Genomic DNA, 115,343 nt, shown 5'->3' with positions numbered 1-115,343 from the left:
TCTTTTATTTTTTATAGAGAGAAATATTGGGTTAAAAGTGTAAATACAAGGAATAACATTAATGCACCTGATCAGTTATTATGCATTATAAATGTTAATTAGACTGCTAATTAATAAAAATTAGCTTTTTAATAGTTATATAGCCTGGTTATAAAAGCTTTTAAAGTCAGTTTCAAAAAAAAATATAATATTCACAACAAAACTGACATTTAGTTGTATTATATAACAACCAACAACATGTTTACCCTACATTTTTTATTATTTTTTTTCTTTTTCGTAAACAATAATCAATTTCACACATTATTAACTAACAAAACCACTTTTATCACTATTTTCGCATTATGCAAAAAAATCTCTTCACCTTTTTTATTTTACTGTTATTTACTTCATTTATAACAGCTCAAAGTGACCTAAACAATTCGTTAAAAGGTCAAATTGTTGACAATGAAACTAAGAAACCTTTAAGTGCTGCACATATTTTGAACTTAAATACAGTTATAGGTACTATTACTAACGAAAAAGGTCTTTTTAAATTAGCAGCACAAGCAAATGATACTGTTCTTGTTTCTTTTTTAGGATACTCTTCAATTAAATTAAAAGTTACTAATGACCTACTAAAAGGTAATGAAGTTGAAATTTCTTTGTCTGAAAAACCACAAGAAATTAAAGAAATCGTAATTAAGTCTACAAAATTAATTGGTGTTCTTGAAGTTGATGTTAAACAAGTACCTAAAGATAAATTTACAAGAATTCATATTAACGGTTTACCACAAACTTATGAAGTTGGCCGTCCGAAAAAGATAAGTTCTCCAATAGCTAAACTTTTAAATCCTGTTGATTTAGTATACAACCTTTTTGGCAAAAAGCCCAAACAATTGAAAAAGCTTCAAAAGCTTAAGAAAGAGGATGATTTACGTAAAATGTTAGCAGGTAAGTTTGACAGAGAAGTAATGATGGAATATTTAGAAATGGACAGAGCTGAACTCCATACATTACTAACTGATTGTGACTATTCTGAATACTTTATTAAAAAAGCAAGTGACTTACAGTTAATTGAAGCTGTATTAAATTGTTACGAAAATTATAAAGCCTTAAAAAAAGGTAAGATAGATAGAAATAGAATACCTGAAAAAACAAGTTTAAAGCAGTAAAATTTTACTGCTTTTTTTATGCTTTTAATTCAAGTAAAAGAACTAAATTTACACCTTTTAAAACACACACAAACACAACTATAATAATGATTCATTTCTTTGGAAACGTAAACAGTAATGTTTTTGCTGTTCAAACAACAGAAGAATTAACTACAGAAACAATTTCGAAACTTACTTGGTTATTTGGAAACCAACCTAAAATAAACGCGGCGTCTCTTGACGCCTTTTTTGTTGGACCAAGAGCTGCAATGATAACTCCTTGGAGTACAAATGCTGTTGAAATTACTCAAAATATGGGAATTTCAGGAATTGTAAGAATTGAAGAGTTTGAAGCTGTTTCTGAATCTTTTTCTGATTTTGACCCTATGATTTCTCAAAAGTTTAATGGTTTAAATCAAGAAACGTTTACTATTGATATTGAACCTGAAGCTATCTTAGAAATAGAAGATATTGCCTCTTATAATATCCAAGAAGGATTAGCTTTAAGTGACGAAGAAATTACATATTTAGAAGACGTTTCTAAAAAAATAGGTAGAAAATTAACTGACTCAGAGGTTTTTGGTTTTTCTCAAGTAAATTCTGAGCACTGCCGCCATAAAATATTCAATGGAACATTTATTATTGATGGTGAAGAACAACCTACCTCTCTTTTCAAGCTAATCAAAGAAACATCAAAACAAAATCCTAACGGTATTGTTTCTGCTTATAAAGACAATGTTGCTTTTATTCAAGGGCCAAAAGTTGAGCAATTTGCTCCTAAAAATGCAGATATTCCTGACTATTATGAAACAAAAGAGTTTGAATCTGTTATTTCTTTAAAAGCAGAAACTCATAACTTTCCTACAACTGTGGAGCCTTTTAATGGTGCTGCAACAGGTTCTGGTGGAGAAATTAGAGATAGACTTGCAGGTGGTAAAGGTTCTATTCCATTAGCAGGAACTGCAGTTTATATGACTTCTTATTCTCGTCTAGAAGAAAATCGTCCATGGGAACAAGCTATGGATGCACGTAAGTGGTTATATCAAACTCCTATGGATATTTTAATCAAAGCTTCTAACGGTGCTTCTGATTTTGGTAATAAGTTTGGACAACCTTTAATTTGTGGTTCTGTTTTAACTTTTGAACATGAAGAAGATGCTAGAAAACTTGGTTTTGATAAAGTAATTATGCAAGCTGGAGGTATTGGCTACGGTAAAAAAGATCAAGCCATAAAAGATACTCCTAAAGAAGGTGATAAAATTGTAATTCTTGGAGGTGAAAACTACCGAATTGGTATGGGAGGAGCTGCTGTTTCTTCTGCTGACACTGGTGAATTTTCTTCAGGAATTGAACTAAATGCCGTACAAAGATCTAATCCAGAAATGCAAAAACGTGCAGCTAATGCTGTTCGTGGTATGGTAGAAAGTGAAGAAAACTTTATTGTTTCTATTCACGATCATGGAGCTGGTGGACATTTAAATTGTTTATCTGAATTAGTTGAAGATACTGGTGGAAAGATCGATTTAGATAAACTTCCTGTTGGAGATCCTACCTTATCTGATAAAGAAATTATAGGTAATGAATCTCAAGAACGAATGGGCTTGGTGATTTCTGACAATCATATTAACACCTTAAATAAAATTGCTGAACGCGAGCGTTCTCCAATATACACTGTAGGAGATGTTACTGGTGATCATCGTTTTACTTTTGAATCTAAAACTAATGGTAATAAACCTATGGATTTAGCTTTAGAAGATATGTTTGGAAGTTCTCCGAAAACAATAATGAATGATAAAACAGTTGATAGAAATTATGCTGATTTAAACTATTCTAAAGAAAACTTTTCTAACTATTTAGAACAAGTATTACAATTAGAAGCTGTAGCTTGTAAAGATTGGCTTACCAACAAAGTAGATAGATGTGTTGGTGGAAAAGTTGCCAAGCAACAATGTGCTGGTAGTTTACAAATTCCTTTAAACAATGTTGGTGTTATGGCACTAGACTATAAAGGAAAAGAAGGGATTGCTACTACAATTGGACACTCACCTATTTCTGGGTTAATTGCTCCTGAAGCTGGAAGTAAAAACTCTATTGCTGAAGCATTAACAAACATTGTTTGGGCTCCTTTAAAAGATGGTTTGCAATCAGTTTCTTTATCTGCAAACTGGATGTGGCCATGTAAAAATGAAGGTGAAGATGCACGCTTATATAAAGCAGTAAAAGCTATTTCTGAATTTGCAATTGATTTAGGTATCAATGTTCCTACGGGAAAAGATTCTTTATCAATGAAACAAAAGTATCCTAATGAAGAAGTAATATCTCCAGGAACGGTAGTTATTTCTGCTGCTGCAAATTGTAATGATATAACTAAAGTTATAGAACCTGTTTTAAAACCTAATAAAGGAAATATTTATTATATCAACTTATCTCAAGATGAGTTTAAATTAGGAGGTAGTTCTTTTGCCCAAGTTGTAAATAAAATAGGGAACTCCACTCCTACTATTGCAAATAACGCTTTCTTTAAATCTACATTTAATGTAATTCAAAACTTAATTAAAGAAGATAAAATTATAGCTGGTCATGATGTAGCTTCTGGCGGCTTAATTACAACTTTACTAGAATTATGCTTTGCAGATGTGAATGTTGGTGCTAATATTGATTTATCACAAATTGGAGAGGATGATAGTATTAAGTTATTATTTGCGGAGAATTCAGGGATTGTTTTCCAATCTGTTGATAACACTGTTGAAACTGTATTCAAAGAAAAGAATATTGAATTCTTTAAAATAGGTGATGTTACTGAATCTGATAGATTAAATATTAAAAACAATTCTGATGTATTTGCTTTATCTATTTCAGAATTAAGAGATACTTGGTATAAAACATCTTATTTATTAGACAATAAGCAAACAGCTAACGGTTTAGCTAAAGATCGTTTTGAAAACTATAAAAATCAACCCTTAAAATACACCTTTCCTTCTCATTTTACTGGAAAGTTAAATGATGTTGTTGGAACTACTAATAACAGACCTAAAGCTGCCATAATTAGAGAAAAGGGGTCTAATTCTGAAAGAGAAATGGCTAATGCTATGTATTTAGCTGGTTTTGATGTGAAAGATGTTCATATGACAGACTTAATTTCTGGAAGAGAAACCTTAGAAGATATTCAATTCATTGGGGCTGTTGGTGGTTTTTCTAATTCAGATGTTTTAGGTTCTGCAAAAGGATGGGCTGGTGCCTTTTTATATAATGAAAAAGCCAATGCTGCTTTACAAAGTTTCTTTAAAAGAGAAGATACTTTATCTGTTGGTATTTGTAATGGATGTCAGTTATGGATGGAATTAGAATTGATTAATCCTGAACATAAAGTTCATGGAAAAATGGTTCATAACGATTCTAAAAAGCATGAAAGTTCTTTTACTTCAGTAAAAATACAAGAAAACAATTCTGTTATGTTATCTAGTTTAGCTGGCACTGAATTGGGTGTTTGGATTTCACATGGTGAAGGAAAGTTTAATTTACCTGAAAATGAAGAGAATTATAATATTGTTGCCAAATATGGATATGAGGGATACCCAAATAATCCAAATGGTTCTGATTATAATACAGCTATGATGTGTGACAATACTGGACGTCATTTAGTAACAATGCCGCATATAGAACGCTCTACTTTTCAATGGAACTGGGCTAACTACCCTGACGGTAGAAAGGATGAAGTTTCTCCATGGCTAGAAGCTTTTGTTAATGCCAGAAAATGGATAGATATTAAAAATAAATAATCTGTATGTAACAATTGTTACAAGACACTCTTTTAAATATTATTAAATTTAACGATTAAATCGTATGTATTAATCTTTTGAAGGGTGAGATTAATAGTAAAAATTGAGACGGTACAACTTATGTATCGTCTTTTTTGTTTTTCTTATCTTAAGATATCATAAACTACGAATAAACTCTGTAATAAAACAATGTAAACAGTAGTAGTATAAACATAAGAGTTATTTGTACATAAACTACTTGAGCTAATGAAATATGAAAAATAATTAAAAGAAGTACTTGTGCTATTCCAAAAAACATAGCTATTATAACAGGCTTATATTTTGAAATAGATAAAAAATAATATATGAAAAGGTTAGCCAAAGCAAAAAGAGAAGTTGCCATAGCGTATTTATATAAAAGATAACTTAATGCTATATATTCTTTACCGAAAAGTAAGGATATTATAGTTTCGGGAAATAGATAACACCCAAAAATTAATATTGAAGTAAAAGAAACAATGTATTTTAAATACTTATTAAATATAGCCTTAGGGTTTTCACCTTCTTTTTTAGCTTCAATAAGCTTGGGTAATAATATCATTATTAGCATCCATATAACAAAGTAAACTACTCTTCCTATTAAAGCTAATGATGCATATAACCCTGATTGATAATTATTAAAATAATGTTTAACTATTAAAATATCTGAATTATTAATTAGTATTTGTGTTCCTTCATAGAGTAAAGTGATTACCAAAAAATTAAAAATACTTTTGCTTTGTATTGATGTTAATTTTGATTTAGTTTTAATGTTTGCCCATTTAAACTGGTTAGGGAACATACCAAACACAAATGACATAAATATACCAATTCCAACAGCAAATGTTGCTTCTACAAGGTTAAAACCTATTAAAAAGAAAGTGATAGTTAATCTAGCAAACATCTCAAGTAAATAAGATTGTGACAAGCCTATAAATTGTTGTTTTCCTTGTAATATACCTCTGGATACACTCATTATAAAATACAAAGGAATTCCTAATCCAAAAATATAAAACACCTGTTCTGAAGGTACATTAAATAGTTGCTTTAAATTACTGGCATTTAACACACACACTACCCCTAATAAACCTCCAGCTAGAAAGGAATATTTATATGAAACTTTCTTAAAATTTTCAACTTTATCTTTAGGTAATTCTATCACATACTTAGCACATAATAATTGAGCAGTCATTGCTAAAAATGATAATACTAGTAATAAAGTAATTAATAAAGCAATATTTGAAAAAACATCAGGACCAACCCATCTTCCCAAAACTAAATTATAAGCATAATTACCAGCATTAACTATCATTACGCTAATCATAAACCACTGAGATGGTGTAATTCTAAAATCGCTCCAAACAAATAATGCTTTCATTACAATAGATTTTAGCTTACAATAATATCTTTAAGCTTAGACGTTTTAATAATTTTTGACACTTTATCATTTGCTTTTCCAAAAATTTTAAAAACTTTATTATTCTGTGATGCTTTTTTATAAAGTTCTACTAAAACATCTGCACCAGAACTGTCTATATTTTTTAATTTATTGATATTTAAAATTATTTTAGAATCATATTGTAATAATGTTTCAAAATAAGACAGTAAGCTTCTTGAGTTTTCTAAAGCTAAGTTTCCTTCTAATTCGTATCTTCCTTGGTTATAGTTTATTTGTAACATAAGGCAATAATTTTATTAATTAAACACACCTCAAAATTCTTCTTTTTATAGCCATTTTTAAATTAGTTTCGACAAAATGCACTTTACTATAGATTAATGTAAGCCAATTAACTCGTAACTTGCTATTAACCAAATTTTAATAGTTATGAATAAACTTAAGTTTCTCGCTTACATTTTTTTATATAGCTTTTTACTTTCTAAGACCATTGCTCAATCCACTATGAATAAAGGGTTTATATATTTAGAAAAAGGTGATTTTGCTAAAGCTGAACTATTTTTTGAAGATTTTTTAGAAAAGCATCCTAAAAACAAAACTGCTAAATTGTGTTATGGTAGAGCTTTAGGTTTAAATGGAAATCCTAGTAAAGCTAAATTAATTTTCGACGAATTGCTTTCTACAGAACCAAAAAACTTGGAGTTCAATATTAATGCTGCTGAATGCTTACTTTGGAATAAAGAGTTTGATCTTGCATTAGAAAAATATATTTTTCTCCAAAAAAATTATCCAGAAAATCCAATAATAGAGCTTGGACTTGCTAATACTTATAGTAATTTAAAAAAATATCATAAAGCAATTCAGCATTATCAAAAGAGTATAAAACTAAATAATAAAATACTTGGGATTTATATTGGATTAGCCTATACATATCAAGCCAACAATCAAGATAAATTTGCTTTATATACTATTGAAGAAGCTCTTAAATTAAATAGTAACAATAAACAATTAATAAGTTTAAAAAATACTATTCAAAAAAAATATAGACCAAGAATTGAACAAAAAGAAGTTCATACTTTTGATAACGGTCATAATATATCAAGAAATTCAATAACGAGGTATATACATCCTATTTCAACAAAAACATCAATAGGTTTTAGTTACAATTATAGATCCTCTAAAAACGATGTTTTAAATCAACAATCTAATCAATATACTATGGGAATTGGTTTTGAACACTATTTAACCAATAAAATAAAGCTAATAGGAGGTCTAAATTATTTAAAAACCAACGGATTCAACAACTCATACAATGACTTGACGTATAGCATTGGAAGCAAAATAAAACTAGGTTATAATCAAAACCTTAACTTTTCATTTCAAAAAGAATATCATAATTTTAACGCACAGTTAATAAATAGTGAAATTTATCAAAACCATTTATCTCTTAACTATCATATTCTTACAAAATATAAAATTGGCTGGTTTACCCAGTATTATTTCACTTCACAATCTGATGATAACATTAGGAACTTATGGTTTAATTCCATTTATTATTTGCTTAAAAAAGAAACTCCTTTTAAAATAGGAATAAATACTTTATTAATGGGCTTTAAAAAAGAAAGAGCTGAAGTATATTTCAGCCCTGAAAGGTATTTTGTTTTTGAAGGTTTTGTAGATTATAGTATTTTTAAACATTCAGATAAATGGAAACTTAATTTTATAGCTGCGTATGGCTTTCAAGAAATAAACGCAACTTCAAGTCAACAAAGTTTTAGAACCGAACTTAATTTTGGTTATCAGCTAAGTAAAAAACTATCATTTTTAAGCTTTTATAAACACAGTAATCAAGCAGTTGAAAATGCTGCTGGCTTTGAGTTTAACGAACTTGGCTTGCTGCTTAAATACAGGTTTTAATTTAATAAATTAAGCCTTTTCATTAGCTCTGGTCTATTAGATCTACTTACTGGAATAACTTCTTTTTTGATAAGCACACTATTATCTTCAATATCTATAATTTGCTTCAAGTTTATTATGTATGACCTGTGAATCTTTAGAAATAAATCGTCTGGTAATTTCTCTTCTATTTTTTTCATTGTTGTGTGAACAATGTGATTTTTAGTCTCTGTTTTAATATTAATATAATCCCCTTTAGCTTCAATTAAATAGATATCAGATATTAAAATTTTCACTAATCTTCTATCAATGTTTACATACAACTCATTCTTACTATCCTCTTGTTTAGTTTCAGTTAAATCCTCTTCAATTATTTGTGGTTTTCTATCTATTTTAGTAACAGCTTTAATAAATCTAGGCAACTTAACTGGTTTCACCAGATAATCAATTATGCATTTATATTCAAAAGCATCCAATGCAAAATTGGTATCAGAAGTAGTTAAAATTATATTTGGAGGATTATTTAGACTATCAATAAAGTCAAACCCACTTAGCTCCGGCATGTGTATATCTAAAAAAACTAAGTCTATCTTGTTTTTATTAATAAAGTCAATAGCATCTAACGCATTATCAAAAGTTTTTAAAACAGAAAGATAATCTAATTTAGTACAGTATTTTTCTATAATAACTCTCGCTAACTCGTCGTCATCTATAATAATGGAATTAATCATTTATATTTTTTTAATGAATTTCTCTATTTTTTCTAAGGTTTCTATAAAAGCATCATATAACTCATATGAATTATTTCTTAATTGCTCTTCAAATACAGCTGCTAGTCTATAATCACCTTCTAAATTTAAAAGATTTATCTTATGTTTTAATTTATGAACTGCTTCTGCACTACTTTCATAATTTTTTCCTTCAAATGCATCTAAAAATGTTTGCTTTTCAAGGGGGAATTCTTTCTTGAAAATACCAATCATTACATTTTTAAAATCATCATCGTTATCAGATATTTCATCAAACTTAGATAAATCTGGCAATTTTTTCATTATTAGTAAAATATTATCATAAATATAAATGAAAATATATAAATTTTCAAAATTTAATTACAAATAAATTTATTTTACTCTTAGTTTTTGCCCTAAGAATATAATGTTTTTACTTAAATTATTTAAAGTCATTAGTTTTTTAACAGTCAGTTTATAACGATATGCAATATTGAATAAAGTATCTCCTTTATTTACTGTATGAAATTTATGATCAGTTTTAGTAAATTGTTCATTCATTACATCCTTATCATCTCTATAACCAACAACAATCTCCTGCCCTACTTCTAAAGCGTCAAAATCTGTTAAACTATTCAATCTATACAATTTAGCTAAATTCAAGTTGTATTTTCTAGCTATTTTACTTAAAGTTTCTCCTTTATCAACCTTATGAATTATGGTTGGATCAAACTCTTTCTTTTTTAGTACATGCTTTTTTGCTGCATTTTTTGGCTTTACTTTAGCCACTTCACCTGTTACTAAATTCATATATGCTACTTCACCATCTAAAGTAATTTTATCCCAACCATCAGGCAATTCTTCTTGTTGCGCATAAATAAAACTATTTATTAACAATAAAAATAATACAGTAAATACCTTTCTCATTTTCAAGTTATATATTCATTCTCTCAAATATACTAATCTTTCTATTTTTTACATAAAAAAAAACCTGTATAGAAATCTATACAGGCTTTTCATCTAATTTAATTCTACATTAATCTACTTTGATAAATTTACCTAAGTCTTTTTGATTCTCGTTTGATAATGTATAAAAATACATTCCGCTTTTCAATTTACTAACATCAAAACTTTGTTTGTTCTTATCTGAATTTACTTCAGCAGTATAAACCACTACTCCATTAACATCAAAAATTTCAATTTTAGAAATCATATTAGCTTTTCTAGCACTTACAGAGTTTTTAAAGTCAAAAGTAATTACATCCTTAACTACTGGATTTGGATATACTGATACTTTAGAACTTACATCTCTATCTTTTTTATTTGCAGATGGTCTTCCTAAATTATTAAAATACGCTCTATGACTAGTTGAAAACCTAGAGCTATTTGCTAAATCCCAATTAATAGACCATGTCATAAGGCCTCTGAAATCAGGATATGTAGCTGCAGCTGTATATTGTCTACCAGCATAAGTTTGCCCTTTAATTAAATAATCTAATGCTTGTTGAACTGTTGCCTCTGGCGTATAACCACTACCAGCGGCTCTAGGTTCTGCTGGTAAACCAATTGCTACTTGATTAGCTCTTAGCCCAGGGAAATTTAAACCTGTTTGTGCTACTTTAAATCCAGTAATTAACATTTCTGCCATTGCTACATGAAAATCAGCTGTTGCAGGTTGATAAATTTTACCATCTCTTCCAAACATTGACCCCGTATTATAGTGTTGAACATGTATATAGTCCATCTGGTCTCTCAACGCATGAATTACAGGTAAATAAGCTCCAAATATCCCTGAATAATTTCCATATGCTCCTTGAACATAAGCTGTTTCAGGTGCCATACTTAATGTGAATCTATTTGCTCCAATATTATTAATTACAGATTTAGTTCCTTCTATTAAATTAACAATCTTAGGCGTTGTTGGATTTCTAAAATCAGTATCTCCAGAATTTAACGAAAGGGAACTACCTTCTAAATCAATATCTAACCCATCAAAACCATACGTATTAATAATATTAGTCATAGAAGTTACAAACTCATTTCTTTCCGTTTCGTTATTTAATTCAACATGTGCATTGGCACCTCCGATAGAAATTAATACTTTTTGCCCTCTACCTTGTAATATAGCAACATCACTCTTAAATTCCTCTACATTTCCTCCATATAAATTGAATGGTGAGAACTGCATATCAGACTTACTTCCTGTTTTAGGTTCAGCGAAGGCGACGCAAATTACATCCCAATCTCTTGACACATCTCTTAACTTAGGAGTTGTTGAACCGTTGTCAAAATTATGCCAATACCCTACTAAAATTTTACCTGAAATTGGTGGCGGTATAGAATTATCACTAATAGTCACAACTGCTGACTCTCCTGTTCTTCCCTCATTATCAGTAGCTATGGTTTTTAAGTTATATTTCCCTGCTTGAGCATTATTAATTGTAAAGTTATAAGGTGCTGAAGTATCTTCTCCTAATTTTGTATTTCCATTATAAAACTCAACTTTTGTAACTGTACCATCACTATCAGAAGCAGTAGCTGTAATATTTATTGAGCCACCAACTGTATAAGTTGTTCCATTGCTAGGAGATGTGATTGTAGTTTCTGGATCAAAAGGACCTCCATCACCTCCACAATCTCCAACTTTTGCCCAAGCATCTTGCCAATGAGCTCCAGTTCCTGGTGCATATGCCCAAGCTGCTGAAGAAGAACACCAACCGGCTATTTTACATTTAAATTTCTGATTTTGATCTCCTACTTTATTTTGCACTTCTTGATCTTTACTATAGGCAGTTCCTGCTGCATATTCAGGAATACCTACACATCCTTGTCCACCTCCTGTTGAATCTTTCTCTACAGTTACATTAATTACTGAAGAAGTAGTTGATAGGTTTTTATCATCAGTAGCTTTTGCTGTTAATGTATAATTACCTACAGCTGCATTAGATATTGTATAACTATATGGTTCTGAACTATCTTCTCCTAACTTTGTATTTCCATTAAAAAATTCAACTTTAGTTACCGTACCATCATCAGAAGCATTAGCAGTAATATTAATGTTTACACCTTCTTTTAAAGTAGTATTATTAGATGGGCTTGTTATACTTACAGTTGGTGGTATATTATCTCCACCTCCTGTGCTTCCACCACAATCTTTTACTTTTTCCCATGGCTGTCCATCACCATTATGTGTATCTGGAGTTTGATTCAACGTCCACCATTTCGCTTTATAATTAACTTTTTTATACTTAACATTTTCTCCACCTCTATAAGTTGTCGTTGCTGACCAAGCTGGAATATCTGCGCAATCATCAGTTCCTCCATTCACTGTAATTGAAACACTTGATGATGTCGTTGAAGCAATATCGTTATCTGTAGCTTTTGCTGTTATAGTATAACTTCCTTCAGAAACATTTTGCCAAGAATACTCATAAGGAGAAGTAGTATCCTCTCCTAGCTTTGTACTTCCATTAAAAAACTCAACTTTAGTAATAGTACCGTCGCTATCAGACGCATCAGCCGTTATTGTTACTGTTTGTCCAGCTGTAAAAGTTGCATTGTTAACTGGTGAAGTTATATTTACTGATGGTGGTGTATTGTTAGTATCTCCATTCACTGTAATTGAAATTCCAGATGATGTCGTTGAAGCATTATCATTATCTGTAGCTTTTGCTGTTATAGTATAACTCCCTTGTGTAACATTTTGCCAAGAATACTCATATGGAGAAGTAGTGTCCTCTCCTAACTTTGTATTTCCATTATAAAACTCAACTTTTGTAACTGTACCATCACTATCAGAAGCATTAGCAGTTATAGTTACAGTTTCTCCAGCCGTAAAAGTTGTATTATTAGCTGGTGAAGTTACACTTACAGTTGGTGCAATATTTCCTCCTGTGCCTCCATTTGCAAAAACTTCATTCATTTTGTTTACTAATGGAGATTTAACATTTGACCATCTTTTTAGTTTTGTTCCAAAAGATGTAGCTGTACCACTAATTTCTAAATCACCATAAACGGTCCAAATAATTGTTCCACCTAACTGATTATCATTAATGAATTGAGCTTTAATACCTATAGACTCTTCATCATCATAACTTAAAAAGAAATTATCTTTTACCAAATAAGGTACTTTAGCTTCATCATCCCACTTTCTAGTCCATCCACTATTAGGAGATAAGGCTTTTTGCTTTATAAAAAAGTAATTTGGGGTACCATCATATACTTCTAATTTCCAGTTAGTATAATCTGCACATGTTTGAATAGGGCCATCTGGTTGGATTGTTACGGCTCTTTTTACTGTTTTAGCATTTAAATCAGCAGCTCCTTCAGTAATCACACCTCTACCATAAAAAGGTGCTCCAAAGCATATTTTACTCTTCGGTACTCCTTTTTCGTTTAACTTATTTAAAGTAGATTGCCAGTTGAAAAATGATACTTCAGCATTACTATATGGATAAACTGGTGCATTGTGCCCAGCAATATTAGACCATCCACCATTCATATCATAAGTCATCATGTTAAAATAGTCCATTGAATTAGATAATCTGGTCCAATTAAAACCATCCAGCTTTCTTGGATCAGCTGACATTGCAGATGTTATTAACTTATCTGGTCCAATTGCTTCTCTAATTTCTTCTACTAAGTTTTCAAAATTATCAAAATCAGCATTAGTTCCTGTAAAGTTCATACCAGCATAAGGTCCTGGATATTCCCAATCCAAATCAATACCGTCAAAACCTGTAGCAATTAGTTTTTTACAATCTTCTATAAAACGAGCTCTTTTTACAGGATCCGCTGCCATCTCAGGAAAATGTTTACACATACTCCAACCACCAATGGAAGCCATTACTTTTACTCCTTTTTGATGTGCTAATTTAATTAATCCAGGTGCCCCATCTTCCTTATGAAGCGGAATGGGTAATGGCCCACTTAATCCCCAAGCAGGATGTGTCCAAGAACTAGCTCCTAATTCTACTTGAAAACCTTGTGCTTCTGCTCTTCTTTTAGCATCTTCATTAACATGTTGAATAGGATCAATTTCTCCAAATAAAATATGCATATCCCAACTACTATATATGTTCGTAAAGAATAGATCATTTGGTGCTTGTGTTACTCCACTTTGATAAATTTGCTTATTCCTATGATCTCCACTATGGAGAGACCCATCTCTAGCTACTCCAAAGAACGAGTAATTAAGAATGGTGTACTTAGAATAATCAATATTCAAATGTGTTAAGGCTCCTTGAGTTGGTACTCCAGCACTGGTTGTTTTCCAGGCATCCCAATTGGTTATATAACCAATAATTTGCTTTTGATGGTCTGCTGTAGTTGCTGAGCCACCAGTATTAACTTGTGAAAAAATAAATGAGGTTGTGAAAAGGAGCAAAAAAAGTAGCCTTTTCTGAATAAATAAGAAGGATTTCATAAATTAAAAATATTTAGTTGTCCCTCAATGTTTTAAATATTTACTTTTACACAAAAAAAAATCGACCAACAACAGAAAAGTAACAACCTACAACGTGTTATTTTCTGCGACTAAAAATCTATTATTAATTCATCAATTATAAATAGTAAAAATTATAAAAATCTTATTTTTCCCTTATGGAAAATATATCTTTCTTAACCTTTGGAAATTCATATTCATTCACTACTGCTAAAGTTCTAATAACAACAATTACAGCTGCAGAAATAATAAATTGAACGTCTTCATTTACATTAATCTTTCCTAGTAATAAATATACTATACCACCTGCTAAACAAGCAGATGCATAAATTTCTTTTTTGAAAATTAGTGGAACTTTTCTTGTTAAAACATCTCTTATGACGCCTCCAAAAACAGCAGACACCATTCCCATTACCAGAGCTACTACTGTTGGTAATTCATAATTCAAACCTTTTTGAAGTCCCAATAAAGTGAATACACTTATACCTACTGTATCAAATAAAAACATTGTTTTTCGCAATGGCTCTATTTTACTTTTAAATAAAAAAGTACAAATTACTGCCAATAAAATAGTCCATATATAATTAATGTCTCCAATCCAATTTATTGGATGCGCATTTATTAATATATCTCTTAACATTCCTCCTCCAACTGCAGTAACAAAAGCAATAATAATAACTCCAAATACATCAAAGTCTTTTTTTAAAGCAACCAAAGCACCACTAATAGCAAAAGCAAAGGTTCCTGCAATATCTATGGCATAAATGATATTCATTCTATATTACTATTTCTGAAATATTTATTTGTAATGACCTTTCTATTTCTAAAACTCTTGGTCTCTCATTATTTAATATTAGAGCTAAAGAAACACCTTGCCTTCCTGCTCTTGCTGTTCTACCACTTCTATGTGTATAGTATTCTAATTTTTCAGGTAATTGATGGTGAATTACAAAACCTAGATTTTGTACATCAATACCTCTTGCTGAAACATCTGTAGATATTAATATTTGAAGATTTTCTTTCTTAAAGGCTCTCATTACTTTGTCTCGTTCCTTCTGCTTCATATCTCCTTCTAATGCCTCAACAGAAAAACCTTCTTCATTCAATTCTTTTGCTAATTTTTGTGCACCAGCTTTTGTTCTTGTAAAAATAATTCCTCTCTCAGCATTCCTATTTTCTACAAATTTTATGATAACATTCGTTTTTTCAGATATCGTAGTTTCAACAAACTGATGAGAAATATTAGCATTTACTAACATATTTTTATCAATCTCAATTTGCTTTGCAGAAGCATTCATATATTTTTTTATAATGCCTCTTATTTCATTTGGCATAGTTGCAGAAAACAGCCAAGTTTTTCTTTCTCCTGATGTATATTTTAAAATCCTGTTTAATTCTTCTTTAAAGCCCATACTTAACATTTCATCGGCTTCATCTAATACTAGAGTATTAAGTTCTTTTAAATTCACCTCGCCTCTTTCTATTAAATCAATTAAACGTCCTGGAGTTGCTACAATAATATGTGTAGTTCTTTGAAGACTTTTTATTTGTTTATCTATCTTTTCTCCTCCATAAATAGCTTCTACAAATATTTTATCTTCTATATATTTAGTGAACTTAAATAATTGCTTTTTTATTTGCTGGACTAATTCTCTAGTTGGTGACAGAATTAATACTTGCACATTACCTTTCGAAGCATTTATATTATGTAAAATTGGTAAACCATAAGCAGCTGTTTTACCTGTTCCTGTTTGAGCTAAACCTATAAAATCTGTATGATTTTCAAGTAAATAAGGAATTACTTCTTTTTGCACATTCGTTGGAGCAACAATACCTAACTCTTTCAACCCCTTAACATATTCTTTTTTTATACCTAATTCTCTAAATGATGTCATTCTTCTCTTTTAATATTACAAATATACCGTTTGTTTATTTACTGTTTACTAACAATGTACGTATTGCATCAGTAATCCTTTTAGGTCTTAAACTTTTCGCATCTAACAAACAAAAAGTAGTTTGTGACTCTACTAATACATGATTCTCTTTAATTATTTCAACATGTCTGATAGATTTTACACCTTCTGTTTTTCCAACCCAAGTTTTTATTACCACTTCATCTCCTAATTTAGCTTGGCGTTTATAATCAATTTCGTGTTTTACTATAAACCACACATAATCTGGTTTTGGAATATCTTTTATTAACAATCTCCAATGTTCATTAGCTATATCATTAATCCATTGCACATAAGCCACATTATTCACATGATTATATTCGTCTATCTCATCAGCAATTACTACATGCTTTTTTTCAAAAAAATTCATGCAACAAACATACAGTATTACTATTAAAAACTGTCTATTTTGATTATCATTTCTTTAGTTATCATATATAATTTTAATTAAAATTGATTCAATTAAACAATCACTTTTAACTTATTATTTTAATATAATATTTAATTACAACTATTGCTTTTGCTTAAATTTTCTTTTTTACCTAGGTATGATAAAAAGGTAGTAATGTTGTTTTTTAGTAAAATTAAATCAGAACTAGTATCATAAGCTATACTTTTTTACAGATTCTATTCGTATTAGAAGTAAATTCAGGTATAAAGCTTAAAATATTAATACTTTAAATGGATCAAATTATTTATAGTATTGATTCTCCATTTAAATTTGTAGTTAATACATCACTCATATAATTAAAGAAAGGTCTTAATGCTAAATATGAATTATTTATTTCCTCCATAAAATTTTTAGACAATACTTCATTATCTGAAAAATTACGGACAGCTATAAAACCTTTTTTACGAATTAAATCTATAGCACTATGCTCTTTATCAAAACCTTTGGGTGCTGTTTTTAATTCAGCACCATCAAATTTACCTCCAAAATATTTTACAAATTTTTCTTCTGATAAGATCTCCCTTATTTCTGAATCATCAATTTCAAACTCTTTTCTAATTCTATATAAATCCTCTTTATTAGGTTCCCAAAAACCTCCAGCTAAAAAACTTTCTCCTGGTCTAATTCTCAAATAATAACCACCTCTTAACTCTGCTCCCAATCTTGAAAACGAACCCGCAAAATGAGGCTGATATGGTGTTTTATCTTTACTAAACCTTACGTCTCTATAAATTCTAAACAACTTGAACTTATCTATTTCATCATGTTCTTCTAATTTTTGCCTTATAGCAGCATATAAATCTTTAGCATTAGTTTGTGCTTCAGTGAATATAGCTTTATTTTCTCCAAACCATTCTCTATTATTATTTTCTTTTAAATCTTTTAAAAATTTAAGACTAGACTTTTGAAATTGCATGGTTATTTAAAATTTTATTTAAAGGTACAAATCTTTTTATTCTAAGAGCTTAAACACTCTTATTTTACTTTAAGGTTATTTAATAAATAAGCTTGGGTAATTAGAGTTTTTCACCCCACTTTTTTTGCTTTTTGAGTTGTTGGGTTATACCCAAAATCAGCATCAGGAAGCTCTATCCCTAATTGGTGTATAATAAACCCTACACTTGCAAAATGATGAATGGCATGACTATGAGCTTGAATTAAAGCTCCTGCTAAAGTATATTTCGCTGTAACCATTCCTAATCCTAAATCATCAGTTACGTAAACAATTTTATCAAAATCTTCTGATTTCAACTCATATAACTTTTCTAAAATAAAATGAAAGTATTTTATGCCTTCTTTAGTTTCTTCTTCTGCTAATTTATTTCTCTCTCTACATGAAAAATCTACAGTGCAACATTCTAAACCATTAAATATACAAGAAAACACATCTAACACATGCCTCATATGTGTACCAATACTAGAAAAATAAGGTGCTACAGATTTGTTACTATATTCTTCATTTGAAATATTCTCCAATAATTTAATACCACGCTGAAGGTTTTTATCTATAGCTTCTATCATTGATTCTAAGTTAATTTAAGAGTAAGTCGTATAAATATAATGCATTTTACTAGTATTCGATAATTATTTTTCAATTGTTTTGTAACACACTAAAAAAAAGCAGCTTAAACATTAAACCTGTTTTAATTTTAAGGTAGTTATATTTTTTGGCACGTCTTTTGAAAACTAATTAGCAAATGCGGAAGCCGAAAAGCAAAAAATTTAGAGTAGGCATTAACCCTAAAATTAGCAATTATGAGAACAGGGATTTTTTTACTTATAGCACTTATGTCATTGGGAAGTATAAATGCCAATAACATTAATAAATCAACTAGCAAAATTGGGGTTACATATCGTAATAATGAAGCAGTTACTTTTGTAGAAAGAGGTGTGCAATTTCATGTGTTTTTAAATGGTGATTTTGATTTTAACACGAATTACCGAGATACAAGATATGTAGATTATTATGGTAGACGTTCTAGAGTTAATAGAGGTGTACGAATTGAACGTGATCGTGATGGAAAAGTAAGGCGTATTGGAAACGTTTTTGTGAATTATGATTACTGGGGAAATGTTACTAGAATTGGTAGTGTTTTTATAAAGTATAGAAGAGGACAACTAGACCGAGTAGGAAATTTAAGAGTTCGTTATGACAGATGGGGAAATCCTATATATAGAGGTTATGTAAAAAATGTAAGATATTATAACGATTATGACGGTTGTAGTAATGATGTTAATATCGATATTAATATTGGAGATATTTATGACTACGATGATGTTTATTTTTATAGAAGAGACTTTAGAAGAAACTACAGAAAGTTTAGAGAGGATAATAATTTTTATTATTACAGAGCTGTTCCTAATGCAAAAACTGGTAAACGTGGTAAGGTATTAAAAAGAAGAAAGAGCAAAAGAAATAATGGTAATCAATATTATAAAAAAACAACTCCAGAACAAACAGGTAGATCAAAGAGAAATAGATAAAACTTAATTAAATAATATCAGATAGGTTATAAGTTTAAAGCATAGCATTGAAGAAATTCAATGCTATGCTTATATAATCTAATAAAAACTAGGTTATTTTACTTCAATAAAATCTCTTTTCCTACCTCCAGCTCCGATGGTGTTTTATCTTTTTGAAAAAGTCTAGCTGTTAACTCTCCTCTTATAACAATTTGTTCTCCTTTAACTTCTAACCAACTTCCTTCTCTTAACCCTAAAACAGCTGTTTCATTAAATATATGATATTCTTTAATTCTAGTTTCTCTAGTTTCTCCCATATGCGTAGAGCTTGGGTCTGGATCTAAATAATGTGCGTTTATATTAAATGGAATTACACCCAATGTTTCAAAACTTGGAGGGTATACAATAGGCATATCATTGGTATTCATCATAGTTACTCCACAAATATTACTTCCAGCACTGGTTCCTAAGTATGGTGTTCCCTCTTCTAATGTTTGTTTTAATACTTCTAAAATATCGTTTTTGTATAGTTGATTCACTAATTCAAATGTATTACCACCTCCAGTAAAAATACCTTCTGCTTCTTTTACTGCTTCTTTTGCATTAATATACTCATGTATTCCTTTTACTTTTTTTCCTATTTTCACAAATGCTTTTCTAGCAATCTCTGTATAAGCGTCGTAACTTATACCACTAGGTCTGGCGTAAGGTATAAACAATACTGTTTCTACCTCTTTAAAATGCTCAGATAAAGTTGGTAAAATATATGCTAAATAATCGCTTCCATGTACTGTAGATGTGCTTGCTACTAGTAATTTCTTCATGTTAAAAGTTTTATTCAAAACTAAATATTTTATACTTTAGACAAAACGAATTCCTACAAAATAAATGCTATGAAAAAACTATTTACATTTTTTATATTGACTTCTACACTACTACTTTCTTGTTCTTCAAATGAATCAGACATTACTTTTATTACCAATAATGACATTATTGGTAACTGGAGGTTGGTTGATTTTAAAATTGAAGGAATTACAAAAGGTATCTATAAAAATAGTAATGTAAATGGAAAAGTTATATCACATGGAAAAAATTATAATTTTTATTTTAATTTTAATGATGACCATCAGCTTTATCTAAATGGTGATTTTACAACTATTACTACCTCTACTTCAAATGGCGTTTCTAAAACTATTAAGAGTAAAACTAAAATTATTAATGGTTTTTACAATAAAGCAAACTGGTTAATTGATGATAAAAACTTAAAGCTTATTAGTACTGACGGTTATGTATTTAATATTGTTATTGAAGAATTCTATACTCATAAAATGATTTTAAAACTTGCTATTGAAAAAAAACAAACTATAAAAAACATTGATTTTACAACTAGTGGAACTCAATATATCATTCTTGAAAGATAAGATTGTATTGTTAATAGACTTTATACAATAGTAAAGTTTTTTTATTTAACAATAGTTTACCATCCTCTTAAAACATTTTTAAGAGCATTACCTCCTTACTTTGTTACTACAACAATTACTAACCTATTTTAGCTCTTTATGAAAAAACTACTACTTTTATTAACATCATCATTGTTCATTTCTTCATACCCTAAAAACGAAATAAATAATTCTAGTAATATCTGGACTGCCAAAGATATTATTGGAACTTGGAAGTTAGCTACTTTTAATGTTAATGGTACAACCTTTGGTTACTTGAATAATATTCAATTAAAAAGAAAAATTTCTTCTTTTGGCAAACAGTCTAACTTTATATTTCACTTTTCACCTAATTATAAGTTAAACTTTAAAGGTAATTTTACCATGGTTACTACTTCTACTTCTAATGGAATTTCTCAAACTATAGAGCAAGAAGCTAAAGTAATTCAAGGGCTGAATAATAATACTAATTGGTTTGTTGAGAATAACTTTTTAAATATAGTAGATGTTAATGGACAGTCATTTGAAATTTCTATTGATGAATTTCACTTTGATAAGATGATTTTAAAGTACACTACCAAACATCAACATAATATAAAAGGATTTGAATTTGAAACCTCAAATGAACAATACATAGTTCTTGAAAGAGTACCTGATAATATGTATAAATAAAGTAACCTTTTAATATCTATTTAACAAAAATTTACAAGGTTATTAAAACATTTTTAAGAGTACAACATACGTACTTTGTTAATCGTAAAATACTTTATATATGCAAAAACTGCTACTGATACTTCTCATTTTATTATCCCAATTTAGTTTTGGGCAATTACAAAACGGAACTTTAAGAGGTATTGTATTTGATAAGTTTGGTCCTGTTGAAAACGCCAATATTCTTAATTTGACTACTAAAAAAGGAACATTTACTGACCATAAAGGAAACTTTAGTTTTTATGTTACAATTGGTGATGAAGTTCAAGTGTCTTCAGTACAGCACGAAACCAAAACTTTTACTGTAGCTGGAATAACATTAAAAAACAATGATTTCCAAATTCAATTGCATACCAAAAGTTATGTTTTAGATGAAGTTGTTATTAAAAAGCATTATCTAACCGGTAGCTTAGCTCTTGACTTAAAAAAAGTTCCTAAAGATACCATGAATGACTTAGTTAATAATATGGTTAACAATATTAAAAACATGAGCATGAGTGCTATCATGAATAGCCCGGTAGGCAGTGACGAAATTCATTTAAGCAAAGCTCAAATATCAACAATGCCAAGCTCTTATTCTGGTATTACATTATATTCTGGAAATGTTGGCTCAGGCGGTGGTAAAAAACGTAAAGAAGCCCGTAAAAAGCTTGCAAAAAAAGAACTATTTCCAATCAAGCTTTTACATGAATTAGGTGGCGACTTTTTCTTTAATACACTTAAAATTCCAAAAGATAATTATTATCATTTCATCGATTATTGTAGTTACACTAACATTGAATCTTTGTTTTATAAAAAGAAAATTTTAACAGTCATCGAAATATTAGAACAAGAAAGTATTTCGTATCTTAAAACCATAAAACAAAAAAAATGAAAACCCTTGTAACTACTTTCCTCTTATTTTGTATTACTACAATATCTTCCTATGCACAAACTAATCGTAAACCTATATATGGTGTCATTTCAGATAAAATAGGCGTCTTACCTAATGTGCATATCATAAATTTAAATAGTAAACAAGCTACATATACTAACGATTACGGAGCTTTTAAAATTCCTGCTAAAACAACAGATAGCTTACGTTTTTCTTTTATAGGTTATGAAACTAAAATTGTAATGCTAACCGAAACTCATTTTGGGATACATGAAAATAAATTTACCATTGAAAAAACAACATATACACTTGATGAAGTGGAAGTAAAAAAACATAATTTATTAGGAAGTATTACTTCTGATATTCGTAAAACTCCAAAAGATAGAAGAGCCGAGGCTTTACAAAAAACTATGGATTTTTCTAAAGTTGACATGAATATTGTTGAAGATGATGACCATATTGATGAAAGAGTTAGACCTCATGTGGTAAGAACAGATCCTAACCTTGCTTTTATTGGTGCAGGAACAAGTGTTTATTTACCTTTTGGTTATTCTAAACGTTTATGGGCCTTACGCAAAGAACTAGCTCTGAAGCAAGGAATGCCTGCAAAATTAATTTCAGAACTGGGAGAGAAGTTTTTCTTTGAAGATCTACAAATTCCACCTGAACGTTATTATCACTTTTTAGAATATTGTAATCCACTTGGTATAGAAGCTCTTCATAATAAAGGGGAACTTTTAAAAGTTATTAAAATATTAGAAAATGAACATAAAGACTATTTAAAAATTATCAATAATACTAAATAAACATTTACCTACTCCTACTTAATTTACTTTTAATAATAACTACTATAATTCAGCTTATCAAAAAATCATTGGAATTTAAAAAATTGAATCCAACAATTTATAATAAAAACAGTAATTTAGTTGATTAATTACAAAAACATTCTTTGATGAATAAATATTTTAAATTATTATCTGTTGCTTTATTGTTTTTGAATTTTACAATACATAAAAATTATATTGCTTATACAGAAATAGAATATAAAGAAGATAAAAAAAGTGTTCAAATAATTATGAACATTTTTGTGGATGATATTGAACTAGCTGTAAATAAAGAATATAAAACAGATTTAAAATTGGCTGATAAAAATGAAGATCCTAAATCAGACAAATACTTACTAAAATATTTAAATAATCATTCAACAATTACTATTAATGATCAAAAAAAGGCCTATAAATTTATAGGAAAAGAATATTACGGTAATATTTTATCATTTTATTTAGAAATAGAAAACATTACTTCTTTTAAAACTATTGAAGTACAAAACGATATATTAATAGAACATTTTCCTGACCAACAAAACTTAATAAGAGTTACCGTTAATAAAAATAGAAAAAGTTTATTTTTAGACAGAAAAAATGATAAAGGTTTGTTAAAATTTTAGTATTAACGCTTTTTTAGTAATATTATTTCATTAATTTTCCATTTTAAAAACAATATTAAGCGGAATAATGAGAAAATACACAATGCTACTATTTTCGTTTTTTTTTGTGACTCTTACTACAGCAGCTCAAGAAAAAGCAAAAGAACAACCTCAAAAAGGACATACTGACCAAAACAAGTTTCGTCAATTAAAAGATGTTTTAGCAACACCAAATAATCAACGTACGGCTTCCGGAGCTCCTGGACATGCTTATACTCAACAAAAAGTAGATTATGTGATGGATCTTCGTGTAGACGAGGCTTCGGATAAATTATATGGTGATGAAACTATTACCTACCACAATAACTCAAAAGATCATTTAGAATATTTATGGGTACAATTAGATCAAAATATGCGTGCTCCAGACTCACAATCTCCTTTAATAGAATCTAAAGGCGCAAGTGGTTTTCAAACACCAGATAAATTTGTTTCTGAAAACATGTCTAAACCTAAGCAGTATGGTTATAATATAGAAGCTGTTAAGTATGAAGATGGTAGAGATTTACCTCATACTATAAATAATACTATGATGCGTATTAATTTGCCTAAACCATTGGCTCCAGGTGATACTTTTAAATTTCGCATTAAATGGAATTATTTAATTAATGACTATGTTAAAGATGGTGGACGTTCTGGTGTAGAATACTTTCCTGATGGAAATAAAAACTATACTATAGCTCAGTTTTATCCTCGTTTAGCTGTCTATGACAATGTAGAAGGTTGGCAAAATATGCAATTTTGGGGACGTAGTGAATGGGCCTTAGAGTTTGGAGATTTTGATGTGAAATTAACTGTTCCTGCTGATCACATTGTAGACGCTACTGGTGAATTACAAAATGAAAAAGAAGTATTAACAAAAGAACAACGTAAACGATTTGAGAAAGCTAGAAAATCTTTTAAAGATCCTGTTTTTATTGTTACTCAAGAAGAAGCTGAAAAGAATGAAAAAGGTAGAACTACCAAAACTAAAACTTGGCATTTTAAAGCTAAAAATGTAAGAGATTATGCTTTTGCTTCATCTAGAAAGTATATTTGGGATGCGATGGCTGTTAATATTAACGGTAAAACTGTAATGGCAGTTTCATTATACCCTAAAGAAGGAAATCCTTTATGGGAAGAGCATTCTACAAGAGTAGTTGCAAATACCCTAGAAGAGTATTCTAAATTAACTTTTGATTATCCTTATTCTAAAGCTATTTCTGTTCATGCTAAACGTCAAGGTATGGAATACCCAATGATTTGTTTTAATTATGGAAGACCAAATCCTGATGGAACTTATTCAGATAGAGTAAAAAATGGAATGATTGGTGTTATTACACATGAAGTAGGACATAATTTTTTCCCTATGATTGTAAACTCTGATGAGCGTCAATGGACATGGATGGATGAAGGAATTAACTCTTTTGTAGAAACTTTAGCCGAATTAGATTACGATCCAACATTCAATACGAATAATTTACCTAAAGATATTGTTGGATATATGAGTTTAGATCAAAGCAACCTATCTCCTATTATGTCTCAAGGTGATTATGTAAAGAACTTTGGTCCTAATGCTTATACTAAACCAGCAGCTGGTTTATATTTATTACGTCAAACTATTATGGGACCTGAATTATTTGACTATGCTTTTAGAACATATGCTAGACGTTGGATGTTTAAGCACCCAACTCCTGCTGATTTTTTTAGAACAATGGAAGATGCTTCTGGAATGGATTTAGATTGGTTCTGGAGAGGTTGGTTTTATACTACTGATTATTGTGATATAGGAATTAAAGAAGTAAAACCTTTATACGTTACTGATAAGCCTAATGAAAGAACAAAAAAGCTACAAGCTCAATATCCTTCTTATTTTGCTAGTTTAGGTAAACTTGTATTTTTAACTACTGATAAGGCTGATGCTAATTCAAAAGACATAGAAACCTATGTAAATGGTTTACCTGCTGACAAAAAAGCAAATTTAAAAACCTTGCCTAAGTATATGTATCAGGTTGAGTTTGAAAAACCAGGTGGTTTAGTAATGCCTGTTATAGTTGAATTAACTTATGCTGATGGTACTAAAAAACGTGAAAAGTATCCTGCTGAAATATGGAGAAAAAATGACACTCAAATATTTAAAGTATTCTCTTCAGACAAGGAAATCAAAAACATTACTATTGATCCAGATTTAGAAACAGCTGATATTGATACTTCAAATAATAGCTGGCCTAAACAAACAACTAATAAGTTTGAAAAATTCAAAAATAAAGTAAAACAATAATTGTTTATACATTTTGTTGAAAAAACGTGGCGATTGCCACGTTTTTTATTTGTAAAAAATAGTAATTTCGGGTTTTTAAAATAGGATAGAATGAAAGTTTGTATTGCCGAAAAGCCAAGTGTTGCTCGTGAAATAGCTAGTATTTTGGGAGCCAATACCAAACATGATGGATATTTTGAAGGTAATGGTTATGCCGTTACTTATACTTTTGGACATCTGTGTACGCTTTTAGAGCCTAAAGATTACAAACCGCACTGGAAAAGCTGGGATTTAAATAATCTTCCGATGCTTCCTGAACGTTTTAATACTAAAGTTACTGCTGATTCAGGAATACAAAAACAATTCACTATTATAAAATCGTTATTTGATAAAGCTGATGTAGTTATAAACTGCGGGGATGCTGGGCAAGAAGGAGAATTGATTCAGCGTTGGGTAATTAATCAGGCTAATTATAAAGGTGAAGTACAACGTTTATGGATATCTTCATTAACAGAAGAAGCTATTAAAGAAGGCTTTGAAAACCTTAAAACTGATGAGCTATACAACAATCTATATTATGCAGGATATTCTAGAGCTATTGGAGATTGGCTTTTAGGTTTAAATGCTACACGTTTGTACACCGTAAAGTTTGGTAGAGATAAACAAGTACTTTCTATAGGTAGAGTGCAAACACCAACACTTGCCATGCTGGTTAATCGCTACCAAGAAATACAAAACTTTAAACCACAGCCTTATTGGGAGCTGCAAACACTTTATAGAGAAACACTTTTTAGTTGTGAAGAAGGTAGATTTTTAAAGAAAGAAGAAGGTGAAGCTTTTGCTAATAAAGTAAAAGAAGCTGAGTTTGAAATTACTTCTGTTACCAAAAAGAAAGGGAAAGAATATGCTCCTAAGTTATTTGACTTAACAGGGTTACAAGTATATTGCAATAATAAGTTTGGATTTTCTGCCGATGAAACCCTAAAACTTGTTCAAAAATTATATGAAATGAAAGTAGTTACTTACCCTAGGGTTGATACTACTTTTTTACCTAATGATATTTACCCTAAAGTACCTGGTATTTTAAAAAACTTAACAGCTTATGCTAGTTTAACAGCACCTTTACTTGGTAAAAAAATTAAAAAATCTACCAAAGTTTTTAATGATAAAAAGGTAACTGACCACCATGCTATTATTCCTACTGGTGTTCAAATCAAACTTCAGTATAATCAACAGCAGGTTTATGATATTATTACACGTAGATTTATTGCGGTATTTTATCCTGAGAGTGATATTGCCAATACCGCTGTAATTGGAAAAGCTGACGAAGTTTCTTTTAAAACTACAGGAAAAGAAGTATTGACTAAAGGATGGCGTGTTGTTTTTGAGTTTGGTAATGAAACAAAAAAAACGAATGAATCTGGTGTTTTACCTACCTTTGAAAAAGGTGAAAAAGGGCCACATGAACCTTCTTTCTTAGAAAAGGAAACCAAACCACCTCGTAATTATACGGAAGCAAGTTTATTACGTGCTATGGAAACCGCAGGGAAACAGGTTGATGATGATGAGATGCGTGAATTAATGAAGGAAAACGGTATTGGACGTCCTTCTACGCGAGCTAGTATTATTGAAACTTTATTCAAACGAAAGTATATTGAGCGTCAAAAAAAGTTAATTATTCCTACACAAACGGGTATCGATTTGATTAATCTTATTGATAATGAATTATTAAAATCTGCCGAATTAACTGGTCTTTGGGAAAAACGTTTAAAAGAAATTGAGCGAGGTGATTACCATGCTGCTACTTTTATTAAGCAAATGAAACAAATGGTTGATAATTTAGTTTATGAAGTTAGGTCTAGCAAAAAAACACAACGTATTTCTTACGAATCTCAACAACCTAAAGTAACTACGAAGAAAAAAAGTGCTAGTAAGAAAAAAACGGTAGTTGGAAAAGCTTGTCCTAAATGTGAAAAGGGACAATTATTAAAAGGAAAAACTGCTTATGGTTGCTCGGAATATAAAAGTGGCTGTGTCTTTACACTCCCCTTTTCTTTTATGGATAAAAAAATATCTGAAAGTCAGCTTATTCGTTTGTTAGATAAAGGCTGTACAACTAACTTAAAAGGATGGAAAACTGATGCTGGTAAAATTGAAGGTTTGATTAGGTTTGATGAACAGTTCAATTTGAAATTAGAACCAAAACAAGCAGCTAGTAAAACTACTACTAACAAAACATCTGTTCCTAATACACTTACTTGTCCTAAGTGTAAAAAGGGTACGGTTTTAAAAGGTAAAACTGCTTATGGTTGCTCAGAATATAAAAATGGGTGTGATTTTGTATTTACTTTTGACGCTATTAAACAAAAAGCTAATGGACAACCTTTAACTAAAGAGCTTGTTTTTAAAATTATGAATGGGTAAGGTTACTGTAATCGTAAGAGCGATAGCCAGAGTTAATTCCCATGCATTGCATCAAATAGTGTTTTTAAATATTTTCTGCTAGATACTCTGTATGTTTACATCGGAATAGTTTATCACCATTTTCAAACGTAAATTTATATCTCAGAAATAACATAAATCTTTCTTTTTAGTTTGTTTCTTATTTAAAAAAGTAAATGTAACTATGTCTATACCTATTTTTTAATCTAAAAATACTCTAAGATTACATTAGTGTAGTGCTTTTTTACTTTTTTGCATTCCTAAATAACATAAGTGTAATTATAATTAACTTTTTTGTATTCTAAGACAACATTAATGCAATCATTATTAACCTTTTTGTATTCTAAGATAACATTTATGTAATCATTCTTAACTTTTTTGTATTCTAAGATAACATTAGTGTAATCATTCTTAACTTTTTTGTGTTCTAGTATAACATTAGTGTAATCATTCTTAACTTTTTTGTGTTCTAGTATAACATTAGTGTAATCATTTTTAACTTTTTTGTATTCTGTCATAACATTAGTGTAGTACTTATTTATGTTTTAAAACATTATTTTTGATATATTTATGGTTCATTATAAATTAAAATTGTTATGTATAATTCACCACATATTGGCAAATTATTGTCTTCTTATATTGAAAAAAATGCGATACTAAATAAATCGATTGCTTCTTTTTTAAAGGTTTCAACTTCTCAGATTTATCGTTATAAACGTAGTCCTAGAACTTCAACAGGCAGTCTTTGGAAAATTTGCCATGCTTTGAAGCATAATTTTTTTATGGATATTGCATTACTGCTTCCCGAATCTTATCACTCTAAAACGTCTTTTGCAAAAGATGACGAGATTAAACAACTTACTGAAGAGAATAAAAAGTTAACTATTGAAATTAATGTATTGAAAGAGTTATTGAAAAAATAATGTGTTGAAGTGCTTTAAATAAAATAATGGTGAATTTGTTAGGTATTGACTAATTACTATAAATTTTATGGTAATTATTACGGATAACTAACGATCTAGTTTTTGTTACTAATGCAAAACAAAAATACATTATACTGAATTCTTATATTTAAAAAGTTATTAATTTATTAATCATATCAATAGCTATTATTTTATTAGTTTTGGAGACACCAGAAATTACTCTAAAGTATCTTTTATTTTAAATAATTTACCTCAACTAAACTTAAAAGTCATTTGCCTTTTCAAGTTTTTCATATCATATTATATTCAATAATTATACTTTGATTACAAAATATTTAAAGATAAATAAGTTAATCAATATTATATTACCATTGGGTAATCCTAATATAAATTAATAAATTCGCAGCTTTTACCCGATTATTTGATGAAGAAAGCTACCCTTAAGCATACGAAACTTATAACAGACATACTTACGGATTCTTTTAAAGAAAACAAATCTATTATAAATGTTACTAGAGATGGTAAGAATCAATTAAAGCGTATTAATAAGTTAATGAAGTTCTTCTTCTTAAATGCTTATTATAATGGAGATGTGTTTTTATCTAATGATGAAAAGGCTTGTTTATTGATGCTTACTAATGGTGTTGAGCACAAAAAATCATTCTCTGTTAAATTATTGTTTTTATACTGGAAACTTAACTTGTTTTTTAACGTTTTAGGTGTTCTTAATGTTAAGAACGTACTCCAACGAGAAAAAGCAATTAATAAAAATCATCCTAAAGAAAATTTTTTACATCTATATTATGTTGGTGTATTTAAAGAGTATCAAGGAAAAGGTATAGGTACACAATTAATTAAAGAAGCTATTAATTATTATAATGATTATGGTATTGTTTATTTAGAAACCTCTGATAAAAGAAACTTGCCTTTATATGATAAATTAGGCTTTGAGGTAGTTAATGTACATAGTGAATTAGAAATAACCCTTTATATACTGAAAAAGAGATTATAATGTTCGGAACCAATTTGCACGTAGTAACTTTTTTATTTATTGTTTTACAGTTAATAGTATTATCTATACTTGCTTATTTACTTATAAAAAACAATAAAAATATTAATAGTAAATATATTATACTTACTATTTTATGTTTAATCTATAATATTTCTAATGGATTAATACCCGATAGTAATTTCTTTACTGATACTAGATCACAATACTATATTACGTTTGCTATTGGAATACTTGCTTCTTGCTATTCATTTTACTACATTCATTACAATCATAATATCAAAATTTTTAGTAAAAACATAGTTACAGGTATTATTACAGGGTTTTGTGGTTGGTATATTTTAAGCTTTGTTTCTCTTTATTCTATAACCAATGATCTATCACTTTGTAGAATTATATTTTTTACTTATCCTATTGGTATTTCATTTTTTTGGTTCTATAAGTTTAGAGTTTGGATGATTGAATCGGCATACAGAAGCTGGAGTAATCATATAAAGACTAAAATATACTCTGGTTTTATAGCTATGGTTAGCTTGTTTTTATTTCCTGTTATGTTAATTGTTTTTGAAGATAATCAGCCTTTAGAGCGTAGTGTGTATAATATTGGTTTTATAGCGTTGAGTTATTTTTTCTTTTATAAAGTATTTTTTTATAAAACTTCTGATGATGATATTATTGGTGATCGCTTTCTAGAGGACTTAAATGTAAGTTTAACTAAAAGGCAAAAAGAAATATTAGTCGAAATTTATTCTAATCCTGAGAAGTCGTATACAGAGCTTTCTGAGAAGCTATCTATCTCTATGAGTACTTTTACTACACATACTGCTAATATCTATAAAAGTTTAGAGTTAAAAGATAAGTCTAAAAAAGGGTTAATAAATTATTTAAAAACCAAGAAAAAACATTTTTAACCTTAGTAATGATGCTTATTTTTTAGCATCGGTATACCGATTTTATTTTATAAAAAACTAATTAACAACTACTTTAACGTATAGGTATCCTGATTTTTTAATAGTTGGATGTTTTCGGTTTCCTGCGTTTTTTTTATTACCTAGTTTTGTGATCCCAATAAGTAAAAACTATTTGTTTTTGCTATTTGAGTACTCAAATCAAAGTATTGATTTGTGTTTAGATATATTAGTTTAATGTATCTATTGTAATTTGTTTTTACCCATAGGGTAACAGTGTATTTAATCATTTTTTTACATACAAAATTCTACATATTCAGAATTTTGTTAGCTTTAAAATTTGGGGGAATCGCTACTAAAGAAAATGTAAACATAAGGAGTATATCTAAAAAACTTTTTTGTCGGGGTTTTTCTAAAAAAATTTTAAACGATACATTCTTTATAACTTAAAAACGCCTCTTTTTAGCTAGAGAATGAGGCGTTTTTATTCAGCTTTTAAAACAATTTTTTTTTAATTGTATAATACAGTAAAACAATATTATCCCCGAGCTATATATTGCACTGGTATTTTGTTTACTATTAGTAGTAGGTGGTAAACAACTGACCAGTGCTTTAGTTCGAGATAGTCAATAGTTTTTTATAACTCTTGATAAAATATTCTTATATAAAAAATGAGATAATCTAAAATTAGTTCACCAGTGTATCAAAGTGTACTGTTCAGGATAATGCCCCCTAACAGTTTGCGATGGCGTATAACCGTACCAGAAATTAACATTTCACTAATACTTCAAACAAAAACCAAAATGGGTATGCGTATTACACTGGTGTTTTACATATTATAGATTGAGTTATGCTAAATAGAATTGGCACGGATATTGAAATTAAAAAAGAAGAATAACCGAAACACTAGGCGACGACTCCTGTGTTATATTTCATAGCAATTATTTCCCGCAACTATTAAATAGTTGTGGGATTTTATTTTTTTACTAGTTTATAGGTTTGTTTAATGTTTTTAATTTCACTTTTTATGTTGAGAACATACATGCCGTTTGGTAAATTTTTAATTGATATAAACTCTGGGCTATTATCAAAATTCATTATTTCCTTGCCTTTAACATCGTATAATTTTACTGTATAGGATGAAATATTGTTTTTGATTAGTCTAACTACAGAAGTATGTATGTTATACAACATATTGACTGAGGGATAATCATACTCTTTAGTATTAAGTACTTTACTGCCATCACAGTTTTCATCAATGTCATTTCCTGGAATTTCAGTGGCATTCGGATGTATAGCTGCATTGGTATCATCACAATCTATAGCAGCTATAAACCCATCTCCATCAGCATCTGTTCCTGTTACTTGGGCATTTGCAAATGTACTATTCACATTACCAACCAAACATCTAGGTATTTGGGGAAATGTTGATGTTATTACATAAAAATATTCAAAAGTTTCTGTACCATTAGCTGTTTGCAATGTTATATTTGATGCCTTACCATTACATTCATCTAAATCTCCTAAACCTTCCTGATATTCATAATCATTAGTATACTTGCCTGAATAAGGTCCACAAGGAGCTGTAGTTCCGTCTCCTGGTCTTTCTCCTTCTTTTAATTTATAACTGGGTTGTAAAGCTTTTATAGCACCTGTAGCATCTGGCCCAAATTTATAAAGAATTGGAAATCCATCTGCTGCCCATCCTATTTGAATAATTTCATTAACTGTAGTTGCTGTTGTTATTCCTGTTATTTCATTTTCTAAATATGAAAACATTTCTCCATGGTAATGATATCCATGTGAATTACTGGTATGGGCAGAAGCACAGTCTAAACTCACCTTATCACTTCCTGCCCCTTGGTTATTAGTAGGCTCAAAAACCCAGTTCCAGTTATACTCATTGGTGGTTGGGTTTAAAAATACAAATGGTAGTGCTGGACCTGGTGCAAACATAACGCCATTAAGTGCGACTCCGAAAGTAGTTGCTGGACGACCTGAATTCTGGTTAATTACATTGGTTATTGTCCCTGAAATAACTGGGTCTAAATCCATTTCCAACTCATGATAGCTTTGTGTAGGTACACTGCTTGTGTTTTTATAACAAAAATCATGATTTGGGTAGCTATTGCTATATATTTTACGTAGGTTATTTTCATAATATTCATAATAAATACTTGGTTGGCTAGAGGTGTCACAACAACCAATATTGGTTGAACTTAATACATCTGTTGGACAATTAGCACAAGCATCTATTGTTGTTTCTTCTCCATTTAAAATGTCATCTTGACAAGACCATCCATTTCTTATTTTAGCTGCTTCAGTTTTTAATTCATTGAGTATTTTTGTTTCATCATTTGTAAGAAGTCCTATCAAATTATTATTTTCCTCTAAATCATTTACTACATTGTAAAATTCTGCTCCTCCATTTTCATTCTCTATTAATTTATAAGTATTGTTTCTAATTGCCCAATATTCAACACCGTTATCTATATAATCTGAATAAATATATGGTCTAGTTATGGTATTTTCAGTTGTTAATGCGTCTGCTAGGCTGTAACTATTATAGATACCTCCTTGTAAATCTTTCCCTAGCAATTCTACAGTGGTTGCATAAATATCATTTACTTGCGCTAATCCACTTTCTAATTTCCCTTTTCTTATAACTCCTTTTCCACTAATTATCATAGGTACTCTTAATCCTCCTTCATACATGGATGTTTTTCCATGTCCGCTTGGAAAATATCTTGCTACTCCATTAGGTGTACCATTATCTCCTATAAATATAATTACAGTATTATCTCTTGTTGCTTGATCCATATTATTTAACAACTCACCTATATAATAATCTAAAGACTCAATAGCTGCTAAATACATTCCTCTATTTCCTGAAAGATCGGTTTGTGAATAGGTGCCAGATGGTGGCTGATGAAATGGCGTATGTGGAGCAATATGCGCTAGCCATAAAAACCATGGCTTTGTTTGACTAGAAATCCAACTAGAAGCCACATCTGTTAAATGTTTTGTTACGTATTCATTTACTTGTATGGTTTGTCCATTATTATCTACCTTTTCCCAAGAATAATAATCATTTATAGTTCCAGAGATTACCCCTTCATAATAATCTGCTCCATGGCTTTGTGGATGGTTTGTATTTACTGGGTTTGATATATGCCATTTTCCTATTGCAGCTTTAGCATAACTTGTAGTTATGTTATTGTTTATATACGTGAATATAGATTGATGTGTTACCTCTAAATTATCGGGAACATTTCTTACCCCTGAATTTATTCCGTATTTACCACTAATTACTGAGGCTCTTGTAGTTGTACATTGTGGAGTTGCCCATGTATTTAAAAAAGAGATTCCATCATTTTTTAGTGATTGAATATTAGGTGTTATTGGCTGACTTGATAGTGAAATCCCATAATCTGAAGCATGCAAAGCATCAATTCCTAAATCATCCGCTACAATACATAATATATTGGGAGTGTTTTGAGATAAAAGGAAACTTGCATTTAACAAACAACTTATTATTAACAAGTTTCTTGCTTTTTTAAAAAAGTTTTTATGGACTAAATAAGTCATGATATTGGGGATTAAAATGTTATATTTAATATGGGCTTTTGTTTATTGATTAAAAAATCTCTAACCATATCATCAAATCTAATTTCAATAATATTTGATTGCTTGCTATTTACTTCAAAAAGTGCTGTGTTTTTAATTTGTAATTCTTTAATTTTTCCATATTTCTTTTTGAAAGAACCTTTAATAATAACATGGTGAGGTTCTATAACAAAATCAATTATTTCTAAAGATGCTTTTTCTTTATTTACTTTATAAGTAGTATGGTTTATAAAATAGTTTTCCAAATCTATCTTTTTTATTTGGCGACTATCTTTTTTTAATGCCGAAACTATATCCGAAGTATCTAGCTTTGCTTTGACATAAAGTGTATTATTAATTTTAGTAAGTGTATAAGTCGATACATCTTCACCATGAAAGAAAAACAGCACTACAAACAATAAATACATCTTAACCATACCTTGTACGTATTTTTATATTTTATTTATAGTAGTAGATTGAAAAAGGTAAAAAAAAACTGATTACCAGAGACATAAATATAATCAATAATTTAAAATTTAATATTATAAATTATATAAAATGACTCAAAAAAAACACTCAATCTTAATAAAAAATTGAGTGCTTTATACTATTTGAGTTAGTTATGTTACTTAACTACCCTAATCCATTTTCCTTTATTTCTAACTATATAATCATTATCATACATGGCTTCAGCTTGTAATCCTGGTAAATAATAGGTACCTAAATACGATGCATTTAATAACACTCTAAACGTTTTAGTTTGATAGGCATTTAAGGTAAAATAATTACTAATACTTGCATCACGTATATCTGTATAATCAACTTTAGATGAAATGGTATTGTTTCCAAAATCTGTAAATCGTGTATTTACAATTTCCCATCCAGATGGGATGTATTGGGTTAACGCTACATTTTCCACCTTAGTAGCTGTAGTATTTTTAAGGGTTAGTTCTGCTACAAAATTAGTTCCTTGTGATATGTTATCTGGAGAAATTGTTACGCCGTTTTTAGTTTTATAAACTATAGTTGCTTGCAAATTATTTTGAACTACTTTCTCCTCTCCTACTGGTAAAATTCCTTTATTTAAAATACGAACGTATAAAACACCTTTACTTAAATTGCTTATCGTAAACTTATTGTCTTTTTGAAGGTTTAATACATCTTTTGTAAACAATGCCTTACTTGTATTTATCTTATCATTAGCGCTATTAAGAGTATACTTAGCCTGTACGCCTGTATTTTCTCCATTTTGTAATGCAAACTGACTTATGGCTAGTAAACTATAAGCTGTGGTTTGTGTACTCATCCACTTTTCACCAGACAAAGTTTCTGCTATTTCTTTTGCTAATTTTATAGCCTTACTGTCATCATTTAATAATATGTAGGTTTCTAAAGCCATGGCTTTATTACGAGTACTTGAACCATAATTATAGTAACTACTGCTAGTATAAGCATCTCCTTTTAATGTTTGTAAAATAACTGTTGCTGTAGATTTTTTACCAATTAAAGCATAAGCTGCTGCCAAACGCATTTTGGCTTGATCTGAAATGCCTGTAGTTTCTCTTAATCGGTTCATAGATGCTAAATCTGGACTGTTAGCTAAACTCAATGTATATAACCTATATGCTTGAGATACCACATTATTATCATAAGCAGTACTACTATATCTCCAATTACGAGCTTGCTGCTTTTGATAGTTTACCCATTTAGAACGAAAGCCTATTGGTAAGGCATATCCTTTTTTAGCGGCTTCTATCATAAAATGACCAGCGTAAGAAGTTCCCCAACTATTTGCTTTGCTATTGCCTTGCCAATACGACAATCCTCCATTTGGTAATTGAAAGTCTGACAATCTTAAAATAGTTGCTTTTATATTTCTTTCTATAGATTGTTTTTTATTGGCCGTTAACTCAAATAATTCAGATAAATACAACTGTGGGAATGCACTAGAAGTGGTTTGTTCAACACAACCATGTGGATATCTTATTAAATATTCCATGCGTTTGGTAAAATTCATAGGTGGTAAAGTAGATAACTCAATACTAGCTTCATTGGTTCCTTGAGTACCAAAAGTGGTAAAGCTTAGCTCACTCTGTTCATTAGCTTTTAATACTAAATCTTTTACTTCTGTAGTTACTGGATTAGGGTTTAACACATCTATTTCAACCTCATAAGATGCTTTTTCTCTTCCTGAACTTGCATCAATCTTTACTTTTCCTATTCCTTTAAAATCGTTTACTTTCAAAGTAAAATAAGTCATTTTCTCATCTGGCTGACTAAATGATACTGTTTGTGTGCTGTTTCCTTCAATTGTATATGCTTCATTAGGTGCAACGGTAACTTTTACATTCTTTACAGAAGGTTTCATAGCAAATACTGTTACAGGTAATGTTACGGTTTCTTGTGGTGTTATTTTACGCGGCAAGGATGCTAAAATCATTACAGGTTTTCTAACAAAAGCCGTTTTTTCGGTGCTTCCATAAGCTTCTTTATTAGTATCTGTTGCTACTACCATGGCTTTTACTGAACCTACATACTTTGGTATTTTAATATTGTGTTCTTTACTTTTACCTTTTTCTAAGGTAAATGGCCCAATATAACTTACCATTGGCTTAAATCTGTTGGCTTTTTTGTTTTTACTTCCTGCTTCTGCCTCATCTCCACCAATACTTAATATTTGATTTACTTTCCCTCCATAGGCTCCAATGACATCATCAAAGATATCCCATGTTTTTACCCCTAATGATTGACGTGCATAGAATGTATTCCATGGGTTTGGTGTTTTAAAACGGGTTAAATCTAATAACCCTTCATCTACCAATGCCACTGTATACGTCATTGGTTTTCCATTTTGTTCCTTAACAGTAATCTTAGCAGTTGACTCTGGGCGTAATTCTTCTGCTAATTGAATTACAGGCTCCAGTTTAGTTGCTGGATTGTGTACTAGCATTGGAATAGATCCATACATTCGAATAGGTAAATCATTAACTGTTTGACTATGTTTTTGTAATAAAGATATATTTACAAAAACATTTGGTGTGTAGTTTGCCAATACCGGAAAGCTAAAGGTAGTTTGTTTATCTTCTGTAGCTACCCAAAAATGATCTAAAACTTCTGTACCATTTTCAATAGTAATCAATGCTCTTCCTCCTTTAGAGGATGGAAATTTTATAGTAGCGGTTTCATCTACTTTATAACTTTCCTTATCACTAGAAAACACAAGCATGGTAGCATTTGTTTTATCTTGGCTGCCTCTTTTTTTACCGTAATATGAAGGCCAATCAAAATATACAATTGATGACGAAACGTGTTTACTTTTTTTATCTTTTACTTTTATCAAATAACGCCCCCAGTCATTCTCATCTATCTTTAATTTAAAAGTCCCTTTACCATTACTATTTGTTTTTACTTGAAGCGTTTTGTATGATTGGTGATAACGACTTCCATCGTAACTTGACAATCCATTATCATCTGTACTCCACCACCATCTCCAAGAAAGTTTATACACCTCTACTTCAATAGTATTTGCTACTCCTTTACCATTTTCATTTACAGAAGCTAGATTGAAAGTGTAATTTTCACCTGTAAATAAATAGTTTTTAGATTGAGGTTCTTCAGCATTTAACAAACCTACATAACTACTATAAGGTGATACTTTTTTAGTAAAAACATCGGTACTAAAATCTCCTCCATTTTCATAAACTTTAGTTATAAAACTAGCTTTTAACATTCCTGGTGCTTTGTTATCTAGTTTTGGACGTACCGAAAAAGTGGTTTTACCCTCGTTATTCAAATTTCCTTTTAATACAGGGAATTCTTCAGTACCAAATCGTCTAGTAACATCATCAAAAGCATAATTTTTAAACTTTGAGAAACTTGTCTTGGTTTGTGTGAACTTTCCATTGATGTCTAGCTTTAATCCTCTTGCTATAGCTCCATGTAGCCATTTTACCTCTACATCACCAGCTATTGAAGTATTTGCTTTAACAATATCTCCTTCTGTTTGTAGCTTGATTTTTAACCGGTTAGGTTTAATGGTTTCTACTTTTAGTGTTTTAGTAAACACTGCGCCTCCAACCGTTACTCTTAACTTCCAATTTCCTGTTATTGCTTCTGAATTGGTTTTTGGTGAAAATGCATACATATTTGCTGCATTTTTATGTGATATTTTACGTTGGATTATTTTTCCTTGTGGATTAATTAATTCAAATTTAATTGGATGTTGTGCTGGTAAAGGATTTGCATTGTCATTTAAAACAAAGGTTAAAAACAATTGATCTCCAGGACGCCAAACGCCTCTTTCTCCATATATATAACCTGTTATTCCTTTCTGTAGTTTTGCTCCAGAAACGTCAAACTTACTCATAGACAAGGCATTTCCGTCATTTAGTTTAATATATGTAGTATTGTTATTTTTAGTAACCGTAGCAAAAAACGCATTGGTTTTTCCTTCAAACTCTGCTATTCCATCTTTATTTGTAGTTATAGATGTGATTGGTTGTTTTTGAAGGTTGTATAAAGTTACCTTAGCTCCTTCTTCTACTTCCGCTGTTACAATATTTGTGACCGCTACAAAGGTTTTATTATTATTTCCTTTTTTAACTATTACGCCTAAGTTAGTAGCAATTATGTTAGTACTGATTTCTTTATTATAATAATAAGAAGTAGTACATGGGTTTTCTCGATCATTCCAACGATAACTATAGTAATCATTATTATAATGATTTGGATTATCATAGACTTCTTCTTCTATTTCTCTTTTACCATATATAATCGTTTTTTCTTCCTCGTTCTCACTACAAGAGTAGCCTGCATATTCTTTATTAAATGATAATTCTACACGGTACATAGCCCCGTTTTCTACAGTAACAATATCAGACAAATCAATCGCAAAGGCATTTTCATTGGCTATATTTACTCCTTGGTTTTCTAAATCAACAGTGTACTTAGCTACTGGGCGTCCTACATAACGTATGTTCCCTTTATTTCCTATGTTATTATACTGCAAAAACTGTAATACATTGTTTTTGTATATTTTGTAAACCGTTGCATCTACAGCTTTTAAATTGGTAGCTTTAAAATTTATTTTTAAGTTTTCAGAATTTGGAAGAATAGTTCCACTTTTTATAAAACGTACCGATGGTTTTAACTGTTGAAAGTGTAGTGTTTTTTTATAATCTTCTTTTAAAGAATACCCTGCTGTGTTTTTTATTCCTTTAAAAACCTCTATTTCAACCTTATTTTTAAATGATGATTTTGGATATATGCTTACAATATTATTAGTTATTTTGTAAGTAAACTTTCTTTTTTGCGTATTTACAAACTGAATTAACCCTTTTAAATCTTGTAATTTTTTAATAGGATCTGAAAAACTAATTTCAATGTGTTGTTTATCTGCATCAGCTACATTAATATCTAATACTTTAAAGTTACTTTTCCCTGTAATTACAATGTTACTTTCTCCTTTAGATTTTGATGCTACTGATTTACCATTCCATGATAATTCCACATGTTTATCATCCTCAAAACGTTGTAAGCTATCTATCTTAAAATATACTTTTGATGCGTACTTTTCTGTAGTATCAAACTTTAATGCTTTTTCTTTCCCTCCATAACTTACTGTAATTAATCGCGTTAGTTTATCACTATCAATCACATCACTAGCCATTAATGCTCCTTCAATATAATACCAATCTTTATCATATACAGCTGGTGATTGTGTAGTAACACTAAACAATAATTCTTTTGTTTTAGCTTTTACAGTAAAATCTTTCAATCCTTTTTCTACATTATCAAACAACTTTGCCAGATGTAAGGTTATTGAATACTCTTGATTGTTTTTAAGTTTTTCTTTTGGAATAAAGGTTAGCATATTGTCTTTAATAGTTACCTCTCCTTTTACGTTTGGTTTAATAGTAAACACATCATTGTTTACCTTATTTGTAGCGGGTGTTTTTTCTAATAAAAATTGGAGCTTTGATGTAGATGAAAGCAGTTTATCAGGATATGCACTAATGTACTCACTATAAGCATTGGCATTGCTTTCTATTTCTTTTCTTTCTTTTTTACATGATTGAAAGAACACTATAAGTATTAGTGCTAGTGATAAACTAACTGCTTTAGTGACTAGTTTTACGAAGCTATTTTTCATTTTTTTTTGATTGAGTCTGACAATTTGTTTTATTATTCAGTGTTAAAATTACTTTAAAATACATACTTATAAATCATAAATTTAGAATTCGTAGTACTTCAATGAGTATCCGTGTTATTTACGTGTGTAGTTTACTCTGTTTGCAATTTTAAAAACTGGTTTTTTACACCTTTTTACTGGCTAAACCTAATACAAATCTAGCTAATTTTATATAATTAGTAGTATAATTAGTACTTATATTTTACTTTTACACTTTCAATTTTTTATTATGTTAGGATTAAAATTCGATACAGAAACTTCATGGGTAGATGTTGCTAAAGATGGATTGCAACAATTGCTTACAGACCACGCCTTTGCTGAGCAAAAAGCAGCATCAAATGCAGTTTCTATTATTATAAATTACTCAGAGGAAACGGAATTGGTTAAAGATATGAGTGATATTGCCATTGAAGAGATGGAGCATTTTAGAATGGTTCATACTATTATGGTTGAAAAAGGAATGGTTTTAGGCCAGGCTACTAAAAATGATTACGCTTTAAAACTACAAAAGTTTTTTCCGCATACAGGTAATAGAAAAGAAGCTTTAGTTCATCGATTATTAGTAGCTGCTTTAATTGAAGCAAGAAGTTGTGAACGTTTTAAAGTATTTGCTGATAATATGGATGATGAAAAATTAAGTCAATTTTATACAGACTTAATGGTTTCTGAGGCCAATCATTATACCTTATTTTTGGGATATGCTCGTAAATACATGGATAGAGACATTGTAGATAAAAAATGGGATGATTTATTAGCTTTTGAAGCTGAAATGATGAAAGGCAGAGGAAATATAGCTAAAGTACACGGATAATTTTTTATAAACAATCTATCCTATTTAGGGTGGATAAACTGATAACTGATATTAATGTTTAGTAAGGAAGAATCAGCAAGATTACGCAAAGAGTTTTGGACTAGTTTTGGAAAATCTTTTCCAAGAAAGTGGTTATTATATAATACTAAAATTAAAGGAATAGCCTTCAAGTTTCAAGCAGATAGAAAGAAAGCTTCTGTATGTTTAGATTTTGAGCACCCTGAAGAAATAGCTAATGAGCTTTTGTACGATCAATTACTTTCTTTAAAAAATATACTAGAGCAAGAGTTTTTACCAGAGGTTATTTTTGATGATAATTTTGAGTTAGATAATAGAAAGATTATCAGACGTATTTATGTTCCTTTTGATAAAAAGTTTAGCATTCATAATAAAAATACTTGGCGTGATTGTTATGAGTTTTTTGTTGAACATATGAATCAGTTTGAATTGTTCTTTTACGAATATGAAGACTTTATTAAACAGGCTATTTAGAGAGGCTGTTTAAAATAAATAGTGAATTGTCTTGTTATAAATACATACAAAATTAATTTCCAATGAAAAAAATCCCCTTTATACTAAGCCTAATCTTTATTATTTCTTTTTCCTTTGTTTCTTGTTCTTCTGATAGTGCAGGTGACGTTTCAAATGGTGAAGATGTAGCAAACAACCCTAATATTTCTTATGAAATAGAGATTATGAACTTAATTAATGCGCATCGAGTTTCAAAAGGATTGGCTAAGCTTGAAATGCTCGCTGCTATAAAAACACAAACAGCATTACATACCGATTATATGATAAAAAAAGGTAAGATTTCTCATGATCTTTTAAATCAACGTTCAGAGTATTTAAAAAAGAACGCTAATGCTAAAAGTATTGCTGAAAATGTAGCTTCTGGGTATGCTACGGCAAATACTGTTGTTACTGGATGGTTAAATAGTACTGGGCATCGCGAAAACATTGAAGGAAATTATACACATTTTGAGCTAACCGCTAAACAAAATGCTAGCGGAAAATGGTATTACACAAATATTTTTATAAAGAAATAATATTATTTCTAATATATCAAAAACCGTCTAAAGCAATTCTCTAGACGGTTTTCTTTGTTCAAATAATTATATAAGTATATTAACTAGATAGTGATATATAATTCTATTTAAAAAAAGCTATACTAAATGGATATAGAGGTTCTTCTTCATTACTTGCTCTTACTGCGTTGATTATTGGAAAAATGAAATAAAAAATTCCAATGGCAATTAAGCCTAATATTCCTAATCCAAATAATAAAATTAACGGAATACAGATTAATATGTATAAAAACATACTAATTCTAAAGTTTAAGATTGCTTTTCCGTGCTCATCCATAAACAATACTTCATCTTTTTTGACTACCCATAGTATTAAAGGAACTATAAATCCTCCTATTCCTGTAACAAAATCTAACAATTGACTTAAATGTGTAATTGCTAATAATTGGTTATTTCTTTCCATAAATTTAATTGATGTTGGTTTGTATATAAGAGACGATATATTTCTTGTTTTGTTACAAGTGTCTTAAAATTTAATTCTAATAATATCTATAAACTCACTAGTTAATTATTCTTAAAACTCCACTTTTTACTGCGTATATTTGCAGCATGATACAAAATGATACTATTGTTGCGTTGGCTACTCCTGCTGGTGTGGGAGCTATTGCTATTATTAGATTGTCTGGTGAAAAATCTATTGAAATTGTTAGTCAATTTTTTAAATCTATCAAAGACGGAAAATCTCTATTGCAACAAAAATCGCACACCTTACATTTAGGTCATATTATCAACAATAGTATTGTTATTGATCAGGTATTAGTATCTATTTTTAAAAATCCACATTCTTATACTGGTGAAAATGTGGTGGAAATTTCTTGTCATGGTTCTAGTTTTATTCAACAAGAAATTATTCAACTGTTTTTACAAAATGGTTGTAGAATGGCTGATAATGGTGAATTTACCATGCGTGCGTTTTTAAATGGTAAAATGGATTTAAGTCAGGCAGAAGCTGTTGCCGATGTTATTGCTTCCAACTCTGCTGCCTCACATCAAGTAGCTATTCAACAAATGCGTGGTGGAATCACGAATGAATTAAAAGAATTACGTGGTCAGTTATTAGACTTTGCTGCTCTTATAGAATTAGAATTGGATTTTTCTGGTGAAGATGTTGAATTTGCCGACAGAACTAAGTTTAAAGAATTAGTAGCTACTATCTCTACTGTATTAAAACGCTTAATAGATAGTTTTGCTTTTGGAAATGCTATGAAAAATGGAATTCCGGTAGCTATTATTGGTGAGCCTAATGTGGGGAAATCTACGTTATTGAATGCTTTACTAAATGAAGAAAAAGCTATTGTATCTGATATTGCCGGAACTACACGTGATGCTATAGAAGATGAAGTAATTATTGATGGTGTTGCTTTTAGATTTATTGATACTGCTGGTATTAGAGAAACGGAAGATGTGGTGGAAAGTATTGGTATTCAAAAAGCTTATGAAAAGGCAGAAAATGCACAACTTATCATCTTCTTGATTAATTCTCAAAAATTTATTGAAAATGCTACTGCTTTTTTAAATGAAATCACTAAAATTAAGGAACGTTTTCCTCATAAGCGTTTATTAACTATAGCTAACAAGGTTGATATGATTTCCGATGCTCAGAAATCTGAATTAACTACTAAAATTTCTAATGTCTTATTACTTTCTGCCAAACAAAAAGTTGGAATTGATAGTTTACAAAATGAATTAACATCATTGGTAAATACGGGTGCTTTGAGTAATAATGAAACCATTGTTACCAACTCACGTCATTTTGAAGCATTAACACTGGCTTTGGAAAGTATTGAATCTGTTAAGAGTGGAATTGAATTAGATATTTCTTCTGATTTATTTGCTATTGATATTCGTGAATGTTTACGTCATTTAGGAAATATTACAGGAGAATATGATGTAGACAAGGATATTTTGGGACATATTTTTGGGAACTTTTGTATTGGAAAATAGATTTTCTTTCTTTTAGTTATACTTTACTTTTTCTTAAAAAAAAGAATTAAACATAATAAATCAAATATTAAGTTTAATTCTTTCTTATCTATAAGTAGAATAAAAATTGACCCGAATTTAAAACTTATTTTTTATTAAAAAGTTTAGTTTATTACTTTAAGTTCCTTACCTACTTTTACAAAAGCTTCGACTGCTTTATCTATATGAGCTTTTGTATGTGCTGCTGATAACTGCACTCGTATCCTTGCTTTTTCTTTAGGCACAACTGGATAGAAAAAACCTATTACATAAATACCTTCATCTAGCAATTTACTCGCCATAATTTGTGATAACTTTGCATCATATAACATTACTGGAACAATTGCTGCATCGGCACCAACTAAATCAAAACCAGCTGTTTCCATTTTTGTTCTAAAGTAATTTGTGTTTTCTTCTAATTTATCTCTTAACGAAGTATCATTTTCAAGTATTTCAAAAACTTTTAAAGATGCTCCTACTATTGCTGGTGCTAATGAGTTAGAGAATAAATACGGTCTTGAACGTTGACGTAACATATCAATAATCTCTTTTCTTCCTGTAGTAAATCCTCCCATAGCTCCACCTAAAGCTTTTCCAAGAGTTCCTGTAATAATATCTACACGTCCTAGTACATCTTTTAGTTCTATTGTACCACGTCCTGTTTTTCCTATAAAACCAGAAGCATGACATTCATCAATCATTACTAATGCATCGTACTTGTCTGCTAAATCACAAATTTTTTCCAACTCAGCAACTACACCATCCATAGAAAATACACCATCTGTAACAATAATTTTAAAACGATGATTTTGTTTATTAGCTTCAATAAGTTTAACTTTTAAATCTGCCATATCATTATTAGCATATCTATAACGAGCTACTTTACATAATCTAACTCCATCAATAATTGATGCATGATTTAGAGAATCTGAAATAATAGCATCTTCTTTAGTTAATAAAGGCTCAAAAACACCCCCATTAGCATCAAATGCTGCTGCGTATAAAATAGTATCTTCACAGTGAAAAAACTCTGAAATTTTATCTTCTAATTGCTTGTGTATATCTTGTGTACCGCAAATGAATCGTACTGAAGACATTCCGAAACCATGAGTATCTAAAGTGTCTTTTGCTGCTTGTATAACTTCTTTATTATTTGATAAACCTAAATAATTATTAGCACAAAAATTTATAACTCCCTCTCCTTTACCGCATCTTGCGAAGTTGTAATAATACGTTCTTCTTTATACAAACCATCATTTTTAATAGTTTGTAATTCATCTTGTAAATGTTTTTTAATATTTCCGTACATTCTCTATAGTTTATATTGTTAATGAATGATAGTGTACTTTTAATTTTTCTATCATAATTTGAGTCATCGAATCTAAATCGAACTTAGGCTTCCAATTCCAATCATTTCTAGCATCACTATCATCTATACTCCCTGGCCATGAGCTTGCAATGTGTTGTCTAAAATCTGGTTTATAGCTTATTGTAAAATCAGGATATATTTTTTTTATGGAGTTAAATATTTGCTCTGGTGTAAAACTCATTCCTGCAAGGTTATACGATGTTCTAATTTTAATGTTTTCTGAAGGTGCATCCATAAGCTCTATTGTAGCACGTATAGCATCATCCATAAATATCATAGGAAGCTCTGTAGATTCATTTATAAAACACTCAAAACTTTCTTCTTTTACTGCTTTATGATAAATATCTACAGCATAATCTGTAGTACCTCCACCTGGTAAAGATTGATAACCAATAACTCCAGGGTATCTTAATGAACGTACATCTAAACCATATTTTTTAAAGTAATAATTCGCCCAATTTTCGCCAGCACCTTTGCTGATACCATAAACTGTTGTTGGCGTAAGGTTTGAAAATTGTGGAGTATTATTACTCTCTACATTAGGACCAAAAACTGCAATTGAACTTGGAAAGAATACTTTTTTTATATTATGAAGTCTAGAGGCTTCTAATACATTAAAAAGTGTTTTCATATTAATATCCCAAGTTTGTAAAGGTGCTTTTTCTCCGTTAGCTGATAATATGGCTGCTAGGTGGTATATTTGAGTTATTTTATTTTCAGAAATTAAATCTACTATAGCATCATAATCTGTTGCATCAAGTGTTTCAAAACGTCCTGTAAATTCTGAGTTTTCACGTAAATCTGTCGCGATTACATTATCAACACCCCACTTCTCTTGAAGACTATCAGTTAACACAGATCCTAACTGACCACTAGCTCCTGTTATTAATATTTTTTCTCTAATCATTTTTAAAAATTATACAAATACAAAATTAGAACATTAAGACCTAAAACAGATTAATAATTCGATGATCAATAAAAATTAAGTTATTTATTTTTCATTTTATCATTTTTAAAGAATAAAAATCTAAAATAAAATTGTTTTAATTATATTAGCAGGAAAAAATCATATAAAATTATGGATCGAATTGATGAAGTTGATTTAAAAATATTAAGGATTTTACAAAAAAACTCTAAAACAACAAATAAGGAAATTGCAAATAAGTTAAACCTGACACCTTCGCCTATACATGAAAGAATTAAACGTTTGGAGAATAAAGGATATATAAAAAAACATGTAGCAATTTTAGATAAAGTACTTTTAAATAAACCCATTACTGCAATATGCATGGTCTCATTAAGATATCATGATGAAGGTTTTATTGATAAATTTGACAAACAAATAAAAGAGTTAAAAGAAGTACAAGAATGTTATCACATGGCTGGTAAAGTCGATTTTTTTTTAAAAATAAATATAGAAACTCTAAATGCTTACCATGAATTTGTAAGACTTAAATTATCTAAAATAGAAAACATTGGTGTTTTAGAGAGTTATTTTGTTCTTAAAGAAATTGTTTCTACAACAGAATATTCATTTTAAAGAAACTAACTTCAGATATTAATTACATCTATACTTTATTTATTTTTTATTTTAATTAAATAAAAGAAAACAAATTCTTACACCATTACTCCACCTCAAAACGCTACAAGTACTAATTTTAATTACTATTTCACTTTCTGTATTTGGAAGTAGATTATGTTATTATATTTCCTTTAATAAGTATAAATAATAAAAGTATTCCTGATATTATGAACCAAGTAGAAGCCAAACTAAAAGCTAATGGTAAACTATAAACTATCACCAAAGACTACAGAAGATTTTGTTGAACTATATGAATATAGAATTCATAAATTTGGTTTATTACAAGCTCAAGAATACGCTAATCAATTACATGAGATTTTAGAATATTTATTACAAAGGCCTGAACTTTGGAGAAAAGTATTTCATATTAAATCTAATCTTTATAATTTCCGTTATCAATCTCACATCATATTTTTTGTTGACGGTAATGACAAATTATATATAGTGAGAATTTTAGAAGGACATCGAGATTTTACAAGACATTTGTAAAATCAACCAAAAGAAAATAAAATCTTACACTACTACTCCACCTTATTACTCTGTAAGTACTGATTTTACTAGGATTGTTATATGTTAGCACATACAATTTTATAAATACTGTGTTTATAACCAACTAACTTTTTCGAGGACGAAATACTTTCATTTCTTTTTCATTTGTTTCTAAAAAAGGACCATTTATAAGGTCAATACAATAAGGAATAGCCGGAAATACAACTTCTAGGCATTCTCGAATAGCTTTAGGTTTTCCGGGTAAATTAACAATTAAGGTATTCCCTCTTATTCCCGCAGTTTGTCTTGAAAGAATGGCTGTAGGTACATATTGTAAACTAGCTTGCCTCATTTGTTCTCCAAACCCAGGAAGTAATTTTTCACAAACCGCTATGGTTGCTTCTGGTGTTACATCTCTTAACGCCGGTCCAGTTCCGCCAGTAGTTACTATTAAACAACAGTTTTTATCATCTGCCATTTCTATCATGCCTTTTTCTAATAAATCCTGTTCATCAGGAATTATTTTGTATTCTTCTTCCCACTTATTGGTTAACCATAAGTTTAAAAGTTTACGTACTTCCTTGCCTGGCAAATCTTCATAAATACCTTTACTTGCTCGGTCTGAAACATTAATGATGCCTATTTTTATTCTTTCCAACTCAATAAAATTATTTGATTCTTACAAAATTGATTGCTGTGATTTTGTAAAAGTATAGAAATAATCAATTATTTTTGCAACTTAATCGCATTAATTCAAATCCAAAACACTAAGACAATAGTGTTTAAACACTTAAGCATGAAACCCACAACAGTAATTAAAAACTGGATAACAGGAACAACTCCTGATATATTAAAAAAAATTCATCAAAAGGATATAAATGTAGCTATTTACAATAGGAACATCGATTCCTTACAAGAAGAAATCAATAACTTATTGAAACAAGATATTAGTGTAATAGGATCTGGAAGTATTAGCAACATTTTGAATGAGGTAGCAAAAATAATTACCCCTAATAAATTCTACTTAACATATAAGGATATTAAAAATAGTTTAATCCTTTTTAGTAAAGTCACTGGTACTAATAGTTTTCAATTGCTAATAGAAACTATAAATACTAACATGTGTAGAAAATTCCATACAGATGTTAACGATTTACGAATGCTTTGTACCTATAGTGGTCCTGGTACTTTATGGTTGACAGAAGATAATATCAACCGAAAAGCTTTGGATACCTATAAAGCAAATGAATCTATTGTTATTAACGAAAATAATATACAACAAGCTCAAACTGGAGCTGTGATTATTTTAAAAGGAAGTGTTTATAAAGAAAAAACAAAAGCGGCTGTGCATCGCAGCCCAACTATTGAAGAAAATGGTGAAAAAAGAATATTACTGCGTATTGATACTACTAATTTTTTAAAAACATGTTGATTAAAGAGGATAAAATAGAACTGGAAGAAGGACAACGTCTAGACCTTCAATTTGACAAACGAGGTGGTTTATTACCTGTTGCAGTACAAGAAACAACAACTGGTCAGCTTTTAATGTTAGCCTCAGTAAACAAACAAGCATTAACCAAAACACTTGAAACCAAAAAAGCTACATTTTGGAGTACTTCTCGCAATAAACTTTGGACAAAGGGAGAAACTTCTGGTGATTTTTTAAGAATTGATAAAATACTTATTGATTGTGATCAAGATGCGCTTGTATATCAAGTTACATTATTAGGTGACGGAGTTTGTCATACCTACAATTTACAAGGTAAACACCGAAAGGCTTGTTTTTACAGAGAGTTAAATATGGAACAAAGTAACCTTCAATTTATTGAAGATATGCAATAACAAGAAACTTATAGATATTATTAGTTATTATCACTCCTACTCTACCAAAACTCATTACAAACTGAGAATTAAAATTAGACTTTATTATTTTACTACAAATTTTGAATATAGTTGTCTAATTTGTCTTCTTTGCTTAATTCAAGTTTCTTTTTTAATCGAAAACGGGTTGACTTTATAGCTTCGAGTGTTGTTTTTCTAACAATAGATATTTCTTTCCTTGTAAGTCCTATTCTAATAAAAGAGCAAACCTCAACATCTGTTTTAGTAAGCTGTGGGTGTTTCGTTTTTAATCTATTTAAAAAATCTTCATTAAGTTTTTTTATATTATTCTTTAGGCTTTCTATTTTATCACCCACAAAAGCCTCTTCTTTTAAATCTTGAAGAATCGTTTCAAGAGAATAATTACTTATTAATTTTGAAGGATTAGTCTGTTTTGGGGTAAATTTTTCCCTAGTTTCAAAATGTTGTATTGTTTTTGTCCTTAACTTTTCTGTTTTTTCTTTATCAATATCAAAATCAGTAATTAATTTTTCTGTATTAACTGGAAGCTCTTTTTGGTGATGTTTTTTATAGTATTTATAACCAAAATAAAAAACTATAATCACTAGTAAACTAACAATCAAAACTATACTACTATACAATTGTATTTTTAGTTGTGAGTTTCTTGATTTAATTTGTAAATCTTTCTTCTCTTGAGCGTTACTCAAACTATCTTTTAATCGTTGTTTTTCATAAATATGTAGTACTTCTATCGCTCTTAGTTCTCTTGCTTTTTTTATACTATTTATTTCTACATTAATTTCAGTGTACTTTACAATATCTTTAAAAGCAAGGTCATACTTATTCATAGCTTTGTATATTTTGCTCCTAATTGTATAAGCATCATGAAGGTATTGTTTGGTATCTTCTGAAATTGCCATTTCTATACTATCATTAGCATAACTTAAGGCTTTATCATATTCTTCAAGTAATAAATAAACATTAGCAATATTTGTGAGTGTTTTAATTATGGATCTTTTTTTATTTATACTTTTTACATAGTCCAAATAATTCAAATAAACCAAAAGTGCTTCATTATATTTCTTTTGAACAGAATATAAAGACGCTCTATTGGAAATAGCCTGTTGTTTACCTTCTTCATAATTATCCAACTCAAAATACTTTATAGCTTTATTTATAACATAAAAAGCGGTATCAATTTTATGTAAATTTTTATAGCATATAGACATCATGCTGTAATTATTTCCAAGAGCTTTATGCCTTTTATTATGCTTGTTTATTGTTATTGCTTTTTTAAATAACTTAATGGATTTATTATATTCTTTTTGAACTCTGTATATGAAACCTATATTATGATAAATACTTGAAAGCCGAATGGTATCATTCATACTGATGTAAATTTTTTCAGCAGAATGGTAATCTTTTAAAGCACCAACATAATCTGCTTTTCTTCTTTTATAAATACCTGAATGACCATATGTTTTTGCTAGTTGCACCCTAGTATCATAGGTTGCTTTTTTAAGAATTCTATGTATTTGATTACAATATATAATTACTTTATTGTAATCTCTCTTTCTTTGATAACCGCATAATTTAATCAGAGCTTCTACCTTTAAAGAATCTGTATTTGCACTTTCAACTTTTGTTTTTAATTGTATAAGCGTACTATCTATTTTTGTTTGAGAATTTAAAACCAAACTCCCAAATAATAAATACAGTATTAAAAATAGTTTACGCATAGTTTTTTAAAAGTAAAAAATCTAAAAAGGCCAGCCAATAATTGAACTGACCTTTAAAATCCCCTTAAAAGTTTAAAATCCTTCTCCTGGTGCTTCAGGACTTTGTGCCTGTGCTTTTTTTGGATTTAACAATAAATAAGTACCTAAAGCTGTTAATGCAGTATATTTACCATAATTCCCTATTTTATTTATGGCTTCTTTTCGAGTTATTTTATGTTGATTTTTATTCATAATTTATTTACTATTCTATAATTATTTTCTTACTAACTTCTGCATCCTCTGACTGTAGTTTTACAATATAAATACCAGAAGAAAAGCCTTGTAAAGTAATTTTTGAAGAGCTATTGGATTCTATTTGAGTATCTAATACTTCTCTTCCTATTATTGAATATACTTTTATGTGTGCTTTTGATTGAATTCCTGTAATTGTAATCTCTTTATTTGCCGACTTGAAAATGTCTATGTTTTCAGAATTCAAACTTGAATCCTCGATACTTAATGTGTTAGAAATGGTATGTAAATAGAATCTTCCTCTTTTATGAGCTTCTTCTTCTATTGTAACATTATAGTTTGTATTACTAAGATTTGTAAATGTATTCTTTACCTTATCTTCTAGATAAATAGTAATCTCTGTTGGTAATTTATTGGTAGCAACTGAAAACTCAACTTCTGTACCATCTTCAGCAAGTAAACCTACTGGTATTACCATATTGTCATAATCACTATTTGGTAAAGATTGAATTGTGTAATTGTGCTTGGTTTCATTACTTACTAATTGTGTAAATACATCAAAATTTGCTGCCTCAAAATTTCCTATGTCATAACCAGCATCTAAACCTTTTGTAGCAGTTTCTGTGTATAAAATTTTTGTAGTAACCATTGTTCCTTTTATAGAAGCTTTAAGTTCTATACTAGGGTATGATGCATTTGTGCTTTCAAGCCTCATAGATCCTCCTCCAGAAACAGCTACACCTCTTTGATTTTCATTAAAAACGACGTTAGTTTCGCCAGAACCAGTTTTAATAAAAAAACCTTCTCCCGGTGCTAATTTACTTTCAGAATCAACTAAAGTTTTAGGTGTGTATTTATTTTGAGAAGCATCCCAACTATACACTGCTACAAAAGAAGCATCAAACTTGCTATAATTATCTTGTATAAAATTTGCTCCAGAATTTTCATTAATTGGCAGGTAAGCTGTGTAAGGGTTTCCTAGAGCATTCCATTGGTTTTCTGCAACTGTTTCTGTTACATTATTTGTTTCTATACTACCTGTAAAAGAAACGCCTCCGTCTGTTGCTCTAGAAATGGCATACCCTTTTCCTACTTCAAAAGTAAGTGCATTGGTACTTAAATCATCAGCTGTATAATATACCCATTTAGCTCCATTTGTATTACTATCATCATAATAAGCAATAGCATACCTTTTAGGAGAAACAGAATTGTTTACGCGAATATCATTTGCTACATTTTCTGCAAACTCTTTTATACTTTGCCCACTAACAGATGCAGTAATCACATTCCATTGGTTAGCTATTAATCCATTTTTTTGAAAAGTAACTTGACCAGAAGTAGTTCCTTCTACAATAAAAACACTACTATTACTTGTATTGGATGCTAATGCAATTGTACCGCTACTATTTAAGTTACCATTTACATTTAAAGTACCATTCGTGTCAATAGTAAGATCAGCACCTGTAGCTATTGTTAAGTCATTAACACTATAATTACCTGAGTTTACAATAGGATCATTAGTTACGTCAGGAATTGTTACATTATTAGTAACATTAGGAATTGCTGTATCAGTCCAATTTGAAGTAACTCCCCAAAAAGCACTTGAACTCCCCGTCCAATTTACATTAGTAGGTAAAGCTGCTCCTGATGAATCATAATTATCTCCAGTAATTTGAGTTCCTGAATATTTAGTACAATCAGCAGTTCCTAAAGCTACAACAGTAGCTGGACCGCAAGCAGTATAAAATTGATCTAGAAAAACACCACCAGTTTCAAAAGAAACATTTGGATCTTTACTAACATCAGTATATTTTATTTTAATACTGTATAAATGTTTTGGAGTACTGCTTATTACTGGCATTCCTATAGTTCCACTACTCGCTAATTGTTGAAAAGAAGTGGAAACTCTTGAAGTAGTATTATCATTTACAATAAATGAAGTATAGGCTAATACTGTTCCTCCAAAAAAGCTTGTTGCTAAAACAGAACCGTCTGGTTGTAACATTTCAATGTTACCGTTAGTATGTACATTTTCTCCAAATGCCTCGATATTATAATTAAAGTAAATTTGTCCAGAACCAACTATAAAGTCGCTATCAGAAGCTATGTAGATATCTGCTTCATAAAAATCATTGGTTCCATCGTTAGTATTTCTTGCATTTACAAAAGAAAAACTAATGTTTTGCGAAAATAGTTGTGTATTAAAAACAACTAAAAATAAATAAAGTATATTTTTTATCATTACTATGAGTGTTTTTTAAATTCTTTGAATGTTGATAATTTTCATTGACATTCCATTAAATGATTTTTCTATTTTAACCTGTGATAACCAGAAAAAATTTCCGTGATAAACAATAGGCACATAGGCAAACTTTTTAATCTCTTTCCTAGCTTTAAATCTTTTAGTTTTAATTAGCTTCATACGTCTGATTTTAAATTATTCGCTATTTGTAAATGGTATTAGAATTGTTCTCCTTTTCCTATGTTAGGATTTAAAAAGCTATTGACATCTGAATTTTGTATTTGTCCATTCATATTCAAATCTGCTTTATGATACCCAGCATCACCTAATACCTTAATTACAGAATTGGCATCTATGTTTTGAATCTGTCCATTTTCATCAACATCTCCAGAAATCATTGCGAATACCCCATTGCTCATATTTACAACTGAATTTGTTCCTCCAAAAACAGAAGAGGCAGAATTGCTAAGGTTAACTGATGTTGAACTGTTAGTGTTTAAAGCTATTGCTGAATTACTTATGATTCCTAAATGATTTCTGTGATTTACAGCTACGTAATAACTATCTGAAGACAAATTGAATTTTAAAGCGGATACTCCATCAACATCAACAATATCTCCATCGGCTTGTACTAATGCAGATTGACTAGCAAGAATGGTAGTTCTATCATTTTTATCACGTAAGGTTATCCAAACCCAATCGATAATAGCATCGTTACCTGTTGTATTGAAAACTGAAGTTTCACAAGTAATAGCATCTGTATACGGACTAGTTGTTGGTAGTAAACTGTTACTTCTTAAACTATCGTCCATTGTAGTTGTTTCTGAAGTTGCTAATGGCCCTTGTAAAAAAACTACAGGAGCAAGTTTAATCTTTAAAACGATAGTTTCTTGCTGAAAACCTTGAGTTAATGTATTGCTTCCATTTGAGCTTGTTGTAACTACTAAATCTCCAATTGTATAATCTAAACTAGCGTTTGCTGTACTTAAAGTTGTTCCGTTTGATCCAATTACAGTTCGTTCTATTGTTTGAGAAGACAAAGAAGAAGTAATCAGCAATGATATTATAAATAAAAACTGTTTCATACTCTTATTATCTTTTTCCAATAATTTGCAAAACAGTTATAGCATCAGTTTTAGCATCACCACCAGAACTTCTAACTAAGTATTGTACTTTTCCTTGAGCGAGAGAAGTAATTTGTGCATTTCGAGTTTTCGAAGTTGATGCAATACAAGTAATTGTTATTGCCGGAACACTAGAAAAATGATTAGAGTAATTTACGGTATATATGTTTCCTGATAAAGAGGCCGTAATACCAGAGGAATTGGTAACATTTGAGTTTAGTGTTCCATCAGTATCTACAATTACAGAAATGATTTCTACATTATTAGCTGCTCCGGCTGCTCTTAGATCATCACCATCTTCATCAATAATAATATTTCCATCTGTTGCAATGTTTTCATCAACTTTTAACTCTCCTTTTACTTGTAATAAGCTATTATCAAATTCCCCATAAATTAAATCTCTAATATGTAATTGGTTAGAAAATGTTCCACCTGCTCCTGCTGCTGTCCCAATTAATACATTAGAGTCTCCGTTTAAATTATACCCTGCAAAGTATCCGATAACAACATTACTATCTCCAGATTGAGCACCTTCTGCCGCTTGATATCCAATAATTACATTTCTTCTATCAAGATTTGAAAGATTACTTGTATTATCATAAGTACCAAAAATTTGGTTTTCAGATGGTGATGTTAATATTCCATTAAGCTGAAAATTTCCTCCTAAAGTTAAATTTCCTGAAGTAGTTAAATTTCCAGTATTATCAATCTGTAATCCTTCGTTACCTCCGTCATTAGATAACCAATTACCGTTCAATAATACGTTGTTTCCTAAAGTTAAAGTTCCAGAAGACGTTACATTACCATTAGTATCGAATTGTAAACCTTCGTCTCCTCCATCGTTATTAATCCAGTTATCAGCTAATTTTATATTACCAGTTAGTTCTATGGTACCATTATCTAATATTTTAATACCTTCGTTGTCTCCATCATTAGATAACCAGTTGTCATTTAACTGCACATTGCCTCCTAAAGAAACTTTTGCAGAAGTAATTACATTTCCGCTTGCATCAAATTGAATTCCGTTATTACTAGTTCCGTCTCCATTAATCCAATGCGTATCAAGGTTAATATTACTTCCTAAGAATAATTTGTTTGAAGTAGTTACTCTACCACCAGAGTTTACTAATAATCCTTCGTCATCTCCATCATTAGAAATCCAATGCCCGTCAGTTTTAAAATTTTCTGAAGCAGTATGATTTCCTAAATTATCTCCGTTTTCTACATATTTAGCTTGAATTGCATACGGCACACTTAATAATTGTGTAGTTCCCATACTTACATAAGTTGTTCCGCCTGCAACATCAATACTCACTTCAATAAAATAATTATCAGTAGACCAATCAACACTTGAAAAATCATCAGTTGTAGTTCCTTGACCAACAATCAAATTAAAAACTCCATAATCATTTGTTGTTGGTGAGTGTGTTTCGGTATATACCACTGTTCCATTAGCTGTTGTTTGGTGCAGTTTGAATTGTACACCGATAGATGTACTTGATAAAACGTTCCCTGAAGCATCTCTTACTACTGATTGATAATTAAACCCCTGTGGAGCTTGCGAGTAAGAGGTTAAAGAAATAAGAAATAAGAATAAAAAAGCACTTAGTTTTTTCATGTTAATCAAATTAAAATTTTTAGAGAGCTTTCTATAAACTCTGTATTTATAAGGTTAAATATTTATTTTCTATTAATTATTTAGTCAATTGAATTAATGAGTTGTTCACCTTTTCCTAGGTTTGGATTTAAAAGGTTATTGATGTCAGAATTTTGTACCTGACCATTCATATCTAAATCAGCTTTATTGTATCCAGAAACTCCAAGTTGTTGAATTATTGAATTGGTATCTATATTCTGTATTTGTCCGTTTTCATCAACATCTCCAGCAATCATGGCAAAAACTCCATCTCCCATATTTACCACTGCATTTGAACCTCCAGCTACAGAAGAATCATTTGAAATAAAATCAATAGATGTAGTTATTTTTGATAAGCTTATAACAGAAGAGGTCATAATACTTAAATGATTTCTATGTTTAATTACGATGTAGTAATTGCCTGAACTGACCTTAAAAGAAAGTGGAGAATTTCTATCATCAGTAGGTTCTACAATATCTCCATCACGTTGTAGAACTCCAGATTTTCCTGTAATTATAACACTTGGATTATTTGCTTCTCTTAATTCTACCCAAACCCAATCTACCATTGAATTTTCTCCAACAGCATCTAACTTAACAGCATCAGAAATAGTAGCTCCATCACTATAAGGAGAAGTAGTACCGTAAACTCCACTTGCAATTCTTAAGTCATCACGCATTAAACTTTCTTCTCCTGAATTTGGATTTATATAAGCTCCTTGAAGAAAAACTTTTATATCAACCAACACATAATCACATGTAGTTTCATTGAAGTTTGTATTAGTATCTTTATTTGTCCAATTTGTTGTACTATAAGTAGCGTTATCAACTAAAACACAAGTTAAATTAGGGTTGTTTTCTATTTCAAAAGTAGTCACGTTAGTATTGTTTCCATTCCTAACATTTAAGTAACTTAAATTGGTGTCATGTCCCCATAGCTTTTCTAAATTAGTTTGATTGCTTAAATCTAGTATTGTAATTCCTGTATTGTTGACACGTAGTGTTTCAATATCTGGATTATTACTTAAATCTAACTCTGTAACGTTTGTTTCATCAACTCGTAATGCTTTTAATTTAGTGTTATTGGAAAGGTCGATTGTAGTAATTGAAGTTCTGTAAGCAGAAAGTATTCGAAGTTCTACATGAAAACTAAGATCTAATGTTGAAACACCAGAACTATAGGTATATAACTCTCTTAATTCAAGATTATTACTCAAATCTAAACTTGTTAATCCTCCGTTTCCTTGCACCCAAAGATCTCTAAGATCTGGATTATTAGATACATCTAGTGAAGTAATACTATTAGATCCTATATTTAAATTTCTTAATACTAAATTACTCGTTACATCTATTAATGACAAGTTATTATTGTTAACATATAAATGTTCTAATAACGTATTTTTACTCACATTTAAAGTAGTAAAATTATTACCTCTAGCTTCTAATGTTACTAAAGCTGTAAAATCTTCAATTCCTGTTAATTCGTTAATTCCAAGGTCATTTACATTTAAGCTTGTAACTACTTCTATTAAAGCAGTTGGAACCTGTCCGTCTCCAGAAATATCATCATAACCTAAAGATTCCAATTTTGCTTCAAATGTTGAATCTGGAATTGCTGTATAATTACAATAGTTACCTTCTGTAAAACTAGTAGAAGTACCAATATCAGTCCAATTTGTTGTACTATATGATGCATTATCAACAGTAACACATGTTAGATCATCATTATTTCGAACATCAAAATTAGTAATGTTGGTATTATTCCCATTCCTGATATTGACATACTCTAAGACTCCTGTTTGTCCGTAAAATTGAGTTAAAGCTGTTTGATTAGTTAAATCGATTGAAGTAATATCAGAACCGTTTACCCTAACTTCAATAAGCTTTGTATTTGTTGATAAATCAATAGTAGTGATATCTGTATTGTCAATACGTAATTCTGTTAATTCTGTATTTAAAGAAACCTCTAATGTGGTTAACTTCGTTTTGTAAAGGATAAGATTTTTTAAAACTAAATTATTACTAATATCTAAAGTTGTAATGTCAGTTTGAAATAACTCTAAAAAAGTAAGTTTCGTTAATTTACTAACATCAATAGCTGTAATGTCAGTAACTGGACATTCTAATCGAGTTAATGCTATATTGTTTGAAACATCTAATGCAGTTATTGGATTTGCTCCAATATCTAAAGACTTTAGATTTATATTTTCAGATAAATCAATAGACGTTAAATTGTTTTCACTTATTCCAAGTGTTTCTAACACTGTATTATTAGTAAGGTTTATAGAAGTTAAACTGTTATTTTTAAGGTTAAGTGATACTAATGCGATGAAATCCTCTATTCCTGTTAAATCGGCAATAGCATCACTTCTTAAATCTAAAGAAGTCACAATTTCAATATTTTGAGTAGGTACCTGTCCATCACCTGAAATGTCATCATATCCTAAGTTTTCAAGAGCTGCTTCAAAATTAGCATCAGGAATAGTTGTATAACGGCAAATTCCTGAATTGTAAAAAGTAATTCCAGAATCAACATTTGTCCAGTTCGTTGTACTCCATGCAGTGTCATCTACTTTAATACAACGTAATGAAGTATTACCCGTTGCATTAAAATCTGTATTAATGATTGCTGTATTGTTTCCATTCTGAACATCTAAAAAAGTTAGCTGATTGTTATCACAAGATATACGAGTAAGTGCTGGATTATTCGAAGCATCTAATCGACTTAAATTATTATCAGATACTCTTAACTGTCTTAAAGCAGCATTGTTTGATACGTCAAGATTAGAAAGATTATTTCGTTCTAAAGCAATTACTTCTAATAGTGTGTTTTGAGAAATATCTAAACTGGTTAATGCAACATCTTGTAAATACAAAAACTTAAGGTTGGCATTAGTAGATGCATCTAAACTTGTAACATTTGTACATTCGCGAATATTGATAGTTTCTAGTAAAGGATTATTAGAAACATCAATGCTAGTAAAAGGATTATTTCGAAGATTAAGAAATGTTAACCCCGTGTTTTGAGTTATATCTATTGAATTTAATTGGTTGTACTTTCCTGTAATAGACCCTAGATTTGTATTAGCTCCAAGGGTTAAAGTAGCAATGTTATTTTCGTTAAAAATTAAACTCTGAAGGTTGATATTATTACTAACATCTAAAGAAGTAAGCGAATTGTTTTCACAGTTTAAATCCACTAATGCTATAAAGTTCTCTATTCCTGCTAAGTCTGAAATAGATTGATTCGAAACATCTAAACTTGTTATCGTTTTTATTAACTCAGTAGGAACTTGTCCATCACCAGAAATATCATCGTAACCCAAAGCCTCCAATCGAGCTTCAAAATTTGGATCTGGAATTGTAGTATATTCGCAATAAGTATCACTAAACGAAGATGCTACATCGACATTTGTCCAATTTGTTGTGCTATACGTAGTGTTATCAACTAAAATACAACCTACTGGAGTATTAGAAGTATTAAAACCTGTTATGTTTGTATTTGCACCATTTTTTATATTTAAAACTGTCAAAGACGATATATCATTAGCTATTAGGTTTTTGAAAATTGTATTTAACGATAAGTCTAATGAAGTTATATTAGTATACGCAACATCTAAAGTTTCTAAACTTACATTTGAACTGACATCTATTGAAGCGATATCACTATCCCATAAATCTAAAAAAGATAAATTTACGTTTGTGCTAGTATCTAAACTTGTAATATCACAACTTGTACAAGCAAAACGTTTTAAGGCAATATTATTTGATAAGTCTACGGTAGTTCCTTTGAATTGCCTTAATCTAAAATCTTCTAATGCTGTGTTGTTACTCACATCAATGGTAGTAAAAATATTTCCGTTAGCTGCCCAAAGTGTTTTAAGTTTTACTAAACTTGAAACATCTAAAGATGTCAAATTGTTATACTGAAGTTTTAATGACTCTAAAGCTATAAAATCATTAATTCCTGTTAAATCAGAAATATTTTGATTATTTACATCAAGGCTAGTAACGCTATCTATATAACTTGTAGGTACTTGTCCATCACTTGCAATATCATCATATCCTAAAGCATTAAGAGCAGCCTCAAAATTTGGATCTGGAATAGTTGTGTATTGTGCTTGACTTACACTAACAGTCCCTAAATCTAAAGTACAAGAACCGTTATTAAATATCGCTTTTAAGTGGTACGAACCCACTCCTAGATTTGTGATCTCTCCTTCCGTGGCATCATCACTAAATACATAAGGGTAAGTTGTTCCGCCATCTATACTGAATTTAATTTCTGAACGTGTTACTTCATCATTAAAATTCACTTTTATACTCCCGTTATTTTGACTAATTAACGATCTTGTAATTTCTGTTACTGATGCTGTTGGTGTTACTTCACTTGCTAAAGACACAAAATATATGGTTCCCGAATTAGAAGGGCTATCACCTTCATTCTGCCCTATTAATAGATTTGGGTAGGAAACTGCAACCGCTCGGTTCGAAAATTCATCCCAACCTGCGCCAGAAATTATTTTACTTATTTGTGTCCAGTTATTAGTACCGTTATCTTTAAAAATATAAACCGCATCAGTGCTGTTTGATCCATTTCCAAAAGTTCCGACATATAAAAAACCATTATCTATTACCACATCTGTTCCAAAACGTTGGTCATTATAACTGTCCTTATCATCATTCTGAACCATTACTCTGTTCGCGTCTAAATAATCGCCATTTATATCTGCTTCATACACGAACACTCTACCTTGATCAGCTTCAGGTGTAGAGGATACTTCAAAATTATATGCACCAATAGCTAAATAATCTCCATCAACACTAATAGCACTACCAAAATACTCAGAGGTTTCTGTACCTCTTAATCTGTGTGTTCGCGACCAAGATCCATCATTCGCTTGATCCCATATTTGAACTGATCCAGCAGAAGCTCTACCAACAGAAGAATAATCCGCAGGCCCACCAACATAAGCACGACCATCTTTAACCAATACATCATAACCAAATCTTGCCCCCGAATAATTAGACTGTACTTGAGGTTCTAGTTTTGTTTCTGAATATGTAAATGTATTCGTTCCATCATTTTCATATAAATAAGCACATCCTCCTACAGAACCATCTCTAGCTCCAACAAGAATTAAGTTTCCTTCAATAGAAACGGATTCTCCAAAACGATCACCAGAACTTCCATCACTAGGTTCAAATACTGCTACTTCTGTCCAAGTATTAGAACCATTGTATTCAAATAAATAAACAGCTCCTGTGTCTATACCTGATTCATTTGTTTGTGAACGTGCTCCTACCACTAAGTAATTTCCTTCTAAGGCTACTGAAGAACCAAAGTTGTCTCCAGCAAATCCATCACTTGCCGTTAATATGGTTTGTTGAGACCAATTTCCCGATCCATCATTAATATATACATAAACTTTTCCTGCTTCAACACTATTACTTCTTGACACTGTTACAGCAATGTTTCCATCAATAGCAACACGTTCTCCAAATCTATAATTTGAAGTAGCATCACTGGCTTTAAATTTTGCAGCACCAACATTGGTTGTGGTAACTATTCCTGAGAATTTAGCTTCATCAAGAGAACAATTATTTTGACTATAACTCAATAGTGAAAATATAATAGCTATAAAAAGTATTTTTTTCTTCATGTTCGTTTAATGGATTTGAGTTCAAATACAGTGCAATACTATTTCATTTTTAATTTTTTTAAAAGAAAACAAGGGGTGCAAAATAGGGTGCAAAAAAACAAAACCCCTATTTTACAAGGGGTTTAGGTGTTTTTTTTGCACCCTTCTTAAAATTTAAAAGTGCTATTATTTTAGTAAAACGAGATTTTATAGGGAGCGAATATACTCATCCAAAGAATCCTTTGAGGTTAGATTTAACTTCTTTTTTAGTCTAAATCGAGTCGATTTTATAGCATCTATACTAGTCTTTCTTAAACTGGAAATTTCTTTTCTTGAAAGCCCAATTTTTATAAAAGAACAAACTTCAATATCTGTTTTGGTTAAATTAGGGTGTAAACTTTTTAAGCTCTTCACAAAATCATAATTGAGTATTTCAATATTCTTTTTCAATACCAGAATTTTAGAATCTTCTAATTTATCTGCTTTCAAATCAGCTATAATACTTGAAAGTGTAATACCTTCGGTTTCATTAGATAATTTTTTAAGGTTTTCCGCTATACGTTCTTTCGATTTTATGTGTTGAATTGTTTCAGAAAGAAGCCCATTAATCTCTTCTGTTTTCGTAGCTATTTTATTATTGAGTAACAAGTTTTGATAGGCCTGTTCTTTTATATTTTGTTTGTATCTATAGTAGAAAAAACTAATGGCGATAAGAAAGATAATAATAATACCTGCAAGTTGATAATTACGTTTGGTAACTACTAATACTTTATCTGCTTCTAATTTTTCAATTTCTGCATCTTGCTCAGTTAGCTCTCTTAACCTACGTTCCGTTTCATATTCTGTTTGGTAGTACAAAAAGGCATTGTTTTTTTGACTTGTGTAAATAGAGTCTTTAATCAAAGTATTCACTTTGTAAAGCTCTAAAGCGTCTTTAAACCTTCCTTTTTGATGGTATATATCTGCTAATTTCTGTCTGGATTTTAGCTCTACATCTGTATGGCTTTTTGCTCCATTATTAAATAACAGTTTTTCTAAAATAGGGAGTACTTTTTTTGTATCGCCAATAGCATCATAATAATTCGCCTTTACATGTAAAACATCAGTTTCAATATAACTAGGTATTTTTTTGCTATTTACAAACTCATTTAATTGTAAAATAAATATCTTGGCTTTTTCTAAGTTATTGGTATTAATTGCGTACTGTAATTCATTAACTAAAATAAAAACTGAATAATAGCCTTGCCAAGACTCTTCCAAATCCTTATTCGTAATTTTAATTAGTTGGTCTATAGCTTCACGAACTTTATCAAACTTTTTCTGTTTGCTATATGCTGATATTCTTTGACCTAACAAAAGAGCTTGAGAATTGAAATCTTTATTTGCTATTGCCTTTTTAATTAAGCGTTCATTTTCTTCAATACTCTTTTCTAAAAATCCATTTACATTATATAACGATATTAATTCAGCCCCTGCCATCAGTGCGTACTGGTTGTCTCCTAATTTTTCATATAAATCAGATGCAGCTTTATATCTATTTACAGCATCTACAAACTCATTTAAATCTGTACTAACTTGTGCGCTGAAAAACAACGCATCAGCAGCATAAATAGAATCTCCACTTTTCATAAAAAGATCATGAGATTTTGTGTAATCTTCATTAGCTTTCTTAAATTTTTCTTCAGCAAAAAAAATTGCACCTCTTTTTAAAAGTAAATGCGCCTCAGTGTCTAATTTATTAAATTTAGATGTATAGCCTAATAAAGAGTCACACAATGTTTTTGCCTTTTTTAATTTACCATTATAAATGTAATGTTGTATTAAAAAACGAGACTTAGATGCCATTAAATCATATTCATCTAAACTGCCAGCTAACTTAAGATATTGGCTTAAATACCTCTCTTTTTCTTGAGTGTTACTTCTATTTAATGCTTTAGTTATAGCATCCAATGTACTTAAACGAGAGGCCTTATCATTAGTATTTTCAAGAGCACTTTTTAATGAATCTATTTTGGTTTGTGTGTAACCAGAAGTTAACGTAAGAACTAAGAGGAAATATGGTAAAAGTTGTTTTAGCATTATCCTAGATTTTAATTTATAAATTCCCATTGGTCAGTTATAATAAATGTACCTAAATTTTAGGTTCTGTTTATACTTTTTTATGAGTTTATTTCTTCCAAAAATAATAATTTTAGTAATGAAAAAATCTAATTGATGTATCTTGCAACCGATTTCAAGATGAGAATTATGCAAGACAATAACATACTTATTTATACTAAGAATTTATTAAACAATATACCTACAGATTGGTTAAATTTAACTACGCATAGATTAGATATATATAATGAAACTTTGGCTAAAACCGAATTTTTAGACCAGTTTAAAAAGCTCTTTTCTAATACTATTTTTACAACTGATGCTCTAAAAGAATTACCTACTGCTTATGATTATATTCGGTTAGGACACCCTTTGTCTTCTGTTTTGGAATGGACCATAGCTAGTGTAAATAATATAAAAGCAGATAATGTTATTAGTTTTTCATCTGTAACCATACCTCTTTTAGCTATTTTAAGAAAAAACCTATTAGCTAATAAAAACTCTTTAATTTTATATAAAGATGAATTGCCTTCTTTTTTTAATACTGATACTATAAAAAAGGTTTATGGCTACACATTTGACGTGCTACAAATAGAAACTTTTGACGATATTCCTAAGTTTGATGGTAGTATCATTCTTTTTTCTCAACAAGAAGCTATTCATAACTTTAACCTTACTTCTTCTGTAGATTTCTTTATTAATGCTCATACAGATTTAGGAAGTATTTTGTTAGTAAACGGAATTGAAAACGAGGATTATATTTCAGAAATACAACATGTAAGAAGAAGAGAAACTATAGCTATGACTCCTGCCAATACATTGGTTGTTTTAAAACAATTAGTTGGCCAATCTACTCGTAATCATCATAATATTGAAAGTGATAAAGCTAAGGTTTTACAGACTATTAAAAATGTTACTAATACCAATACTAAGCCTGTAGTAGGTTCCAGTGGTCTTTCTATTCAATATGCAATTATGATGGGGCTTATTGATTATGCACTAGAAAATCATGAAGGTAAAGATATTAAGTTCATTGTTCCTCCTAATTGTTATGGTGGTACTAATGATCAAGCTAGACGTGTGGCGGCTTGCATAGATAACGTAGAGGTTGTGGATTTACCTGTAGATGGTGATAATGATATGGTTAAAAGTATTGACTTAGTTTTAGACAAGGTGGCCAAAGAAGACGCTATACCTTATATTATTGCTGAGATTCCAACAAACCCAAGAGTTGAAGTTCCTAACCTTATTTCCTTAAGAGATGTTTTAAGTAAAAAGCGTTTAAATACTAGTGGTAATAATGCCATTGCTCCTGTATTTATTTTAGATCAAACATTCTGCCCTAATGTACATTTTTTAGGCACTACTGATATTCTTTCCTCTATTAACACAATAGCTTATGTTAGTGGATCAAAGTTTCCTAGCGGTGGTAAGTGTACTGCTGGGTATTGCACTGCTAACAGTAAAGCAGCTCCTTTAATGGATAAAATAGCTGTACATATTCAACTTTGTGATAATGAAGCAACAGCTCTTCAAATGGAAATATTGGCGGAACAGATGCCTTCTATGAATACTAGAATTGAAAAAGCTTATAAAAATACTAGAGCATTTGTAAACTTTATTGAAACCAATTTACCTAATGCTAAAATAAATTTTGTTTCTGAAGAATTAGCTTCTCAAGGTTTTACTCCTTCTGTTTTTTCTTTAGATCTTCCTACTAAAGGAAATACTGAAGAGGAAAAAGAAACCTATAAGAGAGCTCTTAATCTTAAGTTAATTAATTTAATGATTGAGAAAATTCCTACTGAAAGTAAGTATTGTGTGAGTTATGGACAATTAAAAGGTTGTTATTGGACTATTCCTGCTACTTCTACTCAAGGAACAACCAAAGAAGGAGATAAAGATTATATTGCTCGTGTTGCTGTCTCTCCTAAATTTGATTTAGAACTACATCAAAAAGTCTTTTTAGAGTTTGTTAAAAATATTTAAGTATAAAACGGTCTGAAAATTGATATTTCAGACCGTTTTTTAATGATCTAAACTTTTGTTCTTTTTTAATATTGTTATTGATTTGTACGATTACAACATTAAACTACATCATACAAAATACTTGTAATCAATATTATAAAACTATATAGCAGTACCCTTAAAGAGTTTACCATTACCCTTATGACCTCTTTAAGACAATATACCAAAAGACTTTACTACTACCCTTATGACTTCTTCATGACGGTACACCTAAAGCTTTAATAACCTGAGTTCAATTATTATTATAAATAAAATTAATATTTAAATTCCCGAGTGTCAATTCTGTAAAGGTTAACTAACCCGTTGACGTTTTCATATAAAAAACTCACTATCAAACAAATACAATCTACATTTATAACTCTTTATATTTAGGAGATAAAGTAAATAGTTACTGGTTATAAAAAAGTATTAATCCTTACCCTCCTGTTCCCTTAAACTATAATTCCCTCATATTTTCAGGAGGACTTGGATTAAATTATAAGTAATTCTTTTATATTTTCTGAACATTTATAGTTCGCATTGAAATCCCATTAAATGATTTCTCTATTTCTATTCTTGTTAACCAAAACAAACTTCCTTTGTGATAAAATGGTAAATAAGAATACCTTTTTATTACTTTTCTTACTCTAAACTTTCTTTTCTTTCTTAATAAGAATCTCATCCTTTCTGTTTTTAATTGTTATTGAAATGATTTAGACTTTTATTAGGGGATATTATATTACGACTGCAAGATAGTTTCAATAGCTTTAGCGTAAAATAAGTAGCACCTCTTATTATTTACGTAGTAGTACGTATATAACCTAAGGATAATTATAAAAGAAATTAGATACTAAAAAAATTAATTCATTTTCTATGCATAACTAATAGGAGTAACTAGCTGCATTACCGTTCCCTTATTTGCTCGATTATTAAAAAATAATTTAGATTTTATGATTCTTGATCGTTCAAAAAGTGTTTTCATCCCTAAGCTTGTATTTGAGTTTAATTTCTCCGATAGCTCAAAACCTTCTCCATTATCTTCTATAATAGTTTCTATACGGTTTTCTTTTTTTGAAATACTTATACTAACAGATTTGGCATTAGAATGTTTAATTATATTACTTAATATCTCTTGGATAATTCGATACAGATGTAATGCATTTTCTTTAGGCAGTAATTTATCTATGTTATCAATTTCTGTGGTAAAAAATAAGTTTGTATTGGCATCTACTTCATTAATCATTGATTGTATACTTGCTGTAATTCCTATTCTTTCAAAAGTAGCTGGGTATAAACCTCTAGAAATACTTCTTATTTCTTCTAATGTGCTATCTGCTAAACTTCCTAAATTTTCTTCTTTTTGATTTTTAGTTTGTTTTGACAATAACATCAATTTTTGACCAACACTATCATGTAATTCACTTGCTAAACGTGATCTTTCTTCTTCCTGACTATTTATAAGCTCTTTAGAAAACTGTGCTTGTAGTTTCTGTTTTTCAAGTGTGAATTTTCTGTAACGTATTAAGTAAGCTAATGAGAATATAATTATCAATCCCAAGCCACCGAATACTACTCGTTGCTTATTAATTTTATTTTCAGCTTTTAATAATTCTACTTTTGTTTCTGCAACTTCTCGCTCTTTAACTAATTGTATACTGTCTTTTATTTTCTCTTTCCTAAACCCATGGGTAAGTTCTATTTTCTGGATTTTTTTTACATTATCAATATTAATTATAGAGTCTTTATACTTATGATACAATGTTATACTTTCATAAGCTTTTTTGTAACGGTTTGTTACTTCTAATATTTCCGCTTTTACTTTATAAGCACTACCTATGTACCTAAGATAACTTTCTTGATGAGCTGTATTCAACGCTTTATTAATATATTTTTCTGCTGTTTTATATTGTTTAAGCTTTAAATAAACTCTTGACAATTTTACTGATAATGAAGTAATCTCTTGCTTGTAATTTTGTGATTCTCTATACTTCAAAGATTCCAAATAATAAGTTAAACCTTTTGTATATTTCCCTTCTCGAATAAGAATGTCTGCATGCACCATATTTACTCTATTGAGCCCTTCTTTGTAGTTACTCATTAAAAAATAGCTTCTTGCCTTTTTTAAATAATAAAGTGTAGAATCTATTTTTTTTAAACCCAAAAAGGAAAGTGCTATATTATTATGATTGTATCCTAGTCCTATATTACGTTCAATTTTTTTATTAATAGTTATTGATTTTTTTCCATAGAATATTGATTTTTTATACTCTTTAAAATTCCTATACATAACTGCTATGTTATGGTTTACATGCGCCATATATAAAGAATCTTTTAACTTATCGTATATTTCATAGGCTTTTTGATTAAAAACAAGCGCTTTTTCAATATTCCCTAACCTCCTATTAGCAATACCTGATATTCTATATATATCTCCAAGATAGGAGGAGTCTTTCTTTTCTTTAATTACATTGAAAAGCTCTAAAGCTTGATTTAATGTTTTTAATGACTTTTCCGTTTCTCTATATGTATGAAATTCACTTATTTCTAATAGTACCTTTAATTTTGCGGTGTCAGATTTAACTATCTTCAACTTATCTTCAAAACTGTGTAAAATAGAATCTTGTAATTGTTTAGTTTCTATTTTTTGAGCACGAAGTATATTCAAAAAAAACAATGTTATTATCAATAATATTCTAACTTTCAAAAGATTTATTTTTAGAGAATCTAAGTTATTTCAAAAATAGAAAACTGAAATATAATATAGATTCTTTTGACAAAAAAAGCCAAAATACATTAAATATTTTGGCTTTTCTATATATTTGATTATGTATTATTCAAACCCACCTCCTGGTGCTTCAGGACTTTGAGCTTGTGCTTTTTTAGGGTTTAATAACATATACGTTCCTAATGCAGTTAAAGCGGTATATTTACCATAGTTCCCTATTTTCTTTAACGCATCTTTTCTTGTCATTTCCTGATTATTCACATTCTTCATGTTCAATCTAATATTATTCTATAATTATTTTTTTAGTTTCAGTTTGTTTCTCTGATACTAACTTTACGATATATGTTCCTGATGATAACCCTGCTACGTTTATTGAGTTTTTACCCGTTCCTTTATAATTTCTTTCTATCATTTTTGATCCTAATGTGTTGAATACTTCAACTGTAAAATCTTCTCCGTTAACACCTTCAATTATCACATGTTTGGTAGTAGTAGCATAAATACTCACAGGTTTTTCATTAACTTCTGATACATCTAAAGAAGCTGATTTGGTATGGATATAAAAACGTCCTACTCCATCTATCTTTTCTTTAAAATTCACTTTATAAGTCGCGTCTTTATCACTCAATTTGGTTTCTGTTCCTAGTAGCCTATCCTCTAAATACACTTCTATTCCTGTTGGTAAACTCTCAACATTCATGCTAATATTTACCTCTTCTCCTGCTTCTGATTTTATTCCTAATGGAATTACCATCCCTTCATAATTGGCATTTGGTAAAGATTGTAGGGTAAAATCTTGACTATTTGTTCCTGATACTAATCTTGTAAACACATCAAATGCTGTACCGCCAAAGTTCCCCACATCATACCCTGGATCTAAACCTTCTGTAGCATTCCCCATGTATTTAATATTCGTATCTACTGTGATGTTTCCTTGCTTGACTAAGACCTGAATATTAGGTATTCTGGCTTTTCTTGAAAACACACCTATTCCTGTAGCATCTGAAATACGTTGTGATTCTTTAAAATCTATTGATGATACTCCACTAGTTGTTTTTACAAAGAAACCTTGACCTACTGTTAATGAAGCGGCTTCTCCTACTAATGTTTTAGCGACATATTTATTTTGAGTTACATCCCAAATATAAACTCCAACATTAGCTGAACTGAACTTATCAAAGTTGGCTTGAATAAAATTTGCATTACCATTGGTGTTTATTGGCATATAGGCTGTATATGGGTTTCCTACTGAATTCCATTGATCAGCATTTGCACTAACTGATACATCTTCCGTTTCTAATGTTCCTGTAAACTTTACACTTCCATCCGTTGTTCTTGAAATGATATACCCCTTTCCTTGTTCAAAAGTTAAAGCGTTCGTTTGAATATCATCTGCTGTGTAATACGTCCATTTTGTACCTGTTGCTTTGGTATCATCATAATAAGCCACAGCATAACGATGTGGTGTTACACTTGTGTTTACTCGAATGTTATTTTCAGGGGCTTCTATAAATTCCTTAATACTTTGTCCTGATACTGGAGCGGTTATAATACTCCATTTATTAGCTACTAAACCTGTACGTTCATACGTTATGTTTCCGTTTGAAGTTCCTTTTACGATTAAGGTTCCACTAGTATTTGCTGACGAACCTATACTTATGGCTTCTGTCGTATTTAGGTCTCCATTTACTAGTACAGCTCCTCCATCTGAAATATCAAAATTGGCTAAATTTTCAACAGTTAAATTGTTCATTTCAACTGTTTGTCCTGAGCTTATTACAGGCTGGTTTGTTACATCTGGAATAATAACGTTTTGTGATACTAACGGTGTAAAACTTGTAGACCAGTTTCCTGTTTCACTCCAATCTGTATTTGTATCACCTGTCCAAGTTATTTCTGCTGGATGTACAACATTTACAGTTCTAATTACTTCTACCGCATTATTTCCAGAAACACCAGTTGCATTATAAGTAATATTATAACTTCCAATAGCATCAACAAAATCACTAGTATTTATAGTAACACTAGATCCGTCATTCACGGTAGCTCCTAATTCCAAATAACCACTTCCTAATTCAATTTCTTGTGGATTATCACCAATTAATGTAATCATAGGAGTCCCACAACTATCAGTTATATCTTGTACGCTATCCCACTCTGTAGGATTTGTACCTATGAAAGTAAGTGTTGTGCTTCCATTACCATTATGCACATAGTTAAACAGGCCACATAAACTTGTGGTATTGGCTTGATTTTGGATTACTAACGTATTTGTTACATTTTGTAATCCAAATAAATCAATAGTTACTAACTCATCGTTATTTCTAATCGTAGAATCTGAGCTTGTTAATTGTGTAACATTTTGTAATGCACTTATATCGGCAAGACTACCATTAAAACTAATACCTAAAACACCAATAGACGTTAATGATTCGATGAAGGAATTATCAAAAGTTGTTAGTAATTCATTTTCAGAAATACTCAATGTATTTATAGAAGTAATCGCTAATTTTGGGAATCCTTCTAAATTAGTCAGTAAATCACAATCTGATAAATTCAAACTTCCTAAAGATGTTAATTCATCAAATCCTTGAAGGTTATTTAAATTAACAAGATCTCTTAATAAAAGTTGACCTCCAATACTTGTTACATTTTGTAGAAAACCTAAACTATTTATTGGCAAATCATCAATACTTAAATTACCACTAACCGCTGATAAAGCCATCGTATTTATTGTAGTAAGTTGCGTACAACTATCAATTGAAAAGTTATTACTAACACTTGTTAATTTTGGAATACTCAACGTAGTTAAAGCATTACAACTACCAATAGAAAGACGACCTGTAATAGTATGTAATTCTGGAACGGTTATAGATTGTAAACCATTCATATCTGCTATTAAAAAATTCCCAGTACTTTCTAGAAGTGGTAAACTAAGACTAGTCATTCCTCCTCCATTATTATTTATTCTAAACTCACCATTTACTTGGGTTAATTTTGGAATTGAAATAGCACTTAATGAGCTATTAAAAGTAGCCGTAAATTGTGCACTCATCGTTTGTAATTCGTCAAAAGCAATTGTTGACAACATTGAATTACCCGTAATCGTTATGTTTGAAATAGACGATATTTGGTTAAGGATCGATATTTCTGTTAATTGATCTAAATTATTTACTTCAAAACTCCCTTCAAGGCTTGTAATATTAGAAAAAGCAGTTATCGAAGTAGTATTCGTCATATTTTTTAACGTAAAACTCCCTCCAATAGTGGTCAGTTCATTAAATCCAGAAAGATCATCTACAATATTTCCTTCTAAATACAAATTCCCATAAATGGTATGCACATTTGAAAAACCAGATAAATCCGTAACTGTTCCATTAATGGTTATGTCTCCTTCAATTATTCCACAAGTTCCTATACTTGATGTATAGCTATCTACTTCCGCTTGCGTAGTTAGTGTTACACCTCCTGCAACTACACAATCACAACTTCCCGAAACATTGTTGGAAGAAGCATCAATCCAGTTACTAGTAGCTCCATTTAAAGCAAAGTTTGTAAGTGTTCCATTAAAGCTATTACCTGAACTATCTGTTAAAGTTGTTAACCCACTATTATCAGTTGCTGCAATACCTGTATTAAAATTATAACTAGCAATTAAATCGGTTTGAGCCATATCTGTAGTACAGCCATTTAACTGACCAACTTCAAATTCGCTTAAAGTTTTAGTCCAGATTCTTAATTCATCCAATTCACCATCAAAATAACCACCTGTATCACCACTAGGAGAATCTGCAGCTGCGTATCCTAGTTGAATATTAGCGGTAGTTGTAGTTTGTGTTGCTGTTCCATTCCAACCAGATGTTCTTGCTAATGCACCATCAATATAACATCTAGCATTTCCAGAATCTAACGTAACTGCAACATGATGCCAATTACCATCATCAACTTTAGTTGCTGGACTTAACAAACGAGTAATATAATTACTAGAGCTAGCATAGTAATAAAACTCAATTCTTCCTCCATCCAAATTGATTCGCCATCCATTATCTCCATCCGGGGTAAATTTATTAATGACTCCTCCAAGACCATCTGTTGTTTTAATCCAAAAATCTACAGAAAAGTTTAAGTTATTTTGAGAGTTATTATGTGGTATAGTAACAATATCATCTGTACCATCAAAATCTAAACCTGAACCAGGAGGAACTCCAGTTCCTTGTATAGTAAACGTATATTCAGATTCATCACAATCATCACTACTAATAGTTACTGTAACTGTTTTTAAGCCTCCAGAGGTTGGTGCAAATGCTATTTTTAATAAAGCAGATTCCGTTGCTGGAATTGGATTGTTAATTGGGGATTGGGTAATGGAAAAGTCTCCAGTATCTCCAGTTAATACAATATTACTAACATTTAATGAAGCAGACCCCTCTGAATTACGAATATAGAAATCTATTTCTTTAGAGCTTCCCACATTAACATCTCCTGCATCTGTATTATCACTTGTAATAGGTGTTGTATCTCCATTCGGAATATCATTACCATCACCTTGAAGATTAATTTCAGGAATTGCTATGGAACACGTACCTGAAATACTATTTGCTGAAGTATTTATCCAATTAGAAGTAGTACCTGTTAAATCAAAATTAGTTAATGTTCCATCTAAATTGTTAGAAGTAACATCATTTAAAATAGTTTGTCCTACATTACTAACATTTACGTTTCCTTGATTAAATTTATAATAAGCGACTAATCCTGATTCATTTCCTGCTAATTCACAACCACGTTGTGCGTTTATTTCATCTAAACATAATGTTCGAGACCAATAACGTACTTCATCTATTTCTCCATTAAAATAAACGTTATTAAATGTAGAATACCCTATATAAAGCGATTCTGTGTTTGTTGGGGTTTCTGGAATATTACTAAAAGTAATTTCATTGTCTAATACACCATCTATATAAAATACGGCCTTTCCATTTCCAAATGCTAAAACAACATGATGCCAGTTATCATCATTAAGTCCAGAAGCATCAGATGAACTAGTGGATTCACTATTTGGTACTGCGTACTCAAATCGTATTCTTCCTGAACTATTCAAAAACAAAGAAAACCCATTAATTCCTGTAGCATCGTACTTACTTATAATGGGTTGCCCTCCTGCTGTAGACGCTGTTTTAAAGTATGCTTCTATAGTAAATGTATTTGTATTGAAAGCGTTATTATGACTAATACTAATATGATCATCCGTTCCATCAAGATGAATTCCTGTTGCTGGCGTAAATCCAACACCTTCTATAGCAAAAGTAAACGTCCCATTGGCACAATCATCATTTAAAATACGAACAGTAGCATTCTTTGTTCCGATAGAAGAAGGTGTAAAAAGAATTCGTAAATTTTCAGCAGATCCACCCTCAACACTAGCTGGAGATTCTAAAATTGTAAAATCAGAAGAACCTTCAATGGTAATATTAGAAATGTTTAATGTTGCATTACCTATATTGCCTAAAACATAAGTAACGGGCTCTGCTTGCCCTATTTGAACATCTCCAAAAAATGTATTGTTGTTTGGGTTAACTATAGTATCACCACTATTAATTTCATTGTTATTAGAAGAAATATGTATTACTGACTCAGTATAAGTGTTACAGGTTCCAGAAATACCATTTGCAGTTGTATTTACCCAATTAGAAGTTGTACCAGTTAAATCAAAATTATTTAAAATCCCTTGTGGAGGAATACCTCCGTTAACTATATGGTTTGGAGGTAATACATTATACATTGGGAAATTATTTCCGTTTACTTCTCCATTATTAAAATTATAGTAGGCAATTAAGTTTTCTTCATTTCCTGTTAATTGACAGCTAGATTGATCTGAAATTCTACAGCTAGATAAAGCCCTATTCCATACACGAAAATCATCTATAGCTCCTTTATAATAATCACTTCCACCACCATTAACAGTTCCTAAAGTTAAATTATTGCTACTATCTATGATATCTTCGGAGAGTATTAAACTATTATCTTCAACTCCATTTATAAATATTCTATAATTTATTCCATTATAAATTATGGCTACATGTTGCCATGAATTGTTCGTTATTGATGATGTATTTAAATTATTAATTCCGGTGGAAGTAAAAAAGCTAAAGTTTAATTGACTCATAGTATTTATACTTAAACTATAGCCTTCATTAGATCCTTTGTTGTCTAGAATAACATGTTCTTCCGTGCCTGAAATATCTGGTTTTATCCAAAATTCAATCGTAAAGTTTCCATTTAAACTATAATTACCATCATTAAACGTAATATTATCATTTATTCCGTCAAAATGAAGACCTGTAGCACTTTCAAAAGCGGTTCCTTGTATAGCAAAAGTAAACGTGCTGTTTGTTGGATCATCACTATTAATAGTAACCGTAGCATTCTTTGTACCTGCAGTTTGTGGAATAAATTTTATAGCAATCATCTCGTTAACTCCAGTAGCAATTAATGTAGGTGGTGTACCTTCTATTTCAAAATGACTAGCATCAGCACCTGTAATAGTAATACTGGAGATGTTTAAATCATCAGCAAAACTTAAGTTTGAAATAGTAAAAGAATTAAGAGAAGTAGCTCCAGTAGCAGTATTAAAAAAAAGTGTACCGTCTGGCTCAGATACGTTTGTTTGTCCATTTGTAAATGGAGTTCCCATTGGATCCATTCCTTTAACTTGTATTTGTCCAGCTAAATGATTCTTAGTATCATTATTTTCTACCGCATATAATTTTTCCGGTAACAGAATAACACTACATAATAATAGTAAAAGAGGGAGTATTTTTTTTTTCATAATAATTAACTTGTATGGTTGAATTCTATATTAATTATGAAAGACAATGGTACAACTCTTATTTAAAAAATCTTTATTTTTTATGGTTACAAAAAGTTACATCCCTTTAAATATAAGGGCTTATAGATATCCATAAAAAAACAAGTATTTAATATTTTATGTTTATGTGATTATATTTGTAATACATTTTTTAATTATAATGTATATGCGATTTACATTAAATATTATTTTTCTGTGTTATTTTTTTTCTGTTTTTTCTCAAATAAAACAGGATTCAATAGAAACTAATCTTAGAGAAAAAGTAGCAATAGCTCAAAACGATTCTTTAAAAATTCATTACATAATTGAACTCAACAAAAAAGTTGAAAAAAGAAATATAGATCAAGCAAGGGTTTTAATGAACGAAGCCTTTCAAATAATTAAAAATAATACTCCTTCTTCAAATTATTTTTTAAAGAAGGAAGCTATAATAATAGATGCTTTAGGTAAATATGAATCTAAGCAAAGAAACTATGAAAAATCTCTTGTCTTACGATTACAAGCTTTAAAAATTAGAGAAGCCTTAAAAGATTCTGTAGGAATAGCTCAGAGCTATCATAATATAGCCATGCTATTTAGGTATCAAAAAGAGTATGAAAAATCTAAGTCCTATTTTTTAAAAGCAATTTCTATACGACAAAAATATTTAGATAGTACAGAATTAGCTCGTACATACAATATGTTAGGTGTTAGTTATTATTATAATAAGCAGAATGATTCTGCAATGCACTATTATCAATTATCGAGAAACTATTATCCTACTTCTTTTGGAAAAGCTAGAGCTAGTGAAAATATTGCGACAATCCATTACACCACGGGAAACTATAACAATGCCATTGAAATATATAAGGATAATATAGCGCTTTACAAGTCTAAAAACTACACTAATTTCGTTATTAACAGTCAAATGCATCTTGCAAAAATTCATTCTGATTTAGGTAAACATCAACTAGCAATTCATTATATAGATGAAACTTTTGCTTCTGTCAAAAAGTATGGAAATACGTCGAAATTACCTTTAATGTATCAGTTAAGAAGTCATATTTTCGAAAAAATGGGAAATTATAGATATGCTCTGGGATATTATAAAACCCATAAATACTATTATGATTCTATTTTTAATGTTAAAAATGCTAAAAAGATTACTGAACTGGAATTGAATTATAAATTTCAAAAAGAAAAACAGGCTGATAGCTTACATTTTGCAAATGAGAAAAGGAAACTCCAGTTAATAAACGAAGCTAAACAGGCTAATAATAAATTATATATTGCCTTATTAATATTTGTATCTGTAGGTGTTATTACTTTACTTATTATTGTTAATAACCGTAGAAAATTAAATAGAGAGCGTTATAAAAAAGAACAACTGGCTAAAGAGTTATTGGATGAAAAACTGAAACATACCACCTATCAAGCCAAACAAGTTGTTGCCGATAATAAAATGCGTTTACAGTTTAAACAAGAGTTTTTATCAAAATTAAAAAAGATTAAGTTTAAAACTGATACTATTGGAGGTGGTAATCTTCAATCTCTAATTTCTGATTTAACCGCTCAAATTCAAACCGAAAATAAATGGGATTCTATTGGTGATAATATAGAGCAACTTGATGAAGTTTTCAATAAAAAGTTAAGGGAGTTATATCCTAACCTCACGAAGTCTGAAAGAGAAATATGTGCGTTGATTCGTATGAATTTAAGTCTTAAAGAAATTATGGTTATTCGTAATGTTACTATGGGTTCTGTTAAAGCATCCAGACATCGTATTCGAAAAAAAATGGGATTGCACAGAGAGCAAGAGCTAGAGCAAGTTATTATGGAACTCATATAGTGTATTAGTACCTCTTTTAACCTGACATTTCAAAGTAGGCTATTTTTCTATTGAGTAAAGTTAAAACCAGACTCAACCTTGTATAACTTTTTAATGCAAAAAAGCCGAGACAACAAGTATCTCGACTCTTTCTAGTATATAGTAGTAGTGTAGTAGTATACTACCTTTTTAAAACCCTTCTCCTGGTGCTTCAGGACTTTGAGCTTGTGCTTTTTTAGGGTTTAATAACATATACGTTCCTAATGCAGTTAAAGCGGTATACTTACCATAGTTCCCTATTTTCTTTAACGCCTCTTTTCTTGTCATTTCCTGCTTATTCACATTCTTCATGTTCAATCTAATATTATTCTATAATTATTTTTTTAGTTTCGGTTTGTTTCTCTGATACTAACTTTACAATATATGTTCCTGATGATAAACCTGCTACGTTTATTGAGTTTTTACCCGTTCCTTTATAATTTCTTTCTATCATTTTTGATCCTAATGTGTTGAATATTTCAACTGTAAAATCTTCTCCGTTAACACCTTCAATTATTACATGCTTGGTAGTAGTAGCATAAATACTCACAGGTTTTTCATGAGCTTCTGATACATCTAAAGAAGCTGATTTGGTATGGATATAAAAGCGTCCTACTCCATCTATCTTTTCTTTAAAATTCACTTTATAAGTTGCGTCTTTATCACTCAATTTGGTTTCTGTTCCTAGTAGCCTATCCTCTAAATACACTTCTATTCCTGTTGGTAAATTCTCAACATTCATACTAATATTTACCTCTTCTCCTGCTTCTGATTTTATTCCTAATGGAATGACCATCCCTTCATAATTGGCATTTGGTAAAGATTGTAGGGTAAAATCTTGACTATTTGTTCCTGATACTAATCTTGTAAACACATCAAATGCTGCACCGCCAAAGTTCCCCACATCATACCCTGGATCTAATCCTTCTGTAGCATTCCCCATGTATTTAATATTCGTATCTACTGTGATGTTTCCTTGCTTGACTAAGACCTGAATATTAGGTATTCTGGCTTTTCTTGAAAACACACCTATTCCTGTAGCATCTGAAATACGTTGTGATTCTTTAAAATCTATTGATGATACTCCACTAGTTGTTTTTACAAAGAAACCTTGACCTACTGTTAATGAAGCGGCTTCTCCTACTAATGTTTTGGCGACATATTTATTTTGAGTTACATCCCAAATATAAACTCCAACATTAGCTGAACTGAATTTGCTTAAATTTTCTTGAATAAAGTTGGTACTGCCATTGGTGTTTATTGGCATATAAGCTGTATATGGATTCCCTACTGAATTCCATTGATTGGCATTTGCACTAACTGATACATCTTCCGTTTCTAATGTTCCTGTAAACTTTACACTTCCATCCGTTGTTCTTGAAATGATATACCCCTTTCCTTGTTCAAAAGTTAAAGCGTTCGTTTGAATATCATCTGCTGTGTAATACGTCCATTTTGTACCTTCAGCCTTGGTATCATCATAATAAGCCACAGCATAACGATGTGGTGTTACACTCGTGTTTACTCGAATATTATTTTCAGGGGCTTCTATAAATTCCTTAATACTTTGTCCTGATACTGGAGCGGTTATAATACTCCATTTATTAGCTACTAAACCTGTACGTTCATACGTTATGTTTCCGTTTGAAGTTCCTTTTACGATTAAGGTTCCACTGGTAGAAGATGAAGATTTAATAGTTACTATTTCATCTGTATCCAAATTACCATTTACAATAACAGCTCCATTATCTTCAACTGTAAAAGACGATAACTCTTCTATTGTTAAGTCATTCATTTCAGCTGTAACTCCCGATTCAATAACTGGAGAGGTTACAAAAACTGGTACAATTACATTTTGTGATGTTGAAGCTACAGTATTTGAAGACCAATTTCCATTGTCGGTCCAATCTGTACCGTTTGTTCCTGTCCAAACTGCAGTATTACAATCTTCGGTGAAATTAGCTGTTGCATCTTTATCCCAAGTTGATAAATAAGATGCAGATGCATCGTCAACTTCAATACACGTTAAATAATCGTTGAATTTCGCATTAAAATCGGTCATTAAATTATTGTTTCCGTTTCTAACGTCTAGTGATACTAATAATGTTTGCGTAACCCCAAGTTCTTCTAGTTGTGGACAATTGGTTACATCTAAATACGTATATTGATTTTTACTAGCCTTAAGTATCTTAAGGTTTGGATTGTTTGCTGTTAATGTTTTTATTTTGTTAGATCGTAATTGTACTTCTTCTAACGTTGGAATAACTGATAAATCTAATTCTGTTAAATCATTTTCAGCAACATCTAAAATTCTTAAGTTTGAATTGCTTGATAAGTCTAACGTAGTTAAATCATTATAATCTAAGTTTAATATTTCTAAAGCGATGAACGCTTCAATACCTGCTAAATCTGTAATATCTAAACTACTTAAATCTAAATCTACTACAGTTTCAATTTTCTCTGTGTATACCTCATTGTCATTAGCAATTCCGTTTCCTAAACTTGTAGCATCTCCAAGCGGAACTAAATTTCCATCAGCATCATGAGTTTCTAAATAGTTTTCAAAATTAGTATCCGCAATATATGTTACGTCACAGTATAACGCGAAACTAGCCGTGGCGTCTTTTTCCCAAATATCTGGATGTAACTGAATTTCTTTATCTGCTTTTATACAAGTCAAACTTGGATTCCCTTGCGCATCAAACCAAGTGAAATTATCATTATTTCCGTTAGCTATATTTAATGACGTTAATTGGTTATTAGCGATTCGTAGTTGAACAATACTTGGGTAGTTTGAAATATCCAATTCAGTAAAATTATTATCATTAAGATTTACCACTCTCATTAATGGATTATTAGAAATATCTATAAAATTAATACCAGTATCAGAAACACTAAGTGTATTTAAACTACTCAACATAGAAATATCCACATTACCTAAGTTAGAATTTCCATCTAAATATATTTTTTCCAGAATTAGATTATTACTTAAATCTAAGCTTGCAAGGTTATTGTTAGCTAATGTAACGTTGGTTAGCTTTGTATTTTTACTTAAATCAATACTTGTCAAATTAGCATTATTACGACATCCTAAGAACCACATATCTCTAAAATCTTCAATACCGGTCATATCTTCTACTAATCCATTATGTAAGTTAAACCCTTCAGAAACTTCAACTAAAGCTGTATATACATAATCGTCTATTACTCCATTTCCATAACCATTATTTTCTAAGAACGTTTCAAAAGCATCATCTGGAACATACGTCATTCTACAATACTCTGCATAGTTTGCTGTTGCATCTTTTAACCAAGTTCCTAATAATGCAGCAGCCGCTGGATCATCAACAGATATACACGATAAACTTTGATTCCCAGTCACATCTACATTATCAAGATCAGCATTATTACCACTCCTTAAATTCAAGTTTGTTAATAATGAATTCTTACAAGAAAGATTATCTAAGGTATTTTGATTTCCTAAATCAAGAGAAGTTAATGGTGTACTATCACACTCCAAACGACTTAAGTTTGTATTATTACTAAAATCAATTTCAGAAATACTTGTAGTACTAAATGATAAGAAGAATAAATCCGTAAGATTTGTTACATCTAAATTTGTTAATGGATTAACACCACATTCTAAGTTTTCTAATAATGGATTATTTGAAACATCAAGAGATGTAATATTTGTATTCTCAGCATATAAAGAAGTTAAGTTAACTTGTGTACTAATATCTATAGTTCCTAATCTATTATTACGAACCGTTAAACTTGTCAAATCATTAGTACTTATATCTAAACTCGTTAAATCATTATCTCCAACATTTAAGAATTTTAAACCTGTATTTGTTGAAACATCTAACGTTGTTAAACTGTTATTTGCAGCTTCTAAACCTTCCAATACTGTTAAACCATTAATATTTAGGCTCGTAATTCCAGTATTTTCTAGAGTTATACTCTGTAATAGTGTATTATTTCTTAAATCTAAATCAGTATTTGTTAACGTATTATCATCGATCCAAAAACGAATTAAACTTTTGAAATCTTCAATTCCAGTAAAATTTTCAATCCCTTCATTTCTAGGAGTCAGTAATTGAATTACTTCAATTTTAGCTGTTGGAACCAAGTTATCGTCAATAATTCCGTTTCCTAAACTGTTTGAACTTCCTAAAGCAACTGATCCTCCAAATTCATTATGAGTTTCTAAATATGCTTCGAAGTTTGTATCTGGAATTGAAGTAAATCTACAGTATTCTGAAAAGCTAGCCGTAGCATCTTTTCCCCAACTTGTTAAAAATGATATATTTGGATCATCAACCTCAATACACGTCAAATTAGAACAACCAGTTACTCTAAATTCAGTAAAGCTACTATTGTTTCCATTTCTTACATTTAACTCAGTTAAATTATTGTTATTTCTTGCGCTAAACTCAACTAAATTCGTATTCTTACTAATATCAATAGACGTAATATTGGTTTCATCTAGGTTTAAATCTTGAAGATTTGTTAAATGACTTACATCATAAGAAGTTAATGGGTTTCTACCTAGACTCAACGTTTCTAATAACGTATTATTCTGAGTATTTAAAGCCGTAAATTGATTTAAAGAAGCTAAGACTCGTGTTAAATTCACATTTGCACTAATATCAATAATACTTAAGGTCGTTTCATGAATTTGTAAATCTTCTAATAACACATTAGCGCTTATATCTAAACCAGATAAATTATTTGTAGAGATGATTAAATCTTTAAGAGCAGTATTTGTAGAAAGATCAATAGAAGTTAGATTATTTCGTGATACTTCTAATCTTTCTAAGCCGGCTAAACCAGTAATATTAATACTAGTTAATCTCATACCACTAGCTTCAATTCTTTTCAGATTTGTATTCTCGGTAAGATCTAAATTGGTATCAGTCAATGTATTGTTGAAAAGAAAAACAACTTCTAATGCCGAGAATGCTTCTAAACCAGTTAAATCAGTAACTCCTTGAAATCCGATAAATAAATCGGTTACATTTTCAATATTCGCTGTTTTTACAAAGTTATCATTCGCGATTCCATTACCCATGCTAGTTGGATCTCCAACAGCTACATTATTATTGTTAGCATCATGCGTTTCTAGATAATCTTCAAACCTATCATCTGGAACATATGTCCAATTACAATCATCACTAAAATTAGCTGTAGTATCTTTCTCCCAACCTGATAAATAACTTGCAGAAGGATCGTCTACTTGAATACAGAATAAGTTGGCATTCCCAGTAGCATATAATTCTATATTACTGCTATTATTTCCATTCTTAAGATTTAATGACGTTAACTGTGAGTTTTGACATTCAACATATTCTAAATCTGGACTTGCACTAAAATCAAGTTCTGTAATACTAGTGTTATTTGCATATACTTCAATTAACTTCGTAAGACTACTTAAGTCTAAAACCGATAAACCAGTACCGCTAACTCCAATATCTTCAAGGTTTGTATTATTGGTAACATCTAAAGATGTTAATGTTGGCATATCTTCAACAAATAAATCTGTTAAGTTGTTTAATCCAGTTATATTAATAGTTGCTAATTGATTTTCTCCTGCACTAATAGTTTCTAATAAAGTGTTATTCGAAACATTTAAAATTGACAGAGAGTTTCCTCCTACATATAACCTAACTAGGTTACTATTATTAGAAATATCTATTGAGTTTAATACAACATTATCTCTAATTCTTAAATCCGATAATAAATTATTGCTACTTACATTAACTGTTGTAAAATTATTACCATCAATATTAAAATAATTTAGATTTGAGCTGGAACTTACATCAATACTAGATAGATTGTTATTACGAAATTCAATACGTTCTAATTTTGTTAATCCAGAAACATCAACAGTATTTAATCCCATATCTGAGCAATAAATTTCTCTTAGTTTTGTATTTACTGTAAGATCTATACTTCCTGAAGTAATTGTATTGTCAAATGCTCTTAGTTCTTCTAAACTTACAAAATCTTCTAAACCTGTTAAATCTGTAATTCCTTGGTTCGAAATGTTTAAATATGTGATATTTTGAATTCGTTCTGTTCCAACTTTATTATCATTAGCAATACCATTTCCCATACTTGTTGGGTCTCCAACAGGAACAACTCCTCCAGTAGCATTGTGCGTTTCTAAATAGGTTTCAAAATTGTCATCAGGAACTGTTGTTTCTGTACAAAACAATTTAAATTCATTATGAGCATCTTTTTTTAAAAATGTTGCATTTGCATAAGTTACATCGTCTACTGTTATACAAGTCAATCCTGGATTATTACGAATATCAAAATCTCTATGATCTAGATTTGTGTTATTTCCGTTTTTAATGTTTAAATAGGTTAATTGATTATAAGCTATTGATAAATCAACTAATGCAGTATTTTTTGAAACATCTAAACTTGTAATACTGTTACTTTCTGCGTATAATTCAACCAATTTTAAGTTATTACTTACATCTAAATTTGTTAAGTTATTTTCATATACCTGTAATTCTACTAACTCAGGATTTTGAGAAACATCTAAAACTGTAAGTTGCGTATCTACACAATCTAAATCTTCTAATAATGGAAGGTTTGTAACATCTAAACTATTCAATCTGTTTTCATAACAAGTCAAATCTGTAAGCTTTACATTATTAGAAACATCTAAACTATTTAATTGATTTTGAGCACAATTTATAGAAGTTAATTCTAAGTTTTGAGAAAGGTCTAACGCTGTAATTTGGTTATTGAAAGCATCAATACGAGTTAGTTTTGTATTATTACTCACATCTAATGCAGTTAGCTCATTTCTAAAACATTGAATAAGGGTTAATTCTGTATTCTGAGTAATATTCAAACTCTTTACACCAGATTTATAACAATCTAATCTTTCTAAAGCTACGTTTTGCGATAAATCTAAATTTTCAATTGTATTATCATGACAGTATAGCGTCTTCAAGGCAACAAATCCACCAATACCAGTCAAGTCAGAAATTGATAAATTATCGATATCTAATTCTTCAACAATAGAAATATTGGAAGTATAAACTTTATTATCATTTGCAATTCCATTACCCATACTGTCAGCATCACCAATAGAAACTACATTTCCATCCGCATCATGTGTTTCTAAATAATTTTCAAAATTATCATCAGGAACAGTAGTTTCTCCACAATCTAAACGAAATGTTGCTTCACTATCCGTATTCCAAGTATTTAAATAAGATGCGGTAGGATCGTCTACTTGAATACAACGTAGTGTTATTGTATTTTGTTCAGTATCAAAAAATGTAATATTGGCATTATTTCCGTTCTGAATATTGATTCCAGACATATCTGACTCACGAGCAGAAAAACTAGTTAATGCTGTGTTATTTGTAAGGTCTAAGTAAAAGCCTGATGCATTATTGATAGATAATTTTTCTAATACTACATTCTGACTTACATCTAAATTTCGTAGACTAGTATCATTTGCACTTAACTCTTTTAAACTAGTTAATGGACTAACATTTATAGGAATAATTTGATAATTATCATCAATATTCAAAATTTCTAATGATGTATATTGAGACACATCAAAAGAGGTAATATTATTTCCCCCAATATTTAATTCCCTTATAATGGTATTGTTTCCTAAATTTAATGTAGTACTATTCGCATTGTTATAAATTAATTTCTCTATTTTTAAATTACTTGATAAGTCTAATACAGCGAAAAAGACATCATGAATGTACAACTCTTTTAATTCTGGTAATTGTGAAAAATCAAAGTCATTAAAATCATTATCTGAACAATCTAAAATCTCTAAACCTTCAAACACCTCTAATCCAACAAGTTCCCCAATACTGTTTCCTGATATATTTAATGAAGTAACATTTTTAATTCTTGCCGTAAGTATCTTTCCATCATCAACAACTCCGTTCCCCATACTATTGGGACTTCCAACAGAAACAACATTTCCATTAGCATCATGATTTTCTAAATAGTATTCGAAATTAACATCTGGAATATTAGTCGTACTACAATCTTCTGCAAAAGAAGCAATTGAATCTTTTTGCCATGTACTTAAATACCCTGCTGTTTCATCATCCACTTGAATACAAGTAAATTGATTATTTCTTGCATCAAAAGAAGTGATATTTGCATTATTTCCATTTTTTATGTTTAAACTATTTAAATCACTACTATTTGCTGATAGACTTGTAAGAACTGTATTACTAGATAAATCTAAATAAAACCCAGACATAAAATCTATTGTAAGTGTCTCTAGTAAGGTATTACTTGATAAATCTAAACTTCTCAAGTTGGTATTACTAAAGTTCAAGTTTACCAAACTTGTTAGTGAACTAAAATCAGTAATATTTAGATTATAGTTGGTATCACAATTTAAATCTGTAAGATTTGAAAGATTTGTTATATCTAAAGTTGTTAAATTATTATTACTAGCATTTATATTTTCTAAAGTAGATACACTTCCTAAATTTAATGAAGTAGCACCGTTTGTTGAAATATTTAACTCTTTCAACTTTACATTTGTACTTACGTTAATTGTTGTATTACTATTATCAGAACAATCTAAAATTTCTAGATTCACATTTGCTGCTACGTTTATAGAACTCATTCCGTTTGTAGCACAATACAATTCTTTTAAAGCAATATTGTTAGAAAGATCAAAATTCCCTACTCCATTATTTGAGAAATCTAAAACTTCTAATGCAACAAAATCTTCGATTCCAGTAATATCAGCAATCATACTAGAAGATATATTTAATGAAGTAATTGATGAAATGTTAGCAGTTGTTACGTAATCATCATCAGGAACACCATTTCCCATTCCGTTGGCTTCTAAAAAAGCTTCAAAATTGCCATCAGGAACATAAGTTTCTTGGGCCAAAAGTATGCTGTTACATAATACTAATAAAATAGCGAGTATTCTTTTTTGCATAAATAAGGGTACTTTTAAAATCGAGTTCAAAGAAATCAATTTGTTATGAATTTATCTTAAAAATTAGCCGGACAAAAAACAGACAACTTAACTCATTACTCTTCTCTAATAAATTAAATTATCTGTTTATATCTTTCAAGTGCCAAAAATCTAACATTACTTTGTTGTAACCTATTTTAAGTAGTGGCAAAAAGTGGTAAAAAACAATTAAATACTGTATTACAAACAATTAAAAAGTATTTTAAATTATAATTGATTTGTTAATTTAGAAGGGATTTCTTTTTAAAGAGAAGCTTCTACTTAAAAAAAAGTATTGTTTTTTAACTATGAAGCTTCTAAATACTCAAGGATTGGAACTCCTTTTGGAGCATTTATTTTTTTACGTAACCTAGAACGACTTCTAGTGACACTATCTTGTGAAATTGCCAACATACTAGCTATTTCATTTGTATCTAAATAGAGTTTTTCCATAGCTATTAATCGTTCTTCTGCTTTGGTTAATTCAAAACCTTTATTTTTTATACTTGCAAAAAAATTAGGGTACACACTTCTAAATTTTTCTTTAAAATCATACCAATCATCATTAGTAAGAATTTTTACGGTAGTTAAATCTTGAAGTTTTTCTGATGATTTGTGTTGCCCAATTTCTTCTTTTAGCTCTTCAATTTCTTTATCTAACAATTCTTGAAGTTTGCTTTTTTCTATTAGCTGTTTTGTATACCTATTCAGTTCCTTTTTATTTCTTTCTAATTTATTAGACAATGCTTTTCTTTTACGAACTCCTTGTTTCCATATAAAGTAACCAACTAGAATAGCTATGAAAATAATTGCTATTAATAGTATTAATAAGGTTTTTCTTTTTGCTTTTGCTATTTCTTTATCTTTTTCTAGTAGTTTTATCTGAGCTTCATTTTTATAAATTTCGATATCTTTTCTTTCGGTTTCAAAATGTGATTGATGATACAAAAAAGTATTCTTTTTAATCCTTGAATTCTCTATCTCTTTATTATCTGTATAATATTTTAAGTACTTATAAGATTTATTAAACTTATTTTGATTAGCTAATACTTGAGACATTTCCTTATTTGCTTCAAGTATCATTTTGGCATCACCTACTTTATTATTTTTATCTAGTAATTCTTCAAGATACTTTTGTGCTTTAGCATACTTTCCTTTTTTATTATAAAATTTTGCAGCATAGTATAAAAAAGTATTTTTATGATACTTTGCTACATTTTCTTTTTTTAACTTTTTTTCATAACTTTTTAAATATATATATGCGCTATCTAAATTATTCTTTTTTAGAAAATATCTTACATTCATCCCAGATAGTCGGAAACTTAATGATTCCCTCATACTATTGTCTACTATCTTATTTTTTGAAATTGTTACAGAATCTAAATAACTTCTAGCTGTATTTAAATTTCCTTTTTTAAAGTAAGAAGTAAATAAATGCGCATAAGCATAAGTTATATTTGATTCTTTATTTATAATCTTAGCATTTTTTAAAATTCTTTTTCTTTCGTAAATAGCTTTATCGTGAAAACCATTTTTACCATATAGTATAGATAATTCATTTAATGTGTAGTTAGCATATACTTTATCTCCTAACATATTATATAGATTATATGCTTTCTCTAAACGTTCAATACTTTTTAAAAATTCATTGCTATTTGAATATACTTGCCCTGCAAAAAAAAGAGCATCCGCAGCATAAATAGAATCTTTAGATTTCATAAACAATTCAGCAGATTTATCATAATCTTTAGCTGCTTCTTTTAATAATTCCTTATTGAAATAAGCCGCACCTCTTTTTAATAACAGATGTCCTTCAGACTTTGGAGTAGTAAACTTTTTTTTATATTTCAACAATTGTTCTACAACATGTATTGCTGAATCTGCTTTTCCTCCATATATATACCTCTGCGCTATGAATCTAGTTTTTGAAGCTGCTAAATCATAATTACCTATTTTTTTAGCTAATAATATTGTTTGGTTTAAATACTTCCATTGTTCTGAATGATTAGTGCGAACCATTTCTAAAGTCAGCTTATCTAATATTTTCAGCTTTGTTTCTTTAGTACTTGCATTTTGTAAAACTTGCTGTAATGAGTCTATTTTTTTTTGTGAACAAATAGAAGTTATTAAACTAAAGAATGTTATAATTACAAGGGGTAACTTTTTACTCATGAACTATTCTATAAAATAATTTATTTTTAACAAAATGAATTAAGCCTGTTTTTATACTGAATCTAAAATATAATATTATTATTAAGTTGCAAATATTATTTTACTAATCTAAATTCTGAATAAATTGCTCTAACTCTTGTTTGGTTTCTAATTTCATTTTTTTTCTAATACGATATCTAGCGGATTTTATAGCATCTAAAGAAGCGTTTCTTACCGTCATGATTTCTTTAATGGATAAATTTAATCGTAATAAAGCACATATTTCTCTTTCTGTTTTTGTAAGCGAAGGAAATAATTCTCTTAATTTGGTATCAAACCCTTTGTTTACCTCTGTAATTTTATTTTGCACTTCAGAAAGTTTACCTTCTGTTTTTATTTGTACTTGTATTCCAGAAGTTATTTCCATTAGCTTTTGTTTAATATCTTCTGAGACATTGGGTACTACTTCTTTCTTTAATCTATTTAATAGCTCTTGTTTAAATTCCAACCGCATTGTGTTGTCTGCAATTATTTTTTTTGTTTCTTCTTCATTTGTTTTTATTTTTTGGTTTAATAATTCCTTTTGTAACCGTTCCTTTTCAAGTTTTTCATGTAAACCTCTAGCTTTATTTTTATAATTCCTATATAATAAGTAGCTAATACCTAAAGCGCTTAATAGTGATATTATTAACAAGACTAAATACATACGTTTTTTAAACACTTCTTCTTTTGCTAACAATTCTACCTCTCTTTTTTCTTGTTTGAATTGATAATTTAACTCTAATTCTTGTATTTTCTTAATGTTTTCTATATTAAATATCGAATCAGAATGTCTATTAAACACTCTATAATCCTGGTATGCATCTTTGTAATTACCTAATTTAGCATTTAAAAAGCTTTTTCTTAAATATGCCTTTGCTATATATTCTCTAAACTTTTCTTGTGATGCTACTTGCAAAGATGAGTCTATGTATATTAATGATTTTGAGAAATCTTTTGTTTTTTTATAAATGTTTGATAAGTTTCTATACGCAACACATAATGAATATTTTTTTTGGTGTTTTTTAGCATATTTTACATTATTTAAAGCCAATTCTAATGCTTTATTATATTTTTTTTGCTCTAAGTTAACCGCCACCATATTGTTATTTACTCTTTGTACATCATCAAAACTTTGAATACTTGTAAATAATTCTCTAGCTTTTTTATAACACACAATAGCGGAATCAATATTCTTACTTTGTCTATAGGAAACTCCCATCATATTATAGCCTGCCGCCATACCATGAATATCTTTAACAACTTTTTTAATTTTTATAGATTGCTTATAAAGCTTAATTGCCTTAGTATGATTATCTCTGTGTCTATACACCATTCCCATATTGTGTAATACATCAGATATACGTTCTATATCATTAAAATCTTGATAGATTTTTTTTGCTTTTAAATAGTAATCTATAGCCTTAGGATATTCCGCTTTTCTTCTATTAATTACACCTTTAATTACATAAGCTTTAGCTAACTGTTTTAAAGTAATACTGTCCTTTTTAGTAGCTATTAACTTTAGTGCTTCTTCTACCAACTGATCCGAAGCGCTAAAATTACGATCGTACTGATATTCAGCTAAATTGAGCAATGCCTCAATTTTATTTTTTGGTTTATTGGCGGTAGTTACTTTGTTTTGAAGCTCTCTTAAAATACTTTCTTGATTTTGACCTTTAACAAATACAAAAAAAAGTGCAAAAATAATGGTTAAGTTATACTTCATATTTTACAAAAGTACTAGAATTTATTTTTGCAAGTAAAACATTTATTATATACATAGTTCTAATAATTACATAAAAAAACTCGGAGCTGAGATACTCCGAGTTGGGAATAGATACCATGAGTAGTTAATTCAAATAGTTATTTAGAGAACAGCTAAGTATTTTAATGCCCTACTGCTTCTAAAAAGTGTAGGTATCTATCTATCGTCGGTGATAAAATTTATATACACTTTTAGTTTTGGTTACATTTAAAACCTCATCATTTATACTCTTATAAATAATTTTAGATTTTATATATAACCGACATTTAGATTTGTTACAACACAAAAGTGTTGTTATAATCTACTTTAATCTTATGCATTTAGGAATTGTCTATAGCAATACCTTTTTCTTTCTTTAGCAAACTTAGTAATTTCATTTTTTAGGAACAAAACTTTTCTTTTTTTTAACATTTATAATACACTATTTATGACCTTAGTATTTATACTTAATTAAACAAGTCAAGATATAACCTTTAATCTTGACTTGTTTTTCTTTATTTATGTTTTATAAATCTTTTATTCTAATATAACTTTTTTTGTAATATTCAAGTTGTTACTTTTTACATTAACTAGATAAACTCCTATTGGAAAATTTGAAGTTTTTATTTTATTTTGTCCAGCACCACTATAAACTTCTTCTTTTAAAACTGTTCCTAATGTATTGAAAATAGTCACTGTAAATTTCTCATTATAAATTCCTTTAATAATTACATTTTTATCGGTTGTTGTATATATTTGAGTTGTTTCTATGAGACTTTCCTCTTCAACTGCCAATGTTTTAGACTGAGTGTGAATAAAAAATCGTCCTATTTCTTCAGTCTCTTTATCAAAGGTTATTTGATAGGTTTCTGTTAAGTTATTCAACTTTGTTTTTACACCTAATAATTTATCTTCTATATATACATCTAATCCAGCTGGTAAATTTTTTGTTTTAATACTAATACTAATCTTCTTACCTACTTCTGATTTAATTCCTAAAGGAATTATTGTTTTTTCGTAATTATCATTTGGTAAAGATTGTAAGGTAAAGTTTTGTTTACTACTCCCTGATACTAATCTAGTAAATATATCAAATTTAGCTCCTTCAAAATTCTCTACATCATACCCTGGATCTAATCCCTTCTTTCCATTGGTTAAATATTTAATATTTGTATCTACTGTAATATCTCCTTGTTTCGCCAATACTTGAATGCTTGGTACTATGGCTTTCCTTGAAAATGCGCTTACTACAGTAGCATCAGTTAAACGTTGTTTTTGTTTAAAGCTTATAGAAGATACTCCTTCTTTAGTTTTTACAAAGAATCCTTGTCCTACAGTCAACGAAAGAGCTTCCCCAACCAATGTTTTAGCTACATATTTATTTTGGGTTACATCCCAAATATATACTCCTACATTTGTTGGATTAAACTTACTTAGGTTTTCTTGTATAAAATTAGTTCCTGTATTATTATTTACAGGCATATAAGCCGTATATGGATTTCCTACAGCATTCCATTTGTCTTCTTGCGCACTTATATTTACATCTTCTGTTTCAATAGTTCCTTTAAACTTAACACTTCCATCTGTAACTCTTGAAATAATATATCCTTTTCCTCTTTCAAAGGTTAAGGCATCTGTTTGAATATCATCTGCTGTATAATACGTCCATTTGGAACCTGCCACTTTTGTATCATCATAAAACCCTACGGCATAGCGATTAGGTGTTACCGTTGTGTTTACTCTAATAGCATTTTCAGGGTTTTCAATAAAACTTTTTATTGACTGACCAACCACCGGTACGGTAATAATACTCCATTTATTAGCTATTAACCCAGAGCGTTCAAAAGTTACCATTCCGTTTGAAGTTCCTTTTACTACTAATACACCACTCTTATTTTCTTTAGAACTTATATTTACTGTTCCTTTATTTACAAAATCAGCTTCTATAATTGCAGCTCCACCTTCAGATATATTTAAACTTGAAGATTCCTCAATTACTAGGTTTTTTGCATTGGCTGTTTTTCCTTCATCAACAACTGGCGTAGTTATTACATTAGGTATTAATACATCATTAGTTGATAATGGTGTAGTATTATCTTTCCAATTTGTGTTGACAACCCAATCTGTATTTGTATTTCCTGTCCATTCTTTAAAGTCAATTTCATTATAATTTGTAAAGGCAAAATCTGTAAAATACAACTCTCCTTTAGAAGTTTTATCAAACTTAAAGGTTATACTCTTAATATTTTCTAAGTCAATAGTATTAAAGTTACTTAAAGGTATTGCTATTGTATTTGCTATATTATGAGGTGTTATGTTCCCAATAGTTCCAGGTGGGGGAAAAAGAGCATTAGTATGAGGAGCCACTTCTGTACTTGCTTCTTTTCCTGAATCATCTATAATAGAGATTGAAAAATTCTGATTACCTCCTACTCTATTAATTTGAAAAGGAGGAAATGCAGTTACTCCTGCTCTTAGTGTGAAGTGCGTGTATGAACTTATATTTTTTTGTTTTTCACTTACCGTGTAGGCTATTTTTGAGTTTGTAGTACCATTCCAAGATACCAATATTCTAGGTAGTCCTGTTTTATGTTCTGGAGAATAGTGATCATCAAGACGTTTGTCTATATCATTATCCAAATTACCACATAGGTGTTTTTCATCTCCTGTACCACAAATACTAAAAGATGTTAATCCTTCTCGTACAATCTTATCACTATTTTCAAGAATATTTAAATTCATTCTTTTAACTTCAGGAGCATGATAAGATACATGTACCTCATTATTGCCTAATTGTGTTGACGCTGGAATGTGATTGTTAATACCAAAAATTGGATCTGAATACCTAAAATCTTTCTCTACATACGTTTTTATAAAAGAATGTAAATAAGCATTTAGTATGTTACGTTGTTTTTCTGGAGAAAAACGATTATTAGGATCTCCGCAAAAACTTCCTGTATTTCCTACATTTTCTTCCAAAGATTTCCAATCATCTGAAGTTCCTGCTGTAAAATTCCCTGGAGTCCATATAATATTAAAATAGTTGTGGTTAGCTCCCATTAATAATATTTGATGAGTACTTGAATCAGAATTTTCGGTTTGTCTATCATAGTTCCATACTCCAGGAGCCTGCGTAAGGTCTCCATCACAATAAGGAATCATTACTGAATAATTCATTCCTTTAGGTACAATAAAATTATTAGTATTTGTTGGAGCTACAGAAAAAACACCTTTGATTTTATAAGGGCTTCCTAAGTTTTTATTATGAATAAAATGTTTTACTACACCTTCTCCTCCTCTAGAATGCCCCATGGTTATTACATTGTTAAAATCCATAGTATTAAATGTTGGAACATCAGCTACTTTTAGAGTAGCATTTTCGTTAAACTCTTTGAGTAAATTAAGGTGCTCTTGGATTAGTTCGGCTCTTAATTGTGCCCCTTCATCTTTTATCTTTAGAGGAACATTCGTATTCTCTGATAATTGTTTATCTCTTTCTACAGCATCAATAATAGCATTAGAGTCAATACTTACTACAACATAACCATGTGTTACTAGAGTATTTGCAATATATCTAAAACCATGATAATTAGGAATCTCATTGCTTTCTCTATTAAAGGCATCTCCACAATTGGTTGTAAGAAACCCATCAGAGCCTTCATTTATATAACAAATATTATGACGTCCATGTAATAATACAATTACAGGAAAAGGACCTTGAACACCTCTAGGTATTGTTACATAGCCTCTTAAATTTATATCTCTGTTGGGTAAACTTGGTAATTTAACTGTTTTGTTAATAGGGTATTCATCTCCATTCCAATCTCCTTGACCTATCGTACCAGGATCTATCTGTTCTATTATTTTTTGAATTGTGTTTTCTTGCGAAAATGAAATACTTATTGTGAGTAAACAAAATGTAATACTAAATAATTTTATTACTTTTTTGATTTTCATAATGTTGTCTTTGTTAAAATAAAATTTCATAGTATAAAACTTTTAAATCAACATTTACCCTACTTTTTTTGGAAAAAAAATTAATTTAACTCATTACTTTACAACAACATACATTACAAAACACTATACTTTTACAACAAGTAAAAAGCCAAGACACTAGGTATCTTGACTTTTCTTCTATATATAGTAGTTATTTACTTTTAATAAAGTTTAATCCTCTATTTTATAAATTTTTAATTATTAAATAATAACCATCTCTTTTATCTTAACGTTTTAAAATAGATTATTTTATTTAAGATCAATTTAAATCAGAATTTGTATAATTAGTACAACGTAATTATTCTATAATTATTTTTTTTGTTATGGTTTGTTTCTCTGAAACTAACTTAACTATATAAGCTCCTGATGATAATTCAGCTACGTTTATTGAGGTTTTAACCGCTCCTTTATAATTATCTTCTATCACTTTTGATCCTAATGTATTGAATATTTCTACTGTAAAATCTTCTCCATTGACATCTTCAATTATTACACTTTTGTTAGTTGTTGTATAAATATTTATATATTTTACCTCAACTTCTGGTACATTTAAAGAAGCTGATTTGGTATGAATAAAGAAACGTCCTATTCCTTCTGTTTTCGTTTTGAAAGTTACATTGTATACTGCTTTTGCATCACTCAATTTAGTTTCTACACCTAGTTTTCTATCTTCTAAATACACTTCTACTCCAACTGGTAAGTTGTCTACATTCATTGTTATACTTACCTCCTCTCCTGCTTTTGAAGTTATTCCTAATGGGATTACCATACTTTCATAATTAGCATTTGGTAAAGATTGTAAGGTAAAGTTTTGTGTATTTATTCCTGACACTAACCTAGTATACACATCAAATGCTGCACCTCCAAAATTCCCTACATCATACCCTGGATCTAAACCTTCAGTTGCATTATCCATATATTTAATATTGGTGTCTACTGTAATAGCTCCTTGTGTTACTTGTACTTGAATACTTGGATAAGCTTCTTTTCTTGAGAATACTTTTACATCTGTAGGGTCTGATAAACGCTGTACCTCTTTAAAGTTTATAGATGAAACTCCATCCGTAGTTTTTACAAAGAAACCTTGACCTACTGTTAATGCAGAAGTATCTCCTACTAAAGTCTTGGCCACATATTTGTTTTGCGTAACATCCCAAATATAAACTCCTACATTAGCTGAACTGAACTTATCAAAGTTGGCTTGAATAAAGTTTGCATTACCATTGGTGTTTATTGGCATATAAGCTGTATATGGATTTCCTACTGAATTCCATTGATCGGCATTTACACTAACTGATACATCTTCCGTTTCTAATGTTCCTGTAAACTTTACACTTCCGTCCATTGCTCTTGAAATGATATATCCTTTTCCTTGCTCAAAAGTTAAGGAACTGGTTTGAATATCATCTGCTGTATAATACGTCCATTTTGTACCTACTGCTTTGGTATCATCATAATATGCTACTGCATAGCGTTTAGGTGTTACTGTGTTATTTACTCGAATTCCATTTGTTGAATTTTCTATAAATTCTTTTATACTTTGTCCTGAAACTGGCGCAGTAATTATACTCCACTTATTACCAACCAATCCAGTACGTTCATAAGTAACATTTCCATTAGCCGTTCCTTTAACGATTAACGTTCCACTTGTATTCACTGAAGAAGTAATACCAATAGTTTCATTGGTGGTTAAATTTCCATTAACAATTACTGCCCCATTATCTGAAATATCAAAATCTGCTAATGTCTCAATGGTTAAATCATTTATTTCAGCAACAACTCCTGAACCAATTACTGGCTGATTAGTAACATCCTGAATAATTATATCATTTGTAGTTAATGGTATGTTATTACTAGACCAGTTTCCTGAATCTATCCAAACTGTTCCGTTAGCACCAGACCATATAGCTGTGTTGTTACAATCTTTACCTCCATCGGTAATCGTCCAATTATAAGGAGCCGATGCTAACGTATTTCTAGCACTTTCAGACAAACAGTATGTAACATCTGCATTTAATTTCAAATTCGCTGGAATTGCAGTTTCTCCTGCTTCTATTGTAGCCCAGCCAATTAATGTTTTATCATAGTTTTCTTGTGATATCACTGTTCCTATAAAAAAATCGTCAAACGCTTCTACTTTACTTATATCCCATGCAGAAAGATCTTGATTAAATGAAGAAGCTCCTTCAAACATATCATGAATATCATATACGCTACTCATATCCCAACCACTTAAATCTTGGTTAAAAGCCGTTGCGTTTCTAAAGAACCCATCCATATAATCAACAGTACCTAAAGTCCAATTTCCTATGGGTTGGTTAAAAGCTGTAGCTCCTGAAAATGTATCACTAAAGTCATCAGCTGTACTAACATTCCAATTAGCTATATTTTGGTTAAATGAAGTCGCTTCTTTAAAAGTTCCGGAAAGATTATCAAGAACCGTAAATTCCCAATCTCCTATATTTTCATTAAATAAAGAACACTCTGCAAAAGTTTGACTTATACTAGTTATTTTACTAACATCCCAGTTATTCATTTTATCTTTTAAGTCTTCTAAATTGGTACATCCTTTGAACATTCCTCTCAAGCTAGTTACTAAAGATAAATCAGGAACATCATCAGCATTTAGCTTTAAATTAATACAACCATTAAAAGCAGATCCCATTGAAGTCCATTGTTGTGTTCCCCATTGCTCTATAGTTAAAAGGTTTTCTCTAATATCTGAACCAAAGAAAAATATTTTTGGAAATTGTCCTATAATTTTAATTGTTTGTACTCCAGGAGTAGCATAACTGTGAGAAGCTTCTCTTGTGTATCCTTTAATAGTACCATCTCCCCAATCTACTACATAATCGTAAACTGAACCAGAAGCTGTAGGAATGGTTATTGTCTCATTAGCTGTATTGGTTTGCCATGTATAAATAAAAGCATTCGTAAAATCACAATTTTGACCTCCGTCAGTAATAGTCCAGTTATAAGGTGACGATATCAAGGAACTTCTTGCACTTTCAGCTAAGCAATAGGTGGCACTAGCATCAAACCTTAAATTAACCGGAATCCCTATTTCTCCTGCTTCTAAAGTAGCCCAACCAATTAAGGTAGTATCGTAATTTTCTTGTGTTATTCCAGTACCAGTAAGCATGTCAACCATAGTGGTAACACTACTTATATCCCAACTAGATAGCTCTTGATTAAAATCGCGAGCACCATCAAACATTCCGTTCATAAACTTTACACTCGCAACATTCCAATTATCCATAGGTTGATTGTACTTGAATGCATTTTGAAACATAAAGTGTGTACGATCTACTTTACTAACATCCCATGTATTTAAAGATTGATTAAATTTACTAGCTGATTTAAACATTTCAGACATATCAATAAAGCCAGTAACAAATTCTCCAATATTCCATTGAGAGATATCCTGATTAAAACGTGAAGCAGATCTAAACATTGATTTAAAAGAAGTTACTTTACCCACATTCCACGTTGAAATATTTCCATTAAAACGTGAAAGGTAAAACATCCAACTCATATTGGTTACATTTGACGTATCCCAACTTGAGAAGTCTGCTGCTCCGATTGCTTTACAAGCAGTAAACATAAAACTCATATTAGTTACCTGTGATAAGTTTGGACTATCTGTTGCATTGATTTCCAAAAATTCGCAACCTCTAAAGGCATCTTCCATAGACTTCCATTCTTGTGTACCCCATTGCTCTATAGATTTTATTTTGTCTTGATCTCCTGTACTGTTAAAATGTATCCTTGGAAAGTTTCCTAGTATTTTTACAGTATGCGTTCCTGATGTTACATATTCATGCGTAGCATTTCCAGTAAATCCACTCTCAATAGTTCCATCTCCCCAATCTACTATATAGTTGTATCCATTTCCAGCGGTTGGAATGGCAATACTTTCATTTGCAGTAGTGGTTTCCCAAGTGGTAATAAATGCATTAGTAAAATCACAAGCTATACCAGCGTCTGTAATGGTCCAGTTATATGGTGTCGATGTTAATATATTTCTGGCTTCACCTCCTAAACAATAATTACTATTTCCTCCATCAAAGGTAATCCCTACGGGTATTTCTTCTCCAGCTTCTTGGGTAGCCCAGCCTATTAAGGTAGCATCATAATTTTCTGTAGAGAGTTTAGTATTCTGAAACATATCTGACATATTAGTCATATTACTAATATCCCATTGACTTAAATCTTGATCAAAACTAGCACATTGACGAAGTATCATCCCTGCATTTGAAACTTTACTAACGTCCCAATTTCCAATAGGCTGATTAAAATCTCTTGCTGTAATAAACATCGAAAACATATTAATATCACCAGTAACGTTTTCTCCGATATTCCAATTACTAATATCCTGATTAAAAGCCGAAGCTCCTTGGAACATATAAATGAAATTACTTACATTACCTACATTCCAACCAGATATACTACTACTATTAAATGCCGTTGCAGCAGAAAATGTAAATGCAAAATTTTCAACACCACTGATATCCCAACCTGAAAAATCAACTTTAAAGTTTTTATCTAACGAACTACAATCCCTAAACATCATGCGAAGTGAAGTTACCATAGATAAATCTGGTGCATCTGGTGCTTTGACCTCTAGATTTATACATCCCCAAAAAGCTTTGTCCATTGAGGTCCATTCTTGCGCCCCCCATTGGTCAATAGCTACTATTTTATCTTTATCACCTGTACCATGAAAGAATATTCTTGGAAAGTCTCCAGTTATTTTCACCATGTATATTCCTGCAGTAGCATATTCATGTGTAGCATTACCTGTAAAACCACCTTCAATGGTTCCATCTCCCCAATCTACAGCATAGCTATACCCTATTCCAGTAGTTGGAATCGTAATACTTTCATTAGCTGTAGTGGTTTGCCAAGTAGTGATAAAAGCATTAGTAAAATCACAATTCATACCTCCATCTGTAATAGTCCAATTATAAGGAGTTGCTATTAATGTGTTTCTAGCATTTCCTCCAAAACAATACGTATTAGCATTGGCATTTAAGATTACATTACTTGGAATACTAGTTTCACCTGTATCTAATCTAGCCCAACCGACAAGTAACTTATCATAGTTTTCATTACTAAACTTAGTAGCTCCCTTAAACATATTTTCAGCAGTTAGTGTCTGCATTGGATGTGTTCCTAAGCTACTTATATCCCAACTACTTAAATCTTGATTGAACTCTGTAGCAGCATTAAACATATTATCCATTCTCTGTACTTTAGAAACATCCCATCCACCAATATCTTGATTAAATGCGGATGCTCTTGTAAACATCGTAGCCATTATAGTAGCACTACCAGTATCCCATCCACTAATATTTTGATTGAATTTGCTAGCATCTACAAAAGTTTGTAAGAAAGTTCTAACATTACCTACTTGCCAAGAACTAATATCTTCATTGAATTCACTACAACCAGCAAACGTGGCAAACATATTTTGAACATTGCTTACATTCCAATCGTTCATTTTATCTTTTATGTCTACTAAATTGGTAGCTCCTTGAAACATTTGATGTATATTAAACAAAGTAGGTTTACTAAAATCAGGAGTATCATCGGCATTTAGCACCAAATTAGTACAGCCTCTAAATGCGGAATGCATAGAAGTCCATTGTTGTCTCCCCCATTGTTCAATAGCAATGATTTTATCTTTATCGCCAGTATTATTGAAATAGATTCTTGGAAAATCTCCTAGTATTTTTATGGTATGTGTGCCTGCAGTTGTATAGGTATGGGTTGCATTTCCTGTAACATTACTATCAAAAGAGCCATCTCCCCAATCTACCACATAGTTGTATCCCGTTCCTGTAGTGGGAATGGCAATACTTTCATTTGCTACAGTGGTTTCCCAAGTGGTGATAAAATAATCGGCCGTACAGCTCGATCCTCCATCTCTAATGTTCCAATGGTAAGGAGTACTTGTTAATTTATTTTTTGCTACTTCTCCTAAACAATGCTGAAGTGTTCCTAAATTTAAAGTAATACCTGAAGGGATTTGTGTTTCTGTATTTTCCAAAGTAGCCCAACCAATTAAAGTGGTATCGTAATTATCAGTTGTTAGTGCCGAATTTTTAAACATATCCCCCATATTGATAGCACTACTGATATCCCAAGTACCTAAACTTTGATCAAAAGCTTCAGCGTCTTCAAACATGCTGATAAATCCACTCACCTTACTTACATCCCAATTTGCTAATGATTGGTTGAAAGCTTTAGTTTCAGAAAACATACCATCCATGCTTCGTACCTTGCTTACATCCCAATTTCCAATGGGTTGATTAAATTTTTCAGCACCTAGAAACATTGCAGCCATATCAATAGTCCCAGTAACATGTTCACCAATATTCCAACTACTAATATTTTGATTAAAAGCAGTATTTCCACCAAACATTCTAAAGAAATTCGTCACATTACCAACGTCCCATCCAGTAATATCAAAGTCAAAAATAGAGTCCACAAACATATGAGACATATCGGTAATCGTACTTGTATCCCAAGAATTCATAGCCCCCTCATTATCCACAAATGCACTAGTCCCTCTAAACATATACCTTAATGATGTCGCTTGACTCAGATCTGGTGCATCAGACGCATTTGATTCTAAATTGGCACAACCATAAAAGGCTCGCTCCATACTCGTCCATTGTTGCTTACCCCATTGATCGATAGAAATTATTTTATCCTTATCTCCCGTATTATTGAAATAAATCCTTGGGAAATCTCCTGAAATTTTCACTTTATATGACCCTGGTGCTGTATATTCATGTGCAGCGTTTCCTGTAATATTCGTTTCAAAAGAACCATCTCCCCAATCCACTGTATAATTGTAACCTGAACCTGTAGTAGGAACGGTAATACTTTCGTTAGCTGAAGTAGTTTGCCAAGTGGTGATAAAAAAATCAGCACTAGCACATCCTAAACCAGCATCATTTATTGTCCAATTTTTATTTAGCTCTAAAATAATTTTTGCTGGTTCGGCAAAACAATATTGCAAACCACTAGCCCCTAAAGCCTTATCATTTGGGGTATTTGGATTGGTAACCCAACCTTGTAAGGTAGCATCGTAATTGACTACAGATAATCCTGTACCATTTAACATACTCCCTAAATTTGTAGCACTGCTTAAATCCCAATTTCCCAAATCAACATCAAATAAACTCGACCCTTTAAAAGCACTCGTGAAATTCTCGATGTTACTTACGTTCCAGTTTTTGATTTGTCCTCCATTATCCACTAGCTTTTTACAGTTATTAAAAGCATCTTCAAAACTAGTTACATTAGATAAGTCTGGCATATCTGTAGCATTAATTACTACATTGTCTGCTCCCGAAAAAGCTCTTCGAAATGAGGTCCATTTCGATGCTCCCCATTGCTCTACAGTATACATTTTATCTGCCTCTGGACGGTTATTTGCATACAATTGTCCTATTGTTCCGGAAATTTTAACGGTGTAAGTTCCAGGGGTAGCATACCTATGAGACTTACTTCCGCCTTCTGGTGTTGAAGTTCCATCTCCCCAATCTATAGCAAACGAAGATCCTCCTCCAGTGGTTCTTATTTGAATACTTTCATTATTAGAAGTGGTTTTCCATGTTGAAATAAACTTATCTTCTTCATCACAAACTATATCTCCATCGGTAATTATCCATTTAAAATTGTTTATTAAGCTTTGTCTTACACTAGCCCCAACACAGTAGTTACTATTTCCTCCATGGAAGGTAATATCACTAGGAATTTGTGTTTCTCCAGCATCTAGAGTAGCCCAACCAAATAATGTAGCATCATAATTGTCTGTACTTAAACCAGCATTCTCAAACATATTGTCCATTCCGAATGATCCATTAATTCCATTCACAGCACTAATATCCCAACTAGCTAAACTTTGATCAAATGCTGTAGCCCCTTTAAACATAATACTAAATATCTCAACTTTACTAACATCCCAATTGGAAAGGTTTTGGTTAAAACTAGTAGCACCCCAAAATACACCTTCACATTGTGTTAAATTGTTAAATACCCAAGTTCCGATAGGTTGATTGAAAGCGCTATTTTGAGCAAACATTAAACTAATGTTCTCAGCAGCTTGCATATTCCAACCACTAATATTTCGGTTAAATGACGAAGCTCCTTGAAATGCTCCATTAAATTCCTTAATTGTACTTACATTCCAATCTTTTAATTTGTCTTTTGCATCTGTAAGAGAAGAAGCATTTTGAAACATAAATCCGATTGAGGTAGCTTGAGACAAATCAGGTACGTCGTCTGCATTTAATTCTAAATTTGAACATCCGTAGAAAGAAAAATCTAAACCTGTCCATTTATTTGTTCCCCATTGCTCAATCGAACGAATTTTTTCTTTACCTATACGATTAAAGAAATATAACTGAGAAAAATCTCCATAAATCTTTACCGTATAGGTTCCTGCTGTTGCATAGGTATGGGTAGTATCTCCTGTAAAATCACTTTCAATGGTTCCATCTCCCCAATCTACGGTATAATCATTAGATGAACCAAACATGTAAATTGGAATGCTTAAATCTCCACCAGTAACTGTCCAAGTGGTTATAAATTTTTCTTCTTCAGGGCATACTTGACCTCCATCAGTAATTGTCCAGTTTTTAGGAGCTCTTGTTAATATATTTCTAGCTGATTTATCACAATACGTACTATTTCCTCCACTAAAAGTTACATTCGTTGGAATTTGAGCTTCTCCAGCTTCTAATGTAGCCCAACCTAACAGAGTAGCCTCATAATTTTCTACTGAAATATCTGTATTATTAAGCATATTCGTCATATCTGAAACTGACTGAATATTCCAATTACCTAAAGACTGATTAAATATTGAAGCTCCACTAAATAAACCTTTCATTTTGGTTACATTAGATACATTCCAATTACTCAAAGATTGATTAAATTTTGATGCTCCATTAAACATTTGAGACAAATTAGTTACTTTGCTCATATCCCAACCTTCAACAGGTTTATTAAAAGTAGTAGCAAAACTAAACATTCTTTCCATAGATATATCACCAGAAACACGTTCACCAATTTTCCATCCACTAATATCCTGATTAAAAATATCTGCTCCAGCAAACATGAATTGAAAATTATCAACGCTTCCTACATCCCAAGAACTAATATTTCCATTAAACTTATCTGCTGAAAGTAACATTCCGTTCATTTTGGTAATGGTACTTACATTCCAATTAGATAAATTAGAACCTTCAAGATTAAAACAATCTCGAAACATATTTGCTAGGCTGGTTGCATTACTTAGGTTTGGATTGTCTGTTGCATTTATGACTAAATTCGTACATCCTCTAAATGCTGCTTCCATTGAAGTCCATTGAATATTTCCCCATTGTTCTATGGATAAAATATTATTCTTATTTCCACCATTATTAAAATGAATCCTAGGAAAATCTCCGTAAATTTCTATTTGATGTATTCCTGGGGTTTCATACGTATGTGTTGCATTACCCGTTATATTTTTACTGATTAGTCCGTCTCCCCATATTACATTATAATTATACCCCGAACCTGTTGTGGGTATTGTTATGGTTTCGTTTGGTATAGTAGTTTGCCATGTTGTAATAAACTTATCTTCTTCACAAACCTCACCTCCGTCAATAATCGTCCAATTAAACTCAGCTGGATCAGTTAAAAAACGTCTTGTTAAACGACTAGCACAATAGGTACTATTACCTCCATTAAATACCACATTCGATTTTAAATTACCATTTATCCCTAAGCTTGCCCAACCTGTTAAGGTAGCATCATAGTTTGATGTAGAAAGTGCTACGTTTTGAAACATATTATCCATAGATAATGCATTGGAAATATCCCATTTTCCTAGGTTTTGGTCAAAATTTACAGCTGCATAAAACATTTCTCTAAAATCTTGTATTGTGCTTACATTCCAATCGTCTATAGCATTCCCGTTATCCTCTAAAGAAACACATTCTCTGAACATTCCTTTCAAAGAAGTACATAGTGATAAACCTGGAGTATCGGTTGCATTTACTACCATATTTGTACATCCGTTAAAAGCCTCAGTCATATTTGTCCATTGATTATCTCCCCATTGCTCAATAGAAAGAACTTTTTGAGTATCGCCTGCATTACTAAAAAATATTCTTGGAAAATTACCTTTAATAGAAATGGTATATTCTCCTGGTTCTCGATATGTATTCGTAGCATTTCCTGTGTAACCATCAATAAAAGATACAATAATATCCAATCCTCCTGACCTATAATTATCACGCCATTTTACTGAGTAATCATAAGTTTCATTTACATGAGTAGGAATAGTAAAGGTTTCGTTAGGTGAATCTGTTTTGATTTTTATTCTAAAGGAAGTAGATGTGTCTTGGGCATTTACACCAAATAAAAAACCAAATAAAAAAAATGTAAAGTAAATATGTTTCATAAAATTATGATAAGTACGATTTAGTTCTTAATTGAAAAGAACAAAATTAAAGTAGTTCCCTAAAAAACGCTTATTAATAGGGGTTGCAAAAGGGTTGCAAGCTAGTATTTATATAGCATTGGAATATTTTCTATTAGGAAAGTATGCTTGTTAATAATTCTTAAAAACTGGCAATAAAGAACTTTATTAACTAGCTTAAAAATAAGCTGTCTGTTATTTTGATGAGTTATTAATAAAACTTATAATATCTTCTTTTGAATCTACTCCTAGTTTTTTTCGAATACGAGATCTTGAGGATTTTATAGCTGAAATAGTTGAGTTCTGTAGTTTACTTATTTCAGTTGCATTTAAATCTAGTGTCATTAAACATAACAATTCTTTTTCTCTTTCATTTAACTGTGAAAATTTAGTATCTAAAACAACTTTAAAATCGGTACTTACACGTTCTAAATAGGAATTTAAATTGATGGTAGATTTTACTTCCTCTGAAAGTAGTGAGGCAAAAATTGAATGCAAAGCTTGATTTCGCTCCTTTTCATTATCTAACTTAATAATTTCTTTTATCTCTCCTAACGTTTTACTCAATACTTCTTGACGTAAAGAGCTTTCTACCATAGCTTTTTTTAACTCTTTTTCTTTGGTTACTAAAGCTAACTCCGCTCTTACCTTATCTAACTGTTCTTTATTTAATTTGTTATTATATAAAGCTAATTGTTGTTTATTATTTTTTTGAACTAGCCATAAAATTATCCCTCCTAAAACCAGCGCCAACATAAATAATAAAAGGTACAACCTTTTTTTAGTGGTTTCATTTTCTAATCGTAACTCATCTTCTTGTTGCTGTTTTTTAAACTTATAATTCAGTTCTAACTCTGTTATACGTTTTACTTTTTCTATATTATTTATGGAATCATTTAATTTTTTAAATACTTTATAATCTTTTAATGCCTGTTTAAAATCTTTTCTGGTTTCATTCAAATTGCTTTTACTAAAATATTGAGTACGTAATAACCTTTTATCTTTTATTTTTTTTGCTACCACTATAGCACTGTCTAGGTAAGGTATCGCATTATCATATTTTTTAAGTGCATTGTATAATACTGCTACGTTTAAATAACTTATACTTAACTCACTTTGATCTTTAATACTTTTAGATAGTACTATGTTTTCTTTATAAATTTCAATAGATTTTTTATAGTTTTTTTCCGAGTAGTAAATAGCAGCTAAAGTTCCATTAACTTTTGATTTACGAACACTAGAACAAGGTATTTTTTTTATCTTTGATATATAATATCTGGCAGAATCTTTTTGATTATTTTTATAGTAAGTCACAGCCAACATGTGGTAAGTCATTGCATAGCTTTCAACATCAACTTTTCCTTTTTTAACAACTAGTGCTTTTTTTAAATACGCTATACTTTTTTCGTAGTTTTTTTGACGCCTGTAGAACATTCCTAAATTATGAAGTCCTAACCCTATTATCGTAGAATCTTTATTTTTTTTACTTATATCTAATGCTTTTAGGTAATAGGACAACGCTTTTTCTGGATTTCCTTGTTTATTTTCTATGATCCCAAGATAATTTAGCGCTTCAGCTTCTTTCTTTTTGTAATACGTATCTCTGTTACTTTTTTGTTTCTTTTTTAAAGTAGTTAATACTTCATTTATAACAATTCTACAGGTATCTAAATCAAATTTTTGTATTTTTTTTATCAATTCTATTTTGGCAGCAATCTTAATTGAATCTGTAGCACTATTTTCTACCTTATCTTTTAATACAAGTGCTATGCTATCGTAAGATTGTGCATAACCTATAAAAGACGAAAAAAAGTAAAATATAAGTATAATCGTTGTTTTCAAGTAAAAACAGTTATTTTTATCTAGATATTAATTATAAGATCAAAAATACATTTTTTATAAATTATATCTTCTTTAATTAAATTAGTAAACAATTACTTTTGTCCAAAATATTTATAACAATAACTAACTTAAGACTATCCTAATGAAAAAATGTACTGCTTTTATTATACTATTTACCTTAATTACTTCTTGCAAACAAAATTTAAAAAGTGTTGATTTTACAAAAGATAAGAGTTTTACAAGCGGAATAGAAGGACCAGCAACTGATACTGAAGGTAACATTTATGCAGTAAACTACCAAGAACAAGAAACTATTGGTAAAGTTACCCCAAATGGAGACTGCTCAATTTTTGTTAAATTACCTAATGGAAGTATTGGTAATGGAATACGATTTGGAAGCAAAAATCAAATGTTTGTGGCTGATTATGTAAACCACAATATCTTAGAAATAGATTTAAACAATAAACAAATAAATGTATTTGCTCATGAAGCAAAAGCTAATCAACCTAATGATATTGCTATTGCTCCTAATAAAACTCTTTATGCTAGTGATCCTAATTGGACAAACAATACTGGTAACTTATGGAAAATAACTAAAGAAAAAGGTTTTGAATTATTAGAATCAGAAATGGGAACTACCAATGGAATTGAGGTAAGTCATGATGGTAAAAAATTATACGTAAACGAATCTGTTCAACGAAAAATATGGGTTTATGATATTCAAGAAGATGGTGGAATAAAAAACAAACAGGAGTTAATAGCATTCAACGATTTTGGTTTAGACGGTATGCGATGTCATACTAACGGAAACTTATTTGTATGTAGATATGGAAAAGGAACCGTAGCTATTATATCTCCAGAAGGAAAGCTTATCAATGAAATTAACTTAAAAGGTAAAAAACCTTCAAATATTACTTTTAGCAATAACTATAAAAAGTGCTATATAACTGTTGCTGATAGAGGTTGTATTGAAATGGTTAATTTGTAAAATATAAAGCTTTTGGCTAAGCTTTGTATATAAACATACAATCCTATATTATACAAAAAAGTCGTTTACGGTATTTGTAAACGACTTTTTTGCTTGTTTTATTAAAGTGTGATAATATTAGTATCTAGTCTGATAAATCATCATTCCCTTTATCTTCTTTAACTACTTTGTTCCATATTTTAACTTCATCTTCTGCTTTAATTCCTTCTAAAACTTCAACATTAACTCCATCAGATAATCCTAATTTAATATCTCTTTTTTCAAATTCTTGCTCACCTACTTTTACTTCTATATATGGTTTTTCGGTTTTTCTATCAAACTGTAATAGCGCTTCTTTTATAGACAACACACTGTCTTTCTTAGCTAATACTATTTCTGCATTGGCACTATATCCTGCTCTTATAAAGTATTTATCATCTAATGATACATCTGCTTTTATCTTAAACTGTACCGCTCCACCTTCATCAGTTCCTTTAGGTGCTATAAAGTTTAATATTGCAGGAAATTTTTTATCTTCTATTGCCCCAATTGCTACTTCAATATCCGTACCTTTAATCAGTTTACCAACTTCTGATTCATCAACTTTTCCTTCAAAAATCATTTTTGTCATATCTGCAATACGTGCAATTGTAGTTCCTGCATTGAAATCATTAGTTTGTGTTACTTGATATCCTTTTTTAACAGGAATTTCTACAATCATTCCTGAAGTAGTAGCTCTAATACTTGTATTTGCAGCTTTTCCTAATCCTGAAGTAGTTCCTCTTTTAATTATGTCTAAATCTGACTTAGCATTGTATAATGCTTGCTGTGTATTATTATAGTTCAATTCTGAGTTTTCAAATGCTTGTAATGAAATTACTCCTTTATCAAAAAGCTTTTTGTTTCTTTCGTATTGTGTCTTTGCATTTTCAAACGATAACTTTGCATTTTTCACCGACCCATTTGCTCTATTTAAAGAAGCTATATTTGGTACAACCCTTACAGTAGCAATTAAATCACCAGCTTTAACAAGTGCTCCTTCTTCTACCAATATTTTATCTACAATACCTGTTATTTGAGGTTTAATCTCTACTTCTTCTAAAGGAATTACTTTTCCAGTAGCTACACTCTTTTTAACAATGGTAGCTTTAAACGGTTTTTCTGTATTATATTCTATTGGAGACGCACTATTTTTTTTACCAAACCAGATTAGCACTGCTATCAATGCCAACGCTATTCCGCCAAAAATAATTACTTTTTTCATTTGTTTTTGTTTATTTTCTTATTTGTTAATTGACTTTATTATTCTTTACTCTTCTCTTAATGCTTCAATAGGCTGAATTACTGTTGCCATATGTGCAGGAATTAAACCTATTAAAGTTCCTAATACTATTAATACTGTATATGCTATTAATACAATAGGTATATCAACTGTTGGATTCGTTAAAACATCTAATCCAGAAACTACCATTAATATCAATCCTCCAGCTATAATTCCTAATGATCCTGCTAAAAGTGTTAAAAAGATAGATTCTAAAACTATTTGTTGTCTAATTTTCTTTGGTGTAGCACCTAATGCTCTACGGATACCTATCTCTTTAGTACGTTCTTTAACAGTTATAAGAAGTATATTTCCAATTGCAAAAACTCCTGCTATCAAAGTTGCAACACCTACAAACCAGGTTAAAAATTGCATTCCAGTTAAAAAACCTGTTACTTTTGCTATTTCTTTCCCTAAGTTAAAGCCTCCAAAGGCTCTATTATCATCAGGGTGTATTTTATGTATTCTTTTTAATAGTACTTTAACATCGGCCTCTACTTGTTCAATATCGTATTCTAACTTACCTGTTATTACCATCCATTGAAATTTATTCCCTTTATTATAAACTGTTCTGAATGTACTAAATGGTATATGAATATTATTTGATCCTTCAAATCTTCCTGGTTTATATACGCCTATAATCATATAACCAATTCCATTTATCTTAATATAGCTTCCTAAAGCCTCTTCATCTATATCAAATAATTGTTTATATACCTCAGTACTTATGACACAAACTTTTTTATTTTCATCAATATCAGTTTGATTTATAAAGCGACCAGCTGTTAATTTTTTCTTTTGAATCTTATCTAACAAAGGGTAGTCTCCAAAAATGGTTAACTGAGCTGTTTTTAACCCATATACTACCTGACTTCCTGTTACATTTCTAGGTACTACAAATTCGACTCCATCTACTTCATTTCTTATTTTTTCAACATCACTGGTGGTTAATTGTATTTGCCTACCTTTTTGAAATCCTTTAAAAGGCATAGAAGTTACATCTCCTCCCATGAAAACACTGTTTGTTGCAAAGTCACCAAACATACTGTTAAAACTATTTTCTATCCCTTTAGCCGCTCCTAATAATCCAACCAATAATAATATTCCCCAGAAGGCTCCAAAAATGGTAATTACTGTTCTGATTTTATTTTTACGAATACTTCCGTAAATCTCTTGCCAAGTATCTCTATCGAATAAAAATTTCATAATTAATCTGCTCTTAAAGCTACTATTGGTTTAATTCTTGCTGCTCTTTTTGCTGGTAAATACCCTGCTATCATACCTGCTAAAACTAATGTAATGGTTGCTCCAACAACTGTTGTAGTTGAAACACCAGGATTTAATATAAAATACTTTTCTAAACTCGGGCCTAATGCTTTTAAAATACCAACTCCAATTGTTAATCCTAAATACCCAGATAATGCTGTTATAAGAATTGCTTCTAACATTATCATAGAGACTATGGATTTGGGTGTAGCTCCAATGGCTTTTCTAATACCTAGTTCTTTAGTTCGCTCTTTAACTATGTATACCATTATATTACTAATCCCAACCACACCAGCTATTAAAGTTCCAAACCCAATTATTAATATTAAAACTCCAAGGCCAACCATCATACTAGATATTTGTTTATTTTCTGAAGCATAATTTAAAACCCTAATTCCTCTTTGATCATTTGGTGCTACATTATGTTTATTTTTTAACGCTTCTCTTAATTTGTTACCAAATGTAATTGCTTCATCAATGCTTAATTTAGGGTTATACATCATACCAAATTCATCTATATAATCATTGCTCCCATAAATTTGTTGTATGGTTGTAAAAGGCGTATAAATGTAACGTTCATCACTATCACCACCTGGATCAGAAAACACACCTATAACTTTATACATTATACCTGCAATATTTAACTGCTTACCATAAGCGCTTAATTGTCCAAATAAATCTTTTTCAACCATTCGTCCAATAACTACAACTTTAGCTCTTTCAGCGATATCTCTATGATTCAAAAAACGTCCTTCAGTTACTGTTGCTGATTCTAACATATCATACTTAGGGAAAACGCCTCTTACTGTATAGTTATCTTCTTTAGTTTTATATACAACCTTTACACTTCTTTGAATTCTTGGACTTACCATTTGAATTTTATCATCAAACTTTTCTCTCAAAAATTCAAAATCATCATTTTTAAACTGAACTCTACGACCTATTTGATTCCCTTTATAAGCTTTAGTTGTTCTATTTGACCAAATGTAAATTGAATTAATAGCATCTTTTGCAAACTCATTTTCAAATGTATTTTGCAACCCATTTCCTATACCAAATAATAATGTAAATAGAAGTATAGCAAAGGCTACTGTAAAACCAGATAAGATAGAACGGAGCTTGTTTTTACTTATACTTTGAAAAATTTCTCTCCATCGGTCTAAATCAAACATAATTGTGTTTTTTAACTTTCGTTTTTCCCGTTTCAGTTAATTCGTCACTTATAATAACTCCATCCTTTAAACGAACTACTCTGTTTGTTTGCTCTGCTACCTCTTCCTCGTGTGTAATAACAAATACCGTCATTCCTTCATCATTAATTTCTTTTAACAAATCCATTACAGAATCTGTGGTAGAAGAGTCTAACGCTCCTGTTGGTTCATCAGCTAATACAACTTTAGGTCTTGTTGCTAAAGCTCTGGCAATAGCTACCCGTTGTTTCTGACCACCAGAAAGTTCATTAGGTAAATGGTTCGCCCATTCTTTTAACCCTACTTTTTCAAGATATTCTAATGCTACTTCTAATCTTTCTTTCCTTCCAACTCCCTTATAATATAAAGGTAATGCTACATTTTCTAATGCTGTTTTATAGGATATTAGATTGAAAGATTGAAAAACAAATCCTAAAAACTTATTTCGTAAAATAGCTGCTTTTTTTTCATTTAAATTCTCTATTAACTGATCATTTAAATAGTATTTTCCTTCATCATGTGTATCTAACAAACCAACTATATTAAGTAAAGTAGATTTCCCAGACCCTGAAGATCCCATAATAGAAACAAATTCCCCCTCTTTAATATGCAAATCTAATCCTTTTAGTACATGAAGTGAATCTTTCCCTATGGGATATGACTTATGTAGGTTTTCAATTTTAATCATTCGTTAGTTATTTTATACTACAGTAGTTTTTAACTGTTGTATATTTGATTAATTACTTTCCTACAAGACGCCTGTTTTTTAATTATGTTACAAAAACTTGTTTTTTTTTATTTGCTATTACACATACAACTATAAATCAAACCATTAAATTTAAAAAAAATAAAAGCTCACATAGTGTGAGCTTTTAATCCATTAAAAAATATAAACCGTAGTTTATTGATAAGGGGAATATTAAAAGTTAAAACGAACTCCCAACTTATAATTTCTTCCTAGGGTAGAATACCCTATTCTTTCTTGATAATCTTCATTAAAAATATTTGTTGCTGCCAAAAATAACTTTACATTTTTATTTAAAGAATGATTTGCCGAAAAGTTTAATAAAGAATATGCTTCTAAAGCTAAGTTACTAGTATCCAACCTATCACTGAGGTACTGATAATCTAACGAAAAATTAGTTGCTTTTAAAGTATAATTTACACCTGCATTAACCTTATGTTTAGGTATTCTTACTGCTATTTTATCATTCTCCGTAAACGTATAATTAGCATTTAACGATACATTTTCTAACACTTTATAAGCCACATTAAACTCTACACCTTGAATAGTAGTACTCCCAAAGTTATCCATTTTATTAGTGGCAAAATTATAGTCTATAATATTTTCTACATCTCTATAAAAGTAAACCGTATTTAATACTAATGAATTTAATTTATACTCTAATCCTCCTTCATATGTGGTACTTTCTTGTGGTTTTAAATCAATATTTCCCCATACAGAATATAATTCCTGTACTGAAGGAGCTAAAAACGCTGTACTATATGATCCTAACACTTTAATATATCCATTTTCTTGCTTGAATCTGTATGATGGATTTAAATTATACACTAAATGATTACCATATTTATTATGGTTATTCAATCTAAGCCCAGCATTTACATTTAATCCAAAATCTGAAACATATACAGCATTTACATAAGGATCAATTAATCTTGATTTAGGAGTTTCTTCATAATTAACTCTAGATAAATCAGTTTTTCCAAATGGGATACTATAAGCTTCACTTATTTGGTTATCTTGATAATTTACCCCAGCAACTAGATATAATTTATCAAATTGATGCTTTACAAAAGCATCTACTATATAACTTTCTGCCTTATTAGTAGATGGATATTTTGTTTTAGTTCTATCAGTTTCAAATTTACTGTAGGCTGCATTAACCTGAATACTTCCACCTCTGTAATCATATTTTGGAGAAAAACCTATTCTATAATTTTTATCTAAAGAATGGTTATCTCCATCTACAAAAGCTCCATCATCATAACTATTATTAAACTCACTATAACTACCTAGTGTACTGACAGAAAACTTGTCATTGAATTTATATCCTAGTTTAATGTTTGTTGCTATACGTTGAAATGGATCATCGTTAAATGCTTCCCCTTTTTCTGACTTTACAGCAGATACACCTCTTGCATCAAATGATGAAAAATTAACTAAATAGTCAAAATCTTTAATTTTACCATTTACATTAGCTGCACTTTGAATAACAGTTCCATTTCTAGTTTCTTGGTTGTTATTGGTACCCCCAAATACTGATAATGATGCATTTGCCTTACCTGATTTAGCTTGTTTTAAGGTAATGTTTATAACTGCTGTTACAGCACCTGTTCCGTATAGTGTACTTGCCGCTCCTTTTACAATCTCTATAGACTCAACGTCGTTTAAATCTAACAGCCTTAAATCAAAGCCTCCTGAAATAACTGCAGGATTCCCTACTTGAACACCATCAATTAATACAACAACTTCTTTAGTGACTCCTCCTCTAACAAAAATTCCTAAATTTTGTCCTGGTGAACTGGTATTTCCATTAATTTCAATACCAGCAACTGAGTTTATTAAATCTACTACCGTTTTACCACTATTTTTCTCAATAGTTTCTGCTGTAATTTTATGAATTACTTTTCCAGAATTCTCTTTTTTTAATTTAAACTTAGAGTCGGAAACAACCACTTCGTCTAATTTGATGGTTTCTTGTTCTTTCTCTTGTGCATTTACATTCAATGCTAACATTGATGTTAAAACACTTAAACAAAGTACTTTTTTTCTCATGTCTACTTAATATTTTAAAGTTTTATCTCAGGAAAATAAAAGTGTAGCAAAACCACACTCAAACTTTTATCCCGAAAGTTCGAATTACATGATATTTGGCAGGTCTCCTGGCTTGCGTCTTGTAATACACCTTCCCATTTATTTACTAAACAGTGGTTTTAAGTTTTATTACAAGCTTATTAGCTTACAGTTGCGG

The 115,343-nt window shown here is 30.1% G+C and carries 67 protein-coding genes, 1 pseudogene and 1 riboswitch (1 of these 69 cut by a window edge); of the genes and pseudogenes, 25 read left to right on the top strand and 43 right to left on the bottom strand.

Annotation, left to right across the window (positions count from 1 at the left end; genetic code table 11):
* Nucleotides 1-341: 341 nt before the first annotated feature.
* Nucleotides 342-1,151 (top strand): carboxypeptidase-like regulatory domain-containing protein, encoded by an 810-nt coding sequence (locus tag ABNT65_RS03225; protein ID WP_348702246.1) that lies wholly within the window; start codon nt 342-344, stop codon nt 1,149-1,151.
* An 86-nt stretch (nt 1,152-1,237) separates the two neighbouring features.
* Entirely contained in the window at nt 1,238-4,909 is a 3,672-nt protein-coding gene (gene purL, locus ABNT65_RS03220) for a phosphoribosylformylglycinamidine synthase (protein WP_348747151.1), read from the top strand.
* Between the two features lie 163 nt (nt 4,910-5,072).
* On the opposite strand, the gene ABNT65_RS03215 is transcribed toward purL, so the two are convergent.
* Nucleotides 5,073-6,305 carry a sugar isomerase gene (locus tag ABNT65_RS03215; RefSeq protein WP_348747150.1) on the bottom strand — a complete coding sequence of 411 codons (1,233 nt, stop codon included), beginning with the start codon at nt 6,303-6,305 and terminating at the stop codon, nt 5,073-5,075.
* An 11-nt stretch (nt 6,306-6,316) separates the two neighbouring features.
* Nucleotides 6,317-6,607 carry an STAS domain-containing protein gene (locus ABNT65_RS03210; RefSeq protein ID WP_348702251.1) on the bottom strand — a complete coding sequence of 97 codons (291 nt, stop codon included), beginning with the start codon at nt 6,605-6,607 and terminating at the stop codon, nt 6,317-6,319.
* A gap of 145 nt (nt 6,608-6,752) precedes the next feature.
* Between ABNT65_RS03210 and ABNT65_RS03205 the strand changes: the two genes are divergently transcribed.
* Nucleotides 6,753-8,240 (top strand): tetratricopeptide repeat protein, encoded by a 1,488-nt coding sequence (locus ABNT65_RS03205; protein WP_348747149.1) that lies wholly within the window; start codon nt 6,753-6,755, stop codon nt 8,238-8,240.
* On the opposite strand, the gene ABNT65_RS03200 is transcribed toward ABNT65_RS03205, so the two are convergent.
* The 9 genes from ABNT65_RS03200 to ABNT65_RS03160 form a co-directional block, all read right to left on the bottom strand.
* Nucleotides 8,237-8,947: a LytTR family DNA-binding domain-containing protein gene (locus ABNT65_RS03200; RefSeq protein WP_348747817.1), complete on the bottom strand. Its 711-nt coding sequence runs from the start codon at nt 8,945-8,947 to the stop codon at nt 8,237-8,239. The genes ABNT65_RS03205 and ABNT65_RS03200 overlap by 4 nt on opposite strands.
* Before the next feature lie 3 nt (nt 8,948-8,950).
* Entirely contained in the window at nt 8,951-9,271 is a 321-nt protein-coding gene (locus ABNT65_RS03195) for an Hpt domain-containing protein (RefSeq protein ID WP_348702255.1), read from the bottom strand.
* Nucleotides 9,272-9,340: 69 nt separating this feature from the next.
* Complete coding sequence (locus ABNT65_RS03190) at nt 9,341-9,874, bottom strand: LysM peptidoglycan-binding domain-containing protein (RefSeq protein ID WP_348747148.1); 534 nt, start codon at nt 9,872-9,874, stop codon at nt 9,341-9,343.
* A 109-nt stretch (nt 9,875-9,983) separates the two neighbouring features.
* Nucleotides 9,984-14,333: an Ig-like domain-containing protein gene (locus ABNT65_RS03185; protein WP_348747147.1), complete on the bottom strand. Its 4,350-nt coding sequence runs from the start codon at nt 14,331-14,333 to the stop codon at nt 9,984-9,986.
* A gap of 202 nt (nt 14,334-14,535) precedes the next feature.
* Nucleotides 14,536-15,165 carry a trimeric intracellular cation channel family protein gene (locus ABNT65_RS03180; RefSeq protein ID WP_348737265.1) on the bottom strand — a complete coding sequence of 210 codons (630 nt, stop codon included), beginning with the start codon at nt 15,163-15,165 and terminating at the stop codon, nt 14,536-14,538.
* A 1-nt stretch (nt 15,166) separates the two neighbouring features.
* Nucleotides 15,167-16,285 carry a DEAD/DEAH box helicase gene (locus tag ABNT65_RS03175; protein WP_348747146.1) on the bottom strand — a complete coding sequence of 373 codons (1,119 nt, stop codon included), beginning with the start codon at nt 16,283-16,285 and terminating at the stop codon, nt 15,167-15,169.
* Nucleotides 16,286-16,319: 34 nt separating this feature from the next.
* A complete protein-coding gene (locus tag ABNT65_RS03170) occupies nt 16,320-16,712 on the bottom strand; it encodes a thioesterase family protein (RefSeq protein ID WP_348747145.1) in 393 nt (130 codons plus the stop codon).
* A gap of 325 nt (nt 16,713-17,037) precedes the next feature.
* The gene (locus ABNT65_RS03165; protein WP_348747144.1) at nt 17,038-17,709 is read right to left on the bottom strand and encodes a DUF2461 domain-containing protein; all 672 of its coding nucleotides are present in this window, start codon (nt 17,707-17,709) and stop codon (nt 17,038-17,040) included.
* A gap of 110 nt (nt 17,710-17,819) precedes the next feature.
* Nucleotides 17,820-18,314, bottom strand: a complete 495-nt coding sequence (locus tag ABNT65_RS03160) for a DinB family protein (RefSeq protein WP_348702266.1) — start codon at nt 18,312-18,314, stop codon at nt 17,820-17,822.
* A 234-nt stretch (nt 18,315-18,548) separates the two neighbouring features.
* On the opposite strand from ABNT65_RS03160, the gene ABNT65_RS03155 reads away from it, so the two are divergent.
* Nucleotides 18,549-19,277, top strand: a complete 729-nt coding sequence (locus ABNT65_RS03155; RefSeq protein WP_348747143.1) for a hypothetical protein — start codon at nt 18,549-18,551, stop codon at nt 19,275-19,277.
* Nucleotides 19,278-19,375: 98 nt separating this feature from the next.
* Here ABNT65_RS03155 and pepE read toward each other — a convergent pair whose 3' ends face one another.
* Entirely contained in the window at nt 19,376-20,080 is a 705-nt protein-coding gene (gene pepE / locus ABNT65_RS03150; RefSeq protein ID WP_348747142.1) for a dipeptidase PepE, read from the bottom strand.
* Nucleotides 20,081-20,149: 69 nt separating this feature from the next.
* Between pepE and ABNT65_RS03145 the strand changes: the two genes are divergently transcribed.
* The 10 genes from ABNT65_RS03145 (at nt 20,150) to ABNT65_RS03100 (ending at nt 31,287) form a co-directional block, all read left to right on the top strand.
* Entirely contained in the window at nt 20,150-20,677 is a 528-nt protein-coding gene (locus ABNT65_RS03145) for a hypothetical protein (protein ID WP_348702271.1), read from the top strand.
* Between the two features lie 138 nt (nt 20,678-20,815).
* Nucleotides 20,816-21,367 (top strand): hypothetical protein, encoded by a 552-nt coding sequence (locus tag ABNT65_RS03140; RefSeq protein ID WP_348702272.1) that lies wholly within the window; start codon nt 20,816-20,818, stop codon nt 21,365-21,367.
* Nucleotides 21,368-21,467: 100 nt separating this feature from the next.
* A complete protein-coding gene (locus tag ABNT65_RS03135; RefSeq protein WP_348702273.1) occupies nt 21,468-22,280 on the top strand; it encodes a carboxypeptidase-like regulatory domain-containing protein in 813 nt (270 codons plus the stop codon).
* The gene (locus ABNT65_RS03130; RefSeq protein ID WP_348737260.1) at nt 22,277-23,086 is read left to right on the top strand and encodes a carboxypeptidase-like regulatory domain-containing protein; all 810 of its coding nucleotides are present in this window, start codon (nt 22,277-22,279) and stop codon (nt 23,084-23,086) included. The genes ABNT65_RS03135 and ABNT65_RS03130 overlap by 4 nt, the downstream gene beginning before the upstream one ends.
* A gap of 146 nt (nt 23,087-23,232) precedes the next feature.
* On the top strand, nt 23,233-23,727 hold the full coding sequence (locus ABNT65_RS03125; RefSeq protein WP_348747141.1) for a DUF6702 family protein: 495 nt from the start codon (nt 23,233-23,235) through the stop codon (nt 23,725-23,727).
* Between the two features lie 67 nt (nt 23,728-23,794).
* Nucleotides 23,795-26,023: a M1 family metallopeptidase gene (locus tag ABNT65_RS03120; RefSeq protein WP_348737258.1), complete on the top strand. Its 2,229-nt coding sequence runs from the start codon at nt 23,795-23,797 to the stop codon at nt 26,021-26,023.
* 90 nt (nt 26,024-26,113) lie between these two features.
* Nucleotides 26,114-28,426, top strand: a complete 2,313-nt coding sequence (locus ABNT65_RS03115; RefSeq protein WP_348747140.1) for a DNA topoisomerase 3 — start codon at nt 26,114-26,116, stop codon at nt 28,424-28,426.
* A 614-nt stretch (nt 28,427-29,040) separates the two neighbouring features.
* Complete coding sequence (locus tag ABNT65_RS03110) at nt 29,041-29,367, top strand: hypothetical protein (RefSeq protein ID WP_348747139.1); 327 nt, start codon at nt 29,041-29,043, stop codon at nt 29,365-29,367.
* Nucleotides 29,368-29,791: 424 nt separating this feature from the next.
* Nucleotides 29,792-30,379: a GNAT family N-acetyltransferase gene (locus tag ABNT65_RS03105; protein ID WP_348737253.1), complete on the top strand. Its 588-nt coding sequence runs from the start codon at nt 29,792-29,794 to the stop codon at nt 30,377-30,379.
* Nucleotides 30,379-31,287: a LuxR C-terminal-related transcriptional regulator gene (locus tag ABNT65_RS03100; protein ID WP_348702283.1), complete on the top strand. Its 909-nt coding sequence runs from the start codon at nt 30,379-30,381 to the stop codon at nt 31,285-31,287. Before ABNT65_RS03105 ends, ABNT65_RS03100 begins: the two co-directional genes overlap by 1 nt.
* Before the next feature lie 972 nt (nt 31,288-32,259).
* On the opposite strand, the gene ABNT65_RS03095 is transcribed toward ABNT65_RS03100, so the two are convergent.
* From ABNT65_RS03095 to ABNT65_RS03085, 3 genes are all read right to left on the bottom strand, one after another.
* Nucleotides 32,260-34,872 (bottom strand): sulfatase-like hydrolase/transferase, encoded by a 2,613-nt coding sequence (locus ABNT65_RS03095; protein ID WP_348737252.1) that lies wholly within the window; start codon nt 34,870-34,872, stop codon nt 32,260-32,262.
* A gap of 11 nt (nt 34,873-34,883) precedes the next feature.
* Nucleotides 34,884-35,327, bottom strand: a complete 444-nt coding sequence (locus ABNT65_RS03090; RefSeq protein WP_348737251.1) for a DUF6702 family protein — start codon at nt 35,325-35,327, stop codon at nt 34,884-34,886.
* 188 nt (nt 35,328-35,515) lie between these two features.
* Nucleotides 35,516-41,041 (bottom strand): alpha-2-macroglobulin family protein, encoded by a 5,526-nt coding sequence (locus ABNT65_RS03085; RefSeq protein ID WP_348747138.1) that lies wholly within the window; start codon nt 41,039-41,041, stop codon nt 35,516-35,518.
* 268 nt (nt 41,042-41,309) lie between these two features.
* Here ABNT65_RS03085 and ABNT65_RS03080 point away from each other — a divergent pair, with 268 nt between their 5' ends.
* The 3 genes from ABNT65_RS03080 to ABNT65_RS03070 all read left to right on the top strand — a co-directional run bounded on the left by ABNT65_RS03080 (nt 41,310) and on the right by ABNT65_RS03070 (nt 42,937).
* Nucleotides 41,310-41,891 (top strand): tRNA-(ms[2]io[6]A)-hydroxylase, encoded by a 582-nt coding sequence (locus ABNT65_RS03080; RefSeq protein WP_348702287.1) that lies wholly within the window; start codon nt 41,310-41,312, stop codon nt 41,889-41,891.
* 54 nt (nt 41,892-41,945) lie between these two features.
* Nucleotides 41,946-42,383: a DUF4268 domain-containing protein gene (locus tag ABNT65_RS03075; RefSeq protein ID WP_348737249.1), complete on the top strand. Its 438-nt coding sequence runs from the start codon at nt 41,946-41,948 to the stop codon at nt 42,381-42,383.
* 62 nt (nt 42,384-42,445) lie between these two features.
* Nucleotides 42,446-42,937, top strand: coding sequence for a CAP domain-containing protein (locus ABNT65_RS03070; protein WP_348737248.1), 492 nt, complete (start codon nt 42,446-42,448; stop codon nt 42,935-42,937).
* A 103-nt stretch (nt 42,938-43,040) separates the two neighbouring features.
* Here ABNT65_RS03070 and ABNT65_RS03065 read toward each other — a convergent pair whose 3' ends face one another.
* Entirely contained in the window at nt 43,041-43,379 is a 339-nt protein-coding gene (locus tag ABNT65_RS03065) for a DUF4870 domain-containing protein (RefSeq protein WP_348702292.1), read from the bottom strand.
* Between the two features lie 146 nt (nt 43,380-43,525).
* On the opposite strand from ABNT65_RS03065, the gene mnmE reads away from it, so the two are divergent.
* Nucleotides 43,526-44,920, top strand: coding sequence for a tRNA uridine-5-carboxymethylaminomethyl(34) synthesis GTPase MnmE (mnmE, locus tag ABNT65_RS03060; protein WP_348737247.1), 1,395 nt, complete (start codon nt 43,526-43,528; stop codon nt 44,918-44,920).
* A gap of 143 nt (nt 44,921-45,063) precedes the next feature.
* On the opposite strand, the pseudogene kbl reads toward mnmE, so the two are convergent.
* Both kbl and ABNT65_RS03050 read right to left on the bottom strand, forming a co-directional pair.
* A pseudogene (gene kbl / locus ABNT65_RS03055) lies at nt 45,064-46,247 on the bottom strand (glycine C-acetyltransferase).
* A 10-nt stretch (nt 46,248-46,257) separates the two neighbouring features.
* Nucleotides 46,258-47,214: an NAD-dependent epimerase/dehydratase family protein gene (locus ABNT65_RS03050; RefSeq protein ID WP_348737245.1), complete on the bottom strand. Its 957-nt coding sequence runs from the start codon at nt 47,212-47,214 to the stop codon at nt 46,258-46,260.
* A 171-nt stretch (nt 47,215-47,385) separates the two neighbouring features.
* On the opposite strand from ABNT65_RS03050, the gene ABNT65_RS03045 reads away from it, so the two are divergent.
* Nucleotides 47,386-47,847, top strand: coding sequence for an Lrp/AsnC family transcriptional regulator (locus ABNT65_RS03045; RefSeq protein ID WP_348737244.1), 462 nt, complete (start codon nt 47,386-47,388; stop codon nt 47,845-47,847).
* 240 nt (nt 47,848-48,087) lie between these two features.
* Nucleotides 48,088-48,378, top strand: a complete 291-nt coding sequence (locus ABNT65_RS03040) for a type II toxin-antitoxin system RelE/ParE family toxin (RefSeq protein WP_348737243.1) — start codon at nt 48,088-48,090, stop codon at nt 48,376-48,378.
* A 124-nt stretch (nt 48,379-48,502) separates the two neighbouring features.
* Here ABNT65_RS03040 and mog read toward each other — a convergent pair whose 3' ends face one another.
* Nucleotides 48,503-49,036 (bottom strand): molybdopterin adenylyltransferase, encoded by a 534-nt coding sequence (gene mog, locus ABNT65_RS03035; protein ID WP_348737242.1) that lies wholly within the window; start codon nt 49,034-49,036, stop codon nt 48,503-48,505.
* A gap of 138 nt (nt 49,037-49,174) precedes the next feature.
* On the opposite strand from mog, the gene ABNT65_RS03030 reads away from it, so the two are divergent.
* Nucleotides 49,175-49,810 (top strand): DUF1826 domain-containing protein, encoded by a 636-nt coding sequence (locus ABNT65_RS03030; RefSeq protein WP_348702302.1) that lies wholly within the window; start codon nt 49,175-49,177, stop codon nt 49,808-49,810.
* Nucleotides 49,804-50,220 carry a phosphoribosyl-AMP cyclohydrolase gene (locus ABNT65_RS03025; protein ID WP_348737241.1) on the top strand — a complete coding sequence of 139 codons (417 nt, stop codon included), beginning with the start codon at nt 49,804-49,806 and terminating at the stop codon, nt 50,218-50,220. The genes ABNT65_RS03030 and ABNT65_RS03025 overlap by 7 nt, the downstream gene beginning before the upstream one ends.
* A 92-nt stretch (nt 50,221-50,312) precedes the next feature.
* On the opposite strand, the gene ABNT65_RS03020 is transcribed toward ABNT65_RS03025, so the two are convergent.
* The 8 genes from ABNT65_RS03020 to ABNT65_RS02985 form a co-directional block, all read right to left on the bottom strand.
* Nucleotides 50,313-51,959 (bottom strand): tetratricopeptide repeat protein, encoded by a 1,647-nt coding sequence (locus tag ABNT65_RS03020; protein WP_348747137.1) that lies wholly within the window; start codon nt 51,957-51,959, stop codon nt 50,313-50,315.
* A gap of 72 nt (nt 51,960-52,031) precedes the next feature.
* Nucleotides 52,032-52,190 (bottom strand): hypothetical protein, encoded by a 159-nt coding sequence (locus ABNT65_RS03015; RefSeq protein ID WP_348702305.1) that lies wholly within the window; start codon nt 52,188-52,190, stop codon nt 52,032-52,034.
* Nucleotides 52,191-52,200: 10 nt separating this feature from the next.
* Complete coding sequence (locus ABNT65_RS03010; protein ID WP_348747136.1) at nt 52,201-54,432, bottom strand: T9SS type A sorting domain-containing protein; 2,232 nt, start codon at nt 54,430-54,432, stop codon at nt 52,201-52,203.
* A 15-nt stretch (nt 54,433-54,447) separates the two neighbouring features.
* Nucleotides 54,448-54,612, bottom strand: a complete 165-nt coding sequence (locus ABNT65_RS03005) for a hypothetical protein (RefSeq protein WP_348702308.1) — start codon at nt 54,610-54,612, stop codon at nt 54,448-54,450.
* 38 nt (nt 54,613-54,650) lie between these two features.
* On the bottom strand, nt 54,651-55,517 hold the full coding sequence (locus ABNT65_RS03000) for a hemagglutinin protein (RefSeq protein ID WP_348702309.1): 867 nt from the start codon (nt 55,515-55,517) through the stop codon (nt 54,651-54,653).
* Between the two features lie 7 nt (nt 55,518-55,524).
* Nucleotides 55,525-57,174, bottom strand: coding sequence for a hypothetical protein (locus tag ABNT65_RS02995; protein ID WP_348747135.1), 1,650 nt, complete (start codon nt 57,172-57,174; stop codon nt 55,525-55,527).
* Between the two features lie 80 nt (nt 57,175-57,254).
* On the bottom strand, nt 57,255-62,855 hold the full coding sequence (locus tag ABNT65_RS02990; protein WP_348747134.1) for a hypothetical protein: 5,601 nt from the start codon (nt 62,853-62,855) through the stop codon (nt 57,255-57,257).
* 186 nt (nt 62,856-63,041) lie between these two features.
* On the bottom strand, nt 63,042-64,913 hold the full coding sequence (locus ABNT65_RS02985) for a hypothetical protein (protein WP_348747133.1): 1,872 nt from the start codon (nt 64,911-64,913) through the stop codon (nt 63,042-63,044).
* Nucleotides 64,914-65,081: 168 nt separating this feature from the next.
* On the opposite strand from ABNT65_RS02985, the gene ABNT65_RS02980 reads away from it, so the two are divergent.
* Nucleotides 65,082-66,920, top strand: a complete 1,839-nt coding sequence (locus ABNT65_RS02980; protein WP_348747816.1) for a cystathionine beta-synthase — start codon at nt 65,082-65,084, stop codon at nt 66,918-66,920.
* A gap of 529 nt (nt 66,921-67,449) precedes the next feature.
* Here the strand turns inward: ABNT65_RS02980 and ABNT65_RS02975 are convergent.
* The 4 genes from ABNT65_RS02975 to ABNT65_RS02960 all read right to left on the bottom strand — a co-directional run bounded on the left by ABNT65_RS02975 (nt 67,450) and on the right by ABNT65_RS02960 (nt 76,489).
* Nucleotides 67,450-67,620, bottom strand: a complete 171-nt coding sequence (locus tag ABNT65_RS02975; RefSeq protein WP_348702313.1) for a hypothetical protein — start codon at nt 67,618-67,620, stop codon at nt 67,450-67,452.
* A 189-nt stretch (nt 67,621-67,809) separates the two neighbouring features.
* Entirely contained in the window at nt 67,810-69,603 is a 1,794-nt protein-coding gene (locus ABNT65_RS02970; RefSeq protein ID WP_348747132.1) for an ATP-binding protein, read from the bottom strand.
* 165 nt (nt 69,604-69,768) lie between these two features.
* Entirely contained in the window at nt 69,769-69,933 is a 165-nt protein-coding gene (locus tag ABNT65_RS02965) for a hypothetical protein (protein WP_348747131.1), read from the bottom strand.
* Between the two features lie 13 nt (nt 69,934-69,946).
* Entirely contained in the window at nt 69,947-76,489 is a 6,543-nt protein-coding gene (locus ABNT65_RS02960) for a LamG-like jellyroll fold domain-containing protein (protein ID WP_348747130.1), read from the bottom strand.
* A 205-nt stretch (nt 76,490-76,694) separates the two neighbouring features.
* Here ABNT65_RS02960 and ABNT65_RS02955 point away from each other — a divergent pair, with 205 nt between their 5' ends.
* Nucleotides 76,695-78,356: a tetratricopeptide repeat protein gene (locus tag ABNT65_RS02955; protein ID WP_348747129.1), complete on the top strand. Its 1,662-nt coding sequence runs from the start codon at nt 76,695-76,697 to the stop codon at nt 78,354-78,356.
* 168 nt (nt 78,357-78,524) lie between these two features.
* Here the strand turns inward: ABNT65_RS02955 and ABNT65_RS02950 are convergent, their stop codons facing one another.
* The 7 genes from ABNT65_RS02950 to ABNT65_RS02920 form a co-directional block, all read right to left on the bottom strand.
* Nucleotides 78,525-78,686 (bottom strand): hypothetical protein, encoded by a 162-nt coding sequence (locus tag ABNT65_RS02950; RefSeq protein WP_348747128.1) that lies wholly within the window; start codon nt 78,684-78,686, stop codon nt 78,525-78,527.
* Nucleotides 78,687-78,699: 13 nt separating this feature from the next.
* On the bottom strand, nt 78,700-87,330 hold the full coding sequence (locus ABNT65_RS02945; RefSeq protein WP_348747127.1) for a T9SS type A sorting domain-containing protein: 8,631 nt from the start codon (nt 87,328-87,330) through the stop codon (nt 78,700-78,702).
* Between the two features lie 324 nt (nt 87,331-87,654).
* A complete protein-coding gene (locus ABNT65_RS02940; RefSeq protein ID WP_348736562.1) occupies nt 87,655-89,520 on the bottom strand; it encodes a tetratricopeptide repeat protein in 1,866 nt (621 codons plus the stop codon).
* Nucleotides 89,521-89,623: 103 nt separating this feature from the next.
* Nucleotides 89,624-91,267 carry a tetratricopeptide repeat protein gene (locus ABNT65_RS02935; protein WP_348747126.1) on the bottom strand — a complete coding sequence of 548 codons (1,644 nt, stop codon included), beginning with the start codon at nt 91,265-91,267 and terminating at the stop codon, nt 89,624-89,626.
* A gap of 555 nt (nt 91,268-91,822) precedes the next feature.
* Entirely contained in the window at nt 91,823-95,242 is a 3,420-nt protein-coding gene (locus ABNT65_RS02930; protein WP_348747125.1) for a T9SS type A sorting domain-containing protein, read from the bottom strand.
* Nucleotides 95,243-95,579: 337 nt separating this feature from the next.
* Nucleotides 95,580-105,746, bottom strand: coding sequence for a BspA family leucine-rich repeat surface protein (locus ABNT65_RS02925; RefSeq protein ID WP_348747124.1), 10,167 nt, complete (start codon nt 105,744-105,746; stop codon nt 95,580-95,582).
* A 213-nt stretch (nt 105,747-105,959) separates the two neighbouring features.
* Nucleotides 105,960-107,606, bottom strand: a complete 1,647-nt coding sequence (locus ABNT65_RS02920) for a tetratricopeptide repeat protein (protein WP_348747123.1) — start codon at nt 107,604-107,606, stop codon at nt 105,960-105,962.
* A 142-nt stretch (nt 107,607-107,748) separates the two neighbouring features.
* Here ABNT65_RS02920 and ABNT65_RS02915 point away from each other — a divergent pair, with 142 nt between their 5' ends.
* On the top strand, nt 107,749-108,594 hold the full coding sequence (locus ABNT65_RS02915) for an SMP-30/gluconolactonase/LRE family protein (protein ID WP_348747122.1): 846 nt from the start codon (nt 107,749-107,751) through the stop codon (nt 108,592-108,594).
* Nucleotides 108,595-108,718: 124 nt separating this feature from the next.
* Here ABNT65_RS02915 and ABNT65_RS02910 read toward each other — a convergent pair whose 3' ends face one another.
* From ABNT65_RS02910 to ABNT65_RS02890, 5 genes are all read right to left on the bottom strand, one after another.
* Complete coding sequence (locus ABNT65_RS02910; RefSeq protein ID WP_348736550.1) at nt 108,719-109,837, bottom strand: efflux RND transporter periplasmic adaptor subunit; 1,119 nt, start codon at nt 109,835-109,837, stop codon at nt 108,719-108,721.
* A gap of 45 nt (nt 109,838-109,882) precedes the next feature.
* The gene (locus tag ABNT65_RS02905; protein ID WP_348701956.1) at nt 109,883-111,100 is read right to left on the bottom strand and encodes an ABC transporter permease; all 1,218 of its coding nucleotides are present in this window, start codon (nt 111,098-111,100) and stop codon (nt 109,883-109,885) included.
* Between the two features lie 2 nt (nt 111,101-111,102).
* A complete protein-coding gene (locus ABNT65_RS02900) occupies nt 111,103-112,332 on the bottom strand; it encodes an ABC transporter permease (RefSeq protein WP_348736548.1) in 1,230 nt (409 codons plus the stop codon).
* A complete protein-coding gene (locus tag ABNT65_RS02895) occupies nt 112,325-113,038 on the bottom strand; it encodes an ABC transporter ATP-binding protein (protein ID WP_348701958.1) in 714 nt (237 codons plus the stop codon). Before ABNT65_RS02895 ends, ABNT65_RS02900 begins: the two co-directional genes overlap by 8 nt.
* A gap of 231 nt (nt 113,039-113,269) precedes the next feature.
* Nucleotides 113,270-115,147 (bottom strand): TonB-dependent receptor plug domain-containing protein, encoded by a 1,878-nt coding sequence (locus ABNT65_RS02890; protein ID WP_348747121.1) that lies wholly within the window; start codon nt 115,145-115,147, stop codon nt 113,270-113,272.
* Between the two features lie 79 nt (nt 115,148-115,226).
* A riboswitch (cobalamin riboswitch) is annotated at nt 115,227-115,343 on the bottom strand (it continues 83 nt past the right edge of the window).

The sequence above is a fragment of the Tenacibaculum sp. 190524A02b genome, assembly GCF_964036645.1.
In the GTDB taxonomy this organism is placed as follows: Bacteria; Bacteroidota; Bacteroidia; order Flavobacteriales; family Flavobacteriaceae; genus Polaribacter; species Polaribacter vairaonense.
The sequence above is the reverse complement of the archived record's forward strand: the minus strand, read 5'-3'. Positions and strand labels throughout refer to the sequence as shown.

Excerpts from the sequence above, each read along its gene's own strand:
- ABNT65_RS03225 (WP_348702246.1), top strand. The coding sequence starts at position 342 with ATGCAAAAAAATCTCTTCACCTTTTTTATTTTACTGTTATTTACTTCA.
- purL (WP_348747151.1), top strand. The coding sequence starts at position 1,238 with ATGATTCATTTCTTTGGAAACGTAAACAGTAATGTTTTTGCTGTTCAA.
- ABNT65_RS03215 (WP_348747150.1), bottom strand. The coding sequence starts at position 6,305 with ATGAAAGCATTATTTGTTTGGAGCGATTTTAGAATTACACCATCTCAG.
- ABNT65_RS03210 (WP_348702251.1), bottom strand. The coding sequence starts at position 6,607 with ATGTTACAAATAAACTATAACCAAGGAAGATACGAATTAGAAGGAAAC.
- ABNT65_RS03205 (WP_348747149.1), top strand. The coding sequence starts at position 6,753 with ATGAATAAACTTAAGTTTCTCGCTTACATTTTTTTATATAGCTTTTTA.
- ABNT65_RS03195 (WP_348702255.1), bottom strand. The coding sequence starts at position 9,271 with ATGAAAAAATTGCCAGATTTATCTAAGTTTGATGAAATATCTGATAAC.
- ABNT65_RS03190 (WP_348747148.1), bottom strand. The coding sequence starts at position 9,874 with ATGAGAAAGGTATTTACTGTATTATTTTTATTGTTAATAAATAGTTTT.
- ABNT65_RS03180 (WP_348737265.1), bottom strand. The coding sequence starts at position 15,165 with ATGAATATCATTTATGCCATAGATATTGCAGGAACCTTTGCTTTTGCT.
- ABNT65_RS03175 (WP_348747146.1), bottom strand. The coding sequence starts at position 16,285 with ATGACATCATTTAGAGAATTAGGTATAAAAAAAGAATATGTTAAGGGG.
- ABNT65_RS03170 (WP_348747145.1), bottom strand. The coding sequence starts at position 16,712 with ATGAATTTTTTTGAAAAAAAGCATGTAGTAATTGCTGATGAGATAGAC.
- ABNT65_RS03165 (WP_348747144.1), bottom strand. The coding sequence starts at position 17,709 with ATGCAATTTCAAAAGTCTAGTCTTAAATTTTTAAAAGATTTAAAAGAA.
- ABNT65_RS03160 (WP_348702266.1), bottom strand. The coding sequence starts at position 18,314 with ATGATAGAAGCTATAGATAAAAACCTTCAGCGTGGTATTAAATTATTG.
- ABNT65_RS03155 (WP_348747143.1), top strand. The coding sequence starts at position 18,549 with ATGAGAACAGGGATTTTTTTACTTATAGCACTTATGTCATTGGGAAGT.
- pepE (WP_348747142.1), bottom strand. The coding sequence starts at position 20,080 with ATGAAGAAATTACTAGTAGCAAGCACATCTACAGTACATGGAAGCGAT.
- ABNT65_RS03145 (WP_348702271.1), top strand. The coding sequence starts at position 20,150 with ATGAAAAAACTATTTACATTTTTTATATTGACTTCTACACTACTACTT.
- ABNT65_RS03140 (WP_348702272.1), top strand. The coding sequence starts at position 20,816 with ATGAAAAAACTACTACTTTTATTAACATCATCATTGTTCATTTCTTCA.
- ABNT65_RS03135 (WP_348702273.1), top strand. The coding sequence starts at position 21,468 with ATGCAAAAACTGCTACTGATACTTCTCATTTTATTATCCCAATTTAGT.
- ABNT65_RS03130 (WP_348737260.1), top strand. The coding sequence starts at position 22,277 with ATGAAAACCCTTGTAACTACTTTCCTCTTATTTTGTATTACTACAATA.
- ABNT65_RS03125 (WP_348747141.1), top strand. The coding sequence starts at position 23,233 with ATGAATAAATATTTTAAATTATTATCTGTTGCTTTATTGTTTTTGAAT.
- ABNT65_RS03120 (WP_348737258.1), top strand. The coding sequence starts at position 23,795 with ATGAGAAAATACACAATGCTACTATTTTCGTTTTTTTTTGTGACTCTT.
- ABNT65_RS03115 (WP_348747140.1), top strand. The coding sequence starts at position 26,114 with ATGAAAGTTTGTATTGCCGAAAAGCCAAGTGTTGCTCGTGAAATAGCT.
- ABNT65_RS03110 (WP_348747139.1), top strand. The coding sequence starts at position 29,041 with ATGTATAATTCACCACATATTGGCAAATTATTGTCTTCTTATATTGAA.
- ABNT65_RS03105 (WP_348737253.1), top strand. The coding sequence starts at position 29,792 with ATGAAGAAAGCTACCCTTAAGCATACGAAACTTATAACAGACATACTT.
- ABNT65_RS03100 (WP_348702283.1), top strand. The coding sequence starts at position 30,379 with ATGTTCGGAACCAATTTGCACGTAGTAACTTTTTTATTTATTGTTTTA.
- ABNT65_RS03095 (WP_348737252.1), bottom strand. The coding sequence starts at position 34,872 with ATGACTTATTTAGTCCATAAAAACTTTTTTAAAAAAGCAAGAAACTTG.
- ABNT65_RS03090 (WP_348737251.1), bottom strand. The coding sequence starts at position 35,327 with ATGGTTAAGATGTATTTATTGTTTGTAGTGCTGTTTTTCTTTCATGGT.
- ABNT65_RS03085 (WP_348747138.1), bottom strand. The coding sequence starts at position 41,041 with ATGAAAAATAGCTTCGTAAAACTAGTCACTAAAGCAGTTAGTTTATCA.
- ABNT65_RS03080 (WP_348702287.1), top strand. The coding sequence starts at position 41,310 with ATGTTAGGATTAAAATTCGATACAGAAACTTCATGGGTAGATGTTGCT.
- ABNT65_RS03075 (WP_348737249.1), top strand. The coding sequence starts at position 41,946 with ATGTTTAGTAAGGAAGAATCAGCAAGATTACGCAAAGAGTTTTGGACT.
- ABNT65_RS03070 (WP_348737248.1), top strand. The coding sequence starts at position 42,446 with ATGAAAAAAATCCCCTTTATACTAAGCCTAATCTTTATTATTTCTTTT.
- ABNT65_RS03065 (WP_348702292.1), bottom strand. The coding sequence starts at position 43,379 with ATGGAAAGAAATAACCAATTATTAGCAATTACACATTTAAGTCAATTG.
- mnmE (WP_348737247.1), top strand. The coding sequence starts at position 43,526 with ATGATACAAAATGATACTATTGTTGCGTTGGCTACTCCTGCTGGTGTG.
- ABNT65_RS03050 (WP_348737245.1), bottom strand. The coding sequence starts at position 47,214 with ATGATTAGAGAAAAAATATTAATAACAGGAGCTAGTGGTCAGTTAGGA.
- ABNT65_RS03045 (WP_348737244.1), top strand. The coding sequence starts at position 47,386 with ATGGATCGAATTGATGAAGTTGATTTAAAAATATTAAGGATTTTACAA.
- ABNT65_RS03040 (WP_348737243.1), top strand. The coding sequence starts at position 48,088 with ATGGTAAACTATAAACTATCACCAAAGACTACAGAAGATTTTGTTGAA.
- ABNT65_RS03030 (WP_348702302.1), top strand. The coding sequence starts at position 49,175 with ATGAAACCCACAACAGTAATTAAAAACTGGATAACAGGAACAACTCCT.
- ABNT65_RS03025 (WP_348737241.1), top strand. The coding sequence starts at position 49,804 with ATGTTGATTAAAGAGGATAAAATAGAACTGGAAGAAGGACAACGTCTA.
- ABNT65_RS03020 (WP_348747137.1), bottom strand. The coding sequence starts at position 51,959 with ATGCGTAAACTATTTTTAATACTGTATTTATTATTTGGGAGTTTGGTT.
- ABNT65_RS03015 (WP_348702305.1), bottom strand. The coding sequence starts at position 52,190 with ATGAATAAAAATCAACATAAAATAACTCGAAAAGAAGCCATAAATAAA.
- ABNT65_RS03010 (WP_348747136.1), bottom strand. The coding sequence starts at position 54,432 with ATGATAAAAAATATACTTTATTTATTTTTAGTTGTTTTTAATACACAA.
- ABNT65_RS03005 (WP_348702308.1), bottom strand. The coding sequence starts at position 54,612 with ATGAAGCTAATTAAAACTAAAAGATTTAAAGCTAGGAAAGAGATTAAA.
- ABNT65_RS03000 (WP_348702309.1), bottom strand. The coding sequence starts at position 55,517 with ATGAAACAGTTTTTATTTATAATATCATTGCTGATTACTTCTTCTTTG.
- ABNT65_RS02995 (WP_348747135.1), bottom strand. The coding sequence starts at position 57,174 with ATGAAAAAACTAAGTGCTTTTTTATTCTTATTTCTTATTTCTTTAACC.
- ABNT65_RS02990 (WP_348747134.1), bottom strand. The coding sequence starts at position 62,855 with ATGAAGAAAAAAATACTTTTTATAGCTATTATATTTTCACTATTGAGT.
- ABNT65_RS02985 (WP_348747133.1), bottom strand. The coding sequence starts at position 64,913 with ATGCTAAAACAACTTTTACCATATTTCCTCTTAGTTCTTACGTTAACT.
- ABNT65_RS02980 (WP_348747816.1), top strand. The coding sequence starts at position 65,082 with ATGCAAGACAATAACATACTTATTTATACTAAGAATTTATTAAACAAT.
- ABNT65_RS02975 (WP_348702313.1), bottom strand. The coding sequence starts at position 67,620 with ATGAGATTCTTATTAAGAAAGAAAAGAAAGTTTAGAGTAAGAAAAGTA.
- ABNT65_RS02965 (WP_348747131.1), bottom strand. The coding sequence starts at position 69,933 with ATGAAGAATGTGAATAATCAGGAAATGACAAGAAAAGATGCGTTAAAG.
- ABNT65_RS02960 (WP_348747130.1), bottom strand. The coding sequence starts at position 76,489 with ATGAAAAAAAAAATACTCCCTCTTTTACTATTATTATGTAGTGTTATT.
- ABNT65_RS02955 (WP_348747129.1), top strand. The coding sequence starts at position 76,695 with ATGCGATTTACATTAAATATTATTTTTCTGTGTTATTTTTTTTCTGTT.
- ABNT65_RS02950 (WP_348747128.1), bottom strand. The coding sequence starts at position 78,686 with ATGAAGAATGTGAATAAGCAGGAAATGACAAGAAAAGAGGCGTTAAAG.
- ABNT65_RS02945 (WP_348747127.1), bottom strand. The coding sequence starts at position 87,330 with ATGCAAAAAAGAATACTCGCTATTTTATTAGTATTATGTAACAGCATA.
- ABNT65_RS02940 (WP_348736562.1), bottom strand. The coding sequence starts at position 89,520 with ATGAGTAAAAAGTTACCCCTTGTAATTATAACATTCTTTAGTTTAATA.
- ABNT65_RS02935 (WP_348747126.1), bottom strand. The coding sequence starts at position 91,267 with ATGAAGTATAACTTAACCATTATTTTTGCACTTTTTTTTGTATTTGTT.
- ABNT65_RS02930 (WP_348747125.1), bottom strand. The coding sequence starts at position 95,242 with ATGAAAATCAAAAAAGTAATAAAATTATTTAGTATTACATTTTGTTTA.
- ABNT65_RS02925 (WP_348747124.1), bottom strand. The coding sequence starts at position 105,746 with ATGAAACATATTTACTTTACATTTTTTTTATTTGGTTTTTTATTTGGT.
- ABNT65_RS02915 (WP_348747122.1), top strand. The coding sequence starts at position 107,749 with ATGAAAAAATGTACTGCTTTTATTATACTATTTACCTTAATTACTTCT.
- ABNT65_RS02910 (WP_348736550.1), bottom strand. The coding sequence starts at position 109,837 with ATGAAAAAAGTAATTATTTTTGGCGGAATAGCGTTGGCATTGATAGCA.
- ABNT65_RS02905 (WP_348701956.1), bottom strand. The coding sequence starts at position 111,100 with ATGAAATTTTTATTCGATAGAGATACTTGGCAAGAGATTTACGGAAGT.
- ABNT65_RS02900 (WP_348736548.1), bottom strand. The coding sequence starts at position 112,332 with ATGTTTGATTTAGACCGATGGAGAGAAATTTTTCAAAGTATAAGTAAA.
- ABNT65_RS02895 (WP_348701958.1), bottom strand. The coding sequence starts at position 113,038 with ATGATTAAAATTGAAAACCTACATAAGTCATATCCCATAGGGAAAGAT.
- ABNT65_RS02890 (WP_348747121.1), bottom strand. The coding sequence starts at position 115,147 with ATGAGAAAAAAAGTACTTTGTTTAAGTGTTTTAACATCAATGTTAGCA.